Below are 112091 nucleotides of genomic sequence, written 5' to 3' on the forward strand. Positions count from 1 at the left end.
GATGATTTTCCTCCCGCAGGGATCCGCAGGACGCCAACCATGAGCGCAACCGCCCAGACCAATTTCCACCAGTCCGAACTCGACAAATTCGACGAGCTTGCGCAGCGCTGGTGGGATCCCAGCGGTCCGCAGAAGGCGCTGCACGCGCTGAACCCGGCGCGGCTGGGTTACGTGGCGGAGCGGGCCACCCTGCGCGATGCGACCGTGCTGGACGTGGGCTGCGGCGGCGGCCTGCTCAGCGAGGCGCTGGCCAAGGCTGGTGCCCGTGTCACTGCCATCGACCTGGCGCCGAACCTGCTGAAGGTCGCGCGCCTGCACGGGCTGGAGTCGGGGGTGAAGGTCGAATACCGGCAGCTGGCGGTGGAAGCGCTGGCCGAGGAAGCGCCGGCTTCGTTCGATGTCGTCACCTGCATGGAAATGCTGGAGCACGTGCCCGATCCGGCCTCCATCGTGCGCGCCTGCGCGAGCCTGCTGAAGCCGGGCGGACGCCTGTTCCTCTCGACGCTGAACCGCACGCCGGCGGCGTTTGCGCTGGCGATCGTCGGCGCGGAATACATCGCCCGCCTGCTGCCCAAGGGCACCCACCAGTACCGCGACTTCATCAAGCCGTCGGAACTGGCGCGGCTGCTGCGCGAGGGCGGGCTGGCGCTGGAAGACGTCAGTGGCCTGATGTACGAGCCGTGGCGCAACGCCGCGCGGGTGGTGCGGCGTACCGACGTCAACTACCTGGCCTGCGCGCGCAGGCCGGAATGAGCGCGGTGTTTCCGAAGCTGGTGCTGTTCGACCTCGACGGCACCCTGCTCGACAGCGCGCCGGACATGGTGGCCACCGTCAACCAGATGCGCGCTGCGCGTGGGCAGGGGGCGATGGCGCTGGAGGCGCTGCGCCCGCACGTGTCCAAGGGCTCGCGGGCGATGAGCGCGGCGGCGTTCCCGCAGCTGGGCGGGGATGTGCCGGGCGAGATGATCCGCGAGTTCCTCGACATCTACGAGCAGGTGCTGGGCCAGCACAGCGTGCTGTTCGACGGCGTGGCCGAGCTGCTGGACGCCATCGAGGCCGCCGGCAGCCGCTGGGGCATCGTCACCAACAAGCCGGAATACCTGGCCCGGCAGGTGCTGCCGAAACTGGGCTGGCAGTCGCGCTGCGCCATCCTGATCGGCGGCGACACCCTTGCCGAGCGCAAGCCGCATCCGCTGCCGCTGCTGCACGCCGCGGCAGAACTGGGCGCCGCCATCGACGACTGCGTGTACGTCGGCGACGACCGTCGCGACATCGACGCCGCCCGTGCCGCCGGCATGCGCTCGGTGGTGGCCCTTTGGGGTTATCGCCCCGATGGCGACCAGCCAGCGGAGTGGGGCGGCGACGTGATGGTGGAAACGTCGCGCGATCTGCTGGGCGGCATCCCGACCCGCTGACCACCGCATCGGCTTCCACGCCCCCGCCCGCCTACAATTTCCCCATGAACGACAGCGCTTCCCTCGACAGTTTCCTCGCCAAATGGCGGACGCAGTGGCCGGAATGGTCCGTGGCGGAAGTGTTCCTGCCGATGCCGCAGCGCCAGCGCGCGCGCGCCTGGCTGGCCCTGCGCGGCGAGCTGACCGAGGCTGCCTGGGGCGGGGACGACCCGAGCCCGGGCGCGGCCAAGCTGGGCTGGTGGGAAGAAGAGCTCGCGGGCTGGTCGCGCGGCGCGCGCCGCCACCCGCTGGGGCTGGCGCTGCAGAAGCTGCCGCTGGACTGGCCACTGCTGGCGGCCGCCATCCCGGCGCTGCGCGCCAGCCGCAGCCCCGAAGCCGACCGCGCGGCGAGCCTGCGCGGACTGGAGCCGTTTGCGCGTGCGCAGGCGACGCTGTCGGCGCAGCTGTTCGATGCCACGGCGCCCGCATCCACCCTGGCGACGGCCGAAGCGCTGCTGGCGGAATGGGTGCTGCATCTGCCGATACGCGGCGTGCCGGCGGCCGGAACCGATATCCCCAGCCTGCTGGCGCTGCCGTCGCTGCCGTCGCTGCGCGATGCGCCGCGCGCCGAGCGCATCCATGCCGCGCTGGTGCGGGCGCGGTTGGGCCGGCTGGCGCGTGGCGCCAAGGGCCCGCTGCCGGCGCCGGTCGCGCTGCTGGCTGCTTGGCGCGCCGCCCGCGGCTGATCGCGCGCAGCGGTGCGGATGCACCAGAGCGTTGCGCAGGCGCGCATGCCCGCAACGGTACAATGTCGCGATGCACAAGATCGTTTCCCCCGTCTCCCTGCCCGATGTCGCCTTTGACCCGGTCGCGCTGGCGCGCCCGCTGGACTGGGTGGGAATGGATGGCATGGCCCTGCCGATCCGGCTGGCCGGCGAGGGCGGTGCGCCGCTGCTGGTGCCGGCCAGCGTCGATGTGGCGGTCAACCTGCGCGATCCCGACGCCCGCGGCATCCACATGTCGCGGCTGTACCTGCAACTGCAGGAAGGGCTGGCCAACGAAGCGCTGGGCGCGCCCTCGCTGCGGCGGCTGCTGGATGCCTGCATCGTTTCGCAGAAGGGCCTGGCCGAAAGCGCGCGCCTGCGCCTGCGCTTCGACCACCTGCTGCTGCGCCGCGCCCTGCTGAGCGACAACGCCGGCTGGAAACGCTACCCGGTGGAGATCGAGGCGGAGCTTGTCGATGGCCATCTGCGGCTGACGCTGGGCTTCTCCGTCGAGTATTCCAGCACCTGTCCGGCCTCGGCGGCACTGTCGCGGCAGGTCAACGCGCAGCGTTTCGCCGAGGATTTTGCCGCCGTGCCTGCGCTGTCGCTGCCCATGGTGCACGACTGGCTGGCCGGCGAGCGCGGCATGGCCGCCACCCCGCATGCGCAGCGCAGCCGCGCCGACGTGCGGGTGGAACTGCGGCCAGCCTTCGATGAACTGCCGCTGGCGTCGCTGGTGGATGCGCTGGAAGCCGCGCTGGGCACCCCGGTGCAGACGGCGGTCAAGCGCGAGGACGAGCAGGCATTCGCGCAGGCCAATGCCGCCAACCTGATGTTCTGCGAGGATGCCGCGCGGCGGGTGTCCTCGGTGCTCGCGGCTGATGCGCGGATCGCCGCGTGGAGCGCCCGCGTGGCCCATTTCGAAAGCCTGCACCCGCACGACGCCGTCGCCAGCGTCAGCGGCAGGAACGCCTGAGCGACGCATCTGCGCGCCTCTACTTCGTTCAATGACGATGGCTGCCGCCGCGTTCGCGTCTTTCGGCCGTCTGCCGGCGATTGAGACTCTGCAGGGCTGAAACCTGCTTGTTCAGCCTGGCGGCACGGGGTCGTGCCCGCCGGGGTGAAGGGGATGGCAGCGGCCGATGCGGCGGATCGCCAGCCACCCGCCGCGGAGCGCGCCGAAGCGGCCGATGGCGTCCATCGCGTATTCCGAACAGGTGGGGACGAACCGGCAGCGCGTCCCCAGCAGGGGGCTGATCCAGCGCTTGTAGCCGCGCAGCAGCGCGATGAGGAGTCTGTCGATCACGGAGCGGCCACGGACGGGGAGGCAGGCGGCGCCGCGGGATCCACGTGGTTGCCGCCTTGCGCGTGGCAGGGTATAACAGCGCGCCTTCCCGCCTCAAGGGAAAACCCAAGGAACACCTCGACGTGGCAGCGAAAAAAACCGCGAAGAAGGTCGCCAAGGCGGCCAAGAAAGCCGCTCCGGCCAAGAAGCCCGTGGCGGCCAAGAAGGCAGCGCCGGTCGCCAAAAAGGCGGCGAAGCCGGCGGCCAAGCCCGCCGCGAAGAAGGCGGTGGCCAAGCAGGCGCCGGTGAAGAAAGCCGCGCCGGTCAAGAAGGCGGTGGTCGCCAAGAAGCCGGTCGCCAAGCCCGTCGCCAAGGCGGCCAAGCCGGTTGCCAAGCCGATGGCGAAAAAGCCTGTCGCCAAGCCTGTTGCAAAGCCCGCCGCCAAACCCGCTGCGAAGCCGGTGGCGAAGAAGGCCGCCGCGGTCGCCAAGCCTGCGCCGGCCAAAAAGCCGGCGGCTGCCAAGGCCCCGGTGGTTGCGAAGGATGTGAACAAGAAGACGCCAGCGCCCAAGCCGCAGCCGCAGAAGGCGGTCAAGGCGGCGGAAGCGCCAAAGAAAGAAACGCACAAGCCCGTGGCACCGCCGGCCGCAAAGCCGGCGCCGGCCGCGGACAACAAGAAGAAAGGGAAAGTGATGGTTGCGGTGAAGAAAACGTCCGGGGGCCAGTCCGCGCCCAAGGGCAAGCACAAGGTCGTGCCGTACAAGGTCGACGATGCCAGCGGACGTCCGATCCTGCCGGCCGGCTACAAGCCGTCGGCGGACGAGGAATACATGAGTCCGCTGCAGCTGGAATATTTCCGCCAGCGCCTGCTGCAGTGGCGGGCCGACCTGGTGGAGGAATCCAAGCAGACGATCGAGAACCTGCGCGAGGAAGTGCGTGACATCGGCGACGAGGCCGAGCGCGCCACCCGCGAAACCGAGAATTCGCTGGAGTTGCGCACCCGCGACCGCTACCGCAAGCTGATCGGCAAGATCGACAGCACTCTCAAGCGCGTGGACAGCGGCGAGTACGGCTTCTGCGTCGATACCGGCGAGGAGATCGGCCTGGACCGGATGGAAGCGCGGCTGACCGCCGAGCGCACCATCGACGCCCAAGAGCGCTGGGAGCATATGCAGAAGCAGATGGGCGACTGAGCCTCGCAGCTGCGATTGTCAGAAAAAACCCCGCCTCGGCGGGGTTTTTTCATGCGGTGATGGTTGCGCGCCGCGTCGGCGGTCGCGCGGAGCGGGTTGCGGCCCGCTCCGCGGATCGCTTACTTGCTGTTCAGCCCGCGCTGTTCCAGCAGGGCCTCGATCTTCGCCTCGTAGCCGGCGAAGTTGGGGAACAGCTTGCCGGCTTCGATCTGCCCGCCCGGCGCCAGCACGAATTCGCGCAGGCGATCGCCGTTCGCAAGGCTCAATCCGCCGTTCTTGCGGATCCACTGGGTGGTATTGGCGCCCAGCACCTCCGACCAGATATAGGCGTAGTAGCCGGCCGCGTAGCCGCCCATGATGTGGCTGAAGTAAGGCGTCTTGTAGCGCGGCGGCACCGGCGCGTAGTCGAAGCCGTCGGCCTTCAGCGCCTGTGCTTCGAACGCCATCACGCCGCTGGCTTCCGGGATGTTTTCCAGCGGCAGCTGGTGCCAGCGCTGGTCCAGCATCGCCGCTTCCAGGTATTCGGTGGTGGCGAAGCCCTGGTTGAACTTCGACGCCGCGATCACCTTGTCCAGCAGCGCCTTCGGCATCGCCTCGCCGGTCTGGTAGTGCTTGGCGTAGTGGGCCAGGATCTCAGGCCAGTCGGCCCACATCTCGTTGACCTGCGACGGGTATTCGACGAAGTCGCGCGGCACGTTCATCGAGAAGTACGGGTAGCGCACGTCCTGGAAGAAGCCGTGCAGCGCGTGGCCGAACTCGTGGAAGGCGGTGGTGACCTCGTCCCAGGTGAGCAGGGTGGGCTTGCCTTCGGACGGCTTGGGCACGTTCAGGTGGTTGGCCACCACCGGCTTCTCGCCCAGCAGCGCCGACTGCGCCACGTAGGTGTTCATCCACGCGCCGCCGCGCTTGGAGGCACGCGCGTAGGGGTCCCAGATGAAGATCGACAGGCGCTTGCCGTCCTTGTCGAACACGTCGTAGATCCAGGTGTCCGGATGGTACTTGGGCAGGTCGGTGCGTTCCTTGAAGCTGATCCCGTACAGCTTGTTGGCGGCATGGAACACGCCGTTCTCCAGCACGTTCTTCATCTCGAAGTACGGCTTGAGCTGGCTTTCGTCGAAGCTGAACTTCGCCGCGCGCACCTTCTCGCTGTAATAGGCCCAGTCCCACGGCTGCAGGATGAAGGTCGGTTCGCCCTTGGCCTTCTGCTCGGCGTCGATCATCACCTGCAGGTCGGCGCCCTCGCGGCGGGCGTTGGCCACCGCCTTCGGCGCCAGCTGGCGCAGCATGGCGTTGACGTTTTCCTGGTTGGCGGCGGTCTCGTCGGCCAGCACGAAGTTGGCCGAGGTGTCGTAGCCCAGCAGGCGCGCGCGCTCGGCGCGCAGCTTCAGTACCTGCGAGACGATGGTGGTGTTGTCCCACTGGTTGCCGCGGCTGCCGCGGGCCACCGAGGCCTCGTGCAGGCGCTGGCGCAGCGCGCGGTTGGCCAGCTGTGCCTCGGCCGGCTGGCCGGTCGTGTTGAGCAGGGCGATCACGTACTTGCCGTCGAGCTTGCGCGCCTTGGCGGCCTCGGCGGCGGCGGCGATCTGCTCGTCGCTCATCCCGGCCAGCTCGTCGCGGCTGTCCACCACGATGGCCGAGTCGTTCACTTCCGCCAGCACGTTCTGGTTGAACTGGGTGCCCAGCTTGGACATCTGCGTGTTGATGTCGCGGATGCGCACCTTCTGCGCGTCGGTCAACGCGGCACCGCCGCGCACGAAGTCCTCGTAGCGCATCTCCAGCAGGCGGCGATCGACGGCGTCCAGGCCCAGCGTGTCGCGGCCGTCGTACAGCTTCTTGATCCGTGCGAACAGTTTCGGGTTGAGGGTGATGGCATCGCGGTGGGCGGAGAATTTAGGCGCGTACTCGGTCTGCAGCTTGTCGCGGGCGTCGTTCTTGTCGGTGCCCACCAGGTTGAAGAACACGTTGGTGGCGCGATCCAGCAACTGGCCGCTCTTCTCCATCGCCACGATGGTGTTCTGGAAGCTTGGCGTTTCCGGGTTGTTGGCGATCGCGTCCATCTCGCGCAGCTGCTCGGCCATGCCGGCGTCGAAGGCGGGGGCGAAGTCGCTGTCCTTGATCCGGTCGAACTGCGGGTAGTTCAGGTCCAGCGTGCTGGGGGCGGCGAACGGGCCGCTGTAGGCGGTGGCGGTGTTCATCGAAGTCGAAGCCTCCTGCTTCTGCGCGGCGGCGTTGGCGGTGTTGGCGCCCAGGGCGGCGGCAATGGCGAGCGCGAGCGCGCAGGCGATGGGTTGTTTCATGGTTTCTGGGTCCGGTAGTTCGACGGAGGAAGGCGGCCAAGCGGGCTCGGCGCTACGCGGTTTGCGCACCGGCAAGGGTATCGCATGCCTGCCGGCGGCAGGAGTGAAGCAGCTCAGGTATGGCCAACGGTCGATTGATTTTCCGCGGATTGCGGATAGGCTGGGTCGATCCCCCTGCACTGTGTTGCCGCGATCGAGCCGCCCATGTCTACCGCATTCGAGTTCGAGGCCATCGGCCTGGATGGCACCCAGCAGCCGCTGTCGCAGTGGCGCGGTCAGGTGCTGCTGATCGTCAACGTCGCCAGCAAATGCGGGTTCACCCCGCAGTACGCGGGTCTGGAGGCGCTGTGGCGCGAGTACCGCGAGCGCGGGCTGGTGGTGCTGGGCTTCCCCTGCGACCAGTTCGGCCACCAGGAACCCGGCGATGCCGACGAGATCCGCGATTTCTGCTCGCTGACCTATGACGTGAGCTTCCCGATGTTCGCCAAGGTGGAGGTCAACGGCGCCGGTGCGCATCCATTGTGGCGGTGGTTGAAGAAGCAGAAGGGCGGCTTGCTGGGCATCGACGCGATCAAGTGGAACTTCAGCAAGTTCCTGGTCGGGCGCGATGGCCGGGTGCTGGCGCGCTATGCGCCCACCGACAAGCCGGAATCCCTGGCCGGCGACATCGAGGACGCCTTGGCATGACCCGGGAAACGCTGGTCGGCGGCAGCTATCGGCTGGAGTTCGACTACCAGCCGCCGCTGCTGACCGTGCAGCTGCTGGGCGAGGTTGCGGCCGAGGACAACCTCGAGATGACCCGCGAATACTGGCGGCACATCGCCGACAGGGTGGCCGCCAGCGGTGCCAGCGCGCTGCTGGTGCTCGACGCGCTGCCCGGCGAGGTGATGGACGATGCGGACCTGGCGCGCTTCTTCAGCGGCGTGGCCGGGCTGGGCCTGGAACGGGTGCGGATTGCCTATGTCGAGGCCCGCGTCGATCAGATATCGCGGATCGAATACGTCGAGCAGCTGGCGCTGGAGCGCGGCTACCGGATCCGCATGTTCGCCAACGAGTCGGAAGCCCGGCTCTGGCTGCGTTATGGCGGCGACTAGCGCCGCAGCGGCCGGCGCCGGCGGTTATTTCTCGACGAACGCGCGCTCGAACACGTATTCGCCGGCGCTGCCGATCCGCGGCGAGGGGCTGAAGCCGCGCGCATCGAGGATGGCGCGGAAATCCGCCAGCATCTGCGGGCTGCCGCAGATCATCGCGCGATCGAAAGCCGGGTCCAGCGCGTCGAGCCCCAGCGCGGCGGCGATCCGGCCCTGGTCGAGGTGGTCGGTGATGCGGCCGGTATGGTCGCGGCCGCGGTATTCGAACGCCTCGCGCGAGACCGCCGGGTAGTACAGCAGGCGGTCGCCGACCATGTCGCCCAGCAGCGCGTGGTTGGGTAGCTCGCGCTCGATGTAGTCGCGGTAGGCCAGGTCTTCGGCGCCACGCACGCCGTGGCAAAGCACCACGCGCTCGAAGCGCTCGTAGGTTTCCGGGTCCTTGATCACCGACAGCCATGGCGCCAGCCCGGTGCCGGTGCCCAGCAGGTACAGGTTGCGGCCGGCGTGCAGGTCCGAGATCAGCAGGGTGCCGGTGGGCTTGCGGCCGATCAGGATGGTGTCGCCGGGCTTGACGTGCTGCAGGCGCGATGTCAGCGGGCCTTCGGCCACCTTGATGCTGAAGAACTCCAGCTGCTCCTCCCAGTTGGCGCTGGCGATCGAATAGGCGCGCATCAGCGGCTTGCGGCTGCCGTCCGGCTGTTCCACTTCCAGCCCGATCATCACGAACTGGCCGTTGTCGAAACGGAAGCCGTCGTCGCGGGTGGTGGTGAAGCTGAAGTAGGCGTCCGTCCAGTGACGGACGTCGAGCACCGTTTCGGTGCCGAAGGGGGAGGCCATGCGCGTGGGGAGGCTGCGGGGTAGCCGGCTATTTTACGTGGCGAGGCAGCATGGCGGTTGATCCGGGACAAATTGACCCGGATTTTTCATGGTCCGGGACATGCTGGGGCCATGCAGACCACTGACACGCTCTGGACCATTGGCCATTCCAACCGGCCGTGGGCGCAGTTCGCCTCGATGCTGGCCGAAGCCGGGATCATGCAACTGGTGGATGTGCGCCGCTTTGCCGGCTCGCGGCGCAACCCCCAGTATTCGCGCGATGCGATGCCGGCCGCGCTCTCCGAGGCAGATATCCAGTACTGGCCGCTGCCGGGCTTGGGCGGGCGCCGCAAGGCCGATCCCGATTCACCGAACACGGCCTGGCGGGTGGAGGCGTTTCGCGCCTATGCCGATCACATGGCTTCGGGGGATTACATCGCCGCCCGCGATGCGCTGATGGCCGAGGCCTTGGCCAGCCGCACCTGCATCATGTGCGCGGAAGCCGTCTGGTGGCGTTGCCACCGGCGGCTGGTGTCGGACGACTTCGTGCTCCGCGGCTGGCGCGTGCTCCACCTGATGGCCCCGGGCAAGGTGACCCCGCATGAAACCAACCCCGATGCGGTGATGATCGACGATGTCGTCCGCTACCCCGGCTCGCAGCCGCGCCTGCTCTAGCCTGCGCCGGCTGCGGGTGCTTCGCCGTCAAGCGCTCCTGCGCCGCGGCCTGCGCCAGGCTGGGCCGTTGCAGGTCACGGCCCGCCTCGGCGGCAATCGCGGGCAGGGTCGCCGGATCCAATAGGCCGATCGACGCCGCATGCTGGGCCATCGCGAGGCTGTCGGACGCCCTCAGCATGCTCACGCCGGTGCCCTGCACGCGATGGATGTGGCCGTCCACGTCCAGGTCGCGGGCGGAATCCGTATCCGGATCGACGTCGCGGATGTAGATCGCGGCGATCCGGTCGGGATACGTGCGCGCGGCCTCGGCATACAGCTCGGCGTCGGCCTGGCCGGAGTCGCCGAGCAGCACCCAGCGCAGCCTGGGGAAACGCTCGATCAGGTGGATGGCGCGCTCGAGCTTGTGGCCGTGGCCGGCGCTCTTGATGAACTTGCCGGTGTCGGTGCCGAGGTCGCGCAGGTGGATCGGTCCGAACGGAATTCCGTTGAGTTCCATGAAGTCTTCCAGCAGGTCGTACAGGTTCCATGGCGAGCTGGAGACGTAGAAGATCGGGTTGTGGCTGCCCTGCAGCGCGCGGTACAGGGCGGCGACGCCGGGCAGCGGCTTGCGGGTGCGGGCGTTGTGCAGGAACGTCAGCTGCGCCGCCGTCTTCCAGTCGGTGATGCCGCTGTGCAGGATGGTGTCGTCGATGTCCGAGATCACCCCGAAGCGCGCCCGCGGGCCGACCTGCAGCACCGGCTGCGGGGTCAGCAGGCTGCCGTCGGCGAGGCTGGCGGCAGCGTTGTCCCACAGCAGGTCGCTCATCGCGCCCGGCGTGTCGAACGTGGCATGCCAGTAGCCTTCGTGGTCGCTGCGCACCTGCACGCTGCTGCCGCGGTACTGCAGGCGCAGCGGGATGCCAGGCACTTCATCGCTCTCGAAGCGGCGATAGGTGTCGAGCAGGTTGTCCCACCAGCCAGCGTCGTCGAGCGGCCCGCCCTGCGGCTTTTCCGCCATCACCCGGCCGATCAACTCCACCCCGCGCTCGTCGGCGAAGCCGCGGTACGCGGCCAGGTGGCGCGGCTTGCCGCGCCCCAGGCGGGTATCCACGCGGCGCCACAGCGCGTCGAGGTGGTCGTCGGTATCGATCACGGTGTCCTTGAGCTGCCGCAGGACGGCGTCGGGCCAACGTCGCGATGGCGCGTCGGCGCTCATGGGGCATTGGCCCTGTCTGGCGGTGTCAGGCGCAGCAACTGGCCATCCGCCTCATCCGTGAGCACGTAGACCGTGCCATCGCTGCCGACGCGGACATCGCGGATGCGGCTGTGCAGGTTGGTCAGCAGGCGCTCCTCGGCGACGATGCGCTCGCCCTGCAGGCGCAGCCGGATCAGGCTCTGGCCGGCCAGCGCGCCCAGCAGCAGGCTGTCGTTCCACGCGCTTTGCGGATGGCCCACCAGGAACGCCATGCCCGACAGCGCCGGCGACTTCGCCCACACGTGATAGGGCCGCTCCATGCCCGGCGCCTCGCGGCCGCGGGTTTCCGCGTACGGCCGGTTGGTCAGGTAGTCCATGCCGTCGCTGATGATCGGCCAGCCGTAGTTCTTTCCCGCCTCGGGCAGGTTGATCTCGTCGCCGCCACGCGGGCCGTGCTCGCTCTGCCACAGCCGGCCGCTACGCGGGTCCACCGCCATGCCCTGCATGTTGCGGTGGCCATAGCTCCAGATCACGCGGCGCACGCCGACGCCATCGGCGAACGGGTTGTCGGTCGGAATGCTGCCGTCCAGGTTGAGGCGCACCAGCTTGCCTTGCAATACACCGAGATCCTGCGCGAGTTCCTTCTGGTTGCGTTCGCCCTGGCTGATGAATACGTGGTCATTGCCATCGAAAGCGATGCGCGAACCGAAGTGGTTCGGCCCCTTCAGCTTCGGCGTTTGCCGGTAGACCACGCGCACCTCGGACAGCGCCGAAGCGCCGAGGGTGGCAGTGGCGACCGCGGTGCCGGCGGTGTCGTCCGGGCCGGGTTCCGCGTAGCTCAGCCAGATGCGTCGGTTGCCAGCGAAGCCGGGATCGAGCACCACATCCAGCAATCCGCCCTGGCCTTCGGCGAACACCGCCGGCACGCCGGCGAGGGGCGCAGAGACTGCGCCGTCGGCGGAAATCCGCCGCAGCCGGCCCGGCCGTTCGGTGACCAGGAAGCCGCCATCCGGCAGCAGCGCCACCGCCCACGGGTGCTCCAGCCCGCTGGCCACGGTTTCGATGCGCAGCTCGCCGGCCTGCGAGGTTTCGGTTTGCGGCGCGGCGTTACCCGCGACGGGCGCAGGCCTGGCGCAGGCGTTGAGCGCCAGCGGCAGCGCGAGGCACAGCAGGAGCCGGGAAGTGCGATGCATGGCGGTCGTTCTCCTTCTCTGAAGGGGCGCGGGGAGGGCGGATCAACGGTAGCCGGCGGCCTGCAGCTCGAACAGCTCCGCATAGCGTCCACCCTGAGCCATCAGCTGTTCGTGAGTACCGCTGGCTTCCACCCGGCCATCGGCCAGCACCAGGATGCGGTCGGCCATGCGCACGCTGCTGAAGCGGTGGCTGATCAGCACCGCGGTCTTGCCGGCGGACAACTCCTTGAAGCGCTCGAAGACTTCGAATTCGGCGCGCGCGTCCAGCGCCGCGGTGGGTTCGTCGAGGATCATCACCTGTGCGTCGCGCATGTAGGCGCGGGCGATCGCGATCTTCTGCCACTGCCCGCCGGACAGGTCCACGCCCTGCTTGAAGCGGCGGCCGATGATCTGGTCGAAGCCGTTCGGCAGCGCCGCCACCACCTCGTCGGCCAGGCCCTTGCGCGCGGCACGCTCGATGCGTTCGCGGTCGCCCATCGCGTCGATCTGGCCCACGCCGATGTTCTCCGCCGCGGTCAGGTGGTAGCGCACGAAGTCCTGGAAGATCACCCCGGTATTGGCGCGCAGGTCGTCCAGGTCGTAGTCGCGCAGGTCGCGTCCGTCCAGCAGGATGCGGCCCTCGTCGGGGTCGTACAGGCGCGCCAGCAGCTTCACCAGGGTGGTCTTGCCGGCCCCGTTCTCGCCCACCAGCGCCAGCACTTCGCCGGCATGCAGTTCGAAGCTCAGGCCGCGCAGCGCCCAGCGTTCGCTGCCCTCGTAGCGGAAGCCGACGTCCTCGAACACGAAGCCGCTGCGGATCGGGTCGGGTACCGCGATGGCACCGGGTTTGCTGGCGATCTCCGGCTCGATTCGGAAGAACGAATACAGGTCGTCCAGGTACAGCGCCTGTCCCGCCACCTGCGAGAAGCCGCTGAGCAGGCTTTCCAGCAGCTGGCGCAGGCGGCGGAAGCTGCCCGCAAGGAAGGTCAGGTCACCGATGGAGAAGTCGCCGCGCACGGTGCGCCAGGCGATGTAGCCGTAGGCGACGTAATAGCCCAGGGTGCCCAGCGTGGCCAGCAGCGTGCCCCACAGCGCGCGCTTGCCGGCCAACGCGCGATTGGCTTCGAAGAATTTCGTCGACAGCGTGCGGAAGCGTTCGATGAAGAAGCGGTTGAGGTTGAAGATCTTCACCTCTTTCGCGGTCTCCACGCTGGCGCCCATCTGGCGCAGGTATTCCAGCTGGCGGCGCTCCGGCGTCCACTGGAAATTGAGCGAATAGTTCAGCGCGTTGAAGTGCGATTCACCGATGAAGGCCGGCACCAGCGCCACCGCCAGCAGCACCATCAGCCACGGCGCGTAGGTGAGCAGGCCGGCGGCGAAGGTCAGCACGGTGATGGCGTCCTGCGCCTGCCCGAACAGCTGGCTGAGCAGGTTCATCCGCCCCACCGTCTGCCGGCGCGCGCGGTCCAGCCGGTCCTGCAGGTCGGCGTCCTCGAAGTCCTCCAGGTCCAGCAGCGCCGCGTGTTCCATCAGGCGGATGCTGGTGGCGTTGGTGAACAGCTCGGACAGCACCGCATCGACGTAGCCGGCCAGTCGGCCCAGCAGGTCGGAGCCGATCGCCAGCGCCAGCTCCAGCGCCAGCAGCAGGACCATGTGGTCGAGCTGGCCGGAGCGCCAGGCCGACGCCAGTTCGTGTGGCAGGCCCAGCCCGATCAGGCGTACCGCCTCGTCGATGATCAGCTTGCCGATGTACAGCGTGGCGATCGGAAGCAGCGCCCGCAGCAGGCGCAGGCCGATGGCGGCCAGCGTCAGCGGCCGGCTGGTGTTCCAGATCTCGCGCAGGAACGGCCGCAGGTTGCGCATCGCGTCGAAACGCTGGCGCAGGTCGAGCCGCGGCTGCGGGGGAGGAGTCGGCATCGTGGGCGTTCAGGTGGTGGGGGCGACTGGTCGTAAAATACCCCCAAGCCCCCTCGCATTGACGCCATTGTGACCATCATCAAGCAGGACGACCTGATCCAGTCCGTCGCCGACGCGTTGCAGTACATCAGCTACTACCACCCGGTCGATTACATCAAGAGTCTCGCTGCCGCGTACGAGCGCGAGGAGTCGCCCGCGGCCAAGGACGCGATGGCGCAGATCCTGATCAATTCGCGCATGTGCGCGGAAGGTCACCGCCCGATCTGCCAGGACACCGGCATCGTCACCGTATTCCTCGAAGTGGGCATGGACGTGCGCTGGGAGGGCTTCACCGGCTCGCTGGAGGATGCCGTCAACGAGGGCGTGCGCCGCGCCTACCTCGATCCCGACAACAAGCTGCGCGCCAGCGTGCTGGCCGACCCGGCGGGCAAGCGGGTCAACACCAAGGACAACACGCCCTGCGTCATCAACGTCAAGATCGTCGCCGGCGACAAGCTCGACGTGATCGTGGCCGCGAAGGGCGGCGGCAGCGAAGCCAAGAGCAAGTTCGCGATGCTCAATCCCTCCGATTCCATCGTCGACTGGGTGCTCAAGACCGTGCCGACCATGGGCGCGGGCTGGTGCCCGCCGGGCATGCTCGGCATCGGCATCGGCGGCACAGCCGAGAAGGCGATGCTGCTGGCCAAGGAATCGCTGATGGAGGAAATCGACATCCAGGAGCTGATCGCGCGCGGGCCGTCCAATCGCGTGGAAGAGCTGCGCATCGAGCTGTTCGAGAAGGTCAATGCGCTGGGCATCGGCGCGCAGGGCCTGGGCGGCCTGACCACGGTGCTGGACGTGAAGATCAAGGACTTCCCGACCCATGCCGCCAACCTGCCGGTGGCGCTGATCCCCAACTGCGCGGCCACCCGCCACGCGCATTTCACCCTCGATGGCATCGGCCCGGTGATGCTGGACCCGCCCTCGCTGGAAGACTGGCCCAAGCTCACCTACAGCCCGCAGAACGCGCGCCGGGTGAACCTGGACACGATCACCCGCGAGGAAGTGCAGACCTTCAAGCCGGGCGAGGTGCTGCTGCTCAACGGCAGGATGCTCACCGGCCGCGACGCCGCGCACAAGCGCATGGTCGACATGCTCAACAGGGGCGAGCCGCTGCCGGTCGACCTGGCCGGGCGCTTCATCTACTACGTCGGCCCGGTCGATCCGGTGCGCGACGAGGTGGTCGGCCCGGCCGGCCCCACCACCGCAACCCGCATGGACAAGTTCACCGAGCAGGTGCTGGCGCAGACCGGCCTGCTGGGCATGATCGGCAAGGCCGAGCGCGGCCCGGCGGCGCTGGAGGCGATCCGCAAGCACCGGTCGGTGTACCTGATGGCGGTCGGCGGTTCGGCCTACCTGGTGTCGAAGGCGATCAAGGCGGCGCGCGTGGTCGGTTTCGCCGACCTCGGCATGGAGGCGATCTACGAATTCGAGGTCAAGGACATGCCGGTGACGGTGGCGGTGGACAGCAGCGGCACCTCGGTGCACCAGACCGGCCCGCGTGAATGGCAGGCGAAGATCGGCAAGATCCCGTTGGCGGTGGTTACGTGAGCAACTCCCGCGTCGTCGATGGCCCGGGATTCCGGATCCGTTACGACGGCGAGCCCGGCTACCTGCGCGCGCATGTCTTCGACGGTACCGACTCGCTGGAAGTGTCGACCGCGATGTGGCGCATGCTGGGCGAGGAATGCCGCGCGGTGGGTGCCAGCCGCATGCTGGTGCTGGAAGAGCTGCATGCGACCGTCGACGTCGCCGATGTGTCGCAGGTCATCGATTCGATGGTCGATGCCGGCTTGGCGGCGGTGAGGATCGCCTTCGTCGAACTGCTGGATGACATCCAGGGCAGTGAACATGGCGAGATCCTGTGCCTGGAGCGCGGCATCACCAACCGTACCTTCTCGGACGAGGCCTCCGCGCACCGCTGGCTGCGCTACGGGGATTGAGGCGCCCGCGCTCAGCGCGGCTTGCGCGTGCTCCCGGCCTTGTCGCTGTCCTTGGCGGCGGGCGCGGCGGTGGCGCTGCCCAGGCCGTTGCCGAGGTTCTGCTGGAAATCCTTCCACAGCGTCATGTTGCGCTCGGTCAGCTGATTCAGCATCGTCCACGGGGTCTGCCCCAGCATCCCGCCCATCTGTGAGCGGAACTGCTGCTGCTGCTCCAGGAACAGCTGCATCGAGCGTTCCAGATAATTGCCCATGAAGCCCTGCAGCGAGTCGCCGTAGAAACGGATCAGCTGGCTGAGCATCTGGGTGGACAGCATCGGCTGCCCGTCCTGTTCGTGTTCGGTGATGATCTGTAGCAGCACCTGCCGGGTCAGGTCCTCGCCGGTCTTGGCATCGCGCACTTCGAAGGATTCGCCGTCCACGATCAGCTGGCGCACGTCCTCGATGGTGATGTAGCTGGAGATCTCGGTGTCGTAGAGGCGGCGGTTCGGGTACTTCTTGATGACGCGGATCGCGGACATTGAGCACGGACTCTGGACGGCACTGCAGCCAGCATGGCGCAGCGCAGCACGGGTTGCAACTCCCGGGAGGCGCGTCGGAGTTGCAGGAAATTTTTCCGTAAATCCCGGATTTCACGGTGTTTCCCGACATCGCGCGCGGCCGAGGCCCAGGCGCGGTCGCCGCGGTCCGGATGGTGGCCGGAACGCGTGGCCCCCGGGCCGCCCGATTAAACTTGCGCGATGGAAACCGTATTGAAAGACCGCTTCGGCGGCATCGACCGCCTGTACGGCAGCGGTACGCTGGCGCGGCTGTCGGGTTGCCACGTCACCGTGGTCGGCATTGGCGGCGTGGGTTCGTGGGCGGTGGAGGCGCTGGCGCGCAGCGGCGTGGGCAAGCTCACCCTGATCGATGCCGACGATCTGTGCGTCTCCAATACCAACCGCCAGTTGCCGGCACTGGAAGGGCAGTACGGCCGCGCCAAGATCGAGGCGATGGCCGAACGCTGCCGCGCGATCAATCCCGGAATTGCGCTTGAATTGAAACCGCAGTTCCTCACGCCTTCGAACCTGGATGAACTCTTGGGTACGCCCGTCGATCTGGTGCTGGACGCCTGCGACAGTTTTCGTACCAAGGTCGAGATGATCGCCTACTGCCGCCGCCGCAAGCAGCCGCTCATTGCGGTGGGTTCGGCCGGCGGGCGCAGCGACGTGACCCAGATCCGCGTGCGCGATCTTTCGCGGACGGAGCACGATGCGATGCTGTCGCTGATCCGCAAGAAATTGCGCGGCGAGTTCAATTTCCCGAAGAACCACGACCGCTATTTCGGCGTGCCGGCGGTGTATTCGCTGGAGAACGTGCGCTATCCGCAGGCCGACGGCAGCGTCTGCGGCATCCGCCCGCAGCTGGGCAGGGACGAGGCGCTGAAGCTGGACTGCGGCGCGGGCCTGGGCGCCGCCACGCATGTGACCGGCGCGTTCGCATTCGCGGCGGTGGGCAAGGCGATGGAGATGCTGCTCAAGCTGCCGAAGCAGGGTTGAGTGTGATTTGGCCCGAAGTCCGCAGCCGGGCCGCGGGCCGATTGGTTCGACAGTTGTCAGGGATACGGGTTCGGTTCCGAACGGCCTTGCCGGGCCCGACGCTCGCAAGTCGCTCCCCGATACTCGCTTGGTTGCGAGCGCCAGACCCGGCAAGGCCTGCAGAGAATCGCGCCTTCAGTAACCGAACATCCGTTGCGCGTTGGCGTTGGTCGCCGCGGCGATTTCTTCCCGCGCCGCGTTGCGCAGCGTGGCGATCACATCCAGCACTTCCAGCAGGTGGGCCGGCTCGTTGCGCTCGCCGCGATGCGCTGCGCCGGGCTGGTCGGGGCTGTCGGTTTCCAGCAGCAGCTGTTCCAGCGGCATGCCCGCAACGGTGGCGCGCAGGCGGTTGGCGCGCGGGTAGGTGACCGGCCCGCCGATACCGAGCAGGAAGCCGAGCTTGTGCAGCTGCGCGGCCTGTTCGGCGCTGCCGGAAAAACTGTGCACCACCCCGCGCAGGCCCGGAAAACGGCGGATGGCGGCGATCACCGCGTCCACCGCCCGGCGCGCGTGCACGATCACCGGCAGGTCGAACTCGGCGGCCAGCGCCAGCTGCCCGTCGAAGTAGTGCTGCTGGCGCGCGGGGTCCAGTCCTTCGACGAAGTAGTCCAGTCCGCATTCGCCGACCGCCACTGGGCGCTCGCGCTGGATCCAGTCGCGCAGCTGGGGCAGGTGTTGCGGGCGGTGCTCGTCCAGGTACATCGGGTGCAGGCCGTAGGCCGGGTGCAGGCCGGGCAGCTGCGCGCAGACGGATTTCAGCTTCGGCCAGCCGGCGGCGTCCACGGCCGGCACGATCTGGGTGTCCACGCCTGCGGCCAAGGCGCGTGCGTGCGCCGCGGCACGGTCGGCGTCGAACTCGGCAGCGTCGAAATGGCTGTGGCTGTCGATCAGGCGCATCACGCGCTCAGCGCCGGTTTGCCTGCCCTTCGATGGGCGGCTTGCCCGAATCCGGCTTTTTCTTCCAGCGCGACAGCAGCAGCGTGCCGAGACCCAGCAGGATCTCGTCGGCAAGCGGTATGACGTCGGGGATCAGCAGGTCGAGGAAAAACAGCGCCGCAGCCAGCAGGAACAGGCGCGGGAAGCTGAGCCTGCCGAGCCAGCGCATGAGCGGGGAGACGAGGGGATTGGCCATCCGCGGAAACTAGCATGCACGCGGCGCAAACATCGTGTGGGCGAAGCTGAACGCAAGCGGGTGCAAACCGCGCCCGCTGGGCATCGATTCAGATTGGCCGTGCTGCAATCGGTCACGGAACAGGGGTTACTCAACTTCAACGGAGGCCGAACCATGTCCAGGAACAACACTCTTGCCGTTGCGCTTGCCGCGCTGCTGGTTGGCGGCGTGGCCACCGCTGGCTACATGAACAGCCGCAGCAACGATCCGATCACCGCGCCGTTGGCGAACGGCGGTGCGCGCGCGCAGGTCGGTTTCGCCGAAGTCGTGGGCGTCAAGCCGGTCACCGCGCGTGAGCCGCTGTACGCCACTGTCATCGGCAGCGAGCCGATCCGCGAATCCAATACCACCAGCACCCCGCGCGAAGTCTGCGAGAACGTGGTGGTGCAGGAGCGGCTGCCGGAGCGCGACGGCAACGTCGGCGGCACCGTCGCCGGCGCGGTCATCGGTGGCCTGGTCGGCAACCAGGTGGGCGGCGGCAACGGCCGCAAGCTGGCCACGGTGGCCGGCGCGGTGGCCGGTGGCTATGCCGGCCGCGAGGTCGACCGTCGCCACGTCGGCGGCCAGGTGGTCAACCGCACCGACCGTCGCTGCCGCACCGTCAACAGCACCTCCTCCAGCGCCCGCACGGTGGCGTGGAACGTCACCTATCGCAATCCTGACGGCACCACCGGCAGCATGCGCACCGACACCAAGCCCGGCGAGCGGATCGCGCTGGGCGATACCGACAGGACGGTGGGGTACGACGTGACCTATCGCTTCGACGGCGAGCAGCACACCGTGCGCATGGATCAGGATCCGGGCACGCAGCTGCCGGTGATCAACGGTCGGGTGGTGACCCAGACGGCGGCGGTGGAAGGCGCGACCCTGCGCTGATCGACGCCGCTCAATTCTGGCAATTCCCATGGCGGGGCCGGAGTGATCCGGCCCCGCCTGCGTTCGGCGGGTGGCCCGGATCGCAATGCCGGCGAAACGCACGGCTTTTGCACAAAGCCCGTCGTTACGCCCGGAGGCGGTTGGCGAATCGTACGTACCGATTGCGCGGCATGCGCGATTACAATGGCGGTTCGTCCAATTCGACCGTGAAAACATGGCCCTGCATCCGTACGATCTCTACGACGTCCGCTCCCTGCTGAGCGAGGAAGAACGCGCGGTGCAAGACACCGTGGCGCGCTTCACCGACGAACGCGTGCGTCCGATCATCGGCGACGCCTTCGATGCTGGCCGGTTCCCGAAGGAGCTGGTGCCGGAGATCGCGGAGATGGGCCTGCTGGGTTCGTCGCTGCCGGAGAAGTACGGTTGCGCCGGCCTCAACGGCGTCAGCTACGGGCTGATCTGCCAGGAGCTGGAGCGCGGCGATTCCGGCATCCGCAGTTTCGTCAGCGTGCAGAGCTCGCTGTGCATGTATCCGATCTACGCCTACGGCAGCGAAGAACAGCGCCTGCGCTGGCTGCCGGACATGGCCGCGGGCAAGGTGATCGGCTGCTTCGGCCTGACCGAGCCGCACGGCGGCTCGGACCCGGCCAACATGAAGACCCACGCCAAACGCGATGGCGACGACTGGGTGATCAACGGCAGCAAGATGTGGATCACCAACGGCAACCTTGCCGACATCGCCATCGTCTGGGCGCAGACCGACGACGGCATCCAGGGCTTCCTGCTGGAAAAGGGCATGCCCGGTTTCACCGCGCAGGAAATCAAGCACAAGATGTCGCTGCGCGCCTCGGTCACCAGTGCGCTGTTCTTCGACAACGTGCGCGTGCCGGATTCCAGCCGCCTGCCCAATGTGAAGGGGCTGAAGGGCCCGCTGGGCTGCCTGACCCAGGCCCGCTACGGCATCACCTGGGGTCCGATCGGCGCGGCCATCGCCTGCCTGTCGGAAGTGGTCGACTACACCAAGGAGCGGATCCTGTTCGGCCGCCCGGTGGCCGCCACCCAGAGCGCGCAGATCAAGATGGCTGACATGGCCCGCCGCATCACCCTGGCGCAGCTGCTGTCGCTGCAGCTGGGCCGGCTCAAGGATGCCGGCACCATGCAGCCGCAGCAGGTCAGCCTGGCCAAATGGAACAACTGCCGCATGGCCATCGACATCGCCCGCGAATGCCGCGACCTGCTCGGCGGCGCCGGCATCACCACCGAGCACGCGGCGATCCGCCACGCGCTGAACCTCGAATCCGTCATCACCTACGAAGGCACCGAAACCGTGCACCAGCTGGTGATCGGCCGCGAGCTGACCGGCATCAACGCGTTCTGATCGAAGGCGGTCATCCCCGCGCCGGCGCGGTGCCCGTTGCCGCGCGGTCGCAGGGTGCACGCGCACCGGACTGAGCCACGATCCGGCGCATGCAGCGACCCGCAATCGCGGGAATGACAAGCGGAGAGTTTCGGCATGGCGCAATTTCCGACGATCGAAACCCAGCGCCTGCTCCTGCGCGTCCCGGAGATCGGCGACTTCGGGCGCTATGCCGAGACCCTGGCGCACCCGAGCGCATTGCATATCGGCGGCCCGATGGGGCGGCACGAGGCTTGGCGGCGTTTCCTGCAAATGCCGGGCGCGTGGCATGTGCAAGGCTTCGCGATGTTTTCGGTGATCGAAAAGGCCAGCGGCCGCTGGATGGGCCAGGCCGGCCCGTGGTGCCCGGCGGACTGGCCTGGCACCGAGATCGGTTACAGCTTCCATCCGGATGCGCGCGGCAAGGGCTACGCCACCGAAGCCTGTGCCGCGGCGATGGACTACGCGTTCGACGTGCTGGGCTGGGACGAAGCGATCCATTCCATCGCCCCGGCCAACGCGGCGTCGCAGGCGGTGGCGATGCGGCTGGGGTCGCGCAATCGCGGGCCGGGCACGCTGCCGCCGCCGCTGGACCAGCATCCCATCGAGATCTGGGGCCAGACCCGCGACGAATGGCGGGCCAGCCGGGAGCGCTTCGCATGATGCGCGTCCACGGGTTCTCGCCGTCCGGCAACTGCCACAAGGTGCGCCTGCTGCTGGCCCAGTTGGGGCGGCAGGAAGGCCGTGATTACTGCTGGGTCGAGACCGACAGTGCCCGCGGTCAGACGCGCACGTCGGAGTACCTGGCGAAGAATCCCAACGGCAAGGTGCCGATGCTCGAACTGGACGACGGACGCGTCCTCGTCGAGTCGAACGCCATCCTGTGCTGGCTGGCCGATGGCAGCGGCTTCCTGCCGGCCGACCCGTGGCAGCGGGCGCAGGCGCTGTCGTGGATGTTCTTCGAGCAGTACAGCCACGAGCCCTACATCGCCGTGGCCCGCTTCATCTGCGGCTGGACGCCGCTGGACTCGCCGCGTCGCGCCGGGTTGCCGGTGCTGCGCCAGTGCGGGCATGCGGCGCTGGCGGTGATGGAGCGGCACCTTGCGTCCACGCCGTGGTTCACCGGCGACGATTACGGCATCGCCGACATCGCGCTGTTCGCCTACACCGGCGTCGCCCCGCACGGCGGCATCGCCCTCGACGCCTATCCTGCGGTGCGCGCCTGGCTGGCGCGCGTGGCGGCCACGCCGGGCTTCGTACCGATGCCTGCGCCGGACGCCGCGGCGCAGGCGCTGATCGACCAGTCCACCTGACCTTCATTCCCATCGGCCTTCCCGCGCGGCGGGGAGGGGAGACCTGCATGTTCAACACTGTTCCCAACCCCATCCCGGCCCGCATGAAGGGCCTCAACCGCGCGGAAATCTGCGACGTCAATTTCCAGGAGTTCGTGCGCGGCTGGAACGGCCATGCGCAGCCGAAGCCTGCACCGGACGAGACCATCCTCGACGGCAGTGCGCTGGATGCCCGCGGCTTCCGCGAGCTGTTCGAGTCGCAACTGATTTCGCGCCACCTCGACCTGATGGCGCGCGTGCTGCGGGTGCAGAACAAGGTCTTCTACACCATCGGTTCCAGCGGCCACGAGGGCAACGCGATGGTCGCGCGCGCGGCGCGCCACACCGACCCGGCGTTCCTGCACTACCGCAGCGGCGGCTTCATGGCCGAACGCTTCCGCAAGCTGCCGGGCATGGATCCGATCATGGATTCGGCGCTGAGCTTCGCCGCCAGCGCGGAAGACCCGGCCAGCGGCGGCCGCCACAAGGTCTGGGGCAGCAAGCCGCTGTGGGTGTTGCCGCAGACTTCGACCATCGCCTCGCACCTGCCGAAGGCGCTGGGCACCGCGGTGGCGATCGAGGCCGGCAAGCGCCTCGGCGTGGGCCTGCCGATCCCGGACGACTCCATCGCCATCTGTTCGTTCGGCGACGCCTCGGCCAACCACGCCAGCGCGCAGACCGCGTTCAACGCGGCGTCGTGGACCGCCTACCAGAAGCTGCCGGCGCCGGTGCTGTACGTCTGCGAGGACAACGGCATCGGCATCTCGGTGAAGACGCCGACCGGCTGGATCGGCGAGAGCTTCCGCAACCGCCCCGACCTCGACTATTTCTTTGCCGACGGCCTTGACCTTGCCAGCGGCTACGGCGACGTGCTGCGCGCGGTGGAGCACTGCCGCCGCACCCGCCGGCCGACCTTCCTGCACCTGCGCACCCAGCGCATCATGGGCCACGCCGGCACCGACTTCGAGATCGAGTGGCGCAGCTTCGAGGAGCTGTGCGCGGTGGAGGCGGGCGATCCGCTGCTGCGCTCGGCCGCGATCGCGCTGGAGTCCGGGGCGATGTCGAAGGACGAGATCCTCGCCCTGTACGAGGAGACCCGCAGGAAGTGTTTCGCTGCCGCCGAGGACGCCGACAGCCGCCCGCGCATCGAGACGCTGGAGCACGTGATGCGTCCGCTGGCGCCGTATACGCCGGACAAGGTGCAGGCCGAGGCGACCCGCGCGCCGTCGTTTGATGCCCGCGTCAAGGCATTCGGCAGCGAGGACAAACTGCCCGAGAAGCAGGTGCCGAAGCACCTGGCCATCCAGATCAACCAGGCCCTGCACGACCTGTTCGCCAAATACCCGGAGACGCTGCTGTTCGGCGAGGACGTGGCGCAGAAGGGCGGCGTCTACACGGTCACCAAGGGCCTGCACAAGGCGTTCGGCAACCGTCGCGTGTTCAACACGCTGCTGGACGAAACCATGATCCTGGGCATGGCGCAGGGCTTCGCCAACATGGGCATGCTGCCGATCCCCGAGATCCAGTACCTGGCCTACCTGCACAACGCCATCGACCAGCTGCGCGGCGAGGCCTGCTCGCTGCAGTTCTTCAGCGACGACCAGTTCCGCAACCCGATGGTGGTGCGCATCGCCGGCCTGGGCTACCAGCGCGGCTTCGGCGGGCACTTCCACAACGACAACTCGGTGACCGCGCTGCGCGACATCCCGGGCCTGGTCGTCGGCTGCGCGTCGCGCGGCGACGACGCCGCGATGATGCTGCGCACGCTGGCGGCGCTGGCGAAGGTGGACGGGCGCGTCACCGCCTTCCTCGAACCCATCGCGCTGTACATGACCAAGGACCTGTACGAGCCGGGCGACGGCCAGTGGCTGACCGAGTACCCGGCGCCTGACCAGGCGCTGGTGCTGGGCGAGGAGCGCGTCTACAACGCGGACGCGACCGACTGCGTGATCTTCAGCTTCGGCAACGGCGTGCCGATGAGCCTGCGCGCTGCGCGCCAGATCGAACAGCAGCACGGCTGGAAGGTGCGCGTGGTCGACCTGCGCTGGCTGGTGCCGCTGAACCACGCGGCCATCGCGAAGCATGCGGGCGAATGCGACCGGATCCTGGTGGTCGATGAAGGCCGCTTCAGCGCCGGCATCGGCGAAGGCGTGATCACCGCGATCACGGAAGGCGGCTTCGGCGGCAAGCCGATCAGGCGCGTCGTCGGTGCGGACACCTACACGCCGCTGGCCGGCGCGGCGTTCCTGGTGATCCCGAAGGACGAGGACATCGTCGCCGCGGCGGCCACGCTGTAAGCCGGCTGCGCGGCCCGGTGGCCGCGCGGTGCGCCACCGGCCCCGTCAGGGCGCGATCTTGCGCTTCAGCGCGCGGGCCACGGGCAGCGGCAGGTTCGGCAGCGAGCGCAGCAGCCACGGCAGCACGCGGCGCTTGGCGCCGCCCAGCGACTCCGGCACCACCGCCTCGATGAGGTGCGGGCCGGGGTGCGCCAGCGCGTACTCCAGCGCCTTGCAGAAGCTCTCCGCCGTGTCCGCGCGGGCGGCGTGCACGCCCATGCCCTGTGCCAGCCGGCAGAAGTCCAGCACCGGGTCGTGCAGGTCCAGTTGCGAGCGGGCCTTGGGGCCCGGCGCGGCGTCGGCGCCCACGCGTTCGAGTTCGACATTGAGGACCGAATACGACGCGTTGTTGAAGATGATGGTGGTGACGTCCAGACGCTCGCGCGCCATTGTCCACAGCGCCTGCAGCGTGTACATCGCGCTGCCGTCGCCGACCAGCGCGATGACCGGGCGATCCGGGCAGGCGATGGCCGCGCCCACCGCATTCGGCAGGCCCTGGCCGATGGCGCCGCCGGTGAGGGTGAGCAGGTCATGGCGCGGCGCGCCGGCGGTCATCGTGCCCAGCAGCAGGCCGGAGGTGATCGCCTCGTCGATGACGATGGCGCGCTCCGGCAGCAGGTGGCCGACGGCCTTGCAGACCTTGGCGGCGCTGAGCCGGCCTCGTGGGCGCGTAGGCCGCGCAACGGGTTGCAGCGCAGGCGTCGCCTGCGTCGCGCCCAGCGCGGCGGCGAGCCTGTCGAGGCTGGCGCCGGCGTCCTGCGCCGGCGTCGCCAGCACATGCACGCGGCAACCGTCCGGCACCAGCTCGCTGGCCTTGCCGGGATAGGCGAAGAACGACACCGGCGGTTTCGCATCCACCAGCACCAAGTGCTCGATGCCGGTGAGCTGCAGCGTGGCCAGTTCGGCCAGGTAGGCGATGCGCTCCACCGCCGGCAGGCCGGCGCCGCGTTCCAGCCGGGTGGGGAAGACTTCGCAGAAAAGCTTCACCCCACACTGCGCGGCGATGCGCGCCGCAGCCAGCAGTGCCGGTTCGCGCAGCGCGTTGCCGCCCAGCAGCAGGGCGGTCTTGCCGCCGCTCCGGATGGCGCTGGCGATGGCGGCAACGCTGGCGTCGTCCGCCGGCGGCGGCGCGGGCGCGGGCGGAGGCGGGCAAGGCGTGCCGCCTTCACCCCAGCTGACGTCGGCGGGCAGGATCAGTGTCGCTACCTGTCCGGGCAGGCCGCGCGCGGCCTGGATCGCGGCCACCGCATCGCCGCACAGCGTGGCGGTGGTTTTGGAGGTGCGCACGAAGCCGGGCGAGACGTTGCGCGCCACGGTTTCGATGTCGGACTGCAGCTGTGCGTCGAACGGCACGTGGTGGGTGGCGTGGTCGCCGACGATGTTGACCACCGGCACCTTGCCCTTGCGCGCGTTGTGCAGGTTGGCGAGGCCATTGCCGAGGCCGCAGCCAAGATGCAGCAGGGTGGCGGCGGGCTTGCCGGTCATCCGTGCATAGCCGTCGGCGGCGCCGGTGGCCACGCCCTCGAACAGCGCCAGCACCGCGCGCATGCGCGGCTCCGAATCGAGCGCGGCGACGAAGTGCATTTCGCTGGTGCCGGGGTTGGAGAAGCAGACCTCGATGCCGGCGTCGGCCAGCGTTTTCATCAGGGCTTGCGCGCCGTTCATGGCTCAGGCTCCGCTGTGGATGGCACGCGCGGCGGCGCGCGCGGTGAGGATGCAGCCGGGCAGGAAGGTGCCTTCCAGCGAGCGCTTGCCGCAGGCACCGCCGCCGCCGAAGCCGGCGGCTTCGCCCACGCAGTACAGGCCGGCGATCGGCGCCGCGGCGGCGTCCAGCACGCGCGAATGCAGGTCGGTGCGCAGCCCGCCCAGGCTCTTGCGGGTGATCAGCTGCATGTGGATGGCGATGTAGGGCCCGGCACCAGGCTGCTGCAGCGGCGCGGGTTTGCAGGTGCGCAGCGCATCCGGCCCCCACTGGCGCGCATGCAGGATGCGCTGCACCTGCGGGTCGGCCTCCGGGTCCGCGCCTGCCGCGAAGTTCGCATCGAAGGCATCGGCGGTGGCCTGCAGCGTGGCCGCATCGACGTCGTGCGAGCAGGTCAGCGCGTTCATCTGGTCCGCCAGCCCGGCCAGCGTGTCGTCGACCAGGAAATGCGCGCTCTCGTGCTGCATCTGCCGTACCAGCCGGTGGTTGCCCAGCAATGTTTCCTTGAGGAAGCGCAGGAACTGCTTGTCGCGGATGCGCGGGTTGTGCTCGGCGCCGGAGATCGCGAACTCCTTGGCCGCGATGCGCCAGTTGAGCAGGTGCCAGGTCCACGGTTTTTCCTGCTCGGCCACCCGCTGGCACAGCCAGTGGGTGTCGAAGCCGGTCACCAGCGGCTCCGGACCGATGCGCCGACCGCCGTGGTCCAGCCACAGCGCCGACTTGCACGGGATCGCCGACAGCCCGTGCCCCTCGAAATGCGGGAACGGATGCGGGAAGCCGGCGGCGTAGTTCCACATCTCGCCGGCGCGGACGATGCGCGCCCCCAGCGCTTCGGCGGCGTGATGCATGGCGCCGTCGGCATACGGATGCGCGCCGTTGAGCATGGCAGCGGGCATCGGCCGTTCCAGCGGCCAGTTGCGGCGGGTTTCGGCGTGGCCGCCGTTGAGGCCGCCGGTGGCCAGCACCACCACCGGCGCGTCGATGCGGACTTCGCTGCCGCTGGCTTCGTCGACGGCCAGCGCGCCGGCCACGCGCCCGTCACTTGTTTCCAGCGTGGTGATGCGATGGCGATGCAGGAGCGTGAGCCTGCCGTTCGCGCCAGCCTCGCGCAGCGCGGAGATCATCCGCCGCGCCAGCTCGCGCGAGCTGCCCCAGACGACGTGGTAGCGCGGTACCGAATTGCCGTCGCCGTCGCGCCCGCGCTCCACCCAGTTCACCGCCGGCATGAACCTGATGCCGTGTGCCTGCAGCCAGTCGTGCACGTCGGTGCGGGAGTGTTCGACGTAATGGCGCGCCCACGCGATGGCGTGGGTGTCGGCCGGATCGAGCTCGCCAAAGCGCATCCAGTCGCGCAGCGCGATCTCCGGCGTATCGATGATCTTGCGGCGCGCCTGCAGCGGCGTGCCCACCAGCGCCATGCCGCCGAACGCCCACAGCGCCAGCCCGCCGAAACGCTCCGGCGTGTCGCGGTCCACCAGCACCACGCGCTGGCCGGCGCGCAGCAGTTCCAGCGCCGTGACGATGCCGGCAAGGCCGCCGCCGACGACCAGTACATCGGAATTCAGTAATGCCATGTGGCCATTCCCCGGAATGCCATGGTCACGTGCCGGTTGCTGCAGCGATCTCAACCATAGCGGTTCCCCAAGGCAATTGGCGAACCGTCACGCCAACGCGCAGCACGTGGGTCAATCGGTATCGGTTCGGCGGCGGAGATCCGCTGCGTAGCGGAGGCCGCGTGCGGATCAGCGGGCCAGGCCGTCCGCCAGCGGGCGACGATGCAACGGCAAACCGGCCGCGACGATGCCGGCATCGGGATGCTCCAGCGGCAATACCGCCAGCGACAGGTTGCCGGCGCTGGCGATGATGGTGCCGATGCCGCGGCCGTCGTCGGTTACCTCGGTGGCGGCGGGCAGCGGCGTTGCGCTTTCGAACAGGCCAAGGCCGCGCTTGGCCTGGCCCAGGAAGTGCGTGCGGGCAACGATTTCCTGGCCCGGGTAGCAACCCTTGCTGACGCTGAAGGCGCGCAGCCGTTCCAGCGACAGCTGCTGCGGCGTCCACTGGCCGGCCTGCGATTCGGGCAAGCGGGGCAAGCCATGCGCAAGATCGAATGCATCCCAGCGTTCGCGCGCGGCGGCGTCGTCGACGGCGGTGGCCCGACGGATCTGCAGGCGGCGCGGTGCTTCTTCGCTGCCCAGGTCGAGTTCGATGTCATCGGCGGCGGACGCCGCCAGTGCGGAACCGCGCGCGAGTACCGGCGGCTGGAAGCTGCCGATCACCTGCAGGTCCAGCGGCGCGAGTTTCAGCTTGCTCCGGAACACATAGCGCTGCAGTTGCGCGGCCAGCTCGGTCGGCTCCGCATCCGGCAGCAGCAGCCACAGCGTTTCCGCGTCCAGCCGCAGCAGTGCGAACAGCGCCACCACTCGGCCCTTGGCGGTCAGCCAGCCGTTCCATTGCCAGTGCCCATCGGCCAGCGCAGCCACGTCATTCATGAGCTGCGCCTGCGCGAATGCGATTGCATCGCGTCCGCATATGGACAGCAGGCGATGGCCGGGCAGTCGGAATTCGTGGTCTGGTGCGGGTTGCGGCTTGTCGTGCATCGGTTGCGAGGCGTAAACTGAGCGGGTTGTGAACGTGTCGATCATAGGCCAATCCAGTCCCGCACCCGAGTCCGCGCCTGCACAGGCCGCGCCCGGAACGCCCACGCCGCAACCGGTTCCGGACGTTCCGCCCGCCGCCGAAGAGCATGGCGGGCGCGGGGGTCTGGATCCCACCCGTTACGGGGATTGGGAAAAGAACGGCCGCTGCATCGACTTCTGATCCACCGCCACGCGGCGCAAGCCGCCCAGCCCGGAGAAAGCACAGCTCATGGCTGCTCCTGAACCTCGCATCCGCGAACGTCCGCTGTCACCGCACCTGCAGGTCTATCGCTGGCAGATGCAGATGATGACGTCGATCATCCACCGCGCCACCGGCACCGCTCTGTCCGTCGGTGCGCTGGCGCTGGTCTATGGGCTGCTGGCGCTGGCCGGCGGGCCCGCCCGCTGGAACGCTTTCGCCACCTGCCTCGGTTCGCCGCTGGGCAAGCTGCTGATGTTCGGCTTCAGCTGGGCGCTGGCCTACCACCTCATCAACGGCATCCGCCACCTGCTGCAGGACGGCGGGTTGGGCTTCGCGATCCCGGATTTCATCCGCAGCAGCTGGATCTCGATCATCGGCAGCGTGGTGTTCACCGTGCTCGCCTGGGGCATCGTGCTGACGCGTTGGGGGCAGGCATGAACGGAAACGCGAAGGATCTGCGCACGCCGCTGAAGCGCGCCCGCGGCTTGGGTTCGGCGAAGGACGGTACCCATCATTTCATCTGGCAGCGCATCACCGCGCTTGCCACCGGCCTGAGCGGGCTGTGGCTGCTGGGCATGGTGCTTTCGCTGCGCACCGCCGACTACACGGTGGTGCATGCCCTGGTGGCCGACCCGGTCAACGCCACGGTGCTGGTGGCCTTCCTGCTGGGCATGTTCTGGCACGCCAAGCTCGGCCTGCAGGTCATCATCGAAGACTACGTGCACACGCCGCTGACTGGCGCTGTTGCCCAACTTGCCGTCCTTTTCATCTGCGCACTGGCGGCCATCGCCAGCGTGCTTGCGGTGCTGCGCATCGCGCTCGGGAGCTGACCTGCGATGTCCGCCTACAAAATTCAGGAACACAAGTTCGACATGATCGTGGTCGGGGCCGGCGGCGCCGGCCTGCGGGCCACCTTCGGCCTGGCCCAGAAGGGCCTGCAGACCGCCTGCATCAGCAAGGTCTTTCCGACCCGCAGCCACACCGTGGCGGCGCAGGGCGGCATTTCCGCCGCGCTGGGCAACATGGGCGAGGACGACTGGCGCTTCCATTTCTACGACACCATCAAGGGGTCGGACTGGCTGGGCGACCAGGACGCGATCGAATACATGTGCAAGGAGGCTCCGGCAGCGATCATCGAGCTGGAGCACTACGGCGTGCCGTTCTCGCGCACCGAGGAAGGCAAGATCTACCAGCGTCCGTTCGGCGGCATGACCACGCACTACGGCAAGGGCACCGCGCAGCGCACCTGCGCCGCCGCCGACCGCACCGGCCACGCCATCCTGCACACCCTGTACCAGCAGGCGCTGGCGCATGACGCGCGCTTCTTCATCGAATACTTCGCCCTCGACCTGATCATGGACGAGGAGGGCGCCTGCCGCGGCGTGCTGGCGCTGGACATGAGCGACGGCACCCTGCACCTGTTCCGTGCCCAGGGCGTGGTGCTGGCTACCGGCGGCTACGGCCGCGCGTATTTCTCCGCGACCTCGGCGCATACCTGCACCGGCGACGGCGGCGGCATGGCCCTGCGCGCCGGGCTGGGCCTGCAGGACATGGAGTTCGTGCAGTTCCACCCCACCGGCATCTACGGTGCCGGCTGCCTGATCACCGAGGGCGTGCGCGGCGAAGGCGGCATCCTGCGCAACAGCAACGGCGAGCGCTTCATGGAGCGCTATGCGCCGAACGCCAAGGACCTGGCCTCGCGCGACGTGGTGTCGCGCTCGATGACCATCGAGATCCGTGAAGGCCGCGGCGTGGGCGAGCACAAGGACCACATCTTCCTCGACCTCACCCACCTCAACCCGGCCGACATCCACGAGAAGCTGCCGGGCATCGCCGAGAGCGCGCGCATCTTCGCCGGCGTGGACGTCGAGAAGCAGCCGATCCCGGTGATCCCCACCGTGCACTACAACATGGGCGGCATCCCCACCAACTACCACGGCGAAGTGGTGCAGCTGAAGGACGGCAACCCCGATTCCGTGGTGCCGGGCCTGTACGCCATCGGCGAAGCCGCCTGCGTGTCGGTGCACGGCGCCAACCGCCTGGGCTCGAATTCGCTGCTCGACCTGGTGGTGTTCGGCCGCGCGGTGGCCAACCGCTGCAGTGAGACGATCAAGCCGGGCGCACCGCACAAGGAACTGGCCGGCGATGCCTGCGACCGCTCGCTGGCCAACCTCGACAAGCTGCGCAACGCCCACGGCGACACGCCGACGGCGGAGATCCGCAACAACATGCAGCGCGCGATGCAGCGCGATGCCGCGGTGTTCCGCACCGGCGAAACCCTGGCCGAGGGCGTCAAGGCGATCAGCGACATCCACGCCAGCTTCGCCGACGTCAAGGTGGCCGACCGTTCGCTGGTCTGGAACTCGGACCTGGTGGAAACGCTGGAGCTGCAGAACCTGCTGGGCCAGGCGCTGGTGACCATTGTTTCCGCCGAAAACCGCAAGGAATCCCGCGGCGCGCACGCCCGCGAGGACTTCCCGGATCGCGACGACGACAGCTGGCACAAGCACACCATCTGCTGGGCCGACGATGCCGGCAACACCCGCATCGACTACCGGCCGGTGCACATGTACACGCTCAGCAGCGACGTCGAAGTGGTGCCGCCGAAGAAGCGCGTCTACTGAACCTGTAGGGGCGGCTGCGGCCGCGACCGGAAGCAAACAGAGCGTCGCGCCCAGGGCGCGCCTACAACGCAGGAATCCAGCAAATGGCCGAATTCAACCTCCCGAAGAACTCCAGGATCCAGAAGGGCAAGCACTTCCCGGCGCAGGGCGCCAAGAAGCCGCGCACCTTCAAGATCTACCGCTGGAACCCCGACGACGGCCTCAATCCGCGCACCGACACCTACGAGGTGGACATGGCGGCGTGCGGGCCGATGGTGCTGGACGCGCTGATCAAGATCAAGAACGAGATCGACCCCACGCTGACCTTCCGCCGCTCCTGCCGCGAAGGCATCTGCGGTTCCTGCGCGATGAACATCGACGGCACCAACACGCTGGCCTGCATCTGCGCCAGCGACAGCGTGAAGGGCGGCGAAGTGGCGATCTACCCGCTGCCGCACATGCCGGTGGTCAAGGACCTGGTGCCCGACCTCACCCACTTCTACGCCCAGCACGCCAGCATCCGTCCTTGGCTGCGCACCCAGACGCCGGCGCCGACCGACCGCGAGCGCCTGCAGAGCAAGGAAGACCGCGCCAAGCTCGATGGCCTGTACGAGTGCATCCTGTGCGCCTGCTGCAGTACCGCCTGCCCCAGCTATTGGTGGAACGGCGACCGCTACCTCGGCCCGGCGATCCTGCTGCAGGCCTACCGCTGGATCGTGGACAGCCGCGACGAGGACACCGGCGCCCGCCTCGACGAGCTGGAAGATCCGTTCAAGCTGTATCGCTGCCACACCATCATGAACTGCACGCGAACCTGCCCGAAGGGGCTGAACCCGGCCAAGGCGATCGCCGAGATCAAGAAGCTGATGCTGGCGCGCAAGGTCTGATGGAAGGCCGGATTCCCGCTGTGGCGGGATGATGCCGCGCGCATGGACAGCCTCGACGACGAGACCGAACTGAGGAAGCTGCGCTGGCGCTGCCGGCGCGGCATGCGCGAACTCGACCAGCTGCTGGAACGCTGGCTGGATCGTGCATGGCGGCAAAGTCCGACCGCCGAACGCGAGGTTTTCCTGCGCCTGCTGGACAGCGAAGACGACAGACTCTGGCGCTGGTTCCTTGGCCATGAGGTGCCCGGCGATGTCGAAATCGCGGCGCTTGTCGAACGCATCCGCGCCCTGCCGGTTTGACTGGCTTCCCTCGCGCTGGCTGACCGCCGCGCTGCTTGCCCTGGCGCTGCTGGCGCCGTTCTCGCTGCTTGCTTCCGACCTGCCGCCCATCGTGGCCTGGCCGCTGGCGCTGGTGGCCGGCGCCTGGGGCATCCGCGAGGTGCGCCGGCATGTCCTGCAGCCGCCACGCGCGCTGGTGATACCGGGAGGTCTGGGCGAAGCCCGCTGCGATGAAATGCCCATGGCCTCGCTGCGCGTGCGTTGGCGCGGCCCGCTGGGGTTCCTGTGCTGGCGCGATCCCGATGGGCGCACCCGGCGTCTGGTGTTGTGGCCGGATATCCTGCCGGCCGCGGCCCGGCGTGAACTGAAGCTGGCGATGCAGAAGCGCGAGGCTGCCGGCGGCGGCGCATCGATGGCAGGATAGGCGGTCACTGGAAAGGGCCTTCGATGTTCAAACCCATCCCCGTCGCCATCGGCCTGCGCTACCTGCGCGCGAAACGCCGCAATGGCTTCATCTCGTTCATTTCGCTCGCTTCGATCCTCGGCATCGCGCTGGGTGTCACCGCGCTGATCACCACGCTGGCGGTGATGAGCGGGTTCCAGAAGGAAATCCGCGACCGCATGCTGGGCATGGCCGCGCATGCCACCGTCAGCGGGTACGGTGAACCGCTGCAGGATTGGCGGCGCGCGGTGCAGGTGGCCATGAACGATGCGCGCGTGGTCGGCGCGGCGCCCTATGTCGAGAAGGAGGCGCTGATTTCCGGCGCCAACAACCAGCCGGCGATGCTGCGCGCGGTCGATCCGGCGCAGGAAGGCAAGGTCTCGGAACTGCCAGCCAAGATGGTGCAGGGCAGGATCGCGGACCTTGCGCCCGGCAGCTTCAACATCGTGCTGGGCAAGGAACTGGCGATCTGGCTGGGGGTGGGCGTGGGCGACGACGTCATCGTCACCCTGGCCGAGTTCCGCAGCACCCCGGTCGGCGGCGTGCAAACCATGAAGCGCTTCAAGGTCAGCGGCATCTTCGAGGCCGGCTACAACGAATTCGACAAGGGCCTGGCGGTGGTCAACCTGTCCGACCTGCAGCGGGTGCTGCGGATGGGCGATGGCGTCACCGGCGTGCGCCTGAAGCTGCACGACATGGACCGCGCCTTCGAAGTGGCCCGCGATCTGGCGCTGCAGCTCAAGGGGCCGTACCGGGTCAGCGACTGGACCCAGGACAACGCCAACCTGTTCCGCGCGCTGAAGATGGAGAAGACGGTGATGGCGATCCTGCTGTCGCTGATCGTGGCGATGGGCGCATTCAACCTGGTGTCCTCGCAGGTGATGCTGGTGACCGACAAGCAGGCCGACATTGCCATCCTGCGCACGCTGGGGCTGACCCCCGGCCAGGTCATGCGCACCTTCATGGTGCAGGGCGGGTTGATCGGCTTCATCGGCACCGTGGCCGGCGTGATCGGCGGCGTCACCCTGACCCTCAACCTCAACCGCATCCTGCAGGGCATCGAACAGTTGTTCGGCGTGCAGCTGCTGCCGGAGGACGTGTACTACATCACCGGATTGCCCACCGACATGCAGACCGGCGACGTGGTTGCGATTGTTTGCGCGGCGCTGCTGATGGCCTTCCTTGCCACCCTGTATCCCGCCTGGCGCGCGTCGCGCACGGCCCCGGCGGAGGCGCTGCGCTATGAATGAGCCGATGCAGGACGTCATCCGCGCCGAAGGCCTGGGCAAGACCTACGCCGAGGGCAAGCTGCACACGCCGGTGTTCGACGGGCTGGACTTCGCCGTGCAGGCCGGCGAAACCGTGGCCATCCTCGGCGCGTCCGGTGCCGGCAAGAGCACCCTGCTGCACCTGCTGGGCGGGTTGGACGTGCCCAGTGCAGGCGAAGTATTCGTGGCCGGCCAGAAAATGAGCGCGCTCTCCGACGCCGCGCGCGGCCGCCTGCGCAACCGCGCCCTGGGCTTCGTCTACCAGTTCCATCATCTGTTGCCGGAGTTCACCGCGCTGGAGAACGTGATGATGCCGGTGCTGCTGGCCGGGGGTACCACCGGCGAAGCGCAGCAGCGTGCGCAGGCGCTGTTGGAGTCGGTGGGGCTGGGGCATCGGCTGGCGCACAAGCCCGGCGAGCTGTCCGGCGGCGAACGCCAGCGCGCCGCGGTGGCGCGTGCACTGGTCAACAATCCGGCCTGCGTGCTGGGCGACGAGCCCACCGGCAACCTCGACGAGAAGACCGCCGCGATCGTGTTCGAGCAGATGCTGGAGCTCAACCGCGCGCAGGCCACCAGCCTGGTGCTGGTGACCCACGACCGCCGCCTGGCGCGCCGGCTGGACCGGGTGCTGGAACTGCGCGAGGGTCGACTGCACGCGCTGGCCAAGACCGACATCTGAGTCTGCCGTTGTTCTCCCGCTGGCAGGGCAAGACCCTGTATCGGGATGAATCGGCAGCTGTGTTCCGGAACGTGATCGCAGTGCACGGCTTGCTGGCGTTGGCGTTGCTGACGACGTCCTGACAGCCGTCGGTCGGCCGGAAACCCGACCCCGGCGCGCGGCCTGCGCCGACTGCCGGCCCGCGTCCCTTCGGCGACGCTGCAGGCATGGCGGCCATCCTTCGATTCCCGCGAATGCAACTGGCAGAGGCGGCTTTCCACGACCCTGCCGCGTCGGCGTTTCCGCTGTTCGGTCCCGCCTGCGCAGCCGCGCTGCTGGCTGGCGTCACCGCTTGCCTGCTGCTGCCGGCGCTACCGCCACGCTGGCTATTGGGGCTGCTGCTGGTGGCGGCGATCCCGTTGCTGCGCGGCGCGCGTTTGCGCCCACTCGGCATGCTGTTGGCCGGGCTGGCGTTTGCCGTCTGGCAGGCCGGCGCCGCGCTGGACGCGCAGTTGCCGCTTGCCCTGCAGGGCACAGTGCTGACAGTCGAGGGCCGCATCGTCGAGCTGCCCGTGCACGAGCCGCGCCGGACCCGCTTCCGCTTCGTCGTCGATGACGTGGCGACCCAGCCCGTCGCCCTGCGTGGCCGCACCCTGCAGCTGGCGTGGTACGGCGAGGAGCTGCAGCCGCGCCAGCGCCTGCAGGCGGGCAGCCGTTGGCGGTTCCCGCTGCGCCTGCGCGCGCCGCGCGGGCTGCGCAATCCGGGTGGGGGCGACGCGGAGAAGTTCGCGCTGGCGGCGCGGTTGGCTGCTACCGGCTTCGTGCTGGAGCCGACGCTGGCCATCCGGCTGGCGGCGCCGACCGGCATCGATGCCTGGCGCGAAGCCATGAGCGCGCAAATCGCCGCGGCGGTGCCCGGCGCGTCCTCGCGCTACGTGCGGGCGCTGGCGCTGGGCGATACCCGTGCATTGGATGATGTTGACTGGGCCCGTTTGCGCGCCGCCGGATTGACCCACCTGATCGCGATTTCAGGGTTTCACGTCGGGCTGGTGGCCGGGTTCTGCGCGCTGTGCGCGGCGGCGCTGTGGTGGCTGTGGCCGCCGCTGGCGCGGTGGCTGCCGCGTCCGTTCGCCGCCGGCGCCGGCGCGCTGCTGGGCGCGTTCGGCTACGCGCTGCTGACCGGCATGGCGGTGCCGACCCTGCGTACCGCGGTGATGATCGCTGCGCTGGTGGCGGCGCGCTGGCTGCGGCGACGGCTGCGGCTGGTCGACACGCTGGCGCTGGGCTGCTGCGTGCTGCTCCTGCTCGATCCGCTGGCGGTGCTGGGGGCGGGCTTCTGGCTGAGCTTTGCCGGCGTGGCCTGGCTGCTGTGGTGCCTGCCGGACGCCGGCGGCAAGGGGCCGCGTGCGCTCGCGGGTGGCTTCCTCGCCGCGCAGGCGGTGGCCAGCCTCGGGCTGCTGCCGCTGACCGTGTTGCTGTTCGGGCAGGCGTCTTTTGCCGGGCCCATCGCCAATCTGGCCGCGGTGCCGTGGTGGAGCCTGGTGGTGGTGCCGCTGGCGCTGCTGGGCGTGCTCGCCGAAACCCTGCATGCCGGCCTCGGGCAGTGGAGCTGGCAGGCGGCGGCCTGGTGCTTCGACCTGCTGTGGCCGCTGCTGGCGCGCATCGCCGACAGCCCGCTGGCGATGGCCTGGCTGCCGGCGCCGCGCTGGTACGCGCTGCCGCTGGCGCTGCTTTCCGCCTTCTGGCTGCTGCTGCCGCGCGGGCTGCCCGGCCGTTGGCTGGCGCTGCTGCTGTGGCTGCCGCTGCTGTATCCGCCGCGCGAACTGCCGGCGCCGGGCGAGGTGGAGCTGACCGTGATCGACGTGGGGCAGGGGTTGTCGGTGCTGGTGCGCACCGCCCGACACAGCCTGCTCTACGACATGGGGCCGGCGATTCCCGACGGCTTCGATGCCGGCGAGCGCGCGGTGATTCCGGCATTGCATGCGCTGGGGGTGCTCCGGCTGGATGCGGCGGTGGTCAGCCACGGCGACAACGACCACGCCGGTGGGCTGCGGGCGGTGGCGACGGCGTTCCCGATGCCGCTGGTGCTGGCGCCCCGCGGCAGCCCGGTGGCCGGCAATCGCGCCTGTCGGGCCGGCTTGACCTGGAAATGGGATGGCGTGCGCTTCCGCGTCCTGCATCCGGGCAGCACGTTTCCGTATCTGGGCAACGAGGCCGCCTGCGTGCTGCGCATCGAGAGCGCCCATGGCAGCGCGCTGCTGGCCGGCGACATCGGCCACTACGTCGAGCGCAAGCTGCTGGCGGAAGCGCCAACGTGGCTGCGCAGCGATGTGGTGCTGGTGCCGCACCACGGCAGCGACGGTTCCTCCGATCCCGGTTTCGTGGCCGCCACCGGGGCGAAGCTGGCGCTGGTGTCTACAGGGGCCGACAACCGCTTCCGACATCCGCGGCCGCCGGTCGTGCGGCGCTGGTGCGGCGCTGGCGCGGAGGTGCTGGACAGTGCACGTTCGGGCGCGATCCGGGTCTGGCTGGGCCGCGACGGCCTGCGCCTGCGCGAGCAGCGCAGTTTCCATCCGCGGCCGTGGGACGCAGTGCGCAGGCGCGGGGAAACGGCTGGGCTATGCTACGCGCCGGAGTTTTCGCGGCCATGACGGCCGGAAGGATGATGCGTGCTGGAACTCGTGAAGGCCGGTGGCTGGCCGATGATCCCGCTGCTGCTGCTGACCGTGGCGGCGCTGGCCATCATCGTCGAACGATTCTGGAGCCTGCGCCGCGAGCGCGTGCTGCCGCCCGGCCTGGGCGATGAAGTGCGGGCCTGGGTGGCACGCGGCAAGCCGCTGGAGCCGGCGCATATCGAGTCGCTGCGCGCCACCGCGCCGCTGGGCGCACTGTTGGCGGCCGAGCTGGACGTGCGTCATCGCGGCCGCGAGGTGATCCGCGAGCGGGTGGAGGACGTGGGCCGCCACCTTGTCCACCGCATGGAACGCTTCCTCAACGCACTCGGCACCATCGCCGCCGCCGGCCCGCTGCTGGGCCTGTTCGGCACGGTGGTGGGCATGATCGAGATGTTCCTCGGCATCCTCGACCATGGCCTTGGCGATGCCGGCCAGCTTGCCGGCGGTATCGGCAAGGCGCTGATCTGCACCGCCACGGGCATGGTGGTGGCGATCCCGGCGCTGGCTTTCCATCGCTATTTCCGTGGCCGCATCGCCGGCTACATCGTCGACATGGAACACGAGGCGATGCGCCTGCAGGACGTGCTGGACGAAGCGCCCGGCGCGGTCCCGGCACGGCAGGACTGAGGCCCCGATGCGGATCGCCGACCGTCGCGACGACGACATCCCCGAGATCAACCTGGTGCCGCTGATCGACGTGGTGCTGTGCCTGCTGATCTTCTTCGTCGTCACCACCACCTTCGATGCGCGCTCGGTGCTCAGGCTCGAGTTGCCGCGCGCCGACGGCCAGCCGGCCGAAGCCCAGGCGCAGCCGCTGGGCATCCTGATCAATGCCGACGGGCGCTATTTCGTCGGCGACCGCGAAGTGCTGCGCACCGACGTTGAATCGCTGAAGCAGGCGCTGCGCGACGTGGCCGGCGACGACCGCCAGCGCGTGGTGCTGATCCGCGCCGATGCGCGCACGCCCTGGCAGGCGGTGGTGACGGCCTACGAGGCGCTGGCCCAGCTCGGCTTCCGCAAGGTCGCCAACGCCACCACCCCGGCCGCCGCCGGCGCGACGGGCAAGGGCAAGGGCGCATGAGCGACACCGCCTCCCCGTGGGCGATCTACCGGCGCCTGCGCGGCCTGGCCACGCCTTATCGCGGGGTGCTGCTGGTGGCGCTGTTCGGGCTGGTGCTGGAAGGCGTTGCCGCCGGCGCGTTCGGCCTGCTGACCAAGCCCATGGTCGACGAGACCTTTGTCGCCCGTAACCAGGACTACGGCCTGCTGCTGCCGCTCGCCATCATCGGCATCTTCGTCGTGCGCGGGGTGGCCGGCTACGCCACCGACCTGTACATGGCCAAGGCTGCGCGCGGCATCGCCCGCGACATGCGGGTGAACGCGCTGGACAAGTACCTGCGCCTGCCGGGCCTGCGCTTCGACGCCGAGCCGGTGCCGTCGATGCTGGTGCGGCTGGGTTCCGACAGCGACCAGGTGGCGCAGGCGGTGGTCGATTCCGCCAAGGTCATGCTGCAGCAGTCGTTGCAGGTGGTGGCGATGCTGGCGGTGATGCTCTACGCCAGCTGGCGGGTGACGCTGGCGGTGCTGCTGCTGGGCCCGCTGATCGCGTGGATGATGGACAAGGTGGGCCGGCGCTATCGCCGCTTCGGCCACCGCGTGCAGGAAACCTCGGCGCAGATGATGCTGGCTGCCGACCAGGCGCTGTCCAACCAGCAGGAAGTGAAGGTCTACGGCGCCCGTGCGGCCGAGCTGCAGCGCTATGCCGAACTGGCCAACCACAACCTGCGCCTGAGCCTGAAGGTCGAGGCCACCCGCAGCATTTCCTCGGCGGTGGTGCAGCTCACCGGCGCGGTTGGCCTGGCCGTGCTGCTGTTCTTCGCTGGCCGCGAGGCGCTGGAAGGCCGGCTGACCGCCGGCGGCTTCGTGCAGCTGATGATCGCGATGCTGGCGATCATCCCTGCGCTCAAGCAGCTGACCAACGTGCAGGGCATGCTCCAGCGCGGTGTCGCTTCCGCCGAGCGGCTGTTCTCGGTGCTGGATGCCGACGACGAGATCGATGCCGGCACCCGCCCGCTGACGCGCGCGCGCGGGCTGATCGAGTTCCGCGACGTCCGCCTGGTCTATCCGGACCAGCCGCGGCCGGCGCTGGACGGCGTCAGCTTCACCGCGCGCCCCGGCACGGTGACCGCCATCGTCGGCCGTTCCGGCGGCGGCAAGTCCACCCTGGTCAAGCTGATTCCGCGTTTCTACGAACCGGATGGCGGGCAGGTTCTGCTCGATGGCCATCCGCTGGCCGACTACCCGCTGGCAGACCTGCGCCGGCAGCTGGCGATGGTGGGCCAGCAGGTGATGCTGTTCGACGGCACGGTTGCCGCCAACGTCGCCTACGGCGAGCTGGGCGGCGCGCCGGAGCAGGGTGTGGCGCAGGCGCTGCGCGACGCCAACGCGATGGAATTCGTGGAGCGCCTGGCTGGCGGCACGCAGGCGCAGATCGGGGTCAAGGGCGGCAAGCTGTCCGGCGGCCAGCGCCAGCGCCTGGCCATCGCCCGGGCGATGCTGAAGGATGCGCCGATCCTCATCCTCGACGAGGCCACCGCCGCGCTCGACAACGCGTCCGAACGGCTGGTGCAGGAAGCGCTGGCGCAGCTGATCCCGGATCGCACCACCCTGGTCATCGCCCATCGCCTGTCCACCGTCGAGCACGCCGACCAGATCCTGGTGCTGGAGGAAGGCCGGCTGGTGGAGCAGGGCACCCATGCGCAGCTGCTGGCGCAGGGCGGCGTGTATGCGCAGCTGCATGCCGCGCAGTTCCGGGAGGGCGCGGCTTGAGCCGTCCGCGGTTGCCGCAGACGCCCGCGTGGTGGTTCGACGGCAGCACCCCGCCGCTGTGGGCGCGCGCGATCGCGCCGCTGTATGCCGGCGCGGTGGCGCTGCGCCGGCTGGCGTATCGCCGCGGGCTGTTGCGGCCCCGGCAGGCCGGCGTGCCGGTGGTGGTGGTGGGCAATCTGATTGCGGGCGGCAGCGGCAAGACCCCGCTGGTGCTGGCCGTGGTCGAGCGGCTGCGCGCGGCGGGCTGGACCCCCGGCGTGGCCAGCCGCGGCTACGGGCGGGAAGATGCGGCGACCCCGCGCTGGGTCGAGGCGGGCATGGATGCAGCGCTGTGCGGCGACGAGCCGCTGCTGATTTCGCATGCCAGCGGCGCGAAGGTGCGGGTGGATCGCGACCGCGCCGCCGCGGCCATTGCCCTTGCCGCCGCCGGCTGCGACATCGTGGTTTGCGACGACGGCCTGCAGCATTACCGGTTGGCGCGCGATATCGAGATCGAGGTGCAGGACGCGCGCCGCCGCTACGGCAACGGCCTGCTGCTGCCGGCCGGCCCGCTGCGCGAACCGCTGGAGCGCGCGGCCGATTGCGCGTTGCGCGTGCTCAATCTGGGCGTGGCCGCAGACGATGCCGCGGCGGCCTGCGCCGGCGAATGGCCGATGCGTCTCGGCATCGGTGAACTGCGACCGCTTGTCGGTGGCCGCGGCCTGCCGCTGGCGGCGTTTGCCGGCCAGCGCGTGCATGCGGTGGCCGGGATCGGCGAGCCCGAGCGCTTCTTCTCGATGCTGCGCGATGCCGGCATCGGCGTGGTGCCGCATGCCTTCCCCGACCACCACGTCTACACGCCCGCGGACTTCGAGTTCGGCAGCCAGCTGCCGGTGCTGATGACCGAAAAAGACGCGGTGAAGTGCATGGCGTTCGTCCAGCCCGGCTGGCATGCGGTGCCGGTGGCGGCGCAGCTGCCGGAGGCGTTCTGGCAGGCGCTGCTGGGGCGTCTGCCGCAGCCGCTGCCGTAATGCTCTACACCCGGAATGCGATTCCGTTTGGTGGTCGTCGGCCTGCCGGGGGGTGCTCCGAGCAGGCCATGGATGGCCTGTGGCCGCGCATCGTGGCCGGACGCCAAGCCTGAGCGGCGAGGCACACCCCGGCAGGCCGGCGACCGGCGATAATCCAATCCATGCAAATCCCCGATTTCATCGTCGCCATCCCCGCCCGCTACGCCGCCTCCCGCCTGCCGGGCAAGCCGCTGCAGCCGATTGGCGGCGAACCCATGGTGCTGCACGTCGCCCGCCGCGCGCTGGCCGCCGGTGCGCGCGAGGTGTGGGTGGCCACGGATGACGTCCGCATCGCCGATGCGCTGCAGGAAAGCGGCGTGCGGGTCGCGATGACTTCGGCCGCGCACGCATCCGGTACCGACCGGCTGGCCGAATGCGCCGGCATCGCAGGCTGGGCCGATGACGCCATCGTGGTGAATTTGCAGGGCGATGAGCCCTTCGCGCCGGCCGACGGCATCACCTGCGTCGCGCGCGCGGTCGCCGACAGCGGCGCCGGCATCGCCACCCTGGCCACGCCGATCGACGCGGTGGATACCCTGCTGGATCCGAACGCGGTCAAGGTGGTGCGCGCTGCCAACGACGATGCGCTGTACTTCAGCCGCGCACCGGTGCCGTGGCCGCGCGATGCCTTCGCCCGCGACCGCAGCGCGATGCCGGCGGGCCAGTGGCTGCGCCATATCGGCATCTACGGCTACCGCGTCTCCGCGCTGCGCGCGTTCGCGGCGCTGCCGCCGGGCCGGCTGGAACAACTCGAAGCGCTGGAGCAGCTGCGCGCGCTGGAAGCAGGCTGGCGCATTTCCGTTGCGCTGGCGCCGTCGCCGTTCCCGCCGGGCGTGGACACGCCGGAAGATCTGGCGCGCGCAAATAACATCTTCAAGCAACAGGGTTCAGGAATCGATCATGGCTAGAGCCACCGGCATCCTCATGGTGTGCCTCGGCAACATCTGCCGCTCGCCCACCGCCGAAGGCGTGCTGCGCCTGCGGCTGGAAGAGGCGGGCCTGTCGGCGCGCGCGCGGGTGGATTCCGCGGCCACCGGCAGCTCGCACATCGGCCACCCGCCGGACGAGCGCGCCATCGCCTGCGCGGCGAAGCACGGGGTGGACATCGCTGCGCTGCGCGCGCGCCGGCTGTCGCTGGAGGACTTCGACGAGTTCGACACCATCCTCTGCGCCGACCGCACCATCCTGCACGATGCGCGCATGCGCAAGCCGCGCACCTCGCATGCGCAGGTGGAGCTGCTGCTGGAATGGAGCGGGGTAGGGAAGAAGGATGTGCCCGACCCCTACTACGGCAATGCGCGCGATTTCGAGCAGGCGTTCAAGCTGGTCGATGCCGCCGCGCAGGGCATCGTCGAGCGGGTGCGCCAGGGCCGGTTCTGAGCCGATGGGCAAGCGCAGTTCGCCAGTACCGGAATTCGACGGCCGCGAATTCGCCGCCTCGCAGCCGCTGGCGCCCGGCGTCTACCGCATGTTCGACGCCGACGGCGGCCTGCTCTACGTCGGCAAGGCGCGCGCCCTGCGCAACCGCGTCGGCAGCTATTTCAACGCCACCCCGAAGCCGACCCGCATCATGGCGATGCTGGCGCAGGTGGCGCGCATCGAAACCACCGTCACCCGCAGCGAAGCCGATGCGCTGCTGCTGGAAAACCAGCTGATCAAATCGCTGCAGCCGCGCTACAACGTGATGCTGCGCGACGACAAGAGCTATCCCTTCGTCCTGCTCACGAAGGAGCAATGGCCGCGGCTGGCCTTCCATCGCGGCCCGCGCGCGATCCCGGGGCGCTATTTCGGCCCCTATCCCAGCGCCGCGTCGGTGCGCGAGACGCTCAACCTGATGCACAAGCTGTTCCGCCTGCGCAGTTGCGAGGACAGCGTGTTCCGCAACCGCAGCCGGCCCTGCCTGCAGTACCAGATCGGCCGCTGCAGCGCGCCCTGCGTGGGACTGGTGGATGAGCGCGACTACGCCGATTCGGTGCGTCGCGCCACGCTCTTTCTCGAAGGCCGCAGCCGGGAACTGGGCGACGAACTGGGCGCGGCGATGCAGGCCGCCAGCGATGCGCTGGAGTTCGAGCAGGCCGCGCGCCTGCGCGACCTGATCGCCACCATCCGCAAGCTGCAGGCCCGCCAATACGTGGACGGCCGCAGCGCCGATCTCGACGTGCTGGGCGTGGCCATGCAGGGCGCCGCCGCCTGTGTGCTGCTGCTGGCGTTCCGCGACGGTCGCAACCTCGGCACCCGCGCGTTCTTCCCGAAGACCAACGGCGAGGACAGCGCCGCCGAGGTGCTGGCCGCATTCGTCTCGCAGTACTACGCCGAACAGCCGCCGCCCGCCGAGATCGTGCTGGACGGCGACATCCCTGAGCGCGAGCTGATCGAGCGGGCGCTGTCGGAACATGCCGGCCGCAGGGTCGAGTTGCGTACCAGCGTGCGCGGCGAGCGCGCGGCACACCTGGAGCTGGTCCGCCGCAACGCCCAGCTGACGCTGGCAACCGAGCTGGCCAGCAGCAGCGCACAGCAGGCGCGCGCGCTGGCGCTGCAGGAACTGCTGGATCTGCCGGCGCTACCGGCGCGGATCGAATGCTTCGACATCAGCCACACCATGGGCGAGGCGACGGTGGCCTCGTGCGTGGTGTTCGACGCGCAGGGTCCGGTGCGCAAGCAGTACCGCCGCTACAACATTGCCGGCATCGAACCCGGCGATGATTACGCGGCGATGCACCAGGCCCTGCAGCGCCGCTTCCGTTCCGCTGCCGAAGGCGAGCCGGACGCGGTCCTGCCGGATGTGCTGCTGATCGACGGCGGCGCCGGGCAGGTGGCGCAGGCGCGCGACGTGCTGACCGATGCCGGCATCACCGGGGTCGCGCTGGTCGGCGTGGCCAAGGGCCCGGAGCGCAGGCCCGGTGCGGAAACCCTGCTGCTGGCGGACGGCCGCGAAGTGCAGCCGGGCGCGGCCTCGCCCGCGCTGCAGCTGGTGCAGCAGGTGCGCGACGAGGCCCACCGCTTCGCCATCACCGGTCACCGCGGCAAGCGCCAGAAGGCACGCAGCAGCAGCCGGCTGGAGGACATCGCCGGCATCGGCCCACGCCGCCGCGCGGCGCTGCTGAAGCACTTCGGCGGCCTGCAGGGGCTCAAGGCAGCGCCGGTGGACGAACTGGCGAAGGTCGAAGGCATCAATCGCGCGCTGGCCCAGCGCCTGTGGGACAGCCTGCATGGCCTGGCCACGGATGCCGCCACGGGTGAGGGCGGCAAGTAGAATGCGCGCATGACCCTGACCATTCCGACCTGGCTGACGCTGGCGCGCATCGCCCTGATCCCGGTGCTGGTGGCGATCTACTACCTCGATTACCGCTGGTCCAACGTGGCGGCGACCGTGGTTTTCGTGGCGGCGGCGGCAACCGACTGGCTGGACGGCTGGATCGCGCGCCGCTATCGGCAGTTCTCGAAGTTCGGCGCCTTCCTTGATCCTGTCGCCGACAAGCTGATGGTGTCCACCGCGCTGGTCATCACCGTGCAGCACCACCACACCGTGTGGATGGCGTTGTGGGCCAGCGTCATCATCGGCCGCGAGATCGCGGTGTCGGCGCTGCGCGAGTGGATGGCCGAACTGGGGCAGCGCGCCAAGGTGGCGGTGGCGCTGGTTGGCAAGATCAAGACCACGGTGCAGATGATCGCGCTGGGCTTCCTGCTCTATCGTGAGCCGCTGCTGGGCATCCCGGTCTTCGTGGTCGGCGAATGGCTGCTGGCGGCGGCCGCCATCCTGACCCTGTGGTCGGGGTTCGAGTACGTGCGCGCGGCCTGGCCGGCGCTGCGCGCGGATGATGAAAAAAGTTTGTGAGAAGGTGTTGACGCACTGAAAAAATCCCGTAGAATGGCGGGCTCAACGCGGGAATAGCTCAGTTGGTAGAGCACGACCTTGCCAAGGTCGGGGTCGCGAGTTCGAGTCTCGTTTCCCGCTCCAGATTCAAGAAGCCCCGTTCGCGGGGCTTCGCTTTTTCCGGGACATGTCCCGGTGCGCACGCAGGTTGTTCGATGTCGCCAGAGGTCGCGCGATGTGGAAGAATCGAAGTGCGAAACGTCATCCGGCCGGGTGGCAGAGTGGTTATGCAGCGGACTGCAAATCCGCGTACGCCGGTTCAATTCCGACCTCGGCCTCCAAACATGAAACCCCGCTTCGGCGGGGTTTTTTGTTGTCTGGAGTAACGGGTCCATCGCGGTGGTCGTGGCATCGCGAAATCCCTGATCGCGTTGGAGGCTCGCGATTGCATGATGCGCGGGCCGCTCCTGCATCGGGCCAGATCGAGCGCACGCGCGCGGCGCGGCGGCTACCATGCAGTTCCCCATACGTCGGAACCGCCCATGACCCTCTCGATGCACGCCGCCTCCGTTCCCGTGTTCCAGCAGATGCTCGCTGCATTGGCGGGCGTCCTGTCCAAGGCAGAGGCGCACGCGGTTGATGGCAAGATCGAACCGGCCGCGCTGCTGCAGGCGCGCCTGTTCCCGGACATGTTCCCGCTGGCTCGGCAGGTGCGGATCGCATGTGACTTCGCCGCCAGCGTGTCGGCGCGGCTTGCGGGCGCAGAGGTGCCGGCTTACGAGGGGGGCGATGCGACATTCGCAGACCTGCGGCGGCGGATCGAAGCAACGCTGGCCTTCATCGGCGGCCTGGACGTGGCGGCTTTCGATGGCAGTGGAGCGCGCGAGCTGTTGTTGCGCCCGGGCACCCCCAAAGAACGCCGCATCGGTGGCCAGGCCTACCTGCTGGCATACGGGCTGCCGCAGTTCTTCTTCCATGTGACCACCGCGTACGATCTGCTGCGCCACAACGGCGTGGCAATCGGCAAGAAGGACTACATGGGCGCGTACTGACATGGACGCCGCCGATGCCCCGTTGTTGCTCAGCGCCGCCGAAGCGCGGGTGCTGGGCTGCCTGATCGAGAAGGAAGCGACCACGCCGGATGTGTATCCGTTGACCATCGCGGCGGCGCAGGGCGCGGCCAACCAGAAAACCGCGCGCGAGCCGGTGATGGCGCTGGAGGCGGGTGCGGTGAACCACGCGCTGCGCCAGCTGGAGGCCAAAGGCTTGGCCAAGCGGGTGTTTTCCTCGCGGGCGGAACGTTACGAACATTGCACCGCGCTGCATTTCAGCCTGTCGCCGCCGCAGGTGGCGTTGCTGGGCTTGCTGCTGCTGCGCGGCCCGCAGACCTCAGGTGAATTGCTGGCGCGCAGCGAACGCCTGCATGCTTTTACCGAGGCCGAAGATGTGCGCCACCAGCTGGAACGGCTGACCCTGCGTCAGCTGGTGGTGCAGCTGCCGCGCGGTGCGGGCCAGCGCGAGGATCGGTATGCACACCTGCTGTGCGGGCCGGTGGACGTGGAAACCGTTGCCGCGCGCCAGGTCAGGCCCGCTGCCGACCCCGCGACGTCAACGCTGGCGGCACGCGTCCTGGCGCTGGAAGCCGAGATGGCTGCGCTGCGCGAACAGGTCGAGCGGCTGGCGAGGGGTGTCGGCGCCAGGGAATGAGGCGCCCGCGGGCGCATCGGCTGACAAGTGTTTGCGTTAGGCTGGCGTTCGGCGCGGTGTGCCGGAATCCGCGTCCCTTCGAGTTGACCCTGGTGGCGGCGATCTACGTGGCCACGCAAGGCGCGAGGCTGTTCAACGTCCAGTCCGCCCCGATGCCGACACTGCTGTTGCACATGTCGGCAGCCGCGATCTCATGGGTGGCGATCGTCATGGCATGGCCTCGTTCCCGGCGCCATTTTTTCTAGTACGTGCGGCACTGCTTGAAGCGCACCGGCTTGCTGCTGCCGGCCGGTGGCTGCAGCTGCACGCGCGAGGCCGCCAGTTCCGGGTAGCGCTCGAGCAGCGGGCACAGGTCGGTGGTGGGGTCGACGTCTTCCGCGGACAGATACACCAGCAGGGTGGATTGGGTCGACCACAGCGCGCGATCGACGCCGAACAGCGTGGTGATGGCGTTGGCGGCTTCGCGCCTGCGCGCTTCCAGCGCGGCCGGTTCGGTGGGGACCACGCTGACCGGCGTCGGCTGCGGCGTCGGCTGCGGCGTGGTTGCGGCGGTGTGCGCGATGGCGTGCGCCGGCGCGTCGATCTGCGGCGCGGCATCTCCGCCGACGGGCTGCATGCCCTGCGCCAGCATCCAGGCCAGGCCGCCGATCACCGCGGCGCCGCCCCAGGCCAGCCCGATCATCCTGGTTGCGGTGGCATTTGAAGGCACGGCTTCGGCGGGTGCGGTCCCGCCGCTGACGTAGGGCCGCACTTCCGGCCACAGGCTTTGTCCGTCGATCAGTTCGATGTTTTGCTGGCGAGCGATGCGGGCGGCTTCTTCTTCGAAACGGCCAGGCGTGACCACGATGACTTCACCGGTGCCGCGCAGGGTGGCGGACTTGGCCAACCCCAGCAGCGCCTGCGCGCCGACCACAGCCCCGCTGCCGTACTTGCAGGACAGCAGGGTGCGAACGCCCTCGCGCTCCAGCACGATGTCGCTGCCATCGGTGGGGATGCCGTCGGCGGGCAGGCCTTCTTCCGTCGCGACCCGATAGCCGCGCGCACGCATCACCTGCAGCACCAGCTTGGCGAAGTCGCGCCAGCGCAGCTTGCTCAGTTCGTCGGCGCTGCGCTCCGTGGATGCGGGCGCCGGTCGCGCGGCCTGATTGCGGCGCAACCAGGCAGTGAGTCCGAGGCCGGACAGGGCGAAGACGATCAGGGCGATCAGGGTAGGCATCATGCGGTTCGTACAGCGGAGGACGTGGGCGGCGCCACTATACCCACTGGAACGTGGAACGCAGGTGCGGACAGGACACGCCCGGCCGTTTTCAGAGGGCCGGACGTGCCGATGCAGATGGGCGGGGTGGCCGCAAGCGCTGGTCGCGAGGCGTGGCCGGTGGCCCGAGGACCCGGCCAGCGCAGGGGGATCAGGCGTTGCCGGTGTCGCTGCTGGCGGCGGCGGCGGGTGCGGGCGCCTTGGCCGGCTTGCGAGCCTTGGCGACCTTGCTGGTCTTCTTCGTGGCGGGTTTGGCGGCGGGCTTGGCGACCTTGCCCGCGGCCTTGGCCGGCTTGCGGGCGGCCGGCTTGGTCTTGGCGACAGGCTTGGCCGGCTTGCGCGCCGGCATGCTGCCGCCGGACTTGCGCAGCGCATCGGTCAGGCGCTCCACCCGATCGGTCAGGGCGTTGAGGTCATCGCGGCCGGGCACGCCCAGCTTCACCAGCGCGCGCTGCACGCGCTCCTCGAACACTTTTTCCAGCTTGTCCCAGGTGTCGGCGGCGCGTTCGCGGGCCTGATCGACGTGACCTTCCACTGCGTCGCGAACCACGGTGGCGCGGTGGCCGGCGAACTTGCGCGCGGTCTGCTCCAACGACAGGCCGTCACGCACCAGGGTTTCGAACAGCTTGCTGCCCTCGGACTGCGCGCGGTTGAACGCACCCATCCCGGCCAGCCAGATCTGCTGCGCCGATTCGGTGATCGACTTCGGGTTGATGCTGGCGCGCGGCTTGCCGGTGGCTGCCTTGCTGGTGCCTGCCTTGCGGGCGGTGCTGCGTGCGGTCTTTGCGGCGGACTTCTTGAGCTTGGCCATGGCGTACTCCCCGCGTCGTGGCGACGCATGCGTGATAAGGATTGCAGCGCAGGATCGGACGACCGTCTAGAGCATTCACACCATGCCGCGGCGGCGCAGGCTGCGTTCGATGTCGTCCAGGGCGTGGGTGAGCCGGGCGGTGGCGTCGGTGACGCGCGGCGCCGGCGGCAGATGCGCCAGGATCGAACGCGGGCGGTCGGCGATCACCTCCTCGCGCAGGGTGATGCCGTGGCGGGCCAGCACCGGTTCCAGCTGCGAACGGCGTTCGCGCAGGTCGGTCAGGGTGTTGCGGTAAGCCAGCTGCGAGATCCGCCGCCGCGCCGAGAAGCTGAAGATGTTGGTGTAGAAAAGCTCGCGGTCGGCGGCATTGGGTTCGAACACCACCTGGTCGATCCCCGGGTACTGCTGCGGGTAGCGCGCCAGTCCCACCTGCATGCGCGACTGCAGCATGGTGCGCAGGGTCTGCGACAGCACGCCGGGCAGGCCGGCCTGGATGATGCGGCGGTCGCTGAAGCGGTGCGCCTGCGCGTCCTCGCTGGCGTCTTTCCCGGGATTGAACGGCACCAGCGGATTGATTCCCAGCATCAGGTCGACGTCGCGGTCCAGCACCACCGAGGCGTGCATGGTGCGGCGCAGGGCGCCGTCGACGAAATGGCGGGTGCGGCCGGCGCGGTCGGCCATTTCCACCGGCGGATACAGCCCCGGCAGCGCCGCGCTGGCCTGCACCGCACGCGAGATCGGCACCTCGTCCCAACCGACATCGCCGAAGCGCACCGCCTCGCCGCTGTCCAGGTCCACGCCGATCACGTACAGCGCACGGTCGAGCATGCGGAAGTCATTGCTGCGACCGTGCCGGGAGAACACGTCGCGCAGGAAGCGCTCGACCTCGGCGTTGTCGAACAGCCCGGTGGGCACCAGGCTGCCGACCCGGTTGAGCAGGTCCGACCAGCGCGAATCGGTGCGGCCCGACCACACGTCGCGCAGCAGCCGCGCGGCCAGTTGCGGGGTGGCTGCGGCGCGCTTGAGGTATTCCCCCAGTGCCGGGCGCAGGAAGGTCTCCGGGCGGAACTGCACGTCTTCGCTGTCGCCGCTGATGAAGATCCGGCACAGCTCGGCGGTGTCCATCCGGTTGGCGAGGCCGGCGGCGAAGAACGCGCCCGAACTGACCCCGACGTAGCAGTCCAGCCGGGTCAGGTCGAGGCCGTCGCAGGCTTCGTCCAGCGCGCGCAGCGCGCCCAGTTCGTACATCGCGCCGACCGGCCCGCCGCCCGCGATCGCCAGCCCGATCCGCGGCGGATCATGGGTCGGGCGGGGGGCGTTGGCGGCGTGCAGGGACAGCATGCGGGCGGCTCTTGCGGGTTTTCCCGAGTGTAGCGGAGCGTCCTTGAGTATTGCGTCGGGAACCGGCGCGCGCCGACACTGCGCCCATGCAACCACGCACCGACCTGCATTCCCGGCTGGCACGCCGGCTGGCGCTGCACCAGCGCCTGTTCGACCCGGCGCTGGAGTCGCGCAACGATCTGGCCTGGTTGAAGCCGCTGCAGGCATGGCAGGCGCAGCGGCTGGAACGCAGTTTCGATGTCTTCCTGCGCGACCCGGCGCGGCGTCCGGCGGCGCGGTTCTTCCTGACCGACGTCTATGGCGACCATGACTTCAGCCGCCGTGACGCCGACATCGCGCGGGTGATCCCGATGATGCAGCGGCTGCTGCCGGCGGCGCTGCTGGAAACGGTGGCCGACGGCGTCGCCCTGGCGGCGCTCAGCCATGCGCTGGACCTGCGCATGGCCGAAGCGCTGCAGGCGCTGTCACCGCGCCAACGGGCGCTGGACGTGGCGCTGTATGCGCGCGCCTACCGGCGGGTGGGATTGCCGCGGCTGCGCCGGCGGCAGATCGAACTGATCGATGAAGTAGGGCACGGCCTGGCCGAGGCCCTGCGGCTGCCCGGCGTGCATTCGCTGCTGCGGCTGTCGCGGCTGCCGGCGCGGGCGGCGGGGCTGGACGCACTGCAGTCCTTCCTCGAACGCGGCTGCGCGGCGTTTGCCGAACTGGGCGATGTCGGCGATTTCCTCGGCGATATCCGGCGCAGCGAGACGATGGCGATGCAGCGGCTGTTCGCCGGCGATCGCGATCCGTTCGGCGGCGGCTGACGCAGGCGCCAGCAGCGCCCCTTCATCTGCGGGCCGGCTGTGGCCGGATCAGCGTGCGCCGAAGACCAGCAGCGCGGTCAGTGCGGCGGCCAGCAGCAGCGCGGCCAGCAGCAGCCACGGTACGCCCTGCGTCCAGCGCCGGCGCGGCGGTACGGGCGGGGCATCGGCCTCGGTGGGCGGCGCCGTGCGCGGCTGCTCGGCGGCTGGCGGCGGCGGGCCTTCCAGTACGAACCGGTGCTGTACCCCGAACGCGATCTGGTCGCCGCTGTGCAGGACTGCCTGGCGCAGCGGGCGACCGTTGACCAGCACGTCGGCGGCGGCATTGCGCAGCAGCGCCTGGCCGTTGCCGGCTTCCAGCAGCGCGTGCTCGGCAGCGATGCCGGCGCCTTCGATGCGCAGGTCGGCAGCCGCGGCGCTGCCGACATGGCACGGGCGATCCAGGCTGATGCAGCGGCCGTGGTAGGGGCCGCCGACACCGCGCAGCACCATCCGCAGGTTGCCGGCCGGGTCGCGCACCGCTGACGTGGAGGGCGACGGGGTGCGGTCGTCGTTGGCGGCGTACAGCAGCAGTTCGCTGCCGTCGGCATGGATGCTGTCGCCGGCGCGCAACATTGCCACCTGCTGCACCGGGCGGCCGTTGACATGGACGCCGCGCATGCCCTCGGTCACGGTCATCCAGATGCCGCGGCGGTCGTTGCAGAGCTGCAGCAGCGCGGGCCCGTCGGCCGCCACCGGGCCGAGCCCGACGGCAGTGCGGCCAAGCGCATGCACGCCTGGCTCCAGGGGCAGGTCGGGCTGGCGGCCATCGCAGAAGCGCAGGTGCAGGTCGTTCATCGCCGCGGAATCTAGCACGCGCTGGCGCCGCCCCGGCTGTTCGCGCGCCGCTGCACGCGGCAGAATGCGGCAACACCCGCCATTGCCATCACCATGTCACGCATCGATATCCGCCACGCCCATGCCCTGCCCAAGCCGCAAGCCCGCAAGGCGGTGGAAGAGGTCGCACGCAAGCTGCAGGAACGGTTCCAGGTCGAGTGCGGCTGGGACGGCGACATGCTGAACTTCTCGCGCTCCGGCATCGACGGCCACATCGCGCTGGAGGAAGGCGGGCTGCACGTGTTCGCCAAGCTCGGCTTCCTGGCGGCGATGTTCAAGGACCCGATCGAGGCGGAGATCAAGCGGGTGCTGCAGGAACGGTTCTGAGCGCCGGCGTCGCCCGCGCGGCGCCGCCGGTCAGGGCTGCAGCAGGTGTGCGATGACCTCGCGCAACCCGTCTTCCAGCAGCGTGCGGTCGAGATCCGGTTCGCGGGTTTCGCGCAGGCGCATGCCTTCGAACAGCAATTGCAGCACCAGCACCCGCTTGGGGATGTCCTGCGGGGCGATGCCCGGGCCGCCGGCCTGCTGGTCGCGCCCCAGCCATTCCTGCAGCGACCGCCGCAGCTGGCGGTCGAAGTGCTGCACCGCCGCCGCGATCTGCGGATCGCGGGTGGCCTCCGCGGACACCTCCAGCAGCAGCGGTGCGCTGAGGTGGCGGCCGTCGGCATCGCGCTGGCTGCCGTAGGTGTCGGCCAGCTCCTTCGCCAGGTCGACCTTGCGATTGAGGCGGATGTCCTCGCGCACCAGGTCCAGCTGGCGCTGCACGATGGCCTGGATGATCGCGGCCTTGTTCTCGAAGTAGCGGTAGATCAGGCCCGGGCTCATGCCGGCGGTTTCGGCGATCCTGGCCATGCCGGCGGCGTGGAAGCCGTGCTCGATGAAGCACTGCTGCGCGGCCTGCAGGATGCGTTCGCGCTGCGCCTGGGTGCGCGCTTCGGCCTTGCTGCTGCGGGGGCGCGGGGTGTTCATGGGCGGGCTTGGCTGCGGCGTGGAAGCAGCGCACGGTACAGCAATCGCGCGCGCGCCCGCGTGCGGGTGTGGCGGAGCGGTGCGGCCACCGGACGCGGCGATGCGGTCACGGCGGGCTGCCGTCGCCCGGCTCGGTTTCCGGGTCGTTGCGGTGGCGGGCGTCGAACAGCTTCTCGATCACCAGATAGAACAGCGGGATGAAGAACACGCCCAGCGCGGTGCCGACGATCATGCCGCCCAGCACGCTGGTGCCGATGACCTGCTGCGCGCCGGAGCCGGCACCGCTGGCGATGGCCAGCGGCAGCACGCCCAGGCCGAATGCCAGCGAGGTCATGATGATCGGACGCAGGCGGTCGTGGACGGCGTGCATGATCGCCGGGATCAGGTGCATGCCGTGCTTTTCCAGGTTCTGCTTTGCGAACTCGATGATCAGCACCGCGTTCTTGCTGGTCAGGCCGATGGTGGTCAGCATGCCGACCTGGTAGTACACGTCGCGCTCGAACCCGCGCAGGTTGGAGAACAGCGCTGCGCCGAGGATGCCCAGCGGCGCCACCATCAGCACCGCGGTCGGCACGCTCCAGCTTTCGTACAGCGCGGCCAGCACCAGGAACACGATCAGGAACGACAGTGCGTACAGCATCGCGGTCTGCGAGCCGGCCTGCCGTTCCTGATAGGACATCGCGGTCCATTCCAGCGCGATGCCTGCCGGCAGCCTGGCCACCAGCGCCTCCATCTCGTCCATCGCCTCGCCGGAGCTGGAGCCGGCGGCGGCCTGGCCCTGGATCTCCATCGACGGCACGCCGTTATAGCGCTCCAGCCGCGGCGAGCCGTATTCCCAGCGGGTGGTGGCGAAGGAGGAGAACGGCACCATCTCGCCGGTCTTGTTGCGCACCGACCATTTGAGGAAGTCCTCCGGCACCATCCGGAACGGCGACTCGGCCTGCATGTACACGCGCTTGACCCGGCCGCGGTCGATGAAGTCGTCCACGTAGGCGCCGCCCCAGCCCACCGCCAGGGTCTGGTTGATCGCGGCCACCGGCACGCCCAGCGCTTCCGCCTTGGCCGGGTCCACATCCACCCGCAGCTGCGGCGTGTCCTCCATGCCGTTAGGGCGCACGTTGGCCAGCAGCTTGCTTTGCGCGGCCATGCCGAGCAGCTGGTTGCGCGCGTCCAGCAGGGCCTTGTGGCCCAGCCCGGCGTTGTCCTTCAGCATCAGGGTGAAGCCGGCGGAGGTGCCCAGCTCGGGCATCGGCGGCGGCGAGAACGCGAAGATCATGGCGTCCTTGATCTGCATCAGCGCTCCCATCGCGCGGCCGGCGATGGCGCTGGCCTGCGATTCCGGCGTGGTGCGTTCGCTCCAGTCCTTGAGCTTGATGAAGGCCATGCCGGTGTTCTGGCCGGCGCCGGCGAAGCTGAAGCCCTGCACCATCAGCACCGACTCGACGTTGTCCTTTTCCTGGTCGAGGAAGTGGTTCTCCATCTTGTACATCGCCTGCAGGGTGCGCTCCTGGCTGGAGCCCACCGGCGCCTGCACCATCGCCATCAGCACGCCCTGGTCCTCGTCGGGCAGGAACGAGCTGGGCAGGCGCAGGAACATCAGGCCCATCGCCACCAGCAGCGCGGCGAATACCGCCATGAAGCGGCCGGGGCGATGCAGGATGCCCTTCACGCCGCGCTGGTAGCGCGCGCTGCCGCGGTCGAAGCGGGTGTTGAACCAGTCGAAGAAGCGGCCCAGCGGCCCGCCGGCGTGGACGTGGTGCTCGCCCGTCTTCATCGGCTTGAGCAGGGTGGCGCACAGTGCCGGGGTCAGCACGATGGCGACGATCACCGAGAACCCCATCGCGGTCACGATGGTGGCGGTGAACTGGCGGTAGATGATGCCGGTGGAGCCGGACATGAAGGCCATCGGCACGAACACCGCCGCCAGCACCACGCCGATGCCCACCAGCGCGCCGGTGATCTGGTCCATCGACTTGCGTGCGGCTTCCTTCGGCGGCAGGCCTTCCTCGGCCATCACCCGCTCGACGTTCTCCACCACCACGATGGCGTCGTCCACCAGCAGGCCGATCGCCAGCACCATCGCGAACATGGTCAGCATGTTGATCGAGAATCCCAGCGCGTAGAGCGTGGCGATGGTCGCCAGCAGCACCACCGGCACCGCGATGGTGGGGATCAGGGTGGCGCGGAAGTTCTGCAGGAACAGGTACATCACCAGGAACACCAGCACGATCGCTTCGACCAGCGTCTGCACCACGCTCTTGATCGATACCCGCACGAACGGGGTGGTGTCGAACGGCACCACCGTCTTCAGCCCGGCGGGGAAATAGGGCTCCAGTTCCTTCAGCCGCGCGTTGACCGCGTCGGAGGTGTCCAGCGCGTTGGCGCCGGTGGCCAGCGAGATGGCCACGCCCACGGTGGGCTGGCGGTTGTAGCGGGCCACGAACTCGTAGGTTTCCGGGCCGATCTCGACCCTGGCCACGTCGCCCAGGGTCAGGGTGGAGCCGTCCGGGTTGGCGCGCACGATCACGTCGCGGAACTGCTCGGGGGTCTGCAGCCGGTCCTGCGCGTTGATGGTGGCGTTGAGCTGCTGGCCCTCCACCGCCGGCGCGCCGCCCAGCTGGCCCAGCGCGACCTGCGCGTTCTGCGCCTGCAGGGCGGACAGGATGTCGGCAACCGCCAGCTTGTAGCCGTCCAGCTTGCCGGGGTCCAGCCAGATCCGCATCGCGTACTTGGAACCGAACACCTGCAGGTTGCCGACGCCGGGCACGCGGCTGAGCGGGTCGGCCACGTTGGAAACGATGTAGTCGCCGATATCGTCGCGGCCCAGCTTGCCGTCCTCGGACACGAAGCCGACCACCATCAGGAAGCCGGCCGAACCCTTCGAAGTCACCACGCCCTGCCGCTGCACTTCCTGCGGCAGCAGCGGCATCGCGGTCTGCAGCTTGTTCTGCACCTGCACCTGGGCGATGTCGGGGTCGGTGCCGTTCTCGAAGGTCAGCCGCACCTCGGCGCGGCCCACGCCGGAGCTGTTGGAGGCCATGTAGATCAGGCCGTCCAGGCCTTTCATCTGCTGCTCGATGACCTGGGTCACCGAGTCCTCCAGCACCTTGGCGGAGGCGCCGGGATAGATCGCGCTGACGCTGATGGTGGGCGGCGCGATCGAGGGATAGCGCTCCACCGGCAGGTTGCGCAGCGAGACGATGCCCGCAAGCATCATCAGGATCGCGATCACCCAGGCGAAGATCGGGCGATCAATGAAGAAACGTGCCATGGCCTGGCTCCCTTACTTGGCCGGCGCGGCGGGCGCGCCTTGCTCGACCGCGCGCACCGGCGCGCCGGGCTGGATCTTCTGCAGGCCTTCCACGATCACCCGGTCGCCCGGCTTCAGGCCGTCTTCCACCAGCCAGCTGGCGCCGACCGTGCGGCTGACCGTCACCTGCCGCAGCGCGGCCTTGCCCTCGGCATCCACCACCATCGCGCTGGCCTGGCCCTTGGGATCGCGGCTCACGCCCTGCTGCGGCACCAGCAGCGCGTTGCGCCGCACGCCGTTGGCGAGTACGGCGCGCACGTACATGCCGGGCAGCAGCACCTGGTCGGGATTGGGCACCACCACGCGCACGATGAAACTGCCGGTGGTCGGGTCGACCGTGGTTTCGGCGAAGCTCATTCGCCCGGCGTGGGCATAGCGGCTGCCGTCCTCCAGCACGATGCCCACCGGCACCTCGTCGGTGCTGGCCAGGTTGCCGGCCGCCGTTTCGCGCCGCAGCTGCAGCAGCTCGGCGCTGGACTGGCTGAGGTCGATGTACATCGGATCCAGCTGCTGGATGGTGGCCAGCGCGGCGGGCTGGCCAGCGTTCACCAGCGCGCCGGCGGTCACCGCCGAGCGGCCGATCTTGCCGCTGATCGGTGCGCTGACGCGGGTGAAGCCCAGCGGCACGTTGGCGCCCTGGACCCCGGCCCGGGCGGCGCGCAGTTCGGCCTGCGCCTGCCGCAGCGCAGCCTGCGCATTGTCGTTGTCCTGCTTGCTGATCACCTGCGTCTTCGCCAGTTCGGCCGAGCGCGCCGCCTTCAGGCTGGCGGTGGTCAAGGCCGCCTGCGCCCGCACCACCTGCGCCGCGGCGGCGTTGCGGTCGGCGAGGAAGGCGGTGTTGTCGATCTGGTACAGCGCCTGGCCGGCGCGGACGCTGCCGCCTTCGGTGAACAGCCGCTGGCGGACGATGCCGGTGACCTGCGGGCGCACCTCGGCGATCAGCGACGGGGTGACCCGGCCGGAGAGTTCGCGGCTCAGGGTCACGTCGCTGGATTTCAGCGTCACCACCGTCACTTCCGGCGGCGGCATCTGCGCGGCGGCGGGCGGCGCGTTGCCGCCGCAGGCGGAAACGGCAAGGGCGACGGCGATCAACGTCAGTGGCAACGCGGCGCGCGGACGAAAGCTGGACATGGGGGGCCTTGGAGGGGGAGGGCCGCCTTGCGGCGGCGGGCTGTCGGAAAGATGTTAAGAATGAACGATCATTCTCTTTTTGTCAAAGACGACAGGGGAACATGACTTGTTGCAATGGAAATCAACGGTGCGTGCGTGCTGCAGTGCGGCATACTCCGAAGACCCTTCGCAAATTCCGGATCGCCGATGTCACGCGCCTACAACTTCAGCCCCGGCCCCGCGACGCTGCCGGAACCCGTGTTGCGCCAGGCGCAGGCCACGATGCTGGAGTTCGGCGATTGCGGTGCGTCGATCCTGGAAATCAGCCACCGCGGCCCGGACTTCATTGCGGTGGCGCAGCAGGCCGAGGCCGACCTGCGCACCCTGCTGTCCATTCCCGACGACTATGCGGTGGTCTTCGCCGCCGGCGGCGCCACCACCGTGCAGGCGCTGCTGCCGCTGAACTTCGCCGCGCCCGGCCAGGCCTGCGACTACGTGGTCAGCGGCCACTGGGGCAAGACCGCGATCCGGCAGGCCGCGCACTGCGTGGACGCGCGCACCGCCGCCAGCAGCGAAGCCGGCGGCTTCCGTGACGTGCCGGCGCGCGCCGACTGGCAGCTGTCGCCCGATGCCGCCTATGTCCACCTCACCGCCAACGAAACCATCCACGGTGTCGAGTGGCGCGACGCGCATTTGTCCGAAGCCGTCGAAGCCGGCAACGCGCCGCTGGTCGCCGACTTCAGCTCCTCCATCGCCTCCGAGCCACTCGACATCGCGAAGTTCGGCGCGATCTACGCGGGCGCGCAGAAGAACCTGGGTCCGGTCGGCATCAGCGTGCTGATCGTGCGCCGCGACCTGCTGGAACGCAGCGGCCAGCCGCGCGCGCCGATCTTCGACTACGCCGCGCAGGCCAGGGCCGAGTCGATGCTCAACACCCCGCCCAGCTGGAACTGGTACGTGCTGGGGCTGACCGTGAAGTGGATGCTGGACGAAGGCGGCGTGGCCGAGTTCGCCCGCCGCAACGCGCGCAAAGCGGCGCTGCTGTACGCCGCCATCGATGGTTCCGGCGGCTATTACCGCAACGAGGTGGCGCCGGGCGCGCGTTCGCGCATGAACGTGCCGTTCTTCCTGCACGATCCCGCGCTGGACAGGACTTTCCTCGATGAGGCGAAGCAGGCCGGGCTGGTGGCGCTGAAGGGCCATCGCGTGCTCGGCGGCATGCGCGCCTCGCTCTACAACGCCATGCCGGAAGCCGGGGTGCAGGCACTGGTCGATTTCATGCGGGAGTTCCAGCAGGCCCATGGCTAAGAAGACTTCGACCACGACGAAAACCACGTCGAGCAAGCTCGCGCAGAAGCGCGTCAGGAAGCCCGCGGAAAAGCCCGCGAAGAAATCCGCGAAGAAGGCTGTGGCTGTTGCCGAAACCAGGCTCGACCTGGCGCAGGTGCGCACCCAGATCGACGGCATCGACCTGCAGATCCAGCAGCTGATCGCCGAGCGCGCCAATTGGGCACAGCAGGTGGGCAAGGCCAAGGGCAAGCTGGCGGCGGCGGTGGACTACTACCGCCCCGAGCGCGAGGCGCAGGTGCTGCGGCGGGTGGTGGACCGCAACGACGGCCCGCTGGCCGACGACGTGCTGGTGCGGCTGTTCCGCGAGGTGATGTCGGCCTGCCTGGCCCAGCAGGAGCCGCTGAAGATCGGCTATCTGGGCCCGGAGGGCACCTTCAGCCAGCAGGCGGTCTACAAGCATTTCGGCCACTCCGCGCATGGGCTGCCGCTGGGCAGCATCGAGGAGGTTTTCCAGGAAGTCGCCAGCGGCAGCGCCGATTTCGGCGTGGTGCCGGTGGAGAACTCCGGACAGGGCACGATCCAGGTGACCCTGGACCTGTTCCTGACCTCGCCGCTGCGGATCTGCGGCGAAGTGGAGCTGCGCGTTCACCAGTACCTGCTCTCGCGCAGCGGCCGGCTGGAGGACGTGGAGCGCATCTTCGGCCATCCGCAGGCGCTGGCGCAGGCCGGCGGCTGGCTGCGCACCCATCTGCCGGGGGTGGAAAGGATCCCGACGTCCAGCAATGCCGAGGGCGCGCGGCGCGCGCGCAATGCCGACGATTCGGCGGCCATCGCCGGCGAGTCCGCGGCGGTGGTGTACGGCCTGCGCAAGATCGCCGGCCCGATCGAGGATCGCAGCGACAACACCACCCGCTTCCTGGTGATCGGCCGGCAGCCGTTCCCGCCGTCGGGCAACGACCGCACCTCCCTGCTGGTGTTCATCCGCGACCGCCCCGGCGCGCTGTACGGCGTGCTGGAGCCGCTGGCCCGCCGCGGCATCAGCATGAACCGGATCGAATCGCGCCCTGAACACGGCCACAAGTGGCAGTACGCGTTCTTCATCGACGTGGCCGGCCACTGCGAGGAGTCGCCGCTGAAGGACGCGCTGGCGGAAATCAACGCGGCCGGCGATGAAGTGCGCGTGCTGGGTTCCTATCCGGTGGCGATCCTCTGAGATGATCGACTTCGCTTCGCTTGCCAACGCAGGCATCCGCGCGCTGCGCGCCTACGATCCCGGCCATGACCTGGTGGCGCTGCGTCGCGCCGCGCCTCGGCCGCTGCTGGAGTTGGGGTCCAACGAGAATCCGCACGGCGCCAGCCCGCGGGCGATACAGGCTGCGATCGCCGCGCTGGACGGCGCGCATGTGTATCCCGATCCGCTCGGCGGCGACCTGAAACGCGCCCTGGCCGACGGCCTTGGCGTGGAAATCGCCGACATCGTGCTGGGCAACGGCTCGCACGAATTGTTGATGCAATTCGCGCAGGTGTTCGCCGGGCCGGGCGATGAGGTGGTGGCATCGCAATATGGTTTCGCCGTCTATGCGCTGGCCGCGCAGGCAGCGGGCGCGACGCTGCGGCTGGCGCCCGCCTTGCCGCCTGCGCACGCGATGCCGCGCGGCCACGACCTCGATGCGCTGCGCGCGGCGATCACCCCGCGCACCCGGCTGGTGTACCTCGCCAATCCCAACAATCCCACCGGCACCTGGTATTCCGGCGCGGCGTTCGAAGCCTTCCTTGCCGGCGTACCGGCACAGGTGCTGGTGGTGGTGGACGAGGCGTATGCGGAATTCGTCGATGCGCCGGACTACGCCAGCGCGCTGCCGCTGCTGGCGACGCATCCGAACCTGGTCGTCACCCGCACCTTCAGCAAGGCGCATGCGCTGGCGGGGCTGCGGGTGGGCTACGCGCTGGCGCATCCGGCCTGCGTCGCGGTGATGGAGCGGGTGCGCGAAAGCTTCAACGTCAATGCGCCGGGGCTGGCGGCGGCGCAGGCGTCGCTGGCGGACGCCGCGCATCTTGCCGCTTCGCTGGATGCCAACCGCGAGCAGCGGCAGGCGCTGTCCGGCGCGCTGCGCTCGCGCGGATTGGCGGTGTCGCCCTCGCAGACCAATTTCCTGCTGGTCGAGTTCGGCGATCGCACCGCGCGCGTGGAGGCGGCGCTGCTGGCGCGCGGGGTGATCCTGCGGCCGATGGGCGGCTACGGGCTGGGCGACTGCCTGCGCATCACCGTGGGCACGCAGGACGACAACGCGCGGCTGCTGGCCGCGCTGGACGAGGTGCTGGCGTGAGTGGGGCGAAGGATTGGGTGGCGCGCACGGGCGCGCCGCTGCGCGGGACGCTGGCGATCCCCGGGGACAAGTCGATCTCGCACCGGGCGGTGATGTTCGCGGCGCTGGCCGACGGCGTCTCCACCATCGACGGCTTCCTGGAAGGCGAGGACACCCGCGCCACCGCGGCGATTTTCGCGCGGCTGGGCGTACGTATCGAGACGCCATCGCCGTCGCGACGGATCGTGCACGGCGTCGGCATCGACGGCCTGCAGGCGCCCGACGGCCCGCTGGACTGCGGCAACGCCGGCACCGGCATGCGCCTGCTGGCGGGCCTGCTGGCGGCGCAGCGCTTCGATTCCGTGCTGGTGGGCGATGCCTCGCTGTCGAAGCGGCCGATGCGGCGGGTGACCGTGCCGCTGGCGAAGATGGGCGCGCGCATCGATACCGGAGACGGCGGCGCGCCGCCGCTGCGCATCCACGGCGGCCAGCCGCTGGCCGGCATCGACCACACCCTGGAGGTGGCCAGCGCGCAGGTGAAGTCGGCGCTGCTGCTGGCCGGGCTGTACGCCGCTGGTGAAACCGTGGTGCGCGAGCCGCATCCCACCCGCGACTACACCGAACGGATGCTGTCGGCGTTCGGCGTGGACATCGATTTTTCGCCGGGCTTCGCCCGCCTGCGCGGCGGCCAGCGCCTGCGCGCCACCGACGTGGCGGTGCCGGCGGATTTCTCCTCGGCGGCGTTCTTCCTGGTAGCGGCCAGCATCGTGCCGGGTTCCGAACTGCGCCTGCGGCAGGTGGGATTGAACCCGCGCCGCACCGGCCTGCTGCAGGTGCTGCGGATGATGGGCGCGGACATTCGCGAGGAAAACGCCGCCCTCCACGGCGGCGAACCGGTGGCCGACCTGGTGGTGCGGCATGCGCCGCTGCGCGGCATCGAGGTGCCGGAGGCGCTGGTGCCGGACATGATCGACGAGTTCCCGGCGCTGTTCATCGCCGCCGCCTGCGCCGAAGGTGCCACCGTGGTGCGCGGCGCGGCCGAACTGCGGGTCAAGGAATCCGACCGCCTCGCGGTGATGGCCGCCGGCCTGCGCACGCTGGGCCTGCGCGTGGATGAAACCGCGGATGGCGCCACCGTCCATCCGGGCCCGCTGGGCAGCGGCACGATCGAAAGCCACGACGACCACCGCATCGCCATGGCCTTCGCGGTGGCCGGCCAGGTGGCCAGCGGCGCGGTGCGGATCCGCGATGTCGCCACCGTGGCAACCTCCTTTCCCGGCTTCGACACGCTGGCGCGCGGCGCGGGGTTCGGGTTGCAGGACCAGACAGGCGGGCAGGGCCGATAAAAAAACGGCGTCCCGGCAGCCGATGCAGCGGCGGGGACGCCTCGGGGGAGGGTGTTTCAGGCGCGGCCGTTCGAATGCGGCGCGCGCCGGCATGCCTCAGTTGCTGGTGACCGTGATGTGCTTGCTTTTGGTGTCCTTGCTGCAGTCGTCGATGTCTTCCTTGGTCATCGTCGCGTAGGGCTTGAAGGCGGGCAGGCTGGCCGCCAGCGCCTGCTGGCTGGCCAGCAGCGGCGGCAGCTGCGTGCACAGCTTCAGCGCCTCGGCTTCGATCTTCTTGCCCTCGGCTTCCATCCGCGCCTCGAACTCCTTCTCGGCCTGATCGCCGCCGAAGATCACCCCGAACACGCCGCCCAGCGCCTTGCCGGCCAGGTCGGCGCCCTGCGAGCCGATCGCCATGCCGGCATCGGCGATGCCCAGCACCTGGTTGCGATAGGTGAGCAGCTGCTGGCGCTGCGCGGCGGTGGTCTGCACCGGCTTGCCCTCGACCAGCAGATCGCCCTGCGGGCTGATTTCGGCCTTCGGCAGCTGGCTGTCGGACTTGCCGAACTGCTTGCCGTTGACGTTGATGTTGATGTCGCCGTTGATGCTCAGGTTGCCCTCGTGCAGCTCCTTGCGCGCATCGTCCAGGGCCCGATCCACCTGCCGGGCGATGAAGCCCTTGTTGGCGCTGTCGGCGGTGGGCGTGGCGGGGGGCGAGGGCGGCGCCGGCGGAGCGGGGGGCTGGCTGCAGGCCAGCAGCGGCAGGCTGGCGACAACCATGGAGGCCAGCAGGGAAACGTGCTTCATGGGGTTCTCCGAATCAGAGGCTGGCGAATTCGCGGCGGACGCTGTTCTCGCAGTCCTCCACGTCGTCGCGTTCCAGGTTGGCGTAGGGGCGGAACTGCGGCAGGCTGGCGGCCAGGCGCTGCTGCGAGTCCATCACCCGCGGCAGCATCCGGCAGATGCCGCGCACGCCCGGCTCCACCTGCTCGCGCACGGTACGCTCGACCCGCCGCTCCAGGCTGCCGGTCATGGCGCCAAACATCAGGCTTACCCAGGAGCCGCTGACGGCGTCCAGCGCCGCATCCGCGCTCTTCTGGCCGATGTCGATGCCTGCCTTGGAAATTTCCACCACCAGCCCGCGATACGCCAACAGCTGGCGGCGTTGGGCGGCGTCGATCCGTTGTGGCTTGCCGTCGATCAGCAGGTCGCCCTGCGGGGTGATCGCCGCTGCCACCTGCTTGGCGTCGCGGCGCTTGGCCTCGGACTGCTTGCCGAACTGCAGGTTGTCCTGCAGCTGCAGGTCCCCGGTGTCCAGCTCCAACTTGGCCTTGGCCAGCTCGGCCCGGACTTCCTTGCGGGCGTCGCCCAGTTCACGGCGGATCTCGGCACTGATGCCGGTGTCCGCCGGGCGGGGCGGCTGGGCCTGCGCTGCCAGCGGCAGCAGCAGGGTCAGGGCGGCGATGGGAAGAAAGCGCTTGGTCTGCATGGTCTTGTCCCTTGCGGCAATGCGGGTCATGGGAAAGCGGCTCAGTTGTCGTCGCGCCAGCGGCGCAGGCGGATGGCGGCGGTGATCATCGCGATGCCGGCACCGGCGCCGATCCACAGCTGCGGGCTTGCCAGCACCGAATACAGACCCTTCAGCAGCACCAGATGGTTGCCCAGCTCCTTGGCCTGCAGTCCTTGCAGATCCATCGCGGTGAACCAGGTGCCGGGGAACACGCCGCCCAGCAGGTGCGCCACCACGTTCTTCCAGAACCAGCTGCTGTCCAGGTTGAACATGTTCATCACGTCGAACCAGCTGATGAACACGCCGGCGAATACCGGGATCATGATCGCCCACAGGAACGGCTTGCTCTTCGACCAGGCCGAACACAGCAGCAGCCAGCCGGCGCTGGGCAAGGCCCACAGCGCGTACACCGGGATCGCCGCCAGCGCCAGGCCGGCATTGGCCAGCAGGTTGTCGGGGCTCCACAGCAGCGCGAACGGGTTGCCGTTGTGCAGCAGCACGAACGCGCTCAGCACCAGCAGGAAGGCGACCATGCAGGCGATGCCCACCGCGATCGCCAGCGTCGGCGCTACCACCAGGGCGCTGAGCGCCTTCGACAGCACGGTGTCGCGGTCGGACACCGGCAGCGACTTCCAGAACAGCACGCTGCGGTCCTTGCGTTCGTCGTACAGGCTGCCCAGGCAGTAGAAGAACACCACGAAGCCCAGCACCAGCAGCGGCCAGAACATCGCCGAGGCGGTGCTCAGGCTGATGCCGTCGGCGAGCCTCTGCACGTCCTCCGGCGACATGTTCTCGGTGATCAGGCTCAGGTCGAGGCCGTTGATCATCACCTGGCCGTTGATCTTCATCCCGGTGACGGCTTCACGGCGCATCGCCACTTCACCGAAGATCAGCGCCATCAGGGTCAGCAGCAGCGAGATGCCGCCGGCCCAGATCGGCGCCCAGAAGAAGCCGCCCTTGTGTTCCCAGAATTCGCGGCGCAGCAGCAGCTTCAGCTTGTGGGTGGGATGCGGCGGGGTGCGGGGCACGCTGGATTTGGCGACATCCATGCCCGCGGCGTCGTAGGCGGCGTTCATGCGTAGGTTCCTTTCATGGTGGCGACGAACAGGTCGGCCAGGCCGGGGGTGCGGGTCTCGCCCAGTGCGCCGAGTCGGGCGCGGTCGGCGCCGTCGAACATCATCACGGTCTTGCCGAACGGCAGGGCGCGTTCATCGATCGGCTGCAGGGCGCGTGCGGCATCCTGCTTGCCGGCGTCCACCAGCACCTCGGTGTAGCGCTCGCCCAGCGACTCCATTGGCGTGTTCAGCGCGATCTTGCCGTCGCGGATGAACATCACGTCGGTGAGGATGTGCTCGATCTCCTCGACCTGGTGGGTGGTGACCAGGATGGTCTTGTCCTCGTCGAAGTAGTCCTCCAGCAGGCGCTGGTAGAACTGCTTGCGGTAGAGGATGTCCAGGCCCAGGGTGGGCTCGTCCAGCACCAGCAGGCGGGCGTCGATGGCCATCACCAGCGCCAGGTGCAGCTGCACGATCATGCCCTTCGACATCTCGCGCACCTTCAGGCCCGGCTTGAGCTGGGTGCCCTCCAGGAAGCGCCGGCACTTGCCGGCGTCGAAGCGCGGATGCACCCCGGCGACGAACTCGATGGCCTGGGCCACGGTGATCCAGCGCGGCAGCACCGCCACGTCGGCGATGAAGCAGACATCGTTCATCAGCTCGTCGCGCTGGCTGCGCGGGTCCTTGCCCAGTACCTTCAGCTCGCCGTCGAACGGGATCAGGCCGAGGATCGCCTTGAGTGCGGTGGTCTTGCCGGCGCCGTTCGGACCGATCAGGCCGACGATGCGGCCGGAGAGGATGTCGAACGTGGTGTTGTCCAGCGCCAGCTTGTTCTTGTAGGCCTTGCGCAGGCCGCGGGCTTCAATGACGGGAGTGGTCATGGCGGTACTCACTTGGGTGCCCACTTCTGCTGCGGATCCAGCAGTTCTTCGATGCTCAGGCCCAGGCGCTGGATGCGTTCCATGACCAGCGGCCATTCCTCGTGGAGAAAGCGCTCGCGTTCGCTCTGCAGCAGGCGCGCGTTGGCGCCCTCGGTGACGTACATGCCCAGTCCCCTTCGTTTCTCGACGAGTTGTTCGTCCGCGAGCTCCTGGTAGGCGCGCGAGACGGTGATTGGATTCAGCTGGTACTCGGCCGCCACCTGGCGGACCGAGGGCAGCGCATCGCCCGGCTTGAGCACCCCGTCGAGCATCATCGCGACGACGCGGTCCTTCAGCTGGCGGTAGATCGGAGCGCTATCGCTCCATTCGACGGCAACCATGATTCAGCCCTGCGGCAGGAAGAAGGAAAAGAACGGCATCCGTACCGATTGATAGGAGCGGCGGGAGGCCCGACGCTCGCTGTTTGCAGCGATCGCCTCTGCCGGCTGGGCGGCGGTCGCGGCGGCGACCGTTGCGCTTGCCGGCGCGGAGACGGGAGCGACAACGGCAAGCGCGGTCGCGGAGGGGGCAGACGCTTCGATCGGGGCGCCGGCCAGCACGGCCAGGGTCAGCAGCGCACTGCAGGCCATTGCCGCGTTGAGGGAGTTGTGGAGCTTGCGGTTCATGGTGAACGTCCTGCTCTGGGGGTTCGGTGTTGTAGGCAACTATAACACTATAAAATTACCCGTCAAGCATTGTTTGACCCAACTGAAGTCATGGTTGCCCCGGCCCGGCTCACGGTCGGCCTGAATCGCTGCCGTGGCAGCCTGCGCGACAGGATTGCCGGCTGCCGCGGTGCAAACGACAATAGGTGCGTTCATGCGCCTGCGCGGCTCCTCGCCGCAGGTCATCCGGAGATCGACACGATGAAGTTTTCCCTGCGTGCGCTGGTCGCGCTGCTGGTGGCCGTACTGGCAGCTGCGCCGGTGCTGGCCCAGGACGGCGCCAGCCTCAGCGAGCGCGACAAGGTCGGTTACATGCTGGGCCAGGACGTGGCGCGGGACATCGGTCCGGGCCTGCCGGACGTGGACTTGGCCAGCTTCCAGAAGACCATCGAACAGGTCCTGGCCGGTGGCCAGCCGACGCTGGATGCCGAAGAAGCCAAACGCCTGTCGCAGGCGCTGATGCTCAATATCGGCGCGCGCAAGGCGGGCAAGCCGCTGGTGGCGCTGGACCGCGCCAAGGCGGGAATCCTTGCCGGCGCCAACATCGGCCGCCGGCTGGTCGGCCTCGGCGACGAATTCGACATGCCGATGTTCATGCGCGGCCTGAAGGACGGCGCCAATCCGGGCGCCAAGCCGCTGCTGGACCAGGCCCAGATCGACCAGGTCCGCACTGCGCTGTCCGCCCGCGTGGGCGCCGCCCGCGAGGCCCAGCGCAAGGCGCAGGGCGAGGCCGCGCTGAAGCAGGAGCAGGAGTTCCTGGCGAAGAACAAGCTGGTCAAGGGCGTGTTCACCACTCCCACCGGCCTGCAGTACATGGTGCTCAAGCAGGGCGACGGCGTGCGCCCGAAGCCCGGCCAGCGCGTGCGCGTGCACTACGTCGGCACGCTGCTGGACGGCAGCAAGTTCGACAGTTCGATAGACCGCGGCGAGCCGGCCGTCTTCGGCCTCGACCAGGTCATCAAGGGCTGGACCGAAGGCGTGGGCATGATGCCGGTGGGTGCCAAGTACCGGCTTTGGGTTCCCGCCACGCTGGGTTACGGTGACCGCGGCGCCGGTACCATCCCGCCCAATTCCACCCTGGTGTTCGACGTGGAACTGCTGGGCGTCGAATGAGTCCAACCTGATCGTGTTTCCGCCGGCGCCCGTCGCCATCCCCTTTTCGCATCCCGGAGTTTCCTGCAGATGAAGCCGCTCGTCCGTTCCACCGCCATTGCCGTCGCCACGCTGCTGGCGCTGTCCGCCTGCAAGGGCGAGAACAAGCCTGTCGAGGTTTCCTCCAGCAAGGCCGAAGCCGACAAGGCCACGACCGACAAGACCGGCTATCCGGGCCTGCCGACCGAGAAGGAGCAGGTCAGCTACACCATCGGCATGGCGATGGGCAAGCAGCTTTCCGAGATCAAGGACGAGGTCAACGTCGATACCGTGGTCAAGGCGCTGCGCACCCAGATGGACGGCGGCAAGGCGCTGGTCAACGACGAGCAGGCGCAGCAGATCATGCAGGCGTTCGGCCAGAAGATGCAGGCCAAGCAGATCGCCAAGATGATGGAAGAGGGCAAGGCCAACCTCGACAAGGGCGAGAAGTTCCTGGCCGAGAACGGCAAGAAGCAGGGCGTGGTCACCACCGCTTCCGGCCTGCAGTACCAGGTCGTCACCGATGGCAAGGGCGCCAAGCCCGGTGCCACCGACGGCGTCAAGGTCAACTACAAGGGCAGCCTGCTGGACGGCACCGAATTCGACAGCTCCTACAAGCGTGGCGAGCCGGCGGTGCTGCCGCTGCAGGGCGTGATCCCGGGCTGGGCCGAGGGCCTGCAGCTGATGCCGGTGGGCTCCAAGTACAAGTTCTGGATCCCGGCCAAGCTGGCCTACGGCGAGCAGGCGCCGCCGATGATCGGCCCGAACCAGGTGCTGGAGTTCGAAGTCGAGCTGCTGGAAATCGTCAAGGCGCCGTCCGGCAAGTAACCGCTGCCGAACACCGGGGGACGTATCCTTGCGATGCGTCCCCTTTTCTTTTGCCCACGGATACCGCGCATGCGCGTCTGCATTTTCGGCACCGGCTATGTTGGCCTGGTGACCGGCACCTGCCTGGCCGAGGTCGGACACGACGTGGTCTGCGTCGATGTCGACGCGGCCAAGGTCGAGGGCCTGAACAATGGCATCGTGCCGATCTACGAGCCCGGCCTGACCCCGATGGTGAAAGCCAACCACGCCGCCGGGCGGCTGCGCTTCACCACCGACGCCGGGGCCGGCATCGCCCACGGCGACGTGCTGTTCATCGCGGTGGGCACGCCGCCGGACGAGGATGGCAGCGCCGACCTGCAGTACGTGCGCGAAGTGGCGCGTACCATCGGCCGCCACATCGAGCGGCCGGTGGTGGTGGTGGACAAGTCCACCGTGCCGGTGGGCACCGCCGACAAGGTACGCGCCACCATCGACGCGGAGTTGACGGCGCGCGGCGCCGGCATCGACTTCGAAGTGGTGTCCAACCCCGAATTCCTGAAGGAGGGCGCGGCGGTCGAGGACTGCATGCGCCCGGACCGCATCGTCATCGGCACCTCCAGTGCGTCTGCGCTGGAGACGCTGCGCCGCCTGTACGCCCCGTTCAACCGCAACCACGAGCGCATCGTGGCGATGGACGTGCGTTCCGCCGAGCTGACCAAGTACGCGGCGAACGCGATGCTGGCGACCAAGATCAGCTTCATGAACGAAATCGCCAACATCGCCGAGCAGGTGGGCGCGGACGTGGAGATGGTGCGCAAGGGCATCGGCTCCGACCCGCGCATCGGCTGGCATTTCATCTATCCGGGCGCCGGCTACGGCGGCTCGTGCTTCCCCAAGGACGTGCAGGCGCTGGCGCGCACCGCCGCGCAGCACGGCGTGCAGCCGCGTCTGCTGGAGGCGGTGGAGGCGGTCAACGCCGCGCAGAAGGGTCACCTGTTCGAGCTGATGCAGCGCCATTACGACCTCGGCGAGGACGAAGGCCTGCGCGGCAAGACCATCGCGGTGTGGGGGCTGGCGTTCAAGCCGAATACCGACGACATGCGCGAGGCCTCCAGCCGCCGCCTGCTGCAGCAGCTGTGGGACGCGGGCGCCAGCGTGCGCGCGTTCGATCCCGAAGCGCTGGCCGAAACCCGCCGCATCTACGGCGAGCGCGAACACCTGGTGCTGTGCGGGAGCGCGGCGGATGCGGTGGAAGGCGCCGATGCGCTGGCCGTGGTCACCGAATGGAAGCAGTTCCGCAGCCCCGACTTCGCCATGCTGAAGGAGGCGCTGGCCGACGCGGTGCTGTTCGATGGCCGCAACCTGTACGAACCCGTCGAAGTGGAAGCCGCCGGCATCGCCTATTACGGCATCGGCCGCGGACGTTCGCTGCGCAAGGAAGAAGCATGACCGATCTCGAACACCGGCTGGTCGATCTGGAAACCCGGCTCGCCTTCCAGGAACAGGCGCTGCTGGAACTCAGCGACGCGCTGGCCGCCGCCCGCAGCGAGGAGGCCGGCAACGCGCTGCGCCTGCACCGCGCGCTGGAAGAATTGCGACAATTGCGCAGCGCGATGGCTGCAAGCCCGGTCACCGGCGATGCCGCCAGCGAACCGCCCCCTCCGCATTACTGACCGCCGCGACCGACATGATCAACTCCCTCCGCGACCAGCTGCTTGGCCTTGGCTTCAAGGATGCACCCAAGCCCGCCCCGCGACCGAAGCAGGACGCCCGCAAGCCACAGGCACCGCACGGCGGCAAGCCGGCCCATGCCGGCCGTCCGCCACAGCCGGGCCGGCCGCAGCAGCGTCCGCACAAGCCCGCGCAGAATCCGCACAAACCCGGGCAGAAGAAGATGTCGCGCGAAGACATCGATCTGGCCAAGGCCTACGCGATCCGCGCGCAACGGGAAAAGGAAGAGCGCATCGAGGCCGAACGCCTGAAGCAGGAAGAAGCACGCCTGCGCCGCGAGGCCAAGGCCAAGCTGGAAGACTTCCTCAAGGACAAGGCGCTGAATGCCGCCGAGGCGGAGCACGTCCGCCATTTCGAATACGGCGGCAAGATCAAGCGCGTGCACGTCACCGCAGAGCAGCTGAAGGCGCTCAATGCCGGCGAACTGGGCGTGCTGCAGATGAATGGCCGCTACCTGCTGGTGGATGCGGCCACGCTGGCCGAAGCCGAAGCGATCTTCGCCCAGGCGGTGGCGCTGAAGGTCGACCCCAACGCAACGGCCGAAGCCGATCCGTATTCCGACCCGGCGTATCAGGTGCCGGACGATCTGGTCTGGTGACCCCGCTTTTCGGTTGGCTCAATCCGGGTCGTAATCCAGATTGAACGACAGCCAGCGTTCCGCCTGCGCAAGGTCCACCCCCTTGCGTCGCGCGTAGTCGGCCACCTGTTCTCTGGTGACCCGCCCGACCACGAAGTACTTGCTGTCCGGGTGGCTGAAATACAGCCCGGACACGCTGGCCGCCGGATACATGGCGAAGTGGTCGGTCAGCTCGATGCCGGCCTTGGCGGTGACGCCCAGCAGGTCGAACAACACCCGCTTCTCGCTGTGCTCCGGGCAGGCCGGATAGCCGGGGGCGGGGCGGATGCCGCGGTAGCGCTCGGCGATCAGCGCGTCGTTGTCCAGCGTTTCGTCTGCCGCGTAGCCCCAGAACTCCTTGCGCACCCGCTGGTGCAGCCGTTCGGCGAAGGCTTCGGCTAGACGGTCGGCCAGCGCCTTGAGCAGGATCGCGCTGTAGTCGTCGTATTCGGCGCGGAAGCGCTCCAGATGCGGTTCGATGCCCAGCCCCGCGGTCACCGCGAAGGCGCCGATCCAGTCCTGCCTGCCGCTGTCCTTCGGTGCAACGAAATCAGCCAGGCACAGGTTGGGGCGTTCCACCGGCTTGTCCGCCTGCTGGCGCAGGAAGCGGAACCAGTGCGGCTCGCCGCCAACGTCCAGCACCACGTCGTCACCGACGCCGTTGGCCGCCCAGAAACCGCAGACGGCCTTCGCCGTGAGCCACTTCTCATCGACGATCTTGCGCAGCATCGCGCGCGCGTCTCGGTACAGTTCGCTGGCCTGGGCGCCGACGATTTCGTCGGTGAGGATCGCCGGATATTTGCCGGCCAGCTCCCAGGCGTTGAAGAACGGTGACCAGTCGATGCAGTCCACCAGCTCGGCCAGCGGGTAGTCGTCGAACACGTGCAGCCCGGGCTGCTTCGGCGCCGGCGGGGTGTAGCTGCTCCAGTCGTACTTGAACGAGTGCGCGCGCGCCTTCTCCAGCGACACCAGCCGCTTGCCGTCGCCGCGGTTGCGGTGGCGCTGGCGCACGTCGGCGTAGTCGTTGGCGGCGGCCTGCACGAAATCGCCGCGCAGCTCCGGGCTCATCAGCGACTGCGCCACGCCCACCGCGCGCGAAGCATCCTTCACCCAGATCGTCGGCGATTTGTAGTGCGGGTCGATCTTCAGCGCGGTATGCGCGCGCGAGGTGGTGGCGCCGCCGATCAGCAGCGGCATGGTGAAGCCCTGCCGCTGCATCTCGCGGGCGACGTGGCTCATCTCCTCCAGCGAGGGCGTGATCAGGCCGGACACGCCGATCATGTCGGCGTTCTCGGCGATCGCGGTGTCGAGGATCTTCTGCGCCGGCACCATCACCCCGAGATCGATCACCTCGAAGTTGTTGCAGGCCAGCACCACGCCGACAATATTTTTGCCGATGTCGTGCACATCGCCCTTGACCGTGGCCATCACGATCTTGCCGTTGCTCTTGCCGACATCGCCGGTGCGCAGCTTCTCGGCCTCGATGTAGGGCAGCAGGTGCGCCACCGCCTTCTTCATCACCCGGGCCGACTTCACCACCTGCGGCAGGAACATCTTGCCGGCGCCGAACAGGTCGCCGACCACGTTCATGCCGTCCATCAGCGGGCCTTCGATCACGTCCAGCGGCCGGGTGGCCTGCTGGCGCGCTTCCTCGGTGTCTTCCACCACGTACTGGTCGATGCCGTTCACCAGCGCGTGCGAGAGCCGTGCGGCCACCGGTTGCTCGCGCCACTGCAGGTCTTCGACCTTCTTCTCGCCCTTGCGCTTCTTGTAGTTGTCGGCGATCTCCAACAGCCGCTCGGTGGCGTCGTCGCGGCGGTTCAGCACCACGTCCTCGACCCGCTCGCGCAGTAGCGGGTCCAGCTGGTCGTACAGCGGCAACGCGCCGGCGTTGACGATGCCCATGTCCATGCCGGCCTTGATGGCGTGGTACAGGAACACCACGTGGATCGCCTGCCGCACGGGCTCGTTGCCGCGGAAGCTGAAGCTGACGTTGGAGACGCCGCCGGAGATATGGCTGTACGGGAACAGCCGGCGCAGCTCGCGCGCGGCCTCGATGAAATCGACCGCGTAGTTGTTGTGCTCTTCGATCCCGGTGGCGATGGCGAAGCAGTTGGGGTCGAAGATGATGTCCTCGGGCGGGAAGCCGATCTGTTCGGTCAGCAGCTTGTAGGCGCGTGCGCTGATCTCCACCTTGCGCCGTGCGGTATCGGCCTGGCCGACCTCGTCGAAGGCCATCACCACCACCGCGGCGCCGTAGCGGCGCACCAGCCGGGCCTGGCGCAGGAACTCGTCTTCGCCTTCCTTCATCGAGATCGAATTGACGATGCCCTTGCCCTGCAGGCATTTCAGGCCGGCCTCGATCACCGACCACTTCGAGCTGTCCACCATCACCGGCACCTTGGCGATGTCCGGCTCGGCGGCGATCAGGTTGAGGTATTCCACCATCGCCTTCTCGGAGTCGAGCAGGCCCTCGTCCATGTTGACGTCGATGACCTGCGCGCCGTTCTCCACCTGCTGGCGGGCGACCACCACGGCTTCGTCCAGACGGCTTTCCAGGATCAGCTTCTTGAACTGCGCGCTGCCGGTGACGTTGGTGCGTTCGCCGACGTTGATGAAATTGGATTCCGGCGTGATGACCAGCGGCTCGAGCCCGGACAGGCGGGTGAAGCGGGGCAGGTTGCTGCTCATGCCGCCTGCTCCTGTGCGCCGACCACGGGCACCGCGCGTGGCGACAGGTCGCGCACCGCCGCGGCGATCGCGGCGATGTGGTCGGGCGTGGTGCCGCAGCAGCCGCCGACCAGGTTGATCAGGCCGCTTTGCGCGAATTCACGCAGGATAACCGCCATGTCTTCCGGGCTTTCGTCGTAGCCGCCGAACGCGTTCGGCAGGCCGGCGTTGGGGTGGCAGCTGACGTGGGTGTCGGCCACCGTCGCCAGCACATCCACGTGCTGGCGCAGGTCCTTGGCGCCGAGCGCGCAGTTCAGGCCGATCGCCAGCGGGCGGCTGTGGCGCAGCGAATACCAGAACGCCTCGGCGGTCTGGCCCGAAAGGGTGCGGCCGGAGGCATCGGTGATCGTGCCGGAAATCATCACCGGCATGCGCGCGCCCAGTTCATCGAACACGTCGTCGATGGCGAACAGCGCGGCCTTGGCGTTGAGGGTGTCGAACACGGTTTCCACCATCAGCACGTCGGCGCCGCCTTCGATCAGGCCGCGCGCGGCTTCGCGATAGGCCTCGGCCAGCTCGTCGAAGCTGATCGCGCGGAAGCCGGGGCGGTTCACGTCCGGCGACAGCGAAGCGGTGCGGCTGGTCGGGCCCAGCACGCCGATCACGAAGCGCGGCTGCGACGGGTCTGCGGCTTCGATGGCATCGCACTCGGCGCGGGCCAGGCGCGCGCCTTCGCGGTTGAGCTCGCGTACCAGGTGCTGCAGGCGGTAGTCGGCCAGCGAGATGGAGGTCGAGTTGAAGGTATTGGTCTCGACCAGGTCCGCGCCGGCCTGCAGGTACTGGCGATGGATGCCGGCGATGATGTCGGGGCGGGTCAGGGAGAGCAGGTCGTTGTTGCCGCGCTGATCAAAGCCTTCGCAGCCGCAGCCGGGGCCGTGGGCGTGGCCGCCCGGCGCGAACAGGGCATCGAAGCCGTGGGCGAAGCGTTCGCCGCGATAGTCGGCCTCCTGCAGCTCATGGCGCTGGATCATGGTGCCCATGGCGCCATCGATGATCAGGATGCGCCGCGCCAGCGCGGCCTGCAGCGCTTCGGCGCGGGCGGGGGTTTTCCAGGGAAGGGTGGTCATGTCTTGTTCCTGCTCGTCATTCCGTTGTTGCGGGAGTGACGGATGGGTTGGATCACGGCTTCACGCCGGTCAGCGAAATCACTTCGAAATGCGGCGGGCGGCGTTCGCGGGTGACGGTCTCGCAATTGGCGATGCCCAGCCCGGCCTTTTCCGCGAATTTGCGCAGTTCCTTGCCGGTGAAACCCAGGTTCACGTGGCCATAGGCTGCCACCACGCTGCGGTGTTCGTGGCGGGCAAGGCTGGACAGCAGCAGCCGGCCGCCGGGCTTGAGCACGCGCGCTGCTTCTGCCACCGCCTGCGCCGGGCGTGCGGCGTAGGTCAGCGCGTGCATCAGCACCACCAGGTCGAAGCTGGCGTCGGCGAACGGCAGCGCGTGCATGTCGCCTTCGCGCACCTCCACGTTCTCGAAACGGCGCAGGCGCTCGCTGGCCGCGGCCACCACGCGCTGGCTGGAGTCGATGCAGACGTAGCGGTCGGCGTGCGGGGACAGCAGCTCCGCCAGCACGCCGTCGCCGGAGGCGATGTCCAGCACGTCGCCCGGCCACAGCAGCGGCAACGCGGTGCGCGCCAACGCTTCCCAAGTGCGGCCCGGCGAGTAGTGGCGCTCCATGTCGCCGGCCACGCTGTCGGCCCAGTTCTGGTCGGCGGCGCGCATCGCCAGCACGCCCGGCACGCGTTCGGCGTCCTGGCGCAGCAGCGGGTCGTCGCTGCCGGTGCGGATCGACTGCCACAGCATCCGCTGCGCCGGCTCGATGGCGGCGTCATCGAAGCGGTAGTAAGCCGACACCCCGGCGCGGCGGTCGCGCACCAGCCCGGCTTCCTTGAGCTTGGCCAGGTGGGTGGACACCCGCGGCTGCGCCAGCTGGGTGATCGCGGACAATTCGGCTACGGTGAGTTCCTCGCCTTCCAGCAGCGCCAGCAAGCGCACGCGGGTAGCGTCGGCAAACACCTTCAGGTGCGCGGACCAACCTTCCAGATCCATATATATCTTTCCATCGCGATTTAAAGATAAGTTTCTCGCGATGTCGCTTTGCGGTCAAGCCGTGCGCAGGCAGGCGACGCTGGCAGCCGGTCGATGTTGCGTTCCGTCGCAGCGGCTGCGTGGAAAACGCAGTGTACGCGGGCAGCCATGGGCATTTCGCACGCCTCGCCCGGCGAAGCGCAGGCCCGCCTGCAGACGCTACGGTTCTGTGCGCCGCGGGGATACAATGCGCAACTTCGGAATGACGCATAAGGGGCGGTTGTGGATTTCGGATTCAGCGACGAACAGCTGATGCTGCAGGACGTGGCGCGACGCATCGCCCGCGAGAAGATCGCCCCCAGCGCAGAGCACCACGACCGCACCGGCGAGTTCCCGCTCGAGAACATCCGCGCCCTCGGCGAGAACGGCCTGATGGGTATCGAGGTGCCGGCCGAATACGGCGGCGCCGGCATGGACCCGGTGGCCTACGTGCTGGCGATGGTCGAGATCGCCGCGGCCGACGCCGCGCACAGCACCATCATGTCGGTGAACAACTCGCTGTTCTGCAACGGCATCCTGACCTTCGGCAGCGAGGCGCAGAAGCAGAAGTACGTGCGCGAGATCGCGGAAGGCCGCGAGATCGGCGCGTTCGCACTGACCGAGCCGCAGTCCGGTTCCGACGCCACCGCGATGCGCTGCCGCGCCGTCAAGCAGGACGACGGCAGCTACGTGGTCAACGGCAAGAAGAGCTGGATCACCTCCGGCCCGGTGGCGAAATACATCGTGCTGTTCGCGATGACCGCGCCGGAAAAGGGCGCGCGCGGCATCACCGCGTTCATGATCGACACCACCCGCGAGGGTTTCCACCGCGGCAAGACCGAACCCAAGCTGGGCATCCGCGCCTCGGCCACCTGCGAGATCGAGTTCACCGACTACGTGGTCCACGCCGACGAGGTGCTGGGTGAGGAAGGCCAGGGCTTCAAGATCGCCATGGGCGTGCTCGACGCCGGCCGCATCGGCATCGCCAGCCAGGCCATCGGCCTGGCCCGCGCGGCCTATGAGGCGACGCTCGAATACGTGAAGGAGCGCAAGGCCTTCGGCCAGCCGATCGGCGCGTTCCAGATGACCCAGGCCAAGATCGCCGACATGAAGTGCAAGCTCGACGCGTCGCTGCTGCTGACGCTGCGCGCGGCGTGGCTGAAGGGGCAGGGCAAGCGGTTCACCACCGAAGCGTCGGTTGCCAAGCTGACCGCCTCGGAAGCGGCCATGTGGATCACCCACCAGGCGCTGCAGATCCATGGCGGCATGGGTTATTCCAAGGAAATGCCGATCGAGCGTTTCTTCCGCGATGCGAAGATCACCGAAATCTACGAAGGCACCAGCGAGATCCAGCGGTTGGTCATCGCCCGCGGCGAAACCGGCCTGCGATAAACGACAACGACACCAAGACGGCCGCGCCCCCTGCGCGGCCGTTTCCCTTTGGAGGCTGTGAAGCAGATGAAAAAGTCAGTGGAAACCGGCGCCGGCAACGACCTCAAACCCATCCTCGACGCGCTGGCCAAGCGCGTGGGCAAGGCCGGGCAGGCGGAGGCGCAGGCGTTTGCAGCCGCCTTCTACCGGCGCATGGATGCCGACGAGATCGCCAGCCGCAACGCCGCGGGCTGGGCCGAACTTGCCGCCGACATGCTGGAGTTCGCGCGTTCCCGCAAGCGCGGCAAGGCCAATGTGCGCCTGAGCAACCCGGCCGATTCCACCCATACCCTGGTGCAGGTCGTCAATGACGACATGCCGTTCCTGGTCGATTCGGTGACCATGGCGTTGGCCGACGCCGGCATCGGCGTGCACGTGCTGGGCCACCCGGTCATCCGCATGAACCGCGACAAGGCCGGCAAGCTGGTCGGCGTTGGCGAGGGTGCGGCCGAATCGCTGATGCACCTGGAAATCGACCGCCAGCCGCAGGCCGCGATGGCCGCGGTCAAGGCGCGCATCGTGCAGGTGCTGGACGACGTGCGCGCGATCGTCAACGACTGGGAGCCGATGCGCGACCGCATGCGCGAGGTCGCCGAGGAAATGGCGACCAGCAAGCTGCCGGTGGCCGACGCCGGCCGCCAGGAGGCGCAGGAGTTCCTGCGCTGGGCCGCCGACAACCACTTCACCTTCTTCGGCTACCGCGAGTACAAGGTCGGCAAGCAGGGCAAGGAAGACATCCTGTCCGCGGTGCCGGGCAGCGGCCTGGGCCTGCTGCGCGGGGAGGAAGGGGGCGCGCGTCCGCTGAAGTCGCTGGCGGCGCACGCATTGCCGCAGTCCGGCGCGGTGGATGCGCTGATCCTGACCAAGACCAATGCGCGCGCCACCGTACACCGCCCCGGCTACATGGATTACATCGGCGTGCTGGGCTTCGACGCCAAGGGCCGCGCGATCAGCGAGCAGCGCTTCGTCGGCCTGTACACCTCCAGCGCCTATACCCGCCGCCCGTGGGACATCCCGCTGGTGCGCGAGCGCCACGACTACGTGATGGACAAGTCCGGGCTGGACCCCAGCAGCCACAGCGGCAAGGCGCTGCGCCACATCCTGGAAACCCTGCCGCGCGACGAGCTGTTCCAGGCCGGCGAGGAAGAACTGTTCCGCACCTGCATGGGCATCCTCGGCCTGCAGGAGCGCGTGCGCAGCAAGCTGTTCGTGCGCCCTGACCGCTACGGCCGCTACTACTCCGCGCTGGCCTACGTGCCGCGCGACCGCATGAGCACGCAGGTGCGCCACCGCATCGAGGCGATGCTGCGCGAGGCGCTGGGCGGCGAGCGCGTCGACACCAACGTGCAGATCGGCGATTCGCCGCTGGCCCAGCTGCACATCATCGTGCGCCCCAGCGCCAACGCCGCCCATGCCGAGATCGACCTGCCGGCGCTGGAAGCCCGGCTGGCGGAGATCGTGCGCGACTGGCGCGACGACCTGCGCGAGCGGCTGGTGGCCCGCCACGGCGAAGAGGCCGGGTTGAAGCTGGCCGCCCGCTTCGGCAGCGCGCTGCCGGCCGGTTACATCGAAGAGGTCAGCCCGGAAGCCGCGGCCGACGACGTCGAGCACCTGGCCGCGTTGACCGACGACGACGACCTGCGCCTGCAGCTGTGCCGCTCGCAGCGCGGCAGCCTGCGCTTCAAGCTGTACCGCCCGTTGCGCGACATCCCGCTGTCCGATGCGCTGCCGATGATGGAAAACATGGGCCTGCGCGTCATCACCGAGCATCCCTACAAGGTCGATGTCGAAGGACGCCTGGCCTGGATCCAGGATTTCGAAGTCGAGTCGCTGCAGGGCGAGCTTGACGTCGACGCGCTGGACGAGGGCTTCGAGGAAGCGTTCGCGCGGATCTGGCGCGGCGACGCCGAGAACGACGGCTTCAACCGGCTGGTGCTGGCCGCCGGCCTGTCGTGGAAGCAGGTCGCGATGCTGCGCGCCTACTGCAAGTACCTGCTGCAGGCCGGCGTGACCTTCTCGCAGAGCTACATGGAAGCCACCCTGACCCGCTATCCGCTGCTGGCGCGGCTGCTGGTGGAGCTGTTCGAGGCTCGCTTCGACCCGGCCACCGGCAAGGAAAGCGCGGCCGAGGTCAAGCTGGGCATGGAGCGTTTCCATGCCCAGCTGAAGGCGCTGGCCGGCGGCGACGCCGCCGCGCAGAACGCACTTAAGGCGCTGGTGAAGTCGCGCGAAGGCAACCGCGAAGGGCAGGTCGAGGCCGCGCGCAGCACCCTGCTGGGCCTGCTGGACCGCGTCGCCAGCCTGGACGAGGACCGCATCCTGCGCAGCTTCATCGGCGTGATCGACGCCACCCTGCGCACCAACTACTACATCGAATACAAGGACGGCCTGCGCAAGGACGGCGGCCCGGCCGACTACCTGGCGTTCAAGTTCGACACCGCCAAGGTGCCGGACCTGCCGAAGCCGCGCCCGTTCCGCGAAATCTGGGTGTGCGGCCCGCGCGTTGAGGGCACCCACCTGCGCTTCGGCCCGGTGGCGCGCGGCGGCCTGCGCTGGTCGGACCGCCGCGAGGACTTCCGTACCGAAGTGCTGGGCCTGGTCAAGGCGCAGATGGTGAAGAACACGGTGATCGTGCCGGTGGGCAGCAAGGGCGGCTTCTACGCCAAGCAGCTGCCGAACCCGGCAGTGGACCGCGACGCGTGGATGGCCGAAGGCATCGCCTGCTACAAGCGCTTCATCAACGGCCTGCTGGACCTCACCGACAACCTCAACGTGGCCGGCAAGGTGCTGCCGCCGGCGCAGGTGGTGCGCCACGACGGCGACGACCCGTACCTGGTGGTGGCGGCCGACAAGGGCACCGCCAGCTTCTCCGACATCGCCAACGGCATCGCCCAGGCGCACGGCTTCTGGCTGGACGACGCGTTCGCGTCGGGCGGCAGCGCCGGCTACAGCCACAAGGGCATGGGCATCACCGCGCGCGGCGCCTGGGAGTCGGTCAAGCACCACTTCCGCGAGCTGGGCCGCGACTGCCAGAAGCAGGACTTCACCTGCGTCGGCATCGGCGACATGTCGGGCGACGTGTTCGGCAACGGCATGCTGCTGAGCAAGCACATCCGGATGGTCTGCGCGTTCGACCACCGCCACATCTTCCTCGACCCGAACCCGGATGCGGCCATCTCGTTCAAGGAGCGCCAGCGCCTGTTCGACCTGCCGCGTTCCAGCTGGGCCGACTACGACGCCAAGCTGATCAGCAAGGGTGGCGGCATCCATCCGCGCTCGGCCAAGTCGATCGAGATCACCCCGCAGGTGCGCGAGGCGCTGGGCATCGATGCCGGCATCAAGGTGATGACCCCGAACGAGCTGATGCATGCGGCGCTGCGCGCGCCGGTGGACCTGCTGTACAACGGCGGCATCGGCACCTACGTCAAGGCTTCGACCGAGAGCAATGCCGATGTCGGCGATCGCGCCAACAACGGCCTGCGCGTCGACGGCCGCGACCTGCGCTGCCGCGTCATCGGCGAAGGCGGCAACCTCGGCATGACCCAGCTGGGCCGCGTCGAGGCGGCGCAGGCGGGCGTGCTGCTGAACACCGACTTCATCGACAACTCCGCCGGCGTGGACACCTCCGACCACGAGGTGAACATCAAGATCCTGCTGACCGGCGAAGTGCAGAAGAAGCGCCTCAAGCTGGCCGAGCGCAACAAGCTGATGGCGGCGATGACCGACGAGGTCGCGCAGCTGGTGCTGAACGACAACTACCGCCAGAACCAGGCGCTGAGCCTGATGGAGCGGATGAGCGCCACCCGCCTGGGCTCGAAGATGCACTTCATCAGCACGCTGGAAGCGCAGGGCCTGCTGGACCGCCAGATCGAGTTCCTGCCCACCGACGCGCAGATCGCCGAACGCAAGCTGCGCGGCCAGGGCCTGACCCGTCCGGAGCTGTCGATCCTGCTGTCCTACGCCAAGCTGGTGGCGTACCCGCAGCTGCTCGAGTCGGACGTGCCGGAAGACCCGTACCTGTCGAAGGAACTGGTGCGCTACTTCCCCGAGCCGCTGCAGAAGAAGTACGCCAAGGCGATGGAAGACCACCGCCTGAAGCGCGAAATCATCGCCACCGCGGTCACCAACTCCACCATCAACCGGATGGGCGCCACCTTCCTGATGCGCATGCAGGAAGACAGCGGCCGCAGCATCGGCGAGATCGCCCGCGCCTTCACCATCACCCGCGAAACGCTGGATGCGCGCGAGCTGTGGGCGCAGATCGACGCGCTGGACGGCAAGGTGGGCGAGGGCGTGCAGGTCGATGCCCTGCAGGTGATCTGGGAGCTGCAGCGCGGCTTCACCCGCTGGTTGCTGTCACGCCCCGGCGCGGTGCCGGCGATTGCCACCGCGGTCGAGCGCTACCACGACGGCTTCCGCGACATCCGCGCCGGCGAGGGCATCCTGCCGCCGTCGCAGCGCCCGCAGTACGAAGCCAGCCGCAAGCAGTGGCGCGAAAAGGGCCTGTCGGCCGCACTGGCCGACCAGCTGGCGGCGCTGCCGTACCTGGAGTCGGGCGCCGACATCATCGAGCTGGCGCGCGAGCGCAAGCTGCGCCCGATCGAGGTGGCCAAGGTCTACTTCCGCCTGGCCGACGCGTTGCACGCGCCGTGGCTGCGCGAGCAGATCGAGGCGCTGAAGGTGGAAGGCCGCTGGCATGCGGTTGCCCGCGGGGTGCTGCGCGACGAGCTGTTCGCCCAGCTGCGGGCGCTGACCGCGCAGGTGCTGGCGATGCCGGGCAAGGAGCCGGACGCGAAGGTGCAGGCCTGGCTGACCCGCGATGATTCGTCGCTGCGCTTCACTCTGGCGATGCTGACCGAGCTGGCCGCGCAGAAGGCGCTGGACTACCCCACCGCGTCGGTGGCGGTGCAGCGCGTCGCGCAGCTGGCGCAGCGCGGCTGACCTTCGTCACCAGCGTGCCTGCGATGGGCGTCCCGAAAGGGGCGCCCATCGTTTTTCCGCGCCTCGGCCGCTGGCGCCGATGGGCACGAAGGCCGTACAACCGCCTTGCATAGGCTCTTGCTATCCTCGCCGCATGACCATGCCTCGCCTCGCCTTGCTTGCCAGCCCCGCCGATGAGGCCCGCGCCGCGCTTGCCCTGCTGGAAGCGCGGCATGGCGCGATCACGCCGGAGGATGCCGACGTGATCGTCGCGCTGGGCGGCGACGGCTTCATGCTGCAGACGCTGCATCGCCACGGCGCGCTGGGCAAGCCGGTGTACGGCATGAAGCTGGGCACGGTGGGCTTCCTGATGAACCAGTTCAAGGCCGAGGACGACCTGCTGGCACGGATCAACGCGGCCGAGCCCGCGGTACTGCATCCGCTGGAGATGCTGGCGCAGACCGAGTCCGGCGCAACGGTCGGCTCACTGGCCTACAACGAAGTGTCGTTGCTGCGGCAGACCCGCCAGGCCGCGCATATCGGCATCGAGCTCAACGGCGAACTGCGCCTGGACGAGCTGATCTGTGACGGGGTGATGCTGGCCACACCGGCCGGCAGCACCGCCTACAATTTTTCCGCGCACGGGCCGATATTGCCGCTGGGGGCCAACGTGATGGCGCTGACGCCGATCGCGCCGTTCCGGCCGCGGCGCTGGCGCGGTGCGGTGCTGAAGTCCGGCACCGAAGTGCGGTTCCGGGTGCGCGACCCGCACAAGCGGCCGGTCAGCGCCACCGCGGATTCGCACGAGGTGCGCGATGTCACCGAAGTGCTGGTGCGCGAGTCGCGGGACCGCAGCGTCACCCTGCTGTTCGACCCCGAACACAATCTGGAAGAAAGGATCCTGATCGAGCAGTTCGCCGCCTGACGTCCGTCCATTGCCTGGGGTTTAGATGCCGTTCGAAAGTCAAGACATCGGAACGTCCGCCGCCGCGTCCCCATCGGGTCGGCGGGTGCCGGCATGGGTGTGGGCGCTGGTCGCCTTCGCGCTGGCGATGGCGTTGACCCTGTGGCTGGCGAACGCGGAGAAGCTCCGCAGTCGCAGCGAGGCGCGACGCGTGTTCGTGCAGGAAACCCGCGACGTGGCGGTGGCCATCCACCAGCAGCTGGACCAGTGCGGGCACCTGATCCGCGCGTTCCAGTCGATTTTCCTGGCCTCGCAGACGGTCACCGAGATCGAGTACGCCCGCGCTTATGAAAACATGCAGTCCAACGGCGCCGCGCGGGTCGCCCTGCAGGCGCTGGCCTATGCCGAGCGCCGACGCCAGGCCGACGGCGACCATTACGTGACCACCATGTTCGCGCCGCAGTCCGGGAATCTCGCGATCCGCGGACTCGACGTCAACAGCCAGCCCAGCAACCTGCGGTCGCTGGAGTACTCGCGCGACACCGACGAGCTGGCGATGTCGGCGCCGTTCGCGCTGCGGCAGAGCGGTCGCCAGAGTTTGGGCGACGGTTTCATCCTGCGGCTGCCGGTGTTTGCGTCCGGCACGCAACCCGGCACCGTGCAGGCGCGGCGCGCGGCGATCATCGGTTCGATCGGCGCCTCGTTCCGGATCTCCGACCTGATCGCCTCGGCGCTGCCGGAATCGCCCGAGCAGCTGGCTGACCTGGTAGTGGAGGACGTCAGTGCCGGCGCCGCGCGTCCGCTGTATTCGAAGGCATTCGCGGGCCGCGGGAACGGTGCCGCGCATTCGGAGCACGCGGTGTCGCTGCAGTTCGGTGGGCGCACCTGGAAGGTGGTGGCGCACGGCGCGGACCCGGCCGGCGGCAGCTGGCTGTTGGTGCTGTGGATCGGCGCGGCGATGAGCGCGTTGCTTGCGGCGCTGACCTGGTCGCTGGTGAGTACCCGCGAGCGTGCGATCGCCCTGGGCACCTCGATGGCGCGGCGCTTCCAAGCCAGCGAGGAGCGCTTCCGCAAGCTCAACGAACTGTTGCCCTGCCTGGTGCTGCTGGCGCGCGAGGACGACGGCACCATCGTCTACCGCAACGCCTTCGCCCGCGACCGGTTGGCGCCGGACACGCAGAGCGCCCGCCTGTCCGACGTGCTGGGGCAGGAGGTGATGGTGCGCCTGGCCGCCGCCGATGCCGACACGCTGCTGTCGGTGGACGCGCAGCTGCCGGGCGCCGACGGCGGCGGGTTCTGGGCCAGCCTGTGGCTGAGCACGATCGAACTGGATGGCGCGCCGATGTGGCTGCTGGTGGCCAGCGATGTCTCCGAACAGCGCCAGCTGACCGAGCGGCTCAGCTACCAGGCCAGCCACGATTCGCTGACCCGGCTGTACAACCGCCGCGAGTTCGAAGCGCGCGCGCAGTCGCTGCTCAACTTGCCCGGGCGGGGCGATGGCGCGCTGCTGTTCATCGACCTGGACCAGTTCAAGATCATCAATGACACCTCGGGCCACTGCGCCGGCGATGAGCTGCTGGTGCAACTAGCCGCGGTGATGCGCGAGAAGCTGCGGCCGGGCGACGTGCTGGGCCGGCTGGGTGGGGACGAATTCGGCGTGCTGCTGCGCGGCGCGCCCACCGTGGAGGCGGCGCTGCTGGCAGCGGAGCGCCTGCGCACCAGCATCGAAGGCTTCATCTTCAGCTGGGAGCAGCGCACCTACACCATCAGTGCCAGCATCGGCGTGGTGATGCTGGCGCACGCCACCACGTTGCGGGAACTGTTCGCGCATGCCGATGCCGCCTGCTACCTGGCCAAGGACGGCGGCCGCAACCGGGTGCACGTGTACGCCGAGGACGACACCGCGATCAGCAGCCGGCTGGGCGAAATGGAATGGGCCAACCGTATCCGCGAGGCGCTGCGCGACGGCCGCCTGCTGCTGGATTACCAGGAGCTGCACCCGCTGCAGCCCGGCCCCGCCGAAGGCGCGCACGTCGAGCTGCTGCTGCGCCTGCGCGGCGAAGATGGCGCCGTGGTGCCGCCCGGCGCGTTCCTGCCCGCGGCGGAACGGTACGGCCTGATGCCGTTGATCGACCGCTGGGTGGTGGAAACCGCGCTGGGCAACCTCGACCGCATCCATCCGCACGGCAGCCGGCTGGCCACCTGCGCCATCAACCTGTCCGGCGGCAGCCTGGAGGACGACGGCCTGTTCGCCCGTATCGAGCAGCTGATCGAGCTGCACGGCATCGAACCGCGGCGGCTGGTGTTCGAAGTCACCGAAACGGTGGCGGTGCGCAACTTCATCGCCTCCAGCGCACTGATCGCGCGGCTGCGCTCGCTGGGTTGCCGGGTGGCGCTGGACGATTTCGGCGCCGGCATGTCCTCGTTCGGCTACCTGAAGAACCTGGAGCTGGACATGCTGAAGATCGACGGCAGCTTCGTGCAGAACCTGACCAGCGACCGCATGTCGCAGTCCATCGTCAAGGCGGTGACCGAGATCGGCCACCAGCAGGGGTTGATCGTGGTGGCGGAGTGGGTGTCCACGCAGGAAATGCTGGATATCCTCGTGCCGATGAACGTCGATTACGCGCAGGGGTTCGCCCTGCACAAGCCCGAACGCGCCCTGTTCCAGCGAAACGCCGACCAGCACGATGGCTGACCCACGCGCCTCGTCCCCGGACCGCCTGCCGCCGCCGCTGGTGGTGGCGATCACCGCGCGGGCGCTGTTCCACATGGAAGACAGCCACGCGTTGTTCGAGCGTGAGGGCATCCTGGCGTTCGCCGAGTTCCAGCGCCAGCGCGAGGACGACGTGCTGCCGCCCGGCATCGCCTTCCCGCTGGTGCGCAAGCTGTTGGCGCTCAACGAAGGCACGCCGGCCGACGCGCCGCGGGTGGAAGTGATCCTGCTCTCGCGCAATTCGTCCGACACCGGCCTGCGCGTGTTCAATTCCATCCAGCATCACGGGCTGGACATCCGCCGCGCCACCTTCACCGCCGGCGCACCGGTCTGGCCCTACATCAAGCCGTTCGGCGCGCAGCTGTTCCTGTCTGCCAACCCGGAATCGGTGGGGCAGGCGCTGGCAGCCGGCGTGGCCGCCGCCACCATCCTGCCGGAGAAGGCCAGCGAATCGCGCCAGCGCCAGCTGCGCATCGCCTTCGACGGCGACGCGGTGATCTTCGGCGACGAAAGCGAGCGGGTCTCGCGCGAGCAGGGCGTGGAAGCGTTCGGGCGCCATGAGGCCGAACGCGCGCGCGAACCGCTGTCCGGCGGCCCGTTCCGCGGCTTCCTGGCGGCGCTGCACGGCCTGCAGGCGGCATTTCCGCCCGGCGAAGCCTCGCCGTTGCGCACCGCGCTGGTCACCGCGCGTTCGGCACCCGCGCACGAGCGGGTGATCCGCACCCTGCGCGAGTGGGACGTGCGGCTGGACGAGGCGCTGTTCCTGGGCGGCCGCGACAAGGGCCCGTTCCTGGAAGCTTTCGGCGCCGACATCTTCTTCGACGATTCCCCGCACAATATCGACTCCGCGCGTCGCCACGTGGCCGCCGGGCATGTGCCGCACGGCGTGGCTAATGCGCCCACGCCGGCGCAGGGTGCCGCAGTCGATACCGCGGCTGATCGCAAGCCCGACTGACGGCACCATCCGGCGGCAGCCCCGCCCATTCAGCATCAAATTCGGGCCAAGCACGCGACAGCCGGGCGGGCACAAGCTTGCCTCCGCCCCCAATGCGCAGTACCGTCGGTCATCTGTTCATTGGATGAACGCATGCCGTCGATGCCCCACAACACCGACGAACTGGACGTGGCCCTGCTGCGGCGCCTGGCGGATTCCCCGCAGGCCAGCCAGCGCGAACTGGCCCGCGATACCGGCGTTTCGCTGGGCAAGATCAATTACGCCCTGCGTGCCCTGATCGACAAGGGCTGGGTCAAAGCCGGCAATTTCAGCCGCAACCCGCACAAGCTGGGCTATGCCTACCTGCTCACCCCCAGCGGCATCGAGGCCAAGGCCCAGCTCACCCGCGCCTTCCTGGCCCGCAAGATGCGCGAATACGACCGGCTGGCCGCCGAAATCGAAACCCTGAAGGGCGAAGTCGGACATGACTGAGGGCGCATCCACCTGCTGGTGCGCATGCATGCCGATGCGGTTCGGGCCATCCGTGCATGAGGCCGCGATGGCATCGCCAAACGCCACGGCGCCGCTCCCCTGGCCCAGTTCCAGCCGACCCGAAGCGCGCGGTGAAGATCGCGCGAACGCGCCTCCCGCCATCCTGTGCGCGGTTTCCGTGAACCGTTCGCCTTGGCCGCGTCCTGCCCGTGCCCGGGCACCCCGCATCCACTGACCTGTAGCCCACATGCCTCAGACCCTGAAAGACACCAAGATCGCCATCATCGGCCTCGGCTACGTGGGCCTGCCGCTGGCGGTGGAGTTCGGCAAGCGGTACGCCACCAGCGGTTTCGATATCAATGCCGCACGCATCTCCGAGCTGCAGCAGGGCAGGGACAGCACGCTGGAAGTCGAGCCGGAACTGCTGGCCCAGGCCACCGGCCTGCGCTTCACCGACCAGCTGGACGCCATTGCCGGCTGCAACGTCTATATCGTCACGGTGCCCACCCCGATCGACGCGGCCAAACGCCCGGACCTGACCCCGCTGGTCAAGGCGTCCGAAGCCATCGGCAAGGTGCTCAAGGCCGGCGATACCGTCGTCTACGAATCCACCGTCTACCCCGGCTGCACCGAGGAAATCTGCGTCCCCATCCTCGAGCGCGTGTCCGGGTTGCGTTACGAAGCAACAGCAGACGGGGGCGAAAACACCTTCGCAATCGGCTATTCGCCCGAGCGCATCAACCCCGGCGACAAGGCCCATCGCGTCACCACCATCAAGAAGGTCACGTCCGGCTCCACCCCGCATGCCGCGGACTTCGTGGACGCCCTGTACGCCAGCATCATCACTGCCGGCACCCACAAGGCGCCCACCATCAAGGTGGCCGAGGCCGCCAAGGTCATCGAGAACACCCAGCGCGACCTCAATATCGCCCTGGTCAACGACCTGGCCATCCTGTTCAACAAGCTGGGCATCGACACCCTGGACGTGCTGGAAGCCGCCGGCACCAAGTGGAACTTCCTGCCGTTCCGCCCCGGCCTGGTCGGCGGCCACTGCATCAGCGTGGACCCCTATTACCTGACCCACAAGGCGCAGGAAGTGGGCCACCACCCGCAGGTCATCCTGGCCGGCCGCCGCACCAACGACGGCATGGGCGCCTTCGTCGCCGACCAGGTGATCAAGCTGATGGTGCGCAAGGGCATCAACCCGGTGGATGCCCGCGTGCTGATCCTGGGCCTGGCGTTCAAGGAAAACTGCCCGGATCTGCGCAATACCCGCGTGGTGGACATCGTGCACGCCCTGCAGGGCTACAACGCCCGCGTGGACGTGCATGACCCGTGGGTGGATGCCGCCGAGGCGCAGCATGAATATGGCATCAGCCCGATCAACACGCCGGAGCAGGGCGCCTACGACGCGGTGATCGTGGCGGTAGGGCACCGGCAGTTCTGCGAGTTGGGCGGAGAGGGCGTGCGTGCCTATGGAAAGCCAGATGGCAACGTAGTGTTCGATGTGAAATACGTGCTGCCGCGGGATGCGGTGGATGGGCGGTTGTAATCGTCACTCCAGCGACCACCAGCCGGCTCCATGACACGCGCTGTCCGCATGACAAGGATGTAACTCCAGATGAAGACAATTCATTCCCCAGCCGATCTGGCGATCAACGGTGCAGAACCTGCATTTGCTGAGCCGTTGCATGTGGGCCGTCCGAACATCGGCGATCGAGCTCAATTCCTGCGTTTGGTCGGCGAGATGTTCGACCGCCGATGGCTGAGCAACAACGGACCGTTGGTGGTGGAGTTCGAAAAACGAGTTGCCGATTACCTGGGCGTCAAGCACTGCATCGCCATGTGCAACGGCACTATTGCCCTAGAAATAGCGATTCGCGCGCTTGGCATGACGGGGGAGGTCATCATTCCCTCATACACCTTCGTTGCCACTGCCCATGCCCTTCACTGGCAGGGCATTACTCCGGTCTTTGCCGATATCGATCCTGCGACCCATAACTTGGATCCCGCGGCGGTTCAACGGATGATTACCTCGCGCACCACCGGAATCATCGGCGTGCACCTGTGGGGGCGCCCTGCGCCCGTGTACGCGCTACAGGCAATCGCAGACGAGCACGGCTTGCAGCTGTTGTTCGATGCTGCGCATGCCTTTGGTTGCTCTCATGGGGGCAAGATGATCGGCAGCTTCGGTCGCGCCGAGGTGTTGAGCTTCCATGCCACCAAGTTCTTCAACACTTTTGAGGGAGGCGCGGTCGTCACCAACGACGATGAGCTTGCACAGACGGCACGCTTGATGCGCAACTTTGGGTTTGCAGGGTTTGACAACGTCATCCATCCCGGGACCAACGGAAAGATGGTGGAAGTCTGTGCCGCCATGGGGCTGACCAATCTGGATTACATCGACAATGTGATTGGCGCGAACCGTCAAAATCATGAGGCTTATGGAAGAGCGCTTGCGGGCATCAGCGGCGTTCGCCTTCTGGGGTTCGATGACAGCCAGTGCAACAACTATCAGTACGTGGTGATGGAGGTCGCAGGCGGGTCCGAGTGCAGGGACGCCATTCTCACCACATTGCATGCAGAAAACGTTCTGGCTAGGAAGTATTTCTGGCCGGGCTGCCATCGGATGAAGCCGTATCGCGACCTGTTTCCGAATGCGGGCGTGATGCTGAAGTGTACGGAGATGGTGGCAGATCGATTGATCGTTCTGCCGACGGGCACCACTTTGCCGGAATATGCGCCCGAATTGATAGCGGAAGTGATCCGATACACGACCTGAGAGGTAAAAAATGAATTGCAACCCATTCTTCGAAATAGAGCCGTCGTTCCGCCGACTGTTCGTATTCGGTGCAGGAGGATTTGGACGTGAGATCGCATGGCTTGTGGGCCAGAGTTGGGGTGCGGCGGTTGAGGTGGTGTTTCTAGTGGATAATCCGGAATATGTCACGTCTCCGGTAAATGGCGTACCTGTCCAATTGCTCGACGATGTTGCTAAATGCGATGGGGATCGTTTCGTTGTTGCTGTTGGAGACCCCCAGTTGCGACGTAGAGCAGTGGCGGGATGTTTAAGCGCTGGGCTTGAGCCTGCACAATTGGTGCATCCTCGCGTAGAGATGTCCCGACATGTGTCGCTCGGCGACGGCTGCGTGGTGTGTGCTGGTTGTATCCTCACCGTGAATATAGTTCTGGGTGAGCATGTTCATATCAACCTGGATTGCACGATCGGTCACGATGTTGTTATCGGCGATTACGCCACCTTGTCGCCAGGCGTACATGTCTCAGGCAATGTGCAAATCGGCAGGGACGTTTTCATTGGTACCGGTGCCAATATCATCAATGGTACCGCATGTGCGCCACTGGTGATTGGGCATGGCGCGGTGATTGCGGCGGGAGCATGCGTGGCCAAGTCCGTCGACCCCGGAGTGATGGTGGCCGGCGTACCAGCTGTAAGGAAGCGATAAGAGTGAGGTTGCGTGCGGCCAGTGCTGCGATGTGGAGCCTTGGCGATGCTATCGCGCGCCAGGGCGTTCAGTTTGTTGCTGGGGTTGTACTTGCGAGAATCATCTCTCCTACGGAGTTTGGGGTGGTCGCATTGCTTTATCTCTTTACGGGAATTGCTGCGGTATTCGTTGAAGGGGGATTCTCTTACTCGTTGATTCAATCAAAGATTAATTCCATTGAGGATGAGTCGACCGTATTTTGGTTTAATGCAGCAATGGGTGCTTTCGCCGCGGCGGGGCTAATTTTTGCTGCGCCTTGGGTCGCCGATTTTTATGGATACCCCGTACTTATTCCGCTGGCCTATGCTTTTTCGGCAAATATATTTATTTCTTCTCTCGGCGCGATTCATTCAACCCTTCTTTCGCGCGAGCTGAATTTTAGGCTGCAAATGATGATTAGTGGTTCCGCCTCCGTCATTTCGGCAGTGGCGTCGATCATAATGGCTTTGATTGGCTTTGGTGTGTGGGCGCTTGTGGCGCAAGTTCTACTATCATCAATTATAATTACGGCGCTTCTTTGGATAAGTCATTCTTGGCGACCTGCGTTTGTTTTTTCAATTGGTTCTGTCAAGAACCTATTTGGTTTTGGCGGATATCTGTTTGCCGCCTCGCTTTTGGATACAATTTACTCGAAGTTGTACACCGTTGTTATCGGGAAGTATTTCGGCGTAAGTGATCTCGCGCAGTATGGGCGGGCCGATTGGACTAAGCAGATCGTAGTTGGTCCACTAGGGTCCATGATGTCTAAGGTTGCCCTTCCCGTCCTCTCCGTAACGCAAGGAGACCGTGAGCGGCTGTTTCGCGGCGTGCGGCTGGCGGTACAGGGGGCGATGATGATTAACGTCCCGTTGATGGTTGGGTTGATAGTCGTTGCCAAACCCTTAGTTGGTTTTCTATATGGTGAACAGTGGGCTGCGTCTGCGCCGCTTCTCCAAATACTATGCGCGGGCTCGATACTGTTGCCGCTGCATGTAATTAATTTAAATGCGCTACTCGCCCTGGGTCGATCGGATCTTTTTTTTCGCCTTGAAGTAGCGAAGAAAATTTTTGGAGTGGGGTCCGTGCTGGTTGGTTCGGCTTGGGGATTAAAGGGAATAGCTTTCGCTTCAATATTTTTTTCGCTATTCAGTTTTATCGTGAACTCATATTATACTTACCGATATTTGCAGTATGGTCCAATAAGGCAATTTGAAGAATTTTTTGATTTGCTTTTATATTCGAGTATTGCGGGTATTTGCGTTGATATAGTTTTAAATTCTCATTCCTTTGGTGTTGCTGTTGATTTGGCGGCTCGTGCTTTTGGGTTTGCTGTTTTAGTCATAGGAATGATCGGATTGAGGAGGCCTCGGGCTCTTCGTGCGTTTGTTCAACTGTTACCCGTCTCAATGGGTAGGTTTGTTATTTTTCGTAAAATTTCACAATTCTGCCTGCGGGGTGAGGGTGGGGGCGGTGGGCAATGATTATAGTGTTTTGCCGATCCACGGAGCTTAACGGTGTTGGGGAGATCGCGAGGTCTTTGCCTAGCTTGGATTCGGAATTTAAGGTCATCAAAAACTCGCTCAGCCTTCTTCTTTTTTTGGTAGCGAATGAGCGGAAGGTTAAGGCGATATTTTCCCTTTCAAGCAGTGATTTTCTGGTCTCAGCTGGTGTTCTGAGTTTTCTTGGTATGAAAATCAAGCATGTAATGGGGATTTATCATCCCAAGCAGTGGGCCGTAATGCTGGATTCCGCCTACTCTAGGGCGCGAAGCCGAGTTTTTCGTCGAGTGATGGAGGGGGTTCCGCCAGAGAATATGATATTTAACTCGAGTGCCGCCTTGGATTCGTCCCGCGATTTGATTAATTTTGGTCCAGGTTCGGTTGTGCTTGTGGCTCCTTCAGTTGGCCCTGTTCCTAACAAGCCCTATAACCCACTCGGATCTTTGGGGTGTATGGAGGTTGTTACAGTAGGGCGTTTCGTGGATTTCAAAGTCTCGTCCGTAATTCAGATGATTCGCTTGGTTGACAGAATTAATGATGAAATTCCAGGTCGATTGCGCTACATCGTTTACGGAGAAGGTCCGTGCAGGCACCAGCTTGAGGAGGAGGCTGGTAGGAGTAGGCACCCCGAATTTGTCGAAATAAAGGAGGTGGTCCCAAGGGAATTATTTTCTACAGTTGTTTCGGGGGCGCAAATTTTTTTTGGCATGGGGTTCGCGGTCGTTCATGCCGCGATGCTGGGAATTCCCTCGCTGATCGCAATTCAGGATGAGAGAGGTCCTGTTACTTATGGATGGTTCTCTAAATACGATCATTTACTTTCTCCTATGTTTGGGGATGTAAGTCCGCAAGGTGTGATCGAGCCGCTGGATGGCGTAATTAGAGAATTTCTTTCTTTGAGTGGCGATGAGCGAGTGTTGTTGGCGTCATCGTGCGTATCGGCGGCTGCCCCCTATCAAGGGGAGAAGGTCGCGGCAGATCTTAAGAAATTCATTCTTGCGTCCTCTTTCATTGATTGTAGAGTTTCTCTAATGGATTTGTTGAGGATAAGAGTCGAGGTGTACTTATCTCGTTTTCGGGGCGTAAAGGGCATTCACGCGTAGCCTTTATTAAGTCGAAATGAGAGACCGTTTTTCGCTTCTAGAGGGTTTTGCATTGAAAGTGGTCAATGTAATAACCGGGTTAGGTCGAGGTGGGGCGGAAGGTGCGCTGTTCCGTCTTTGCGTCGAATCTCCGGCGGCCGTGCGTATGGTGGTCGTCAGTTTGACGGATCACGGTGTACACGGGGAATTTCTTCAAAGAGCGGGAGTTGAGGTTGTTGCGCTTGAAATTCGATCACCGCTATCCGCTCCTTGGGCGCTTTTGCGCCTTTGGCGAATGCTTATTAAAGATAGGCCGGATGTAGTACAAACTTGGATGTACCATTCTGATCTATTGGGCGGAATTGCGGCCCGCATAGCGGGTGTGCCGGTCTGCTGGGGTATTCGTCAGGCAAATCTAAGTCGTGGCATCAAGCGTTCGACAAAATTTGTTGCAAAAATTTGCGGATGGTTGTCGAAAATCGTTCCTGCCCATGCCATCTCATGCAGCGAAAGGGCTGTGCAAGCACATCGTCAATACGGTTATCGCGTATCGATGACTGTTGTTCCGAATGGTTATGACTTGTCCCGCTGGCAGTCTCCGGAGTTGGCCCCCACCTCTCGCTCCGCGTTTGGGCTTGCCGAGTCAGACTTGGTTTTGGCGCACGCAGCGCGCGCTCATCCTCAGAAGGACCACGCGAATCTCGCGCTTGCTTTCAGTAAAGCGTACCGACAGGATCCTCGGCTGAAATTGTTGCTTTGCGGGACAGGGTTGGAAGACGGATCGCCCTACCTTCAGGCGCTTCCCTTTACAGCTGAAGCTCGCCTAGCGGTTCGCGCCGTTGGTCCCCGCGATGATCTGCCGCAGCTGTGGCACATGGCGGATGCATTCGTCCTGTCGTCGGCGAGCGAAGGCTTTCCAAATGTCGTGGCCGAAGCCATGGCAAGTGGGCTGCCTGCAATCGTTACTGACGTGGGTGATGCCGCCTTGATCGTCGCCGACACCGGGATTGTGGTCCCCCCTAACAACCCCGCTGCGCTGGCGGCGGCCATGCTGCGCATGGCGGATCTGCCCAAGGAGGAGCGGCGGGGGCTTGGCCAGGCGGCGGCGGCCCGCGTCGCAGAAAATTACACGGTGGACCGCATGGTGGATGGATTCATGAGGGTCTGGCAAGGCGTCCTGTCAAGGAAGAACGCCTGATGTGCGGATTTTCTGGTGGGTTGAGTCCCGGAGATTTCCGAACATTACACAGCGCAGCCCGCGCGATGACGGAGGCTTTGGCGCACCGCGGTCCGGATGACGAGGGGCTCTGGGGGGATGCTGAAGCGGGGATTGTGCTGGGGCACCGCCGGCTGGCCATCGTGGATCTTTCGGCCTCCGGACATCAACCGATGGCATCTGTCAGCGGTCGCTGGGTCATCGTCTTCAACGGCGAAATCTACAACCATCTGCGTCTCAGGGAACAGCTGGAGATGGCGAAAGCCGCACCGGTCTGGCACGGGCATTCGGATACGGAAACCCTGCTGGCCGGGTTTGAGGCCTGGGGTGTGCGTGCGACTGTGGAGCGCTGCATCGGGATGTTTGCGTTCGCGGTATGGGACCGGCAGGAGCGTGTGCTGACTCTGGGGAGGGATCGGTTAGGAGAGAAGCCGCTTTACTACGGTTGGCAGGGGGCGGGGGAAGCCGCTTGCTTTCTATTCGGCTCGGAGCTGGTAGCGTTGAAACGCCATCCGGCATTTTCTGCACCGATTGATCGTGGTGCTTTGGCGCTCTATATGCGGCATAATTACGTACCCTCGCCGTATTCCATCCACCAAGGCATTCAGAAGCTATTGCCTGGCCACCTGCTCAGTGTTTCCGTTCGCAAGCGGGAACCCGTACTTGAGCCCTACTGGTCGATGGAGTCCGTTGCGGTTGAGGGTGTGGCGGACTCATTCCAGGGCGCTGAGGGCGAAGCGGTCGATGCGCTGGAGACGCTCCTGCGGGACGCTGTGGGACAGCAGATGATGGCGGACGTTCCGCTTGGGGCCTTTCTTTCTGGGGGGATTGACTCGTCTACGGTCGTTGCGCTGATGCAGGCGCAGTCCAGTCGTCCGGTCCGTACGTTTTCAATCGGGTTCGACGAGGCGGGATACAATGAAGCCGTGCATGCAAAGGCCGTGGCGGCACATCTTGGGACCGAACACTCAGAACTTTACATTACGCCGAGCCAGGCGCTTGAGGTGATTCCACGTCTCCCGGAAATCTACAGCGAACCGTTTGCCGACTCCTCGCAGATTCCTACCTATCTGGTGTCCGCATTGGCAAAGGGACATGTCACCGTTGCGCTTTCCGGGGATGCTGGTGATGAGCTTTTCGGGGGTTATAACCGATACGTGTTGACACGCAATTTGTGGAGGGGCGTTTCAAGGTTTCCACGCCCCGTACGCGGTGTGGCGGCCGGAATGTTGCGATGGCCGACGGTGAACACGTGGAATAGGATGGCACGCCCGGTTCGCGGAATGCTCCCCAAGACCTTGCAGATGGCCAATCTGGGAGACAAGGTTCACAAGGCTGCGGGCGTACTGGATAGCGCGTCAGTGGATGAAATATATCTGCGTCTTATTTCCCACTGGCCTGATGGGATGGTATTGGGTGGCGATATTCATCCCACGCTACTGCACGGAAAGCGCCCTGCGTTGCGGGGCTTGGATCCGTTGCAACGCATGATGGCCCTGGATGCGATGACCTATCTTCCTGGCGATATCCTCACCAAGGTTGATCGGGCGGCAATGGCGGTCTCTCTGGAGACTCGGGTGCCGTTCCTGGACCACCGGGTCGTGGAATTTGCGTGGCGGTTGCCGCAGGCATTGAAGCTTCGAGACGGTAAAGGGAAATGGATTCTCCGGCAGGTGCTGCACCGCCATGTTCCCCAGGCTCTGATCGAGCGCCCCAAGATGGGGTTCGGCGTACCGATCGACGCGTGGCTACGCGGGCCGCTACGCGAGTGGGCGGAAGCCCTGTTGGATGAATCGATGCTTCGTCAGCAAGGCTATTTGGACCCCGCACCTATTCGTCGTCGGTGGAAAGAACATCTATCCGGCCAGCGGAACTGGCAGCATCAACTTTGGGATGTGCTGATGTTTCAAGCGTGGTTGGCTAACGAGGGGGGAAGCGCGTTGTGATTATCGCTTCAACAGCGTGGCATGTTCTAAGCGCTGCCATGGTATTTCTGTTCGGCGGTCTGGCAGCCTTGTTGTTTGCGAAGACGCTGAGGCTCCCCCAGAGGTCGGCATTATTCTTATACCTATGGCATACGACATTCTCGATGGTCTATCTGTGGTATTCGCTGAATACCGTCGCTGATGCCACGATCTATTACGATCAATCGTTGTCGCATACTGGCGGGATGATGCCTGGGACGGGCTTCGTTTATTTTTTTACCGCGATCTTCACGAAGTACCTAGGGCTTTCTTACCTTGGTGGATTTCTGGTCTACAACAGTATTGGCGCGCTTGGGTTGCTGGCATTTGCGGCCGTCGTGCGCAGTGCGGTTGAAGGCAAGCCCCGCGTCATCCGTTTTGTTGGTTGGGGAGCATTGCTGTTGCCATCCGTAAGCTTCTGGAGTGGCGCAATCGGTAAGGACGCAATCTCCTTCTTCAGTGCTTGCCTCTTCCTTTGGAGCGGACTGCAGGTGCGGGGTCGTGCAGGGTGGATGGGGTTGGCGGTTGTCGCAATGCTCCTCGTCAGACCCCACATGGCTGCAGTGATGGTGGCCGCAATTGTGGGCGGTATCGTTTTTTCCCGGGGCATCAAACTTACTTTACGTGTTTTCCTTGCGACGGTCGGGATAGTTTCGGCAATAGCGATCGTCCCGTTTGCCTTGGAATATTCTGGGCTGGGTGAAGCGGAGGGGGCCGCTGATATCGCCGACTATGTGGAACGGCGACAAGGCTACAACCAGGACGGTGGCGGAGGCATCGACATTTCGACAATGAGCCCTCCTATGCAGCTGCTCACATATCTGTATCGACCCCTTCCATTTGAGGCGCATAGTGCGACCGCCCTCGCCGCATCCATCGAGAACGTGGCGCTGATCGTGCTGACGCTGGCCATGCTTCGCGCGGTTGTCAGCCGGCGTCGCGTCAAGGATGCCCACACCAACTGGATGCTATGGATGTACGCAGGCGGTTCGTGGCTGATCCTGGCCGTTACCACGGCGAACTTGGGCATTGCCGCCCGTCAGAAATGGATGTTCGTTCCCATTCTGTTGTATTTGGCGCTGTCTCTCCTCGGCCGTACAAAGCCGAGCATGCGGTCCGCGCGTACAGCTTTCCGGGGCCGCTGATGAGGGTGATGTTGGTAGCAAGCTATCCCGAGTCGATTCTGACGTTCAGGGGTGCGCTTATCGAAGCATTGCAGGCCGCGGGCTGCGAGGTTGTTGTATTGGTACCCGAACCGGGCGCGGCTCCTGAACTTCACTCGGTATTGAATAATCGTCAGGTGGTGCTGGAAGCCATCCCACTTAAGCGGACAAGCACCAACCCTTGGGAGGATGTGCGTTTGCTGTTCGCATTGGTGAAGGCCATCCGGCGGCACCGCCCGACTGTGCTGATGCCATACACCATCAAACCAGTGATCTATTCGACACTTGCGGGTTGGCTGGCCAGCGTTCCGCGCCGATATGCCCTGATTACCGGACTGGGCTACGTGTTCACAAGTAATAGGGGGGGCTGGTTGCGGCGACTGATTGTTGCGCTGTATCGCGCCGCGCTTTCCAGGACACACAAGGTATTTTTTCAGAATCCCGATGACGAAAGACTCTTTCGGGAGATGGGAGTGTTGCCAGATCACGTGCCCTCCGTCGTGGTCAACGGTTCCGGCGTGGATATCAATCAGTACTGCTTCCATGAAATCGACACCGCTCGTCCGGTATTTCTGTTGATTGGTCGCCTGCTGGGCGACAAAGGTGTTCGCGAGTATGCAGAAGCGGCGCGCCGGCTGAGACACCATGTGTCCGACGCCCGCTTTCTGCTGGCCGGCTGGATCGACACCAACCCTGACGCTATCGGTCAGGAAGAGCTGGATGCTTGGATTTCCGAGGGCACCATCGAATTTCTCGGCAGGCTGGGTGACGTCCGGCCCGCCATTGCGGCCGCCTCGGTTTATGTGTTGCCGTCCTATCGCGAGGGCACACCGCGCACGGTGCTTGAAGCCATGGCCATGGGCCGCCCTGTCATCACCACCGACGCACCCGGCTGCCGCGAAACCGTCATCGATGGCGACAATGGCTTTTTGGTGCCGGTGAAGTCCGTAGATGCGCTGGTGGAAGCCATGATGAAGTTCATCCATGATCCAACACTTGCGTTGCGCATGGGTAAGCGTTCTCGCGAAATCGCCGAGGAGAAGTACGACGTGCACAAGGTCAATGCCGTGATGCTGCGCGAGATGGGCATCACGCCGGCTCAGGAAGGAACCGTCCATGGCGCGTGACGATTTCTTCCCGACGCTGGTCGGGCAGGTGAGATCGATCTATGGCGAGGATTTCATCCCCCTCCATCGCCCGGTCTTCGAAGGCAACGAGCGCCAGTATCTGGTTGACTGCATTGACTCCAACTTCGTGTCCTCGGTCGGCGCGAAGGTGACAGAGTTCGAAGAACGCATCGCGGCTTTCACCGGTTCGAAGTACGCAGTAGCGACGGTCAACGGCACGGCGGCGCTGCATGTGGCACTGCAGCTGGCCGGCGTGCAGCGTGGCGACGAGGTGCTCAGCCAGGCGCTGACGTTCATCGCTACCTGCAATGCGCTGAGCTATGCCGGTGCTGAGCCGGTCTTCATCGACGTGGATCGCGACACGCTGGGCATGAGCCCGGAGGCGCTGCGCCGCTGGCTGTCGGCCAATGCAGAGGTGCGCGACGGGCAGACGTTCAATCGGGCCACGGGCCGGCGCATCGCTGCTTGCGTGCCCATGCATACCTTTGGGTTCCCGCTGCGCATCGCGGAGGTCGTGGCCATCTGCGACGAATTCGGCATTCCGGTGGTGGAGGATGCGGCGGAGTCGCTGGGCAGCTACGTGGACGGCCGCCATACCGGCACCTTCGGCAAGCTGGCCACGCTCAGCTTCAATGGCAACAAGGTCATCACCACCGGCGGCGGCGGCATGATCGTTACGGATGATGAGGCGTTGGCGAAGCGGGCCAGGCACATCACCACCACGGCCAAGATCCCGCATCCGTACGAGTTCGTGCACGACGAGGTGGGCTACAACTACCGGCTGCCCAACCTCAATGCGGCGCTGGGCTGTGCGCAGATGGAGCGGCTGGAGGAAATGCTGGCGATCAAGGCCGAAGTGGCCCGGCGCTATGCCGCTTTCTTCGAAGGCACCGGCGTCCGCTTCGTTCAGCCCATTGAGGGCGCCAGCGCCAACTGGTGGCTCAATGCCATCGTGCTGGAAGACGAAACCCAGCGCGATGCGCTGCTGGAATACACCAATAGCCAGGGCGTGATGACCCGCCCGATCTGGCGGCTGATGTCACGCCTGGACATGTTCAAGCATTGCCAGCACGACGGGCTGGAGAACTCGCAGTGGCTGGAGGCACGGGTGGTGAACCTGCCTTCCAGCGTTCCGGATGGGGCGATGCGCTAAGACAGCACATTGCCATGGTAATGCGTTTGCATTACCATGCGTGCGTTGCCGGGAGATGCCCATGACCAACCAACTTGAAGTCGAATCCACCTTGACCGACCGCTACCAGACAACGGTGCCCGAAACCGTGCGCCGGGCGCTGGGGCTGGGCAAGCGCGACCGGATCCACTACGCCATCCGCGCGGGTGGCGAGGTGGTGCTGACGCGGGCAGCGCCGGGGCACGCCGAGGATCCAGCACTGTCGCCGTTTCTGGACCTGCTGGCGCGTGACATCAGCGCCCATCCGAAACGGCTGGCCACCCCGGGTGCAGCGCTGGTGCAGCACCTGCAGTCGCTGGTGGCAGGCATCGACGTGGATCTGGATGCGCCGCTTCCGGCGGACGATGAATGACGGCCCCCGCATCGCTGGTGATCCATGGCTGGACGGTGTTTGCACACCCCTTGTTTTTGGATCAGCTGGACAAGCTGGCGGCGGAGGTGGGCCGCCTTCAGCAGAAGGACCCGGCGGGCTATGCCGGAAAAAACGCCAGCAAACGCTTGGCGGCGATTGTCAGGCTGGCGTTTGAGTTGATCCCGCAGGATCCCACCCGCCGGGAATACCGGCAGGGCAACACGCTGGGGGAAGAGAACAGGCACTGGTTCAGCGCGAAATTCTTCCAGCAGTACCGCCTTTTCTTCCGCTACCACGCAGCGAGCAAGGTCATCGTGTACGCCTGGGCCAACGACGCGCACAGCCTGCGGGCCTACGAAAGCGACGATGATGCCTATCGCGTGTTCCGGCGCATGCTGGGCAGCGGCCATCCGCCGGATGGGTGGGATGCGTTGCTGGCCGAAGCGAAGCGTGAACAGGCCCGATTGCAACGCTTTGCCGTCCACGAAACAGATTGAAGACGACAGGGATGCCATGGACATACTGAGCTTGATCGGGCGCGATCGCCCGTTGTTCGACACCGACATTCAGGCCCACGAGGCCGAACTCTCGCGCTTGGTCCAGGCCAGCCGCTTCCTCGTCATCGGCGGCGCGGGCTCCATCGGCCAGGGGGTGACGCGCGAGATCTTCAAGCGCAAGCCGCGTGCCCTGCACGCGGTCGACATCAGCGAAAACAACATGGTCGAGTTGGTGCGGGACATCCGCAGCACGCTGGGCTACATCGATGGCGACTTCCGTACCTTTGCCCTTGACTGCGGTTCGCGCGAGTTTGCAGCGCTGCTGGCCGCGGAATCCGGCTACGACTACGTGCTGAACCTGTCGGCGCTCAAGCACGTGCGCAGCGAGAAGGATCCGTTCACGCTGATGCGGATGATCGAGGTCAACGTGCTCAACACGATCTCGACCATTGCCCAGGCGCAGGCCGGCGGGGCGCGCAAGTATTTCTGCGTATCCACCGACAAGGCAGCCAATCCGGTCAACATGATGGGCGCCAGCAAGCGGATCATGGAGATGTTCCTGATGCGCGCCAGCGAGTCGCTGCCCATTTCCACGGCCCGCTTCGCCAATGTGGCGTTCTCGGATGGGTCGCTGCTGCACGGCTTCAACCAGCGTTTCGCCAAACGCCAACCGATTTCCGCACCCAACGATGTGCGCCGCTACTTCGTGACTCCGCAGGAATCCGGCGAGTTGTGCCTCAGCTCCTGCCTGCTGGGCGAGAACCGTGACATCTTCTTCCCCAAGCTGAGCGAGCAGCTGGACCTGACCCGGTTCTCCGACATCGCGGTGCGCTATCTGCAGGCGCTGGGGTTCGAGCCGTTCGAGTGCGCCAGCGAAGACGAAGCGCGCGATCGCGCTAGCGAGCTGATCGCCCGCAAGCAGTGGCCGGTGTACTTCTTCGCCAGCGATACCACCGGCGAGAAGGATTTCGAAGAGTTCTACACCGGCACGGAGGTGCTGGACATGCAGCGCTTCGAGGCCATCGGCGTGATCAAGAACGCGCCGGTTTACGACGAAGGAAAGCTCGCTTACTTCCTGTCCACCATCGATCGAATCCGTGCGCAACCCACTTGGGACAAGCCCGAATTGGTGGAACTGTTCAACCACATGATCCCGGAGTTCCAGCACAAGGACACCGGCAAGTACCTAGACGGCAGGATGTAAGCCATGCAGCGCCTCCTCGATATCTTGTTCTCCGGACTGGCCCTGCTGGTGCTTTCGCCGCTGCTCCTGCCGGTCATGCTGATCCTGCGGCTTACCGGGGAGGGCGAGGTGTTCTTCATCCAGCAACGCATCGGGCGTGGCGGCCAGCCGTTCGGCCTGTACAAGTTCGCCACCATGCTGAAGAACAGCCCCAACATCGGCACAGGCACGGTGACGGTGAAGGGCGACCCGCGAGTGCTGCCGTTCGGTCGTTTCCTGCGCAAGACCAAGATCAACGAATTGCCGCAGCTGCTGAACATCTTCAAGGGCGACATGAGCGTCATTGGCCCACGCCCGCAGACCCGGCGTTGTTTCGATGCGTTCCCGGCAAGCTCGCAGGCGGAGATCATCAAGGTGCGCCCTGGCCTGTCCGGCATCGGCTCCATCGTCTTCCGCGACGAGGAGGAGTTGATGCACGCCAGCAAGGAGCCGGAGCGCTTCTACGATGAAGTGATCATGCCGTACAAGGGCAAATTGGAAGAGTGGTACGTGGCCCGCCAGGGGCTGTGGACCTACCTTGCTGCGATCTTCGCCACTGCCTGGGTGGTGGTCTTTCCGAAGTCGGAACTGGTGTGGCGGCTGTTCCCGGGCCTGCCGTCGCCGCCGGCGACGTTGGCAAATAAGGTTTGAGGGGGTGAGCTGATGGAACTCGTGTTCAACCACCGGATGTTCCAGCACATCAACGAATCTGCCATCAAGGAGCGAGGGCGGGCATCGCGGGCCATGGTGATGGCTGAAAAGGCCCTGCGGTACAGGGCACTGGCTTTACCTTTGGCCTTGTTTGAGCATTTGGTCGGCTTCCTGCTGGCGTTGCCGATACCGATCTATGGCGGGATTGTGTACGCAACGATTACGTCGATGCGTGGGTTGCCGCATTTTTTGGGGATGTACGTGCGTGCGCTGTATTACCGCAGCAAGCTTGGGCTGATGGAGCCGAATGTCTTCATCGATCAAGGTGTGTTTTTTGCCTACCCACGACAGGTCGAGCTGAAGGAGTTCAGCTACATCGACAAGAACGTGATCATCATGAGCCGAACTGCGAGGGTGGGCCGTCGGGTGCACATCGCACCACGTGTATTTGTGAGCGGCGGCGGCGATTTCGAGATCGAGGATTACGCCTGCATCGCAACCAACTCGAACATCATCACCTCTACGGAGGTGCTGAAGGATGGTGCGCGTTGCTCCGGCCCCATGGTTAGTGCAGACCAACGGAATGTATTCCGAGGAAAGGTGCTGATTCGGAAGGATGCGTTCATTGGCGCAAACGCGACCCTATTGCCCGGTGTAACCGTTGAGCCCGGTAGCGTTGTTGGTGCTGGCGTCACAGTGGCCAAGGACACGGCTCCCTGGGGGATCTACGTGGGAGCAAAAACGCAGCAACTGGGTGAACGCCAGCCGGTCAAGTGGCCGGACAATTAATCGAGAGGATGAAGTGAAGGTCCTGGTGACCGGCAAAGCCGGTTTCATCGGGTCGCACGGGCTCTCCAACGTCGGCTACCGCCACGGGCGTGAGGTTGATCGGTGGCGTTCCTGCCTGCCGGTCAATGCTGCTCAGGTCTGGGCACGCGGGATTCCGATATCAACATCCGGTCAGTTCCCGCACCCGTCATGTGCCGGTGTAATGATCCAGTGATTTCGGATTAGAACCCGACCCAGCCTCCCCGCTTGGGGTTGACGCGGGCAAGCACGTGTACCAATATTTGGTACCACTTCGGAGATGCCAATGGCCAAGAACACCAGCGTCAGTCTGGGAGAACACTTCGAGCACTTCATCGGCAGCCAGGTCGACAGTGGCCGCTACGGGTCAGCCAGTGATGTCGTGCGCGCCGGTTTGCGCCTGCTGGAAACCGCCGAGGGCCGGCGTGATGCGCTGCGGCGTGCGCTGGAAGAAGGTGAGCGCAGCGGTCCTGCGGGGTACAACTTGCAGGCGTTGATTTCCGAGTTGGACACCGGCCCCCGATGACGGCGTTCGATCTGACCCGCGCGGCGCAGGATGACCTGAAAGCGATCGCAAGGCAGACACAGGCACAGTGGGGGCAACTACAGCGCAATCGCTATCTGCACGAGATGGACCAACTGTTCGGTTCGCTCGCAGGAAATCCCGCGATGGGGCGGGCATGTGACGAAGTGCGTGCGGGCTACAGGAAATTCCCGCATGGCGGGCACGTGATCTATTACCAGCAGCTGGCCGGATACGGGATCCTGATTGTTCGAATACTGCATGCCAGCATGGACGCGAACACGCAGCTGGACGCGTGATTGACGCGTGATTTCGGCAAACGGGTGTCAGGGACGGTTCCCCTTGGCGCCGCCGATGCAAAACCGGTCCATCTGGACGTGCAAGGCGGAAGCAGGTCTTCGATTGCCCCTCGGGACTAGAATCATGGGTTCCACTGGAAGGATTGGGTCATCGCATGAAGGTTCTGGTCACCGGCACCGCCGGGTTCATCGGGTCGCACGTGGCGCAGGTGTTGCTGGCGCGGGGCGATACAGTGGTGGGGTTCGACAGCCTCAACGATTACTACGACGTCAGCCTCAAGCAGGCGCGGCTGGCGCGGTTCATGGATCACCCGAATTACGTCCACGTGCAGGCGGACCTGGCCGACCGCGCGGCGGTTGAGGCGGTGTTCGCCACCCACAAGCCGCAGCGGGTGGTGAACCTGGCCGCGCAGGCGGGGGTTCGCTACGCGGCGGAGAACCCGCATGTGTACGTGGCCAGCAACGTCACTGGCTTCCTGCACATCCTCGAGGGCTGCCGCCACTTTGGGGTGGAGCACCTGGTGTATGCCTCCACCAGTTCGGTGTACGGGGCGAATCGGGCGATGCCGTTCTCCGAGCACTCGCCGGCCGAACACCCGCTGACCCTGTACGCGGCCACCAAGAAGGCCAACGAGCAGATGGCGCACAGCTACGCGCATCTGTACGGCATCGCGTGCACGGGGCTGCGCTTCTTCACCGTGTATGGCCCGTGGGGCCGCCCGGACATGGCGCTGTTCCTGTTCACCAAGGCCATCCTGGACGGCAAGCCGATCCGGGTGTTCAACCATGGCCACCACAAGCGCAGCTTCACCTATGTCGATGACATCGTGGAAGGCGTGGTGCGCACGCTGGACCGGGTGCCGGGCAAGGATCCGGACTGGTCCGGCGAACGCCCGGACCCGGCCACCAGCGGGGTGGCGCCGTACCGCCTCTACAACATCGGCAACGAACAGCCGGTGGAGCTGCTGCGCTACATCGAGGTGCTGGAGGACTGCCTGGGCCGCAAGGCGGTGATGGAAATGCTCCCCCTGCAGCCCGGCGACGTGCCCGACACCGAAGCCGATGTCTCCGACCTGATCGCCAACGTCGGCTACCGCCCGGTGGTGCCGGTGGAGGAGGGCGTAGCGAACTTCGTGCGCTGGTATCGGGGGTATTACGGGGTTTGAGGTTGCTTGGCCGAGCAAAGGCACCGAATTCCAGCTCGAGCCGATCCCATCCTATCGGCACAAATAATCCCGAACGGTAATAATTACGCTTGACAGCAGCTTTTCTCAAGCGCAAGTTCCCGTTCGGGAATATTTTTTCATTTGCGCCGATATGAACGTGCTTCCATCCCGTACGGGCTCGCCTCTCCCGCTTTCCGATACCGTGGCGCTGGGCCGGGCGGTGCGTCAGGCCCGCAAGGCCAATGGGTTGACCCAGTCCGGGTTGGCCGGTCTGGCCGGTACCGGGCCGCGCTTCATCGGCGATCTGGAGCGCGGCAAACCGGGCGTGGAATTCGGCAAGGTGTTGGACGTGTTGGCGGTGCTGGGCTTGCGCCTGCTGTTGGCCGGGGAGGCGACATGACCGACCGGCTGGAGGTCGAACTGTTCGGGCAACCGGTTGGCACCCTGGCGGTTTCAGGGCCGCTGCGCAGCCCGGAGGATTGGGCGTTTGCCTACAGCCCTGCCTATCTCGAATCCGGGGCGCCCGCGCTGTCGGTGAGCATGCCGGTGCGCGCCGCGCCTTGGGCCGGCGCCGTGGTGCGCAACTGGTTCTGCAACCTGCTGCCGGAGGGGGCGGTGCGGCAAGCCATCGCCGGGCGCCTGCGGCTGGCGCTTGATGACGATTTCGGCTTGCTGGCGGCGATCGGTGGCGAGTGTGCGGGTGCCGTCAGTCTGCGGGTTCCCGGATTGACGGCTCCGGAGTACATGGAAGAGCCGTCTGGCGCAGGCGAAACGGATCTGGAAACCCTGCTGTACCTGCAGGGCGATGACGCCGGCGAAGGAAGCTGGGCGCTGGCTGGTGCACCGCTGCGATTATCGCTGGCTGGCGCCCAGGACAAGCTGGCGGTCGTGGCCGAAGCCGATGGTCGCCTGCGCCTACCGCGCGCGAATGAGCCCAGCACCCATATCCTCAAGCCGGACAGCCGCCGCTTCCGCGGGCTGCGCGATGCCGAGGCGCTGGGACTGGCGCTGGCGCGCAAGGTGGGCCTGGACGCGGCGAACGGCTGTCTGGTGGATGTACTGGGCCGGCCGGCGCTGTTGATTGAGCGGTATGACCGTGTGCGCACGCCCGGCGGTGAAGTGCAACGGCTGCATCAGGAGGACTTCTGCCAGGCGCTCGGCTACCCGGAGCGATTGAAGTACGAGGGCAATGGCGGGCCGGGATTGGCGGCGTGTTCCGCTTTGGTCCGAAGGTTGGCGCTTGGGCCCGCGGCGGTGCAGGGCCTGCTGGACTGGGTGGTGTTCAATGCGCTGCTTGGCAATGCCGACGCGCACGCCAAGAACCTGGCGCTGCTGTGCGGCCGCGACGGTCGGCGTCGGCTGGCGCCCCTGTACGACCTGGTGCCGACGGTCTATCTGCCCACTTCGTTGGTGGAGCGTGCGCCGGCCATGCGCATCGGCCGTGCAGCGCGCATCGACGGCATCGGACCGGACGACTGGGCGGCGTTCGCAGGGGACGCGGGGTATCGCAAGGCCTTCGTGCTTGAGCGGGTACGCTGGATGTCCAGCCGGATGCTGGCATTGCTGCCCGCGGTGGCTGCCGGCATCGTGAACCAGGGGGGCGATGCGGAGCGCGTGCAGCGAATCGAAACAGCCGTTGCCGACAACATCGGCAGCGTGGGGCTGGACTGACGGGTTCTACCGCAAACGGATCAGCAGCCTGCCCACATCGTCGCGATCCGCGGCGGGCAGCCCGGCCGCCTGCGCGAACTCCGGCCAGCGCGCGATGGCCGCATCCACCTGATCCATCAGCGCGGACGGGTTTCTGATGCCGAAGCGCGCGGCGACCTCGTGCAGGTCGTCGGCGGTGATGTCGTCGAACTTGCCGGCCACGCTCATCAGGTGGTGCTGCGTCCATTCGCCGGCGGGGTTGTAGGCGTGGGTCACGTCGTAGGCGGGCGCCAATTCCCACGCGCCGCCTTCGCGCAGCAGGAAGGCGAAGTTCTTGGTGTGGTCGTCATGGTTCTTGCCGGCGACGTTGAACGCCATGCGCAGGAACAGTTGCTCCATGTCGCGCCCGGGCAGGCCCAGTCCGTGGGCGGTGATGAACAGGGACTCATAGGCGTGGGTGCGCCGCTGCTTGTGGCTCATGTGCTGCAGCGCGGCCAGCGTCTGCATGTGGATCTTGCGGTTGCCGTCGCGGTCGAACCGGCGGGTCATGAAGTGCGCGCGGCCGTTTTCCTCCAGCAGCCGGCATTCGCTCATGGCGATGCCGGCGGCGGTGGCCATCAGGTGGTAGGCGTATTCGCGCCGGCCGTAGCACTGGCTCTGGCCCAGCTCCTGGTCCGCGCCCATTCCGTCGAACTTCAGCAGCCAGTGCTCGAAGCCCGGCGCCGCGTCGAACTGGCCGCTGCGCAGTTCATGGGTGGCGGGGTTCCACGCCACCACCGCCTTGGCCCGCGCACCGCCGGCGGAGGTTCCCACGCGGATGATGCTGGCCAGCGCCGCCTGCGCCTCCGGGTCCCCGGCCAGACCGCCGTGGACGGCTTTGCGTGCCACCTCCACCAGCGTTTTCATCTCGATCGGTGCTGCGGTTTCGGTGTTGCCGCCGCGGGTGGGGCGGAACTCCAGCGCGCCCATCCCGCGCCGGCCCATGTAGGCCAGCCGGTCCAGCGCGGTCACTTCTTCCGGCCGGACGCCGTGGCTGGCCATCCAGCCGTTGATCAGCTGGTTGCCGAAATCGTCGGGCAATGCGTCGGCGAGCAGGCCGGGCAGGCGATGGAAGGCGTCGGGGTCCAGCGCGGGAAAGGAAAAACGGCCATCGGCCCGATCCAGCGGCAGCATGAAAGGCGAAAGCGCGATGCCGGTGCGGCGCCAGCTGTCGGCGTACTCGAACACATACGCGCCCAGGCGCGGGTCCTGCGCCACGGCACCGACCCGCTTGCCCCAGATCCGCACCTCGATGACGTCGACGTGCTTCATGCGCGGTCAGTGGCGGGTGCCGCGCTTGGGCGCGCGGTTGCCGGCGAGCAGGGCCATCGGGCTGATCGTGGGTTGTGGCGCCAGCGCGTCCAGGCTGGCCAGCGCACCGAGGGCCTTGAGCACGCGGATCAGGGTGATCAGGGACGAACCTTCGCCGCTCTCCAGAGCGCGCACGGCACGCGGCGAGACGCCGGCCCGGCTGGCCAAGCCGGCCTGGGTCAACCGCTGGCCGAGCCGGAGCTGGCGCAGCCGCTCGCCAAGATCCGTTTGGATCTCTTCGGGGGTCTGGAATGTTGGGGTAGCCATGGGGCGGATTCCTGCCTCTAAGGCGGCCGGCGCCATCGTTGAGGGCAGGATAACGCCAAAAACAAAAATGTCCAATAAGGGCAGAATTCTGCCTATAAATAGACTTTATGAGGATAAGGGGCGCAAATGCGCCCCAACTCCGGATGGTCTATGGATGTCTTTTCGGGCCGATCAGACGGCTCGGTCCCGGCTGCCCGTGGACGCCACCCCGTGCGGGTGGCTCTGCACAGGGAGCGGATCGCGGCGGGCGCCGCGATCCCCGTGATCCTGACCCGTCAGCCCGCCTTGACCGGCCCGCGCAGTTCCTTGCGCAGGATCTTGCCGACGTTGCTCTTGGGCAGTTCGTTGCGGAACTCGACCAGCTTCGGGCGCTTGTAGCCGGTCAGGTTCTCGTGGCAGAACGCCTTCACCTGCTCGGCGGTGAGCGCGGGGTCCTTCTTGACGATGAACACCTTCACCGTCTCGCCGGAGTGTTCGTCCGGCACGCCGATCGCGGCGACTTCCAGCACGCCCGGCATCATCGCGATCACGTCTTCCACTTCGTTCGGATACACGTTGAAGCCGGACACCAGGATCATGTCCTTCTTGCGGTCGACGATGTAGAAGTAACCGTGTTCGTCCATCTTCGCCATGTCGCCGGTGTGCAGCCAGCCCTCGGCGTCCATGACCTTGGCGGTTTCCTCGGGGCGCTGCCAGTAGCCCTTCATCACCTGCGGGCCCTTCACGCACAGCTCGCCGATTTCGCCCATCGGCAGGATGCTGCCGTCCTCGCCCTTGACGCACACGTCGGTGGACGGCACCGGCAGGCCGATGGAGCCGTTGTATTCGCGCAGGTCCAGCGGGTTGATGCACACCGCCGGCGCGGTTTCGGTGAGGCCGTAGGCTTCGGCCAGGGTCACGCCGGTGACCTGTTTCCACTTTTCCGCCACCGCGCGCTGCACGGCCATGCCGCCGCCGAGGGTCAGGTGCAGGCGCGAGAAGTCCACCTGTTCGAAACCGGGCGTGTGCAGCAGGCCGTTGAACAGGGTGTTGACGCCGGTGATGGCGGTGAAGCCGGAACTTTTCAGCTCCTTGACGAAGCCGGGCATGTCGCGCGGGTTGGTGATCAGCAGGTTGGCTGCGCCGAACTTCATGAACACCAGGCTGTTCGCGGTCAGCGCGAAGATGTGGTACAGCGGCAGCGCGGTGACGATCTTCTCCTCGCCCGGCTTGATGTTGGTGCCCACCCACGCCGCGGCCTGCTGCATGTTGGCCACCATGTTGCGATGGGTCAGCATGGCGCCCTTGGAGACGCCGGTGGTGCCGCCGGTGTACTGCAGGAAGGCCAGGTCTTCCGGTGCGTTCCTGATCTGCGGCAGCTGGTGCATGCGGCCGAGGGTGAGGACGTCGCGGAAGCGCACCGCACCCGGGATGGCGTAGTCCGGCACCATCTTCTTCACGTGCTTGAGCACGAAGTTGACGATGCTGCCCTTGGGGAAGCCCAGCATGTCGCCGAGGCCGGTGGTGATGGCGCGCACGCCCGGCACCTGGGCCAGCACTTCCTGCGCCACCTTGCCGAAGTTGTCCAGCACCACCAGCACGCTGGCGCCGGAGTCCGCCATCTGGTGCTTGAGCTCGCGCGCGGTGTACATCGGGTTGGTGTTGACCACGGTCAGACCGGCGCGCAGCACGCCGAACAGGGCGATCGGATACTGCAGGCAGTTGGGCATCATGATCGCCACCCGATCGCCCTTCTTCAGCTTCAGCTCGCCCAGCAGGTAGCCGGCGAAGTCGCGGCTCAGGCGGTCCAGCTCGGCGTAGGTGATCGCCTTGCCCATGTTGATGAAGGCGGTGTTGTCGCGATACTTCTGCAGCGCCGTTTCGAACACGTCGTTGATCGACGCGAACTCGTTCATGTCGATTTCGGCAGGCACGCCGGCCGGGTAATGGGCCAGCCAAGGACGGTCGAAACTCATGCACTGCTCCCCTGCGAGTGTGATCCGCCATCGGATGCGGCGGCGTATGGATTTGCGTTCGATTTGAGCATAGCCTCCCATGCCTGACAAGGCGATGCCCGCGGGCAAAGGCTGCTGCAGTGCGGCATTCGGTGGATTTCCGGCAATCGATGCGTTGGCGCTGCACGTGGTGCCTGCTGGCGTTCGCGCTGCTGGTGGCGGGTTGCGCCAGACCTGCACCGGAGCAGGCGGTGCGCGCGCAGCTGCAAGCGCTGCAAGCCGCCATCGATGCGCGCGATGCCGCTGCGGTGGAGGCGTTGCTGGCCGAGGATTTCATCGGCAACGAGGGGCTGGACCGGCGCGGCGCGAAACGGTTGGCGGCGGGGCTGTTCCTGCGTTACCGCGATGTCGGGGCGAAGCTGGGCCCGGTTGCAGTGGAATTGCGTGGCGACGCCGATGCGGTGGCCCGCTTCAACCTGCTGGCCACCGGCGGCGCTGGCGGCTTGCTGCCGGAACGCGGGCAGGCGTATCGCGTGGAAACCGGCTGGCGCTATGTCGACGGCGAATGGAAATTGCGCAGCGCCGGCTGGAAGGCGGCGCTGTAGGCCGCCGCCTTCCGCTACCGGTCGATGGTGCTTATACGCTCGCCGGGCGTGCTGCCAGCTGCCGCAGCACGTACTGCAGCAGGCCGCCGTGGCGGGCGTATTCCACTTCCTTTGGGGTCAGCAGCAGCACGTCCACCTCGAACACGATCCTGGTGCCGTCGATGCGGGTGGCGGTGACGGTGGCGGTCTTGGTGCTGCCGTCGGCCAGGCCGCTGACGGCATAGGTCTCGGTGCCGCTCAGCCCCAGGCTGGTCGCGGTCTGGCCGTCCTTGAACTGCAGCGGCAGCACGCCCATGCCCACCAGGTTGCTGCGGTGGATGCGCTCGAAGCTTTCCGCGATCACCGCCTTCACCCCCAGCAGCAGGGTGCCCTTGGCGGCCCAGTCGCGGCTGGAGCCGGTGCCGTATTCCTTGCCGGCGATGACCAATAGCGGCGTGCCGTCGGCCTTGTACTTCATCGCGGCATCGAAGATCGCCAGCTTCTCCGGCGGCTGCGCGCCGAAGTACAGCGTGTTGCCGCCTTCCTCGCCTCCGAAGAAGCGGTTCTTGATGCGGATGTTGGCGAAGGTGCCGCGCACCATCACGTCGTCGTTGCCGCGGCGGCTGCCGTAGCTGTTGAAGTCCTGCGGGGCCACGCCGCGCGCCATCAGGTAGCGACCGGCGGGCGAATCCTTCTTGATGCTGCCGGCCGGGCTGATGTGGTCGGTGGTGATGGAGTCGCCGAAATAGCCCAGCACGCGCGCGCCGGCGATGTCGTCGATGCTGCCCACCGCCATGGTCATGCCGTCGAAGTAGGGCGGGTTCTTGATGTAGGTGGAGTCGCC

General features: G+C 67.1%; 106 protein-coding genes, 2 tRNA genes and 1 pseudogene (2 of these 109 only partly in view). 77 read left to right on the plus strand and 32 right to left on the minus strand.

Going from position 1 to position 112091, the window contains the following annotated elements:
- The 5 genes from E5S66_RS10050 to folE2 form a co-directional block, all read left to right on the plus strand.
- Positions 1 to 5, plus strand: partial view of a TRZ/ATZ family hydrolase gene (locus E5S66_RS10050; protein ID WP_138349084.1) — the final stretch only. The gene continues 1333 nt to the left of window position 1, outside the view; the window shows 5 of its 1338 coding nt (coding positions 1334-1338); its start codon lies beyond the left edge, outside the window; the stop codon is at positions 3 to 5.
- A 34-nt stretch (positions 6 to 39) separates the two neighbouring features.
- Positions 40 to 753, plus strand: a complete 714-nt coding sequence (ubiG, locus tag E5S66_RS10055) for a bifunctional 2-polyprenyl-6-hydroxyphenol methylase/3-demethylubiquinol 3-O-methyltransferase UbiG (protein ID WP_138349085.1) — start codon at positions 40 to 42, stop codon at positions 751 to 753.
- Positions 732 to 1415, plus strand: coding sequence for a phosphoglycolate phosphatase (gene gph, locus E5S66_RS10060; protein WP_425472212.1), 684 nt, complete (start codon positions 732 to 734; stop codon positions 1413 to 1415). Before ubiG ends, gph begins: the two co-directional genes overlap by 22 nt.
- 44 nt (positions 1416 to 1459) lie before the next feature.
- Positions 1460 to 2140, plus strand: a complete 681-nt coding sequence (locus E5S66_RS10065; protein WP_138349087.1) for an isoprenoid biosynthesis enzyme family protein — start codon at positions 1460 to 1462, stop codon at positions 2138 to 2140.
- A 70-nt stretch (positions 2141 to 2210) separates the two neighbouring features.
- Positions 2211 to 3134: a GTP cyclohydrolase FolE2 gene (gene folE2, locus E5S66_RS10070; RefSeq protein WP_138349088.1), complete on the plus strand. Its 924-nt coding sequence runs from the start codon at positions 2211 to 2213 to the stop codon at positions 3132 to 3134.
- Positions 3135 to 3245: 111 nt separating this feature from the next.
- Here folE2 and yidD read toward each other — a convergent pair whose 3' ends face one another.
- Positions 3246 to 3464, minus strand: coding sequence for a membrane protein insertion efficiency factor YidD (gene yidD, locus E5S66_RS10075; RefSeq protein WP_038052258.1), 219 nt, complete (start codon positions 3462 to 3464; stop codon positions 3246 to 3248).
- Between the two features lie 122 nt (positions 3465 to 3586).
- On the opposite strand from yidD, the gene dksA reads away from it, so the two are divergent.
- On the plus strand, positions 3587 to 4636 hold the full coding sequence (gene dksA, locus E5S66_RS10080; protein WP_138349089.1) for an RNA polymerase-binding protein DksA: 1050 nt from the start codon (positions 3587 to 3589) through the stop codon (positions 4634 to 4636).
- 119 nt (positions 4637 to 4755) lie between these two features.
- On the opposite strand, the gene E5S66_RS10085 is transcribed toward dksA, so the two are convergent.
- Complete coding sequence (locus E5S66_RS10085) at positions 4756 to 6921, minus strand: M3 family metallopeptidase (RefSeq protein WP_425472213.1); 2166 nt, start codon at positions 6919 to 6921, stop codon at positions 4756 to 4758.
- Positions 6922 to 7137: 216 nt separating this feature from the next.
- On the opposite strand from E5S66_RS10085, the gene E5S66_RS10090 reads away from it, so the two are divergent.
- Positions 7138 to 7620 carry a glutathione peroxidase gene (locus tag E5S66_RS10090; RefSeq protein WP_171033528.1) on the plus strand — a complete coding sequence of 161 codons (483 nt, stop codon included), beginning with the start codon at positions 7138 to 7140 and terminating at the stop codon, positions 7618 to 7620.
- Positions 7617 to 8027, plus strand: a complete 411-nt coding sequence (locus tag E5S66_RS10095; protein ID WP_138349092.1) for a hypothetical protein — start codon at positions 7617 to 7619, stop codon at positions 8025 to 8027. Before E5S66_RS10090 ends, E5S66_RS10095 begins: the two co-directional genes overlap by 4 nt.
- Before the next feature lie 24 nt (positions 8028 to 8051).
- Here E5S66_RS10095 and E5S66_RS10100 read toward each other — a convergent pair whose 3' ends face one another.
- Entirely contained in the window at positions 8052 to 8861 is an 810-nt protein-coding gene (locus E5S66_RS10100) for a ferredoxin--NADP reductase (protein WP_138349093.1), read from the minus strand.
- A 111-nt stretch (positions 8862 to 8972) separates the two neighbouring features.
- Here E5S66_RS10100 and E5S66_RS13875 point away from each other — a divergent pair, with 111 nt between their 5' ends.
- Positions 8973 to 9515, plus strand: coding sequence for a DUF488 domain-containing protein (locus tag E5S66_RS13875; protein ID WP_138349094.1), 543 nt, complete (start codon positions 8973 to 8975; stop codon positions 9513 to 9515).
- Between the two features lie 268 nt (positions 9516 to 9783).
- Here the strand turns inward: E5S66_RS13875 and E5S66_RS10110 are convergent.
- The 3 genes and pseudogenes from E5S66_RS10110 to E5S66_RS10120 all read right to left on the minus strand — a co-directional run.
- Positions 9784 to 10710, minus strand: a pseudogene (locus E5S66_RS10110) (App1 family protein); the annotation flags it as partial.
- On the minus strand, positions 10707 to 11882 hold the full coding sequence (locus E5S66_RS10115; protein WP_138349096.1) for a PQQ-dependent sugar dehydrogenase: 1176 nt from the start codon (positions 11880 to 11882) through the stop codon (positions 10707 to 10709). The gene E5S66_RS10115 and the pseudogene E5S66_RS10110, both read right to left, overlap by 4 nt.
- Before the next feature lie 42 nt (positions 11883 to 11924).
- Entirely contained in the window at positions 11925 to 13778 is a 1854-nt protein-coding gene (locus E5S66_RS10120; RefSeq protein ID WP_138349097.1) for an ABC transporter ATP-binding protein, read from the minus strand.
- 69 nt (positions 13779 to 13847) lie between these two features.
- On the opposite strand from E5S66_RS10120, the gene E5S66_RS10125 reads away from it, so the two are divergent.
- Together E5S66_RS10125 and E5S66_RS10130 are read left to right on the plus strand one after the other, a co-directional pair.
- Positions 13848 to 15368, plus strand: a complete 1521-nt coding sequence (locus E5S66_RS10125; RefSeq protein ID WP_138349098.1) for a fumarate hydratase — start codon at positions 13848 to 13850, stop codon at positions 15366 to 15368.
- On the plus strand, positions 15365 to 15760 hold the full coding sequence (locus tag E5S66_RS10130; protein ID WP_138349099.1) for a hypothetical protein: 396 nt from the start codon (positions 15365 to 15367) through the stop codon (positions 15758 to 15760). The genes E5S66_RS10125 and E5S66_RS10130 overlap by 4 nt, the downstream gene beginning before the upstream one ends.
- A gap of 11 nt (positions 15761 to 15771) precedes the next feature.
- Here the strand turns inward: E5S66_RS10130 and phaR are convergent, their stop codons facing one another.
- The gene (gene phaR / locus E5S66_RS10135; protein WP_138349100.1) at positions 15772 to 16278 is read right to left on the minus strand and encodes a polyhydroxyalkanoate synthesis repressor PhaR; all 507 of its coding nucleotides are present in this window, start codon (positions 16276 to 16278) and stop codon (positions 15772 to 15774) included.
- A gap of 219 nt (positions 16279 to 16497) precedes the next feature.
- On the opposite strand from phaR, the gene E5S66_RS10140 reads away from it, so the two are divergent.
- Positions 16498 to 17295, plus strand: coding sequence for a tRNA threonylcarbamoyladenosine dehydratase (locus tag E5S66_RS10140; RefSeq protein WP_138349101.1), 798 nt, complete (start codon positions 16498 to 16500; stop codon positions 17293 to 17295).
- 174 nt (positions 17296 to 17469) lie between these two features.
- Here E5S66_RS10140 and E5S66_RS10145 read toward each other — a convergent pair whose 3' ends face one another.
- Both E5S66_RS10145 and E5S66_RS10150 read right to left on the minus strand, forming a co-directional pair.
- Positions 17470 to 18231 carry a TatD family hydrolase gene (locus tag E5S66_RS10145; protein ID WP_138349102.1) on the minus strand — a complete coding sequence of 254 codons (762 nt, stop codon included), beginning with the start codon at positions 18229 to 18231 and terminating at the stop codon, positions 17470 to 17472.
- A gap of 7 nt (positions 18232 to 18238) precedes the next feature.
- Positions 18239 to 18466: a DUF6116 family protein gene (locus E5S66_RS10150; RefSeq protein WP_138349103.1), complete on the minus strand. Its 228-nt coding sequence runs from the start codon at positions 18464 to 18466 to the stop codon at positions 18239 to 18241.
- Between the two features lie 153 nt (positions 18467 to 18619).
- Here E5S66_RS10150 and E5S66_RS10155 point away from each other — a divergent pair, with 153 nt between their 5' ends.
- The 5 genes from E5S66_RS10155 (at position 18620) to E5S66_RS10175 (ending at position 24405) form a co-directional block, all read left to right on the plus strand.
- Positions 18620 to 19381, plus strand: coding sequence for a glycine zipper 2TM domain-containing protein (locus E5S66_RS10155; RefSeq protein WP_138349104.1), 762 nt, complete (start codon positions 18620 to 18622; stop codon positions 19379 to 19381).
- Positions 19382 to 19595: 214 nt separating this feature from the next.
- Entirely contained in the window at positions 19596 to 20759 is a 1164-nt protein-coding gene (locus E5S66_RS10160) for an acyl-CoA dehydrogenase family protein (protein ID WP_138349105.1), read from the plus strand.
- Positions 20760 to 20894: 135 nt separating this feature from the next.
- The gene (locus E5S66_RS10165; RefSeq protein ID WP_138349106.1) at positions 20895 to 21440 is read left to right on the plus strand and encodes a GNAT family N-acetyltransferase; all 546 of its coding nucleotides are present in this window, start codon (positions 20895 to 20897) and stop codon (positions 21438 to 21440) included.
- Positions 21440 to 22090, plus strand: a complete 651-nt coding sequence (locus E5S66_RS10170) for a glutathione S-transferase family protein (protein ID WP_138349210.1) — start codon at positions 21440 to 21442, stop codon at positions 22088 to 22090. The genes E5S66_RS10165 and E5S66_RS10170 overlap by 1 nt, the downstream gene beginning before the upstream one ends.
- A gap of 47 nt (positions 22091 to 22137) precedes the next feature.
- Positions 22138 to 24405, plus strand: coding sequence for a thiamine pyrophosphate-dependent enzyme (locus E5S66_RS10175; RefSeq protein WP_138349107.1), 2268 nt, complete (start codon positions 22138 to 22140; stop codon positions 24403 to 24405).
- Between the two features lie 45 nt (positions 24406 to 24450).
- Here E5S66_RS10175 and E5S66_RS10180 read toward each other — a convergent pair whose 3' ends face one another.
- The 3 genes from E5S66_RS10180 to ygfZ form a co-directional block, all read right to left on the minus strand.
- Positions 24451 to 26109 carry an acetolactate synthase large subunit gene (locus tag E5S66_RS10180; protein WP_138349108.1) on the minus strand — a complete coding sequence of 553 codons (1659 nt, stop codon included), beginning with the start codon at positions 26107 to 26109 and terminating at the stop codon, positions 24451 to 24453.
- A 3-nt stretch (positions 26110 to 26112) separates the two neighbouring features.
- Positions 26113 to 27720, minus strand: coding sequence for an FAD-dependent oxidoreductase (locus E5S66_RS10185; protein WP_138349109.1), 1608 nt, complete (start codon positions 27718 to 27720; stop codon positions 26113 to 26115).
- A 168-nt stretch (positions 27721 to 27888) separates the two neighbouring features.
- Positions 27889 to 28743 carry a CAF17-like 4Fe-4S cluster assembly/insertion protein YgfZ gene (gene ygfZ, locus E5S66_RS10190; RefSeq protein WP_138349110.1) on the minus strand — a complete coding sequence of 285 codons (855 nt, stop codon included), beginning with the start codon at positions 28741 to 28743 and terminating at the stop codon, positions 27889 to 27891.
- 34 nt (positions 28744 to 28777) lie between these two features.
- On the opposite strand from ygfZ, the gene E5S66_RS10195 reads away from it, so the two are divergent.
- The 22 genes from E5S66_RS10195 (at position 28778) to E5S66_RS10300 (ending at position 47195) form a co-directional block, all read left to right on the plus strand.
- Entirely contained in the window at positions 28778 to 28963 is a 186-nt protein-coding gene (locus tag E5S66_RS10195; RefSeq protein ID WP_246037214.1) for a DUF1674 domain-containing protein, read from the plus strand.
- Positions 28964 to 29011: 48 nt separating this feature from the next.
- Positions 29012 to 29422, plus strand: coding sequence for a succinate dehydrogenase, cytochrome b556 subunit (gene sdhC / locus E5S66_RS10200; RefSeq protein WP_028838114.1), 411 nt, complete (start codon positions 29012 to 29014; stop codon positions 29420 to 29422).
- Positions 29419 to 29814 (plus strand): succinate dehydrogenase, hydrophobic membrane anchor protein, encoded by a 396-nt coding sequence (sdhD, locus tag E5S66_RS10205; protein ID WP_138349111.1) that lies wholly within the window; start codon positions 29419 to 29421, stop codon positions 29812 to 29814. The genes sdhC and sdhD overlap by 4 nt, the downstream gene beginning before the upstream one ends.
- Before the next feature lie 6 nt (positions 29815 to 29820).
- Positions 29821 to 31608 (plus strand): succinate dehydrogenase flavoprotein subunit, encoded by a 1788-nt coding sequence (gene sdhA, locus E5S66_RS10210; RefSeq protein ID WP_138349112.1) that lies wholly within the window; start codon positions 29821 to 29823, stop codon positions 31606 to 31608.
- Positions 31609 to 31691: 83 nt separating this feature from the next.
- Positions 31692 to 32474, plus strand: coding sequence for a succinate dehydrogenase iron-sulfur subunit (locus E5S66_RS10215; RefSeq protein ID WP_138349113.1), 783 nt, complete (start codon positions 31692 to 31694; stop codon positions 32472 to 32474).
- Between the two features lie 42 nt (positions 32475 to 32516).
- Complete coding sequence (locus E5S66_RS10220; protein ID WP_028838110.1) at positions 32517 to 32774, plus strand: FAD assembly factor SdhE; 258 nt, start codon at positions 32517 to 32519, stop codon at positions 32772 to 32774.
- A complete protein-coding gene (locus E5S66_RS10225) occupies positions 32743 to 33177 on the plus strand; it encodes a hypothetical protein (protein WP_246037208.1) in 435 nt (144 codons plus the stop codon). The genes E5S66_RS10220 and E5S66_RS10225 overlap by 32 nt, the downstream gene beginning before the upstream one ends.
- Before the next feature lie 23 nt (positions 33178 to 33200).
- On the plus strand, positions 33201 to 34445 hold the full coding sequence (locus E5S66_RS10230) for a lipoprotein-releasing ABC transporter permease subunit (protein WP_028838108.1): 1245 nt from the start codon (positions 33201 to 33203) through the stop codon (positions 34443 to 34445).
- Entirely contained in the window at positions 34438 to 35142 is a 705-nt protein-coding gene (gene lolD / locus E5S66_RS10235) for a lipoprotein-releasing ABC transporter ATP-binding protein LolD (protein WP_138349115.1), read from the plus strand. Before E5S66_RS10230 ends, lolD begins: the two co-directional genes overlap by 8 nt.
- A 233-nt stretch (positions 35143 to 35375) precedes the next feature.
- Entirely contained in the window at positions 35376 to 37772 is a 2397-nt protein-coding gene (locus E5S66_RS10240) for a DNA internalization-related competence protein ComEC/Rec2 (protein WP_138349116.1), read from the plus strand.
- Between the two features lie 18 nt (positions 37773 to 37790).
- A complete protein-coding gene (locus E5S66_RS10245; RefSeq protein WP_171033529.1) occupies positions 37791 to 38423 on the plus strand; it encodes a MotA/TolQ/ExbB proton channel family protein in 633 nt (210 codons plus the stop codon).
- Positions 38424 to 38430: 7 nt separating this feature from the next.
- Positions 38431 to 38877, plus strand: a complete 447-nt coding sequence (locus E5S66_RS10250; protein WP_138349117.1) for an ExbD/TolR family protein — start codon at positions 38431 to 38433, stop codon at positions 38875 to 38877.
- Positions 38874 to 40625, plus strand: a complete 1752-nt coding sequence (gene msbA / locus E5S66_RS10255; RefSeq protein ID WP_138349118.1) for a lipid A export permease/ATP-binding protein MsbA — start codon at positions 38874 to 38876, stop codon at positions 40623 to 40625. The genes E5S66_RS10250 and msbA overlap by 4 nt, the downstream gene beginning before the upstream one ends.
- On the plus strand, positions 40622 to 41635 hold the full coding sequence (lpxK, locus tag E5S66_RS10260) for a tetraacyldisaccharide 4'-kinase (protein ID WP_138349119.1): 1014 nt from the start codon (positions 40622 to 40624) through the stop codon (positions 41633 to 41635). The genes msbA and lpxK overlap by 4 nt, the downstream gene beginning before the upstream one ends.
- A gap of 161 nt (positions 41636 to 41796) precedes the next feature.
- A complete protein-coding gene (kdsB, locus tag E5S66_RS10265; protein WP_425472210.1) occupies positions 41797 to 42582 on the plus strand; it encodes a 3-deoxy-manno-octulosonate cytidylyltransferase in 786 nt (261 codons plus the stop codon).
- The gene (locus E5S66_RS10270; RefSeq protein ID WP_028838100.1) at positions 42575 to 43054 is read left to right on the plus strand and encodes a low molecular weight protein-tyrosine-phosphatase; all 480 of its coding nucleotides are present in this window, start codon (positions 42575 to 42577) and stop codon (positions 43052 to 43054) included. The genes kdsB and E5S66_RS10270 overlap by 8 nt, the downstream gene beginning before the upstream one ends.
- A 4-nt stretch (positions 43055 to 43058) precedes the next feature.
- Positions 43059 to 44927 carry an excinuclease ABC subunit UvrC gene (uvrC, locus tag E5S66_RS10275; protein WP_138349120.1) on the plus strand — a complete coding sequence of 623 codons (1869 nt, stop codon included), beginning with the start codon at positions 43059 to 43061 and terminating at the stop codon, positions 44925 to 44927.
- Positions 44928 to 44936: 9 nt separating this feature from the next.
- Positions 44937 to 45509 (plus strand): CDP-diacylglycerol--glycerol-3-phosphate 3-phosphatidyltransferase, encoded by a 573-nt coding sequence (pgsA, locus tag E5S66_RS10280; RefSeq protein ID WP_138349121.1) that lies wholly within the window; start codon positions 44937 to 44939, stop codon positions 45507 to 45509.
- A gap of 47 nt (positions 45510 to 45556) precedes the next feature.
- Positions 45557 to 45632: transfer RNA gene (locus E5S66_RS10285), tRNA-Gly, on the plus strand.
- Positions 45633 to 45755: 123 nt separating this feature from the next.
- Positions 45756 to 45829 (plus strand) — tRNA-Cys (locus E5S66_RS10290).
- Between the two features lie 213 nt (positions 45830 to 46042).
- Positions 46043 to 46540 carry a DUF1993 domain-containing protein gene (locus tag E5S66_RS10295; RefSeq protein ID WP_212745345.1) on the plus strand — a complete coding sequence of 166 codons (498 nt, stop codon included), beginning with the start codon at positions 46043 to 46045 and terminating at the stop codon, positions 46538 to 46540.
- A 1-nt stretch (position 46541) separates the two neighbouring features.
- On the plus strand, positions 46542 to 47195 hold the full coding sequence (locus E5S66_RS10300) for a YceH family protein (RefSeq protein ID WP_138349122.1): 654 nt from the start codon (positions 46542 to 46544) through the stop codon (positions 47193 to 47195).
- A gap of 241 nt (positions 47196 to 47436) precedes the next feature.
- Here the strand turns inward: E5S66_RS10300 and E5S66_RS10305 are convergent, their stop codons facing one another.
- From E5S66_RS10305 to E5S66_RS10315, 3 genes are all read right to left on the minus strand, one after another.
- Positions 47437 to 48411 carry a restriction endonuclease gene (locus E5S66_RS10305; RefSeq protein WP_171033530.1) on the minus strand — a complete coding sequence of 325 codons (975 nt, stop codon included), beginning with the start codon at positions 48409 to 48411 and terminating at the stop codon, positions 47437 to 47439.
- Positions 48412 to 48601: 190 nt separating this feature from the next.
- Positions 48602 to 49261, minus strand: coding sequence for a phasin family protein (locus tag E5S66_RS10310; RefSeq protein WP_138349124.1), 660 nt, complete (start codon positions 49259 to 49261; stop codon positions 48602 to 48604).
- 75 nt (positions 49262 to 49336) lie between these two features.
- Positions 49337 to 50602 carry a patatin-like phospholipase family protein gene (locus tag E5S66_RS10315; RefSeq protein WP_138349125.1) on the minus strand — a complete coding sequence of 422 codons (1266 nt, stop codon included), beginning with the start codon at positions 50600 to 50602 and terminating at the stop codon, positions 49337 to 49339.
- Between the two features lie 86 nt (positions 50603 to 50688).
- Here E5S66_RS10315 and E5S66_RS10320 point away from each other — a divergent pair, with 86 nt between their 5' ends.
- Positions 50689 to 51408 (plus strand): DUF8198 family protein, encoded by a 720-nt coding sequence (locus E5S66_RS10320; protein ID WP_138349126.1) that lies wholly within the window; start codon positions 50689 to 50691, stop codon positions 51406 to 51408.
- A gap of 48 nt (positions 51409 to 51456) precedes the next feature.
- On the opposite strand, the gene E5S66_RS10325 is transcribed toward E5S66_RS10320, so the two are convergent.
- Positions 51457 to 52242 carry an FHA domain-containing protein gene (locus E5S66_RS10325; RefSeq protein ID WP_138349127.1) on the minus strand — a complete coding sequence of 262 codons (786 nt, stop codon included), beginning with the start codon at positions 52240 to 52242 and terminating at the stop codon, positions 51457 to 51459.
- Between the two features lie 93 nt (positions 52243 to 52335).
- Here E5S66_RS10325 and E5S66_RS10330 point away from each other — a divergent pair, with 93 nt between their 5' ends.
- Complete coding sequence (locus E5S66_RS10330) at positions 52336 to 52608, plus strand: polyhydroxyalkanoic acid system family protein (RefSeq protein ID WP_138349128.1); 273 nt, start codon at positions 52336 to 52338, stop codon at positions 52606 to 52608.
- 30 nt (positions 52609 to 52638) lie between these two features.
- Here E5S66_RS10330 and E5S66_RS10335 read toward each other — a convergent pair whose 3' ends face one another.
- From E5S66_RS10335 to E5S66_RS10345, 3 genes are all read right to left on the minus strand, one after another.
- Entirely contained in the window at positions 52639 to 53250 is a 612-nt protein-coding gene (locus tag E5S66_RS10335; RefSeq protein WP_138349129.1) for a TetR/AcrR family transcriptional regulator, read from the minus strand.
- Between the two features lie 106 nt (positions 53251 to 53356).
- Positions 53357 to 56521: an efflux RND transporter permease subunit gene (locus E5S66_RS10340; RefSeq protein ID WP_138349130.1), complete on the minus strand. Its 3165-nt coding sequence runs from the start codon at positions 56519 to 56521 to the stop codon at positions 53357 to 53359.
- Positions 56522 to 56533: 12 nt separating this feature from the next.
- On the minus strand, positions 56534 to 57691 hold the full coding sequence (locus E5S66_RS10345; protein ID WP_138349131.1) for an efflux RND transporter periplasmic adaptor subunit: 1158 nt from the start codon (positions 57689 to 57691) through the stop codon (positions 56534 to 56536).
- A 186-nt stretch (positions 57692 to 57877) separates the two neighbouring features.
- Here E5S66_RS10345 and serC point away from each other — a divergent pair, with 186 nt between their 5' ends.
- Genes serC through aroA form a run of 4 tightly spaced genes read left to right on the plus strand, consistent with a single transcriptional unit; the run spans position 57878 to position 62612 of the window.
- Entirely contained in the window at positions 57878 to 58978 is a 1101-nt protein-coding gene (gene serC / locus E5S66_RS10350; protein WP_138349132.1) for a 3-phosphoserine/phosphohydroxythreonine transaminase, read from the plus strand.
- Positions 58971 to 60173: a prephenate dehydratase gene (pheA, locus tag E5S66_RS10355; RefSeq protein ID WP_138349133.1), complete on the plus strand. Its 1203-nt coding sequence runs from the start codon at positions 58971 to 58973 to the stop codon at positions 60171 to 60173. Before serC ends, pheA begins: the two co-directional genes overlap by 8 nt.
- A 1-nt stretch (position 60174) precedes the next feature.
- A complete protein-coding gene (gene hisC, locus E5S66_RS10360) occupies positions 60175 to 61287 on the plus strand; it encodes a histidinol-phosphate transaminase (protein ID WP_138349134.1) in 1113 nt (370 codons plus the stop codon).
- Positions 61284 to 62612: a 3-phosphoshikimate 1-carboxyvinyltransferase gene (aroA, locus tag E5S66_RS10365; protein ID WP_138349135.1), complete on the plus strand. Its 1329-nt coding sequence runs from the start codon at positions 61284 to 61286 to the stop codon at positions 62610 to 62612. Before hisC ends, aroA begins: the two co-directional genes overlap by 4 nt.
- A gap of 96 nt (positions 62613 to 62708) precedes the next feature.
- Here aroA and E5S66_RS10370 read toward each other — a convergent pair whose 3' ends face one another.
- The 6 genes from E5S66_RS10370 to E5S66_RS10395 are packed head-to-tail and all read right to left on the minus strand — an operon-like array spanning position 62709 to position 66702.
- Positions 62709 to 63398: a DUF2884 family protein gene (locus tag E5S66_RS10370; RefSeq protein WP_246037209.1), complete on the minus strand. Its 690-nt coding sequence runs from the start codon at positions 63396 to 63398 to the stop codon at positions 62709 to 62711.
- A 13-nt stretch (positions 63399 to 63411) separates the two neighbouring features.
- Positions 63412 to 64110 (minus strand): hypothetical protein, encoded by a 699-nt coding sequence (locus tag E5S66_RS10375; protein ID WP_138349136.1) that lies wholly within the window; start codon positions 64108 to 64110, stop codon positions 63412 to 63414.
- Positions 64111 to 64121: 11 nt separating this feature from the next.
- Positions 64122 to 65177: a hypothetical protein gene (locus E5S66_RS10380; RefSeq protein ID WP_246037210.1), complete on the minus strand. Its 1056-nt coding sequence runs from the start codon at positions 65175 to 65177 to the stop codon at positions 64122 to 64124.
- Positions 65174 to 66037 carry an ABC transporter ATP-binding protein gene (locus E5S66_RS10385; protein WP_138349137.1) on the minus strand — a complete coding sequence of 288 codons (864 nt, stop codon included), beginning with the start codon at positions 66035 to 66037 and terminating at the stop codon, positions 65174 to 65176. The genes E5S66_RS10380 and E5S66_RS10385 overlap by 4 nt, the downstream gene beginning before the upstream one ends.
- A gap of 8 nt (positions 66038 to 66045) precedes the next feature.
- Positions 66046 to 66417 carry a GntR family transcriptional regulator gene (locus tag E5S66_RS10390; RefSeq protein ID WP_138349138.1) on the minus strand — a complete coding sequence of 124 codons (372 nt, stop codon included), beginning with the start codon at positions 66415 to 66417 and terminating at the stop codon, positions 66046 to 66048.
- A gap of 3 nt (positions 66418 to 66420) precedes the next feature.
- Positions 66421 to 66702 carry a hypothetical protein gene (locus E5S66_RS10395; RefSeq protein WP_138349139.1) on the minus strand — a complete coding sequence of 94 codons (282 nt, stop codon included), beginning with the start codon at positions 66700 to 66702 and terminating at the stop codon, positions 66421 to 66423.
- A 240-nt stretch (positions 66703 to 66942) separates the two neighbouring features.
- Between E5S66_RS10395 and E5S66_RS10400 the strand changes: the two genes are divergently transcribed.
- From E5S66_RS10400 to E5S66_RS10420, 5 genes are all read left to right on the plus strand, one after another.
- Complete coding sequence (locus E5S66_RS10400; RefSeq protein ID WP_171033531.1) at positions 66943 to 67854, plus strand: FKBP-type peptidyl-prolyl cis-trans isomerase; 912 nt, start codon at positions 66943 to 66945, stop codon at positions 67852 to 67854.
- A gap of 69 nt (positions 67855 to 67923) precedes the next feature.
- A complete protein-coding gene (locus E5S66_RS10405) occupies positions 67924 to 68700 on the plus strand; it encodes an FKBP-type peptidyl-prolyl cis-trans isomerase (protein ID WP_138349141.1) in 777 nt (258 codons plus the stop codon).
- A gap of 69 nt (positions 68701 to 68769) precedes the next feature.
- Positions 68770 to 70128 carry a UDP-glucose dehydrogenase family protein gene (locus tag E5S66_RS10410; RefSeq protein ID WP_138349142.1) on the plus strand — a complete coding sequence of 453 codons (1359 nt, stop codon included), beginning with the start codon at positions 68770 to 68772 and terminating at the stop codon, positions 70126 to 70128.
- The gene (locus E5S66_RS10415) at positions 70125 to 70352 is read left to right on the plus strand and encodes a SlyX family protein (protein WP_028838074.1); all 228 of its coding nucleotides are present in this window, start codon (positions 70125 to 70127) and stop codon (positions 70350 to 70352) included. The genes E5S66_RS10410 and E5S66_RS10415 overlap by 4 nt, the downstream gene beginning before the upstream one ends.
- Before the next feature lie 14 nt (positions 70353 to 70366).
- Positions 70367 to 71008, plus strand: coding sequence for a DUF2058 domain-containing protein (locus E5S66_RS10420; protein WP_028838073.1), 642 nt, complete (start codon positions 70367 to 70369; stop codon positions 71006 to 71008).
- A gap of 18 nt (positions 71009 to 71026) precedes the next feature.
- Here E5S66_RS10420 and metH read toward each other — a convergent pair whose 3' ends face one another.
- Genes metH through E5S66_RS10435 form a run of 3 tightly spaced genes read right to left on the minus strand, consistent with a single transcriptional unit; the run spans position 71027 to position 75805 of the window.
- Positions 71027 to 73717 carry a methionine synthase gene (gene metH / locus E5S66_RS10425; RefSeq protein WP_138349143.1) on the minus strand — a complete coding sequence of 897 codons (2691 nt, stop codon included), beginning with the start codon at positions 73715 to 73717 and terminating at the stop codon, positions 71027 to 71029.
- Positions 73714 to 74823 carry a homocysteine S-methyltransferase family protein gene (locus E5S66_RS10430; RefSeq protein ID WP_138349144.1) on the minus strand — a complete coding sequence of 370 codons (1110 nt, stop codon included), beginning with the start codon at positions 74821 to 74823 and terminating at the stop codon, positions 73714 to 73716. Before E5S66_RS10430 ends, metH begins: the two co-directional genes overlap by 4 nt.
- Before the next feature lie 52 nt (positions 74824 to 74875).
- Positions 74876 to 75805: an ArsR/SmtB family transcription factor gene (locus E5S66_RS10435; protein WP_138349145.1), complete on the minus strand. Its 930-nt coding sequence runs from the start codon at positions 75803 to 75805 to the stop codon at positions 74876 to 74878.
- A gap of 261 nt (positions 75806 to 76066) precedes the next feature.
- On the opposite strand from E5S66_RS10435, the gene E5S66_RS10440 reads away from it, so the two are divergent.
- From E5S66_RS10440 to E5S66_RS10565, 26 genes are all read left to right on the plus strand, one after another.
- Positions 76067 to 77215 carry an acyl-CoA dehydrogenase family protein gene (locus E5S66_RS10440; protein WP_138349146.1) on the plus strand — a complete coding sequence of 383 codons (1149 nt, stop codon included), beginning with the start codon at positions 76067 to 76069 and terminating at the stop codon, positions 77213 to 77215.
- Positions 77216 to 77281: 66 nt separating this feature from the next.
- Positions 77282 to 82195, plus strand: a complete 4914-nt coding sequence (locus E5S66_RS10445; protein WP_138349147.1) for an NAD-glutamate dehydrogenase — start codon at positions 77282 to 77284, stop codon at positions 82193 to 82195.
- A 133-nt stretch (positions 82196 to 82328) separates the two neighbouring features.
- Positions 82329 to 83099, plus strand: a complete 771-nt coding sequence (locus tag E5S66_RS10450) for an NAD kinase (RefSeq protein WP_138349148.1) — start codon at positions 82329 to 82331, stop codon at positions 83097 to 83099.
- Positions 83100 to 83184: 85 nt separating this feature from the next.
- Positions 83185 to 85776: a bifunctional diguanylate cyclase/phosphodiesterase gene (locus E5S66_RS10455; protein WP_138349149.1), complete on the plus strand. Its 2592-nt coding sequence runs from the start codon at positions 83185 to 83187 to the stop codon at positions 85774 to 85776.
- Positions 85769 to 86749 carry a 5'-nucleotidase gene (locus tag E5S66_RS10460; RefSeq protein WP_138349150.1) on the plus strand — a complete coding sequence of 327 codons (981 nt, stop codon included), beginning with the start codon at positions 85769 to 85771 and terminating at the stop codon, positions 86747 to 86749. The genes E5S66_RS10455 and E5S66_RS10460 overlap by 8 nt, the downstream gene beginning before the upstream one ends.
- A 132-nt stretch (positions 86750 to 86881) precedes the next feature.
- Positions 86882 to 87220, plus strand: coding sequence for a MarR family EPS-associated transcriptional regulator (locus E5S66_RS10465; RefSeq protein ID WP_212745346.1), 339 nt, complete (start codon positions 86882 to 86884; stop codon positions 87218 to 87220).
- Positions 87221 to 87467: 247 nt separating this feature from the next.
- Positions 87468 to 88772, plus strand: coding sequence for a Vi polysaccharide biosynthesis UDP-N-acetylglucosamine C-6 dehydrogenase TviB (tviB, locus tag E5S66_RS10470; RefSeq protein WP_138349151.1), 1305 nt, complete (start codon positions 87468 to 87470; stop codon positions 88770 to 88772).
- Positions 88773 to 88841: 69 nt separating this feature from the next.
- Positions 88842 to 90002, plus strand: coding sequence for a DegT/DnrJ/EryC1/StrS family aminotransferase (locus tag E5S66_RS10475; protein ID WP_138349152.1), 1161 nt, complete (start codon positions 88842 to 88844; stop codon positions 90000 to 90002).
- Between the two features lie 10 nt (positions 90003 to 90012).
- Positions 90013 to 90684, plus strand: coding sequence for an acetyltransferase (locus E5S66_RS10480; protein ID WP_138349153.1), 672 nt, complete (start codon positions 90013 to 90015; stop codon positions 90682 to 90684).
- A 2-nt stretch (positions 90685 to 90686) separates the two neighbouring features.
- Complete coding sequence (locus E5S66_RS10485) at positions 90687 to 92183, plus strand: lipopolysaccharide biosynthesis protein (RefSeq protein ID WP_171033532.1); 1497 nt, start codon at positions 90687 to 90689, stop codon at positions 92181 to 92183.
- 65 nt (positions 92184 to 92248) lie between these two features.
- Complete coding sequence (locus E5S66_RS10490; RefSeq protein WP_138349155.1) at positions 92249 to 93304, plus strand: hypothetical protein; 1056 nt, start codon at positions 92249 to 92251, stop codon at positions 93302 to 93304.
- 16 nt (positions 93305 to 93320) lie between these two features.
- The gene (locus E5S66_RS10495; RefSeq protein WP_138349156.1) at positions 93321 to 94481 is read left to right on the plus strand and encodes a glycosyltransferase; all 1161 of its coding nucleotides are present in this window, start codon (positions 93321 to 93323) and stop codon (positions 94479 to 94481) included.
- The gene (gene asnB / locus E5S66_RS10500) at positions 94481 to 96445 is read left to right on the plus strand and encodes an asparagine synthase (glutamine-hydrolyzing) (RefSeq protein WP_138349157.1); all 1965 of its coding nucleotides are present in this window, start codon (positions 94481 to 94483) and stop codon (positions 96443 to 96445) included. The genes E5S66_RS10495 and asnB overlap by 1 nt, the downstream gene beginning before the upstream one ends.
- Positions 96446 to 96483: 38 nt before the next feature.
- Complete coding sequence (locus E5S66_RS10505) at positions 96484 to 97608, plus strand: hypothetical protein (RefSeq protein ID WP_138349158.1); 1125 nt, start codon at positions 96484 to 96486, stop codon at positions 97606 to 97608.
- Complete coding sequence (locus E5S66_RS10510; RefSeq protein ID WP_138349159.1) at positions 97608 to 98753, plus strand: glycosyltransferase family 4 protein; 1146 nt, start codon at positions 97608 to 97610, stop codon at positions 98751 to 98753. Before E5S66_RS10505 ends, E5S66_RS10510 begins: the two co-directional genes overlap by 1 nt.
- The gene (locus tag E5S66_RS10515) at positions 98743 to 99906 is read left to right on the plus strand and encodes a LegC family aminotransferase (RefSeq protein ID WP_138349160.1); all 1164 of its coding nucleotides are present in this window, start codon (positions 98743 to 98745) and stop codon (positions 99904 to 99906) included. The genes E5S66_RS10510 and E5S66_RS10515 overlap by 11 nt, the downstream gene beginning before the upstream one ends.
- 61 nt (positions 99907 to 99967) lie before the next feature.
- A complete protein-coding gene (locus E5S66_RS10520) occupies positions 99968 to 100297 on the plus strand; it encodes a type II toxin-antitoxin system PrlF family antitoxin (protein WP_138349161.1) in 330 nt (109 codons plus the stop codon).
- Positions 100294 to 100794 carry a type II toxin-antitoxin system YhaV family toxin gene (locus E5S66_RS10525; protein WP_138349162.1) on the plus strand — a complete coding sequence of 167 codons (501 nt, stop codon included), beginning with the start codon at positions 100294 to 100296 and terminating at the stop codon, positions 100792 to 100794. Before E5S66_RS10520 ends, E5S66_RS10525 begins: the two co-directional genes overlap by 4 nt.
- Positions 100795 to 100846: 52 nt before the next feature.
- Positions 100847 to 101998, plus strand: coding sequence for a UDP-N-acetylglucosamine 4,6-dehydratase (locus E5S66_RS10530; protein ID WP_246037211.1), 1152 nt, complete (start codon positions 100847 to 100849; stop codon positions 101996 to 101998).
- Between the two features lie 3 nt (positions 101999 to 102001).
- Complete coding sequence (locus E5S66_RS10535; RefSeq protein WP_138349164.1) at positions 102002 to 102667, plus strand: sugar transferase; 666 nt, start codon at positions 102002 to 102004, stop codon at positions 102665 to 102667.
- Positions 102668 to 102679: 12 nt separating this feature from the next.
- Positions 102680 to 103456 carry an acyltransferase gene (locus tag E5S66_RS10540; RefSeq protein WP_138349165.1) on the plus strand — a complete coding sequence of 259 codons (777 nt, stop codon included), beginning with the start codon at positions 102680 to 102682 and terminating at the stop codon, positions 103454 to 103456.
- Positions 103457 to 103760: 304 nt separating this feature from the next.
- On the plus strand, positions 103761 to 104000 hold the full coding sequence (locus tag E5S66_RS10545) for a type II toxin-antitoxin system ParD family antitoxin (protein ID WP_138349166.1): 240 nt from the start codon (positions 103761 to 103763) through the stop codon (positions 103998 to 104000).
- Positions 103997 to 104296 carry a type II toxin-antitoxin system RelE/ParE family toxin gene (locus tag E5S66_RS10550; protein ID WP_138349167.1) on the plus strand — a complete coding sequence of 100 codons (300 nt, stop codon included), beginning with the start codon at positions 103997 to 103999 and terminating at the stop codon, positions 104294 to 104296. Before E5S66_RS10545 ends, E5S66_RS10550 begins: the two co-directional genes overlap by 4 nt.
- 155 nt (positions 104297 to 104451) lie before the next feature.
- Positions 104452 to 105462, plus strand: a complete 1011-nt coding sequence (locus E5S66_RS10555; RefSeq protein WP_138349168.1) for an NAD-dependent epimerase — start codon at positions 104452 to 104454, stop codon at positions 105460 to 105462.
- A gap of 157 nt (positions 105463 to 105619) precedes the next feature.
- Positions 105620 to 105862, plus strand: a complete 243-nt coding sequence (locus E5S66_RS10560; protein WP_212745347.1) for a type II toxin-antitoxin system Y4mF family antitoxin — start codon at positions 105620 to 105622, stop codon at positions 105860 to 105862.
- Positions 105859 to 107133: a type II toxin-antitoxin system HipA family toxin gene (locus E5S66_RS10565; RefSeq protein WP_138349170.1), complete on the plus strand. Its 1275-nt coding sequence runs from the start codon at positions 105859 to 105861 to the stop codon at positions 107131 to 107133. The genes E5S66_RS10560 and E5S66_RS10565 overlap by 4 nt, the downstream gene beginning before the upstream one ends.
- A 6-nt stretch (positions 107134 to 107139) precedes the next feature.
- Here the strand turns inward: E5S66_RS10565 and E5S66_RS10570 are convergent, their stop codons facing one another.
- The 3 genes from E5S66_RS10570 to E5S66_RS10580 form a co-directional block, all read right to left on the minus strand.
- On the minus strand, positions 107140 to 108423 hold the full coding sequence (locus tag E5S66_RS10570; RefSeq protein ID WP_138349171.1) for a type II toxin-antitoxin system HipA family toxin: 1284 nt from the start codon (positions 108421 to 108423) through the stop codon (positions 107140 to 107142).
- Positions 108424 to 108429: 6 nt separating this feature from the next.
- Complete coding sequence (locus E5S66_RS10575) at positions 108430 to 108729, minus strand: helix-turn-helix transcriptional regulator (RefSeq protein ID WP_138349172.1); 300 nt, start codon at positions 108727 to 108729, stop codon at positions 108430 to 108432.
- Positions 108730 to 109004: 275 nt separating this feature from the next.
- Complete coding sequence (locus E5S66_RS10580; RefSeq protein WP_138349173.1) at positions 109005 to 110684, minus strand: AMP-binding protein; 1680 nt, start codon at positions 110682 to 110684, stop codon at positions 109005 to 109007.
- Positions 110685 to 110833: 149 nt separating this feature from the next.
- Between E5S66_RS10580 and E5S66_RS10585 the strand changes: the two genes are divergently transcribed.
- Positions 110834 to 111268 (plus strand): DUF4440 domain-containing protein, encoded by a 435-nt coding sequence (locus tag E5S66_RS10585; RefSeq protein ID WP_138349174.1) that lies wholly within the window; start codon positions 110834 to 110836, stop codon positions 111266 to 111268.
- Between the two features lie 31 nt (positions 111269 to 111299).
- Here the strand turns inward: E5S66_RS10585 and acnA are convergent, their stop codons facing one another.
- A protein-coding gene (gene acnA / locus E5S66_RS10590) for an aconitate hydratase AcnA (protein WP_138349175.1) crosses the window boundary here: on the minus strand, positions 111300 to 112091 show its end. Its footprint extends 1965 nt past the window's final position; 792 of the gene's 2757 nt are visible here — the last part of the coding sequence; the start codon falls outside the window, past its right edge — the gene reads right to left on this strand; its stop codon occupies positions 111300 to 111302.

Origin of the sequence: Thermomonas fusca, from assembly GCF_005862345.1 — a bacterium.
In the GTDB taxonomy this organism is placed as follows: Bacteria; Pseudomonadota; Gammaproteobacteria; order Xanthomonadales; family Xanthomonadaceae; genus Thermomonas; species Thermomonas fusca.

What these genes read in the sequence shown, in the direction of transcription:
- E5S66_RS10240 (WP_138349116.1), top strand. Translation starts at nt 35,376, where the DNA reads ATGCAACTGGCAGAGGCGGCTTTCCACGACCCTGCCGCGTCGGCGTTT.
- E5S66_RS10390 (WP_138349138.1), bottom strand. Translation starts at nt 66,417, where the DNA reads ATGGTTGCCGTCGAATGGAGCGATAGCGCTCCGATCTACCGCCAGCTG.
- serC (WP_138349132.1), top strand. Translation starts at nt 57,878, where the DNA reads ATGTCACGCGCCTACAACTTCAGCCCCGGCCCCGCGACGCTGCCGGAA.
- E5S66_RS10515 (WP_138349160.1), top strand. Translation starts at nt 98,743, where the DNA reads ATGGCGCGTGACGATTTCTTCCCGACGCTGGTCGGGCAGGTGAGATCG.
- E5S66_RS10325 (WP_138349127.1), bottom strand. Translation starts at nt 52,242, where the DNA reads ATGAACGACCTGCACCTGCGCTTCTGCGATGGCCGCCAGCCCGACCTG.
- asnB (WP_138349157.1), top strand. Translation starts at nt 94,481, where the DNA reads ATGTGCGGATTTTCTGGTGGGTTGAGTCCCGGAGATTTCCGAACATTA.
- E5S66_RS10385 (WP_138349137.1), bottom strand. Translation starts at nt 66,037, where the DNA reads ATGACCACTCCCGTCATTGAAGCCCGCGGCCTGCGCAAGGCCTACAAG.
- uvrC (WP_138349120.1), top strand. Translation starts at nt 43,059, where the DNA reads ATGGGCAAGCGCAGTTCGCCAGTACCGGAATTCGACGGCCGCGAATTC.
- ygfZ (WP_138349110.1), bottom strand. Translation starts at nt 28,743, where the DNA reads ATGCACGACAAGCCGCAACCCGCACCAGACCACGAATTCCGACTGCCC.
- E5S66_RS10185 (WP_138349109.1), bottom strand. Translation starts at nt 27,720, where the DNA reads ATGGCATTACTGAATTCCGATGTACTGGTCGTCGGCGGCGGCCTTGCC.
- E5S66_RS10330 (WP_138349128.1), top strand. Translation starts at nt 52,336, where the DNA reads ATGTCACGCATCGATATCCGCCACGCCCATGCCCTGCCCAAGCCGCAA.
- E5S66_RS10525 (WP_138349162.1), top strand. Translation starts at nt 100,294, where the DNA reads ATGACGGCCCCCGCATCGCTGGTGATCCATGGCTGGACGGTGTTTGCA.
- ubiG (WP_138349085.1), top strand. Translation starts at nt 40, where the DNA reads ATGAGCGCAACCGCCCAGACCAATTTCCACCAGTCCGAACTCGACAAA.
- phaR (WP_138349100.1), bottom strand. Translation starts at nt 16,278, where the DNA reads ATGTCCGCGATCCGCGTCATCAAGAAGTACCCGAACCGCCGCCTCTAC.
- E5S66_RS10295 (WP_212745345.1), top strand. Translation starts at nt 46,043, where the DNA reads ATGCACGCCGCCTCCGTTCCCGTGTTCCAGCAGATGCTCGCTGCATTG.
- E5S66_RS10445 (WP_138349147.1), top strand. Translation starts at nt 77,282, where the DNA reads ATGAAAAAGTCAGTGGAAACCGGCGCCGGCAACGACCTCAAACCCATC.
- E5S66_RS10215 (WP_138349113.1), top strand. Translation starts at nt 31,692, where the DNA reads ATGGCCGAATTCAACCTCCCGAAGAACTCCAGGATCCAGAAGGGCAAG.
- E5S66_RS10270 (WP_028838100.1), top strand. Translation starts at nt 42,575, where the DNA reads ATGGCTAGAGCCACCGGCATCCTCATGGTGTGCCTCGGCAACATCTGC.
- E5S66_RS10565 (WP_138349170.1), top strand. Translation starts at nt 105,859, where the DNA reads ATGACCGACCGGCTGGAGGTCGAACTGTTCGGGCAACCGGTTGGCACC.
- E5S66_RS10480 (WP_138349153.1), top strand. Translation starts at nt 90,013, where the DNA reads ATGAATTGCAACCCATTCTTCGAAATAGAGCCGTCGTTCCGCCGACTG.
- E5S66_RS10310 (WP_138349124.1), bottom strand. Translation starts at nt 49,261, where the DNA reads ATGGCCAAGCTCAAGAAGTCCGCCGCAAAGACCGCACGCAGCACCGCC.
- E5S66_RS10090 (WP_171033528.1), top strand. Translation starts at nt 7,138, where the DNA reads ATGTCTACCGCATTCGAGTTCGAGGCCATCGGCCTGGATGGCACCCAG.
- E5S66_RS10410 (WP_138349142.1), top strand. Translation starts at nt 68,770, where the DNA reads ATGCGCGTCTGCATTTTCGGCACCGGCTATGTTGGCCTGGTGACCGGC.
- E5S66_RS10250 (WP_138349117.1), top strand. Translation starts at nt 38,431, where the DNA reads ATGCGGATCGCCGACCGTCGCGACGACGACATCCCCGAGATCAACCTG.
- sdhC (WP_028838114.1), top strand. Translation starts at nt 29,012, where the DNA reads ATGGCTGCTCCTGAACCTCGCATCCGCGAACGTCCGCTGTCACCGCAC.
- E5S66_RS10420 (WP_028838073.1), top strand. Translation starts at nt 70,367, where the DNA reads ATGATCAACTCCCTCCGCGACCAGCTGCTTGGCCTTGGCTTCAAGGAT.
- E5S66_RS10415 (WP_028838074.1), top strand. Translation starts at nt 70,125, where the DNA reads ATGACCGATCTCGAACACCGGCTGGTCGATCTGGAAACCCGGCTCGCC.
- E5S66_RS10585 (WP_138349174.1), top strand. Translation starts at nt 110,834, where the DNA reads ATGCGTTGGCGCTGCACGTGGTGCCTGCTGGCGTTCGCGCTGCTGGTG.
- metH (WP_138349143.1), bottom strand. Translation starts at nt 73,717, where the DNA reads ATGAGCAGCAACCTGCCCCGCTTCACCCGCCTGTCCGGGCTCGAGCCG.
- E5S66_RS10340 (WP_138349130.1), bottom strand. Translation starts at nt 56,521, where the DNA reads ATGGCACGTTTCTTCATTGATCGCCCGATCTTCGCCTGGGTGATCGCG.
- E5S66_RS10180 (WP_138349108.1), bottom strand. Translation starts at nt 26,109, where the DNA reads ATGAACGGCGCGCAAGCCCTGATGAAAACGCTGGCCGACGCCGGCATC.
- E5S66_RS10460 (WP_138349150.1), top strand. Translation starts at nt 85,769, where the DNA reads ATGGCTGACCCACGCGCCTCGTCCCCGGACCGCCTGCCGCCGCCGCTG.
- E5S66_RS10335 (WP_138349129.1), bottom strand. Translation starts at nt 53,250, where the DNA reads ATGAACACCCCGCGCCCCCGCAGCAGCAAGGCCGAAGCGCGCACCCAG.
- E5S66_RS10465 (WP_212745346.1), top strand. Translation starts at nt 86,882, where the DNA reads ATGCCGTCGATGCCCCACAACACCGACGAACTGGACGTGGCCCTGCTG.
- E5S66_RS10505 (WP_138349158.1), top strand. Translation starts at nt 96,484, where the DNA reads ATGGTATTTCTGTTCGGCGGTCTGGCAGCCTTGTTGTTTGCGAAGACG.
- sdhA (WP_138349112.1), top strand. Translation starts at nt 29,821, where the DNA reads ATGTCCGCCTACAAAATTCAGGAACACAAGTTCGACATGATCGTGGTC.
- E5S66_RS10495 (WP_138349156.1), top strand. Translation starts at nt 93,321, where the DNA reads ATGAGAGACCGTTTTTCGCTTCTAGAGGGTTTTGCATTGAAAGTGGTC.
- sdhD (WP_138349111.1), top strand. Translation starts at nt 29,419, where the DNA reads ATGAACGGAAACGCGAAGGATCTGCGCACGCCGCTGAAGCGCGCCCGC.
- E5S66_RS10395 (WP_138349139.1), bottom strand. Translation starts at nt 66,702, where the DNA reads ATGAACCGCAAGCTCCACAACTCCCTCAACGCGGCAATGGCCTGCAGT.
- E5S66_RS10435 (WP_138349145.1), bottom strand. Translation starts at nt 75,805, where the DNA reads ATGGATCTGGAAGGTTGGTCCGCGCACCTGAAGGTGTTTGCCGACGCT.
- E5S66_RS10155 (WP_138349104.1), top strand. Translation starts at nt 18,620, where the DNA reads ATGTCCAGGAACAACACTCTTGCCGTTGCGCTTGCCGCGCTGCTGGTT.
- E5S66_RS10095 (WP_138349092.1), top strand. Translation starts at nt 7,617, where the DNA reads ATGACCCGGGAAACGCTGGTCGGCGGCAGCTATCGGCTGGAGTTCGAC.
- E5S66_RS10405 (WP_138349141.1), top strand. Translation starts at nt 67,924, where the DNA reads ATGAAGCCGCTCGTCCGTTCCACCGCCATTGCCGTCGCCACGCTGCTG.
- E5S66_RS10545 (WP_138349166.1), top strand. Translation starts at nt 103,761, where the DNA reads ATGGCCAAGAACACCAGCGTCAGTCTGGGAGAACACTTCGAGCACTTC.
- E5S66_RS10550 (WP_138349167.1), top strand. Translation starts at nt 103,997, where the DNA reads ATGACGGCGTTCGATCTGACCCGCGCGGCGCAGGATGACCTGAAAGCG.
- E5S66_RS10570 (WP_138349171.1), bottom strand. Translation starts at nt 108,423, where the DNA reads ATGAAGCACGTCGACGTCATCGAGGTGCGGATCTGGGGCAAGCGGGTC.
- kdsB (WP_425472210.1), top strand. Translation starts at nt 41,797, where the DNA reads ATGCAAATCCCCGATTTCATCGTCGCCATCCCCGCCCGCTACGCCGCC.
- E5S66_RS10520 (WP_138349161.1), top strand. Translation starts at nt 99,968, where the DNA reads ATGACCAACCAACTTGAAGTCGAATCCACCTTGACCGACCGCTACCAG.
- E5S66_RS10220 (WP_028838110.1), top strand. Translation starts at nt 32,517, where the DNA reads ATGGACAGCCTCGACGACGAGACCGAACTGAGGAAGCTGCGCTGGCGC.
- E5S66_RS10535 (WP_138349164.1), top strand. Translation starts at nt 102,002, where the DNA reads ATGCAGCGCCTCCTCGATATCTTGTTCTCCGGACTGGCCCTGCTGGTG.
- E5S66_RS10400 (WP_171033531.1), top strand. Translation starts at nt 66,943, where the DNA reads ATGAAGTTTTCCCTGCGTGCGCTGGTCGCGCTGCTGGTGGCCGTACTG.
- E5S66_RS10165 (WP_138349106.1), top strand. Translation starts at nt 20,895, where the DNA reads ATGGCGCAATTTCCGACGATCGAAACCCAGCGCCTGCTCCTGCGCGTC.
- E5S66_RS10370 (WP_246037209.1), bottom strand. Translation starts at nt 63,398, where the DNA reads ATGAAGCACGTTTCCCTGCTGGCCTCCATGGTTGTCGCCAGCCTGCCG.
- E5S66_RS10380 (WP_246037210.1), bottom strand. Translation starts at nt 65,177, where the DNA reads ATGAACGCCGCCTACGACGCCGCGGGCATGGATGTCGCCAAATCCAGC.
- E5S66_RS10315 (WP_138349125.1), bottom strand. Translation starts at nt 50,602, where the DNA reads ATGCTGTCCCTGCACGCCGCCAACGCCCCCCGCCCGACCCATGATCCG.
- E5S66_RS10120 (WP_138349097.1), bottom strand. Translation starts at nt 13,778, where the DNA reads ATGCCGACTCCTCCCCCGCAGCCGCGGCTCGACCTGCGCCAGCGTTTC.
- E5S66_RS10115 (WP_138349096.1), bottom strand. Translation starts at nt 11,882, where the DNA reads ATGCATCGCACTTCCCGGCTCCTGCTGTGCCTCGCGCTGCCGCTGGCG.
- E5S66_RS10300 (WP_138349122.1), top strand. Translation starts at nt 46,542, where the DNA reads ATGGACGCCGCCGATGCCCCGTTGTTGCTCAGCGCCGCCGAAGCGCGG.
- E5S66_RS10575 (WP_138349172.1), bottom strand. Translation starts at nt 108,729, where the DNA reads ATGGCTACCCCAACATTCCAGACCCCCGAAGAGATCCAAACGGATCTT.
- E5S66_RS10510 (WP_138349159.1), top strand. Translation starts at nt 97,608, where the DNA reads ATGAGGGTGATGTTGGTAGCAAGCTATCCCGAGTCGATTCTGACGTTC.
- E5S66_RS13875 (WP_138349094.1), top strand. Translation starts at nt 8,973, where the DNA reads ATGCAGACCACTGACACGCTCTGGACCATTGGCCATTCCAACCGGCCG.
- E5S66_RS10140 (WP_138349101.1), top strand. Translation starts at nt 16,498, where the DNA reads ATGGAAACCGTATTGAAAGACCGCTTCGGCGGCATCGACCGCCTGTAC.
- E5S66_RS10170 (WP_138349210.1), top strand. Translation starts at nt 21,440, where the DNA reads ATGCGCGTCCACGGGTTCTCGCCGTCCGGCAACTGCCACAAGGTGCGC.
- E5S66_RS10160 (WP_138349105.1), top strand. Translation starts at nt 19,596, where the DNA reads ATGGCCCTGCATCCGTACGATCTCTACGACGTCCGCTCCCTGCTGAGC.
- tviB (WP_138349151.1), top strand. Translation starts at nt 87,468, where the DNA reads ATGCCTCAGACCCTGAAAGACACCAAGATCGCCATCATCGGCCTCGGC.
- E5S66_RS10345 (WP_138349131.1), bottom strand. Translation starts at nt 57,691, where the DNA reads ATGTCCAGCTTTCGTCCGCGCGCCGCGTTGCCACTGACGTTGATCGCC.
- hisC (WP_138349134.1), top strand. Translation starts at nt 60,175, where the DNA reads ATGATCGACTTCGCTTCGCTTGCCAACGCAGGCATCCGCGCGCTGCGC.
- E5S66_RS10150 (WP_138349103.1), bottom strand. Translation starts at nt 18,466, where the DNA reads ATGGCCAATCCCCTCGTCTCCCCGCTCATGCGCTGGCTCGGCAGGCTC.
- E5S66_RS10475 (WP_138349152.1), top strand. Translation starts at nt 88,842, where the DNA reads ATGAAGACAATTCATTCCCCAGCCGATCTGGCGATCAACGGTGCAGAA.
- E5S66_RS10450 (WP_138349148.1), top strand. Translation starts at nt 82,329, where the DNA reads ATGACCATGCCTCGCCTCGCCTTGCTTGCCAGCCCCGCCGATGAGGCC.
- E5S66_RS10145 (WP_138349102.1), bottom strand. Translation starts at nt 18,231, where the DNA reads ATGCGCCTGATCGACAGCCACAGCCATTTCGACGCTGCCGAGTTCGAC.
- E5S66_RS10580 (WP_138349173.1), bottom strand. Translation starts at nt 110,684, where the DNA reads ATGAGTTTCGACCGTCCTTGGCTGGCCCATTACCCGGCCGGCGTGCCT.
- E5S66_RS10375 (WP_138349136.1), bottom strand. Translation starts at nt 64,110, where the DNA reads ATGACCCGCATTGCCGCAAGGGACAAGACCATGCAGACCAAGCGCTTT.
- pgsA (WP_138349121.1), top strand. Translation starts at nt 44,937, where the DNA reads ATGACCCTGACCATTCCGACCTGGCTGACGCTGGCGCGCATCGCCCTG.
- E5S66_RS10230 (WP_028838108.1), top strand. Translation starts at nt 33,201, where the DNA reads ATGTTCAAACCCATCCCCGTCGCCATCGGCCTGCGCTACCTGCGCGCG.
- E5S66_RS10100 (WP_138349093.1), bottom strand. Translation starts at nt 8,861, where the DNA reads ATGGCCTCCCCCTTCGGCACCGAAACGGTGCTCGACGTCCGTCACTGG.
- E5S66_RS10320 (WP_138349126.1), top strand. Translation starts at nt 50,689, where the DNA reads ATGCAACCACGCACCGACCTGCATTCCCGGCTGGCACGCCGGCTGGCG.
- E5S66_RS10540 (WP_138349165.1), top strand. Translation starts at nt 102,680, where the DNA reads ATGGAACTCGTGTTCAACCACCGGATGTTCCAGCACATCAACGAATCT.
- pheA (WP_138349133.1), top strand. Translation starts at nt 58,971, where the DNA reads ATGGCTAAGAAGACTTCGACCACGACGAAAACCACGTCGAGCAAGCTC.
- E5S66_RS10065 (WP_138349087.1), top strand. Translation starts at nt 1,460, where the DNA reads ATGAACGACAGCGCTTCCCTCGACAGTTTCCTCGCCAAATGGCGGACG.
- E5S66_RS10175 (WP_138349107.1), top strand. Translation starts at nt 22,138, where the DNA reads ATGTTCAACACTGTTCCCAACCCCATCCCGGCCCGCATGAAGGGCCTC.
- folE2 (WP_138349088.1), top strand. Translation starts at nt 2,211, where the DNA reads ATGCACAAGATCGTTTCCCCCGTCTCCCTGCCCGATGTCGCCTTTGAC.
- E5S66_RS10555 (WP_138349168.1), top strand. Translation starts at nt 104,452, where the DNA reads ATGAAGGTTCTGGTCACCGGCACCGCCGGGTTCATCGGGTCGCACGTG.
- E5S66_RS10430 (WP_138349144.1), bottom strand. Translation starts at nt 74,823, where the DNA reads ATGACCACCCTTCCCTGGAAAACCCCCGCCCGCGCCGAAGCGCTGCAG.
- E5S66_RS10305 (WP_171033530.1), bottom strand. Translation starts at nt 48,411, where the DNA reads ATGCCTACCCTGATCGCCCTGATCGTCTTCGCCCTGTCCGGCCTCGGA.
- lolD (WP_138349115.1), top strand. Translation starts at nt 34,438, where the DNA reads ATGAATGAGCCGATGCAGGACGTCATCCGCGCCGAAGGCCTGGGCAAG.
- msbA (WP_138349118.1), top strand. Translation starts at nt 38,874, where the DNA reads ATGAGCGACACCGCCTCCCCGTGGGCGATCTACCGGCGCCTGCGCGGC.